This window comes from Achromobacter sp. FW305-C-13, from assembly GCF_058783475.1.
Genome location: NZ_JBYSYN010000001.1, coordinates 1,826,078 through 1,938,976 on the forward strand (window position 1 = coordinate 1,826,078; position 112,899 = coordinate 1,938,976).

Consider the following 112,899-nt stretch of genomic DNA (forward strand, 5'->3'; position numbering starts at 1 on the left):
ACCTTTAATCCGACAGACCGCCATGCCTCCGCTGCTGACCATCGACGAACCCGCTGCGCCCACCCGGCAGCCCCGCCCCCAATGGGGCGCTTTCACCGAAATGGGGTTCCGTCCGCTGTATCTGGCGGGCTGCTTCTGGGCGCTGGCGTCCGTGTGGCTGTGGGTGCATGCGCCGGCCCGCATCACGGGCGTCATGGGCGGCATGTTCTGGCACGCGCACGAGATGCTGTGGGGCTTCGTTGCCACCATCGCCGTGGGCTTCCTGCTGACGGCGGGCGCCAACTGGACGGGCAAGAACCCCTTGCGCGGCAACGCGCTGGCGGGCCTGTGCCTGCTGTGGATCGTGGCGCGCGCGGGCTATCTGGTGCCGGGCCGGCCCGCGTTCCTGGTGGCCGCCGCGGCGGATCTGGGCTTCTTCCTGTGGGGCGCCGCCGCCTTGGGCCGCGCCGTGTGGGTGACGCGCAACCAGCGCAATGCGGGGGTGCCTTTCCTGTTGCTGGGGCTGGCCGCCGCCAACGCCATGTACCTGTGGGCCGTGGTGCAAGGCGATTATCTTGCCCTGATGCGTTACTTCAACGCCGGGCTGCTGTGCATGGCGGTGCTGACGCTGCTGATCGCGCGCCGCGTCCTGCCCTTTTTCGCCAAACGCGCCGTGGCGGGCCTGGATATCCCCGCGCACACGCGCAGCGGACATTGGCAACTGGGTCTGGGCGTGGTCGCCATCGCCTGCCTCACGGCCGACGCCCCGCGTTTGGCCGCGCTGGCGCTGGCGGCGACCGGCCTGATCGCGTTGGCGCAATGGGTCTCCTGGAAACCCTGGGCCGTGCGCCGCGTGCCGCTGCTATGGATTCTGTATGCGGGCTATCTGGGCGTGGGGATCGGCCTGCTGGTGGGCGCCGCGCATCTGGCCGGCTACGTCGTGCGTCCCGCCTGGCCCGCGCATGTGATCGGGGTGGCCGGGTTTTCGGTGCTGATACTGGGCATGGTCACCCGCACCGCCCTGGGCCACCTGGGACGGCCGCTGCGGACCGACCGCAGCATCGTGGTCAGCTACGCGTTGATGATCCTGGCGGCGTTGCTGCGCCTGGCCGCCCTGCTGCCCACTGCCGCCACGGTCGGCTTGCTGCATGCCGCCACGACGGCCTGGGTGCTGGCCTTGGCGCTGTACCTGTGGCGCTTTTTCCCGATGATGATCCGCCCGCGCGCCGACGCCGCCAAGTCGACGGCGCCCCTCATGCGCGTGGTGCCCGTGGCCCGGCGCACCTGACGCCGGGCGCCGGCCATCAGTCGCGGCCTTCGCGGCGCTCGATGGCTGCGATTTCGCGCTTCATCGCCTTGAGCCAGGACTTGAGCAGGCCCTGGTCCGAGAACTGCATGACTTCGTGTTCCAGTTCGCGGATGTATTCCTGGATGTCGACGATATCGGCGTCCAGGTCTTCCATCACCGTTTCTGGGTCGAACGAGGCGAACGGATCCAGGTCGTAGCGCAGCTTGAAGCCTTCTTCCGCGTAGGCGGCCTGGTGCAGGACGTCGTCCAACCGGGCTTGCAGGACGGCGTTGACTTGCGGCAGGCGCGCGTCGTCGATGTCGCCGGCCGTGTCCACATCGGCTTGAAGGTCGGGATTCTGCACAGCCTGGCGGACGCGCACCTGCTCGGCGTCCTGCAGGGCTTGCCATGCCACGGCGTTCGGCGTGTTGCTGCGGGTGGCCAGACGCGCCAGCGCCAGCAGCTCCTCCGCTTCGTCGTCTACATATTGGTCCTGGATCAGGGCAAGCAGCCGGGCTGGCGACAAGGCGCCCGGGTCAGTGTCCGGATCCAGCCCCAATGCGTCAGCCAGTTCCACCTTGGCGTCTTCGGTCTCGTCGGCCGCGTCCGCGTCATAGTCCGACCCGCCGTGCTTTTTATAAAGCACTTTCAGGCGCCCGGTGTCGCAGGCCGCCGGCAGCTCGCTCTTGGCGGCCAATTCCAGCAGTTCTTCGGAAAACTCCACCACCAGTTCAGACACGAATTCGCGTTCCGACTTGGACAGCCCCATGTTCTTGTGCGCGTGGTCGAAGCACAGCACCAGCTTCATGCGCAGTTCTTGCAGCTTTTGCTCCAGCGGCGACAGCCCTTCGGAATACTTGCGCTGGTAATCGGCCTCAACCGCCTGCCATTGCCGCACGCGGGCGCGTTCCGTCTCCAATCGGGCTTGAAGGCGTTCGAACAACTGCCGCGGACTTTCGAGGGGATGCTCACCCATGGACCTGCTCCTTGCTGACCTGCTATTGAAAATAGCCGCCACTATAACGACTAGCCCGTCACGCCGCGGCGGAACTTGCGCCCAGGCGTGCCAATTCGACGCGATTGCCGCCTAGCGCCTTCGCGCGATACAGCGCATGGTCTGCCGCGGCAAGGCCGGCGGCCAACGGCGGCACGTCGCCGTCGAACTGCGCCAGGCCGACGCTGACGGTGGCCGGTATCCCCACGCCCCGCGCGGGATCCACCATCGTCTCGGCAAAACGCCTGACGATGGCTTCGGCCAGCAAGTGGGCGCGGCGCGCGTCGTCGCCCGACAGCAGGCACGCGAACTCTTCGCCGCCGATCCGGGCCAGCACGGCGGCCGGGCCGACCGTGCCTTGCGCCACGCCCGCAAACGAGGTCAGGACCTTGTCGCCCGTTTCGTGGCCGTGCAGGTCGTTGATCGATTTGAAATGGTCAAGGTCGAACGCAAGCATGGCAACGGGGCCCTGCCCGGCCGGGCCGCCGATGACGCGCGCGCCCTGCTCGAAGAACCATCGGCGGTTGCCCAGCCGGGTCAGATAGTCGGTCTGGGATTCCTGCAGCAATTGGCCATGCGTCTCTTCGCGGATCAGCTTGACCAGCGTCATGGGCAAAATGACCGAATACAGCACGCCCTCGTACATGGTGATGTTGCTGGCGGCCCACAACACCTCCTGGCCGAAGGTCGCCACCATCCAGGGCAGCACGCCCGCGCGGCCGGCATACAGCAACGCATGAATGGCCGTCACCATCACGATGATCCGTCGGGCCGGCAGCGCTTGCATGGCTCGGCACCGCAGCATCTCCAGCGACGTCATGCCACTGATCAGGGCAATCGGCACCGCGCTGGCGTAGGCCCACACGACATCCTGCCATCGCGTCCCGGCCACCGCCCACACCAGCGCCATCAGCGCCAGCAGCGCCACGGACCCGGCGCGGTATTGACGCCCCCGCAGGGACGCCACGCCGTTGAGCACCAGCAGGTAACCCGAGAGAATGACAAGGTTGCTGAGCGCCGAGCCGAACGCTCCGGGAAGATCCCGCCGGAACAGGACCAGCACGCATCCCATCGCCAACGTGGCAAAGCCGGTTCCCAGCATGCGCAGCGTCTTGCTGCGCAGGGGATGGGCCCGAAGCTCCCAGAAGATCATCCCCGCGCTGGCCAGCAGCGTCCCGATGATAAGGAGATATAGGGTATGGAGATCGACGTACATGCCGTAGAAGAGGCGCATTGCGCCGGTACTTCGCGGCGACGGCCGGATTTTACGTTGAATTCCAGACAACCATATGGCGAAAACCCCTCTTGAAAACCTTCGTTAATAACGCTAATCATTATTATTAATATAGAATCTCGGCTGTCCGCAACATCCTGACTGGCAGCCCAGATGTCACTGCCCTCTTTCGCGGGCCACCCTTCCCGAACCCAGCGCCTGATCCTGATCGCCGCCGCCCTGTTGCTGGCCGTGCTGATCGCGGTTGCGTACGGGTTGATGGGGAGTCAAGGCCCCGCCCCCGCCCGCCCGCCCGAATACGGGCAAATTCCCGTGGCTGTCAGCGTAGCCGCCGCCCGCATGGGCCCGCTGCAACGCGATCTGCACGCGCTGGGCACCATCACGCCGCTGGCGCAGGTGACTTTGCGCAGCCAGGTCGACGGCGAACTGGTCCGCCTGCATTACACCGAAGGCCAGGCCGTCACGCGGGGCCAATTGCTGGCCGAGATCGACGCCCGGCCCTACCTGGCCGCGCTGGCCGCCGCCGAGGGAGAACTGGCGCGCACCCAGGCGCTGCTGGACAACGCCCAGGCCGATTTGCAGCGCTACCGGCGCCTGGCGCGCCAGGAATCCGTGGCGGGCCAGCAACTGGATACCGCCGAAGCCCAGGTGCGTGCGTACACCGCGCAGCGCCAATTGAACCGGGCCCAAGTCGCCGATGCCGAACGCCTGCTGGGTCATACGCGCATCATCGCCCCGCAGGACGGCCGCATCGGCCTGCGCCGCATCGACGCCGGCAACCACGTGCGGGCCGACGACGCCAACGGCCTGACCACGCTGGTGCAGACGATGCCGATTTCGGCGATCTTCAGCATTTCCGAGACCCGGCTGGACATCCTGCGCCGGGCGCAGGCCAAGACGACGGTGCTGCGCGTGCAGGCCTGGGACGCGGACGACCGCCGCATCCTGGCCGAAGGCACCCTGGAAGCGCTGGACAACCGCATCCAGGCAGCCAGTGGCACCGTCCGCCTGCGCGCCCGCTTCGACAACGCCGACGAATCGCTGTTTCCCAACCAGTTCGTGAACATCAGGCTGGCCGTGGTGCAGCAGGACAACGTCATCACCATTCCGTCGGCCGCCGTGCAATATGGCTCCGAAGGCGCCTTCGTGTTCGTCATCGGCGACGACCAGCGCGCCACGCGCCGGGTCCTGCAACTGGGTTCCGCCAACGCCGGCCACGTGGTCGTGGAAGCAGGCCTGGCCGTTGCCGAGCGCGTCGTAGTCGAAGGCGTGGACCGCCTGCACGACGGACGCGACGTCCAGATCGTCGAGCCCCTTGCCGTCCCGCCCCTTACCTGATCCGCGCATGAGCCTGTCACGCCCTTTCATCCTGCGCCCGGTCGCAACGTCCTTCCTGATGATCGCCTTGCTGCTGTCGGGCATCCTGGCCTGGCGCATGCTGCCGGTCGCCGCCCTGCCGCAGGTGGATTACCCGATCATCCAGGTCACGACCCAGTACCCCGGGGCGAGTCCGACCGTCACGGCACGCGCGGTCACGGCGCCGCTGGAGCGGCGATTCGGGCAGATCCCAGGCTTGAAACAGATGTCGTCCACCAGCGGCAGCGGCATTTCGGTGATTACGCTGCAGTTCTCGCTGGACGTATCCCTGGGCGTGGCGGAACAGGAAGTGCAGGCCGCCATCAGCGCCAGCGGCTCGCTGCTGCCGACGGACCTGCCCACGCCCCCCATCTACCGCAAGGTCAACCCCGCCGACGTGCCCATCCTGACGCTGGCCGTCACGTCCGATTCACTGCCGCTGCCCAAGGTCTACGACCTGGTGGACACGCGGATGACGCAACGCCTGTCGCAACTGTCCGGCGTGGGCATGGTCAGCCTGGCCGGCGGACAACGCCCGGCCGTGCGGGTGCAGGTCAACCCGATGGCGCTGGCCGCCCGCGGCCTGCAGCTGTCCGACGTGCAGGAAGCCATCAGCAAGGCCAATTCGAACCAGCCCAAAGGCAGCTTCGACGGCCCGGTGCGCTCGGTCATCATGGACGCCAACGACCAGTTGCAAAGCGCGGAGGAATACCGCGAGCTGATCGTCGCCTGGAAGAACGGCGCCCCGGTGCGGTTGGGCCAGGTCGCCACGATCGAGGACGGCGCTGAAGACCGCTACCTGGCCGCCTGGGTCGACAAGCAGCCCGCCGTGCTGGTCAACATCCAGCGCCAGCCTGGCGCCAACGTCATCGCCGTGGCCGATCAGGTCAAGGCGCTGCTACCCCAGCTGACGGCCAGCCTGCCCGCCGCGGCTCAGGTGCGCATCCTGACCGACCGCACCGAGAGCATCCGTGCGTCGGTCCGCGGCGTGCAGTGGGAACTGGTGTTCGCCGTGGGCCTGGTGGTACTGGTGACCTTCCTGTTCCTGCGCAACCTGCCCGCCACCCTGATCCCCAGCCTGGCGGTGCCGCTGTCCCTGATCGGCACCTTCGGGTTCATGCATCTTGCCGGGTTTTCCACCAATAACCTGACGTTGATGGCGCTGACCATCGGCGCGGGCTTCGTGGTGGACGACGCCATCGTCATGCTGGAGAACATCGCGCGCTACCGCGAGCAGGGCCACAGCCCCATGTCGGCCGCGCTGAAAGGCGCCGGCCAGATCGGCTTCACCCTCGTGTCGCTGACGCTGTCGCTGATCGCCGTGCTGATTCCGCTGCTGTTCATGGAAGACGTGGTGGGCCGGCTGTTCCGGGAATTCGCCATCACGCTGGCGGTGGCCATCCTGATATCGCTGGCGGTGTCGCTGACCCTGACGCCGATGATGTGCGCGCGCCTGCTGCCCGCGCACGTGGAATCCCGTCCCGGGCTGCTGGACCGCGTGCAGGCCCGCTACGCCGGCTGGCTGGACGTGACCTTGCGCCACCAGCGCCTGACGTTGCTGGTCATGGTGGCCACCGTGGTGCTGACGGGCCTGCTGTACCTGGCGGTGCCCAAGGGATTCTTCCCGGTGCAGGACGGCGGCGTGCTGCAAGGCGTAACCCAGTCGTCGCAGAACACCTCATTCGACGCCATGTCGCGTCGCCAGCAAGCGGTGGCGCAATCCCTGTTGGCCGACCCCGACGTGCAGAGCCTGTCGTCGTTCATCGGGATCGACGGCATGAACACCACGCTGAACACCGGGCGTCTGCTGATCAACCTGAAGCCCTGGGCCGAGCGCAGCGCCCCGCTGGCAGACATCATGGCCCGGCTGGACTCCCGCGCTCGCGAGGTGCAGGGCATTTCGCTCTTCCTGCAGCCCGTGCAGGAACTGAACATCGAAGACCGCGTCAGCCGGGGCCAGTACCAGTTCACGCTGACCTCGCCCGACAGCGCGCTGCTGACCCAGTGGAGCCACGCACTGATGCAGCGCCTGGCGCAATCGCCCGAATTGGCCGAGGTCTCGTCCGACCTGCAAGGCGACGGCCGCCAGGCCTTCCTGCAAGTCAACCGCGACACCGCCGCGCGGCTGGGCGTGACGATGGACGACGTGGTGCAGACGCTGTACAACGCGTTCGGCCAGCGCCAGGTCGCCACCTTGTTCACTCAGTCCAACCAGTACCGCGTGGTGCTGGAAGTGGACCGGCGCCTGGCCTTGAGCCCCGACGCGCTGGAACGCATCCATCTGCAGACCGAAGACGGCCAGGCGATTCCGCTGTCGGCGCTGGCCACCGTCAGCGAACGCGCGGTGCCGCTGGCCGTGAACCACCTGTCGCAATTCCCCGCGGTGAACCTGTCGTTCAACCTGCCGCCGGGCGGCTCACTGGGCGAGGCCATCGCCGCCATCGACACGGCCCAGCGCGACATCGGCATGCCGCCCAGCGTCGAACTGCGCCTGCAGGGCGCGGCGTCGGCGTTCCAGGCGTCGCTGTCCAACACGCTGTGGCTGATGCTGGCTGCTGTGGTCACGATGTATCTGGTGCTGGGCATGCTGTATGAAAGCGCCATCCACCCCGTCACCATCCTTTCGACCCTGCCGTCGGCCACGGTGGGCGCGCTGCTGGCGCTGCTGCTGACAGGCCGGCCGTTGGACCTGATCGCCGTCATCGGCATCATCCTGCTGATCGGGCTGGTGAAGAAGAACGGCATCATGATGGTGGACTTCGCGCTGGAAGCCGAGCGCGCGCGCGGCCTGCCGCCTGAAGCCGCCATCCGCGAGGCCGCGCTGCTGCGCCTGCGCCCCATCCTGATGACGACGCTGGCCGCCTTGTTCGGCGCGCTGCCGTTGATGCTGGCCACGGGCTCCGGCGCCGAATTGCGCCAGCCGCTGGGCTGGGTCATGGTGGGTGGGCTGCTGGTCAGCCAGGTGCTGACGCTGTTCACCACCCCCGCGGTCTACCTGTTCTTCCACCGCCTGGGCCCGCGGCGTGGCGTTGCCGCCAAGCCCGCCCGGACTGACGGGCCCGCGGCATGATCCGGGCGTTGCTGCACCGGCCGGTCGCCTGCATCTTCCTGGCGCTGGCGCTGACACTGCTGGGCGCGGTGGCCTGGCGCCTGTTGCCGGTGGCGCCGCTGCCCCAGGTGGATTTCCCCACCATCGAAGTGCGTGCCGACCTGCCGGGCGCCAGCCCCGAAAGCATGGCCAGCACCGTGGCCGCGCCGCTGGAGCGCGCCTTGGGCAGCATCGCCGGCGTCAGCGCCATGACCTCGTCCAGCAACCAGGGCGCCACGCGCGTCCAGTTGCAGTTCGACCTGGACCGCGACATCAACGAAGCGGCGCGCGACGTGCAGGCCGCCATCAACGCGGCCCGCGCCGAGTTGCCCGCGGGCATGCCGGGCAACCCCAGCTACCGCAAAATCAACCCGTCGCAGGCGCCCATCATGGCGCTGGCGCTCAGCTCCCCTACCCGCCCGGCCGGCCAGCTCTACGATCTAGGCGCGACGGTGCTGGCGCAGAAAATCTCGCAGATCAACGGGGTGGGCGAAGTGACGATGGGCGGCAGTTCGCTGCCCGCCGTGCGAGTACAGGTCAATCCCAACGCACTGGCCCACTATGGCGTGGCGCTGGATGAGGTGCGCGCGGCCATCTCGGATGCGGCGCCCATGCGCCCGCAGGGCCAGCTGGATTCGGCCGGCCAGCGCTGGGAAGTCGGCACGCCAGCCCAGCCGCGCACCGCCCAGGAATACGAAAGCCTGATCGTGCGCCACGAAGATGGCGCCGTCATCCGGCTGGCGCAGGTGGCGAAAGTCAGCGATTCGGTGGAAAACCGCTACAGCAGCGGCTTTCACAACCGTAACCCAGCCGTCGTGCTGACCATCAGCCGCCAGCCCGGCTCGAACATCATCGAAACCATCAAGGCCATCAACGAGGCCCTGCCCGGCCTGCGCGCGCTGATGCCAGCCGACGTGGACCTGACCGTGGCGCTGGACCGTTCGCCCGGCATCAATGCCACGCTGCGCGAAGCGCACGTCACGCTGGCGCTGGCCACGGCGCTGGTCATCCTGGTCGTGTGGCTGTTCCTGGGCAATGCGCGCGCGGCGGCGATCCCCAGCGTGGCCATTCCGGTCTGCCTGATCGCCACTTTCGCCGTCATGTACGTGTGGGGCTTTTCGCTGAACAACCTGTCGCTGATGGCGCTGATCGTGGCCGCCGGCCTGGTGGTGGACGACGCGATCGTCGTGCTGGAGAACATCTCGCGGCACATCGAACGGGGCCTGTCGCCCAGAAAGGCGGCGCTACGCGGCGTGCGGGAAGTCGGTTTCACGCTGGTCGCCATGACCGTGGCGCTTAGCGTGGTGTTCGTCTCCATCCTGTTCATGGGCGGGCTGGTGGAACGGCTGTTCCGCGAATTCTCGATCACGCTGGTGGCGGCCACGGTGATCTCGCTGGTAGTGTCGGTGGCCATCATCCCCGCCCTGTGCGCGCGCTGGCTCAAGCCGGGCGCGGCGCATCAGGCGGCGCCCCCTCGGCCCTCTCGCATGCAGGCGGCGTTTGCGCGGGTGCACGACTGGTACGGCGCGTCGCTGGCCCGTGTGCTGGGCCATGCGAGACTGACGCTGTTGCTGCTGGCGGGCGTCATCGGCCTGAACGTCTACCTGTATGTGGACGCCCCCAAGGGCTTTTTGCCGGTGCAAGATACCGGCCAGCTGGTCGGCTTCGTGCGTGGCGACGACGGGTTCTCGTTCCAGGTCATGCAGCCCAAGATCGACCAGTACCGCCAACTGGTGCTCAAGCACCCGGCCGTGCAGGACGTCATCGGCTACAACGGCGGCGGGCTGGGCATCAGCAATTCGCTGTTCCTGATCCGGCTGAAACCCGTGTCCCAGCGCGACGAGTCCTCGACCGAGGTCATCAACTGGCTGCGTACGAACTCTCCGGCGGTGCCGGGCGGCATGTTCTTCCTGAACGTGGACCAGGACCTGCGCATGCCCGGCGGCTTCGGCAACTCGGGCGACCACGAGCTGGCCATCATGGCCAGCGACGTGCCCGCCCTGCGCGAATGGTCGCGCAAGATCTCCAAGGCCATGCAAGCCATCCCGGAGCTGCGCGACGTGGATGCCGAAGGCGATGGCGCCACCCAGCAGGTCGTGATCAACATCGACCGCAGCGCCGCGCAGCGCCTGGGCGTGGACATGAACACGATCAGCAGCGTGCTCAGCAATTCCTTCAGCCAGCGCCAGGTGGCTACCCTGTACGACGCGATGAACCAGTACCGGGTGGTGCTGGAACTGGACCCCCGCTACACCGAAGACCCCGAGGTGCTGGAACAGGTGCAGGTCGTGGCCGCCGACGGCACGCGCGTGCCGTTGACGGCGTTCGCGACGTACGAAAACGGCCTGGTCAACGACCGCGTCTTCCACGACGGGCTGTTCGCAGCCGTAGGCGTCGGCTTCTCGCTGGCCGAAGGCGTGTCCCTGGAACAAGGGCTGGCCGCCATCGACGCCACTATGGCCAAGCTGATGGTGCCGTCATCCATCCAGACGCGGCTGGGCGGCGACGCCCGCAACTTCCAGCAAAGCGTGCAAGACCAGCCCTGGCTGATCCTGGCGGTGCTCGTCGCCATCTATCTGGTGCTGGGCATCCTGTATGAAAGCCCGCTGCATCCGCTGACCATCTTGTCGACACTGCCTTCGGCGGGCGTGGGTGCGCTGCTGGCGTTGCGCTTAGCCAACATCGAGTTCACCCTGATTGCGCTGCTGGGGCTGTTCCTGCTTGTCGGCATCGTCATGAAGAACGCCATCCTGATGATCGACTTCGCGCTCAGCCTGGAACGGCGGGAAGGTTTGACGCCTGAACAGGCCATCCACCGCGCCGCAATGCTGCGCCTGCGGCCCATCGTCATGACCAATCTTGCGGGGCTGCTAGGCGCGCTGCCGCTTGTGCTGGGCATGGGCGAAGGCTCCGAACTGCGGCGCCCGCTGGGCATCGCGATCGTCGGCGGCCTCATGATCAGCCAGTTCCTGACGCTGTACACGACGCCGATCGTCTACTTGGCGTTGGAACGGCTGCGGCTGAAAGTCCGCTCCACACGGCCCCGCACGGCGTAGTCCCATCGCCCTAGTCCGGCAGGACCAGTGCTTCGCATATCAATCCCCAGGCGTCCATGGTAATGTCGCTGCGTGTATTCCGATAACAGCGCGTAACCACGGCGTTCCGTCGCCGACGCAGAAAAAGGGGACTATGCACGCGCCCGCGCCACCCACTGTTTTTCCGCATCCCGTGGCGCACCTATCCCCGGTTTCTGATTCGTTGACGCTTCAAACGCTGTTTACGTGATTGATCAGGCCGAAGAGACCATGACTGTGCAAACGGAATTTCCCATTGTGGGTATTGGCGCTTCCGCCGGCGGCGTCGAAGCGTTGGAAGGCTTTTTTCGCGGCGTGCCCCCAAAGCCGGGGTTGGCTTTCGTCGTGCTCACCCATTTGAGCCCCGCGCGCGAAAGCCACCTGCCCGAGGTGATCCAGCATTACACCGGCCTGAAGGTCCAGGCGGCCATCCAGGACGCGGAAGTCCTGGTCGACAACGTCTACGTCCTGCCCGCCGATGCGGTGATGTCGATCCATGAAGGTCGCCTGCGGCTGCGCCAACGGGTACCCGAGCAACGCGGCCCCCGTCCGATCGACCTGTTCTTCACGTCTCTGGCGCTGGATCGCGGCGAATGCTCGGCGGGCGTCGTGCTGTCCGGCGGGGATTCCGACGGCACGCTGGGCATCAAGGCCATCAAGGAGCAAGGCGGGTTGACCTTGGCGCAGTCGGCCGACGGGTTCGGGCCGAGCAGCCCGGAAATGCCCGCCAGCGCGATCGCCACCGGCCTGGTGGACTTCATCGTGCCGGCCGATCAAATGGGCGTGAAACTGGTTGATTTCGCGGCCAGGCTGGGGCATCTGGACGACCTGGACGACGCCGCGGCCCAGGGGCCAGAGCGCGGCCGGCTGGAAGCCGCCAAGCACGAGATCTACGCCTTGCTGCGGACCCGCATCGGCCACGATTTCAGCGGCTATAAAAGCAAGACCTTCATGCGCCGCGTGCAACGCCGCATGCATGTGAACCAGATGCCCACTCTGGCCGCGTATGTCGAATTCCTGAAGCAGAACTCGCAGGAGGCGGGCGCGCTGTTTCGCGACCTGCTGATCAGCGTCACGAATTTCTTTCGCGATGCTGAAGCCTTCGAATCGTTGCAGGAACAGGTCATTCCGCAACTGCTGAAAGACCGCGGCGCGACGGAAACCATACGCCTGTGGGTGCCCGGCTGCGCCACGGGCGAAGAGGTCTACTCCCTGGCGATCCTGCTGCGCGAACACCTGGACACCCTGCCGACGGCGCCCCGCGTGCAGGTTTTCGCCACCGACATCGACGACCGCGCCCTGGCCGTGGCGCGGGCGGCGCGATATCCCGCCGCCTTGCTTGACGGGGTATCGGCAGCGCGGCGCGAGCGCTATTTCGTGGCCGATGGCGACAGTTACGTGGTCAGCAAGGCGGTGCGCGACCTGTGCATTTTCTCGCCGCACAATGTGTTGCGCGACCCGCCGTTTTCCCGGATCGACCTGGTATCGTGCCGCAATCTGCTGATCTATTTCGGCGGCGGCATCCAGAAACAGGTCATCCCCACCTTCCACTATGCGTTGCGCCCGGGCGGCTATCTGTTCTTGGGCATGTCGGAAAACGTCACCCAGTTCAACGACCTGTTCAGCCCAATCAACAAGAAGCACCGGATCTTCCAGCGCCGCACGGATATCGGCGCGCAGCCACGTCCCACGATCACCCTGCCCTCCATGCATAAACCGGACCTGCCCCATTCCGCGCTGCGTCGCGCGCAGACCGGCGCCTCGGCGCTGCGCCAATCCGTCGATAGCCAGGTACTGGCGCAACATGCGCCGCCCCACGTGCTGGTCAACCGCGACGGCGACATCGTCTACTACTCCGGACGCACCGGCAAGTACCTGGAAGCCGCCGCCGGCGTGCCGACGCGCCAGGTGCTGACCCTGGCGCGTAAGGGGCTGCGCCTGGACCTGCGCACGCTGTTGCACGAGGCCGCGGAAACCGGCCGGCCCGCGGTACGTGAGAGCGTGGCCGTGGAAGGCGAGGATGGCCGCGTCCAGATGGTGACCCTGACCGTGGAGCCCCTGGCCGACCACAAGGAAAACGAGCCGCTGTTCCTGATCCTGTTTGCCGACCACGGCCCCCCGCTGAACCGCGACGACGCCCACACGCACAGCAGCATCACGCAGCAAGGCGCCGCCCAGCAGATCGAGCTGGAACTGCGCGACACGCGCGAGCGCCTGCAATCCATGATCGAGGAATACGAGACCGCGCTGGAGGAACTGAAGTCCTCCAATGAAGAGCTGGTGTCGGTCAACGAGGAATTCCAGTCCACCAACGAGGAATTGGAGGCCTCCAAAGAAGAGCTGGTGTCGCTGAACGAAGAGCTGCACACCGTCAACGCCGAACTCCACGGCAAGGTCGACGAGCTGGACCGCAGCAACAGCGACCTGCACAACCTGTTTGAAAGCACGGCGATCGCCACGCTGTTCCTGGACCGCGACCTGATCATCCGCAGCTTCACGCCGGCCATGGGCGACGTCTTCAACATCCTGCCCAGCGACTGCGGCCGCCCCATCACCGATCTGGCCAGTCGTTTCGACCTGCCCTCTTTCGCCAACGACATCGCCCAGGTCTACACCCACTATCAGCCAATCGAACGCCGCATCGCCGGCACCCTGGACGGCAAGCACTACCTGCTGCGCCTGGTGCCTTACCGCAGCAGCGACAGCCAGGTCGACGGCGTCGTCGTGACGTTCATCGACATCACGCTCATCACCCGCGCCGAACGACGCCACCGCGTCCTGATATCCGAATTGCAGCACCGGACCCGCAATTTGCTGGCGCTGGTGCAGAGCGTGGCGCGGCGCACCTTGGGCGACGGCGAACCCTTCCAGCGGTTGGACACGCGTCTGGCCGCCCTGAGCCGCGTGCAGGGCATGCTGAGCGAAACCAACGGGGAAAAGATCGACTTCAGCGGCGTCGTGCATCGCGAACTTGACGCGGTGGGTAACGAGCGCCAGGTCACGATCAACGGCCCCGAGGTCCTCATCAGTCCGGAACGCATCCAGACGCTGGCGCTGGCCGTCCACGAACTGGCGACCAATTCCGTGAAATACGGCGCGTTGCGCTATGAATCGGGCCGGCTCGACGTCAAATGGCGCATCGAACGCCGCGACGGCGACACCGAGCACATGGTCCTGGATTGGGCGGAGTCCGGCCTTCCCGCCGCGCCGGACGCGACGCATCAGGGCTACGGCCGTGAATTGATCGAGCAAACGCTCGTCGTCGCGCTACGCGCCAAGACTTCTATCGACTTCAAGCCGGACGGCATCGCCTGTCATATCGACATGCCGCTTGAGCACACAAACGAGGCCAACGACGACGCGACGCCCAAGTAATCCTGGCCCCCGCGGCCGTCTTCACTCGCGGGAGCCAATTCGGCGGGCTTACTCCGGCAACCGCGTCGCCGCCGTCAACCGTTCGGCCATGAACGCCAGGAACTCGCGCGCCAGCAGCGGCAGGCTCCTGCCCTGCAACGTCAGCACCTGGATGCTTCGTTGCCGCATTTCCGGATTCGTGAACGGCACGCCCGCCAATTTGTCGCTGCCCACCTGGCCCATCAGGGTCAGATACCCCGTCAGCGCCACGATCCGGCTGCCAGGCAGCATCGGCAGGAACGCCGCCGAATGGTTCGACACATAGGCCGGTTCGATATGCAGCCCCGCGTTCGCGCAGGCCGTATCGAACAGTTGCCGCACCGTCGTGCCCTGGTCGCCCAGCGACAGCGGATAGTCCGCTAGATCCCGCATGCCCACGCTGCGCCGGCCCGCCAGCGGATGATCCCGGCACATCACCGCGTACACCGGCGCCCGCGTCAGCAGTTCGGTCTTCAAGCGTTCGTCCTGCACTGTGGAATAGCGCAATGCAATCTGCGACAGGCCTTCCAGGATCTGCCGGCTGACCTCCTCGGGCCGCTCCACATGCAGATGAAACCGCGCTTGCGGCCGTACCTGCTTGAATTCGGCCATGCTGAGCGGCAGGAAGCGATGGGCGAAACCTTCGGTACACGCCAGCCGGATGGTGACGTCGCCCACGTGGCCGCGCTGGCGGATCTGGGTGGTGACGCGCTCGGCTTCCAACGCGGCGGCGTTGGCGTAAGCCGCAAGCTGCCGGCCGGCTTCGCTAAGCGCCATGCCGCGCGCCTGGCGCTCGAACAGCACGATGCCCAGGTCGTCTTCCAGCTTGGCGATCTGGCGGCTGATGGCTGAAGCCGCCACGTGCTGGGCGGCGGCCGCCCCGGCAATCGATCCGCAACGGACGACTTCCAGGAAATACCGCAAGGCCAGTGAAATCATGATGGGCTCCAAATCCATGCCTTAAAAGCATGGGAAAGATGCTAATTATCTAATTGTGGCACGGGGTGAAGCGTAATAACTTTGTGCTTCCTTTGCGTACCCGAGAGCCGATGTGATTCGCGAACAAGCCGTCCTCCATGCCGTTGAAGCCTTTGATTCCGGCGCCCTGCTGGCCACGTTGACGCGTCGCGTCGCCTACGCGACGGAAAGCGAAGTGCCGGAACAGGCGCCCGCGCAGCATGCCTACCTGAACGAAGACCTGATCCCGCTGCTGACGGCGCTGGGCTTTTCCTGTGAGGTCCACGCGAATCCCGCCGGGGTCGACCTGCCCATCCTGGTCGCGCGCCGTATCGAACAGCCCGGCCTGCCGACCGTGCTGATGTATGGCCATGGCGACGTCGTGCGCGGCAACGCCGCCAAATGGGAAGGGGGCCGCGATCCCTGGCGCCTGCAAGTCGAGGGCGACCGCTGGTACGGCCGCGGCACGGCCGACAACAAAGGCCAGCACTCCATCAACCTGGAAGCGCTGCGGCAAGTCATCGCCGCACGGGACGGCAAACTGGGTTTCAACACGACCTGGCTCATCGAAACCGGCGAAGAAGCGGGCTCGCCCGGCCTGGCCGCCTTCTGCGAAGCCCAGCGCGAGGCGCTGGCGGCCGACGTGTTCATTGCCAGCGACGGCCCGCGCCTGAATGCAGAACGCCCCACGCTTTTCATGGGATCGCGCGGGGCAGTCAATTTCGAATTGAAGCTGCGCGCGCGCGAACGCGGTTACCACTCCGGCAACTGGGGCGGCCTGCTGGCCAATCCGGCCATCGTGCTGATGCATGCCATCGGCACCCTGGTGGATGCCAAGGGGCGCATCACCGTCGACGGCCTGCGCCCGCCCCCCATCCCGGCCGCGGTGGCTGACGCGTTGGCCGACCTGCACGTGGGCGGCGGCGAAGACGACCCCGAGATCAACGCCTGGTGGGGCGAACCCGGCCTGTCCGCGCCCGAGAAAGTATTCGGCTGGAACAGCCTGGACGTCCTGACCTTTGGCGCGGGCGATCCCGCCAAGCCCGTGAACGCGATCCCGGCGGAAGCCGTGGCCTGGTGCCAGCTGCGTTTCGTGGTGGGCACTGACTGGCGCGCGCTGGAAACCCATGTGCGCGAACACCTGCGCCAGGCGGGGTTTGCAGACGTGCAGGTGCGGATCGGCATGCAGGCCGGCGCCACGCGTTTGTCGCCCGACAATGCCTGGGTGCGCTGGGCCGCCGCGTCGCTGGAACGCACGACTGGCAAGCGGCCCGCGCTGTTGCCCAATCTGGGCGGCTCGTTGCCCAACGATATCTTTGCCGACCAACTGGGTTTGCCCACCCTGTGGGTGCCGCACTCCTACCCGGCTTGCGCGCAGCATGCGCCCAATGAACACCTGCTGGGCAGCGTGGCGCGCGAAGGGCTGGCCATCATGGCCGGCCTGTTCTGGGACCTGGGCGACCAGGGCCCCGCCCTGCGCGACGCGGCGGCGGCCTCGGAAACCGCGTGAATGCGTCGTCCCTTTTTCGCTTTCCCCTTTTGACTGATCGAGAGCTTTGCCATGACCGCTAGATTTTGTGCCGCCGTGATGGCGTTCAACCTTGCCGTCGCCGCCTATGCGGGCGAGGCCCCTGCCGCGTATCCCGAACAGCCGATCAAGATCGTCGTGCCGTTCACGCCGGGCGGCGCCACCGATGCGGTGGCCCGGCTGCTGGCCAACAAGCTGTCGGGCAGCCTGGGGCAATCCGTGATCGTCGAGAACCGCCCTGGCGCGTCCACCGTGATCGGCGCCGACGCCGTGGCGCGCGCGCAGCCCGACGGCTACACCCTGCTGTTGTCGGGCAGCACGACCTATACCGTGCTGCCGGCGCTGAAATCGTCGTTGCCCTATGACCCGATGCACAGCTACGAACACATCGCCATCGTTGCGATGGCCCCGGTCGTGCTGTTGGCGCAGAACGGGCTGGCGGCCAATACGGTGCAGGAAGCCGCCGCGCTCGCCAAGCAGCAAAGCGACAAGGGCGGCCTGATGTACGGCACCTTCGGCCCGGGCTCCGCGCCCCACCTGGCTGGCGAAATGTTTGCCGAAGCCGTGGGCGCCAAGATGATGCCGGTGCCTTACAAAGGCAGCGCGCAATTGATCACGGCCATGATCGGCGGCGAGGTCGCGTTGGGCGTGGACACGGTGTCGTCGGCCGCGCCGCAAGTGCGCGCGGGCAAGGTCCGCGCGCTGGCCGTCACGGGCGAACACCGTGTACCGCAGTTGCCGGACGTGCCCACCTTCACCGAAGCGGGCATTGCCCAAGTGTCCTTTGTGGGCTGGTACGCGCTGGCCGCCCCCGCGCGCACGCCTGCGCCGGTCATCGACACGCTGAACCGCGCGGTTGCCAAGATCATGGAAGATCCGCAGGTGCGCCGCGCAGTGTCGGATCTGGCGCTGGAGCCGGTCTACCTGCCGGGCCAGGCGTTCCAGGAGCAGATCGCCCGCGAACTGCGCACGTTCGGCGACGTAGCCAAGCGCGCGAACATCACGCTGGACTGATCGGGACGGCCCAGCCGGACACGGCGTCCGGCCGGGCCCCCCGCCGGATCAATACTTGTAGTTCACGCCCAGCATGGCGCTGAACGGCGCGCCATAGTAGTTGCTGTAGACGTTGGTGCTGGCGTAGTACTTCTTGTCGAAGATGTTGTTCAGGTTCAAGGTTGCCGACCACTGGCGGTTGAACTGGTAACGCGCCATCAGGTCCACCAGCGCATAACCGCTTTGCGACGACTCCAGCGGCTGGCCGCCCGGGCCACGGCTGGAATAGTTGCTGCCGCTTTCCCAGCGCACCCCGCCGCCCACCGTCAGGGCGCTTAGATCGCCCGGCAGGCGATACGTGGTGTACAGCTTGGCGATGTGGCGCGGCAGGCCGACTTGCGTGATGAAACCTTGCGGCAGGCGGCGGTCCACATAGGCGTAGGAGAGCTGCATCTGCCAGCCCGGCGTCAGTTCGCCGGTGATTTCGGCTTCCACGCCCCGCATCACCGCGCCGTCGACGGCCACGTAGGCGTTGTCGCCATTCGGGGCCAGACGGTCGCCGTCCAGCATGGCGTAGTTGTCCTGACGGGTCCGGAACAAGGCCAGCGAGCCATTCAGGCGACCGTCCAGGAACGCCGACTTCAGGCCAATCTCATAGGTATTGCCCTTGATGGGTTCCAGCACGCCGCCCGTCACGCTTTGCGCCTGCTGGGGCTGGAAGATGCTCGTGTAGCTGGCATAGGCGGACAAGGTGCTGGTCAGGTCGTAGACGATGCCGGCATAGGGGGTGTAGACGCCCTGCTCACGCATGTTGTCCGGGTAGGACGACCCATCGGTGTAGTTGTAGGACGCCTGTTGATCCCACCACGTCACCCGCGATCCCAGCACCACGGACAGCGCGTCGGTCGGACGCAGCCGGACCGCGCCATAGATCGACGCCTGCTTTTCGGTGTAATAGCGCTTGCCGGTCGACTGCCAGTCCGGTTCGGGCATGTCGCCATTCCACTGGCGGATGTCGGGAATCTTGGGGTCGTAGCCCGGCGCGGTCCAAAGCGGATAGGTGTCGTAGTCGCCCTTGGTGCGCGATGCGCTTGCGCCCACCACCAGGTCATGCTGGCGGCCGAAGGCGTCGAAGGCGCCGGTCAGGCTTGCGTCGACTGCATTCTGGGTCTTGGGAATGGGCCATTTGGCCACCCACACCGACGCACCCTGGCCCGTCGTCGGGTTGGCCCAGCCGTTGCTGCTGAACCAGCCATAGGTGCGGTCGTTGTCGTCGCCGGTGCGGGACACGGTTACCGAACCCTTCCACAACGGCGCGAACTCGTGGTCCAGCGTGGCGAACACGTTGTAGCGCGTGCGGTCCTGGCGGCTCCAGTTGGTCGCCGAGTTGAAGCGCTGCGGGAAATCCGTTTTGGTGCCGTCCGCATAAGCGGCCGGAAAGCCGAAGTACGAGCATGCCGTGCACTTCTTGCGCTGATATTCCGCGCCAAGCGTCAGCAGGGTGCTTTCGGCCAGATCCGCCTCGACCACGCCGTAAAGCAATTGCGAATCCTGCTTGACGCGGTCAACGAACGAACCGCCCTCCTGCCACGCGCCGACCAGCCGGCCCCGCAGCTTGCCCGATTCGTCCAGCGGACTGCCCAGGTCGAATTCCGTGCGCTTGTAGTCCCAGGAACCGACGGCCGCGCCCACGCCCGCCTCGAACTCGCGGGTGGGCCGCTTGCGCACCAGGTTGATCGACGCCGCGGGGTTGCCCGCGCCGTTCAACAGGCCGGTGGAACCGCGCACCACTTCGATCCGGTCGTACAGCGCGGTGTCCAGCCCCAGGGCATTGAAGTCCTTGTGCGTGGGCACGCCGTCCACCTGCATGTTGGTGATTTCCATGCCGCGGGCGTACAAGCCCTTTTCGTTGTCGTCGGCCGACCCCTTTTTCTTGAAGGTCAGGCCCGGCGTGTTGGCGATGGCGTCCTCCAGGGTGTTAAGCCCCTGGTCCGACAGGCGCTGGCGCGTCATCACCGAAACCGATTGCGGTGTCTCACGCAGGGTCATCGGCAGCTTGGTGGCGGTGGTGGACAGGCCCACCGTGTACGAGTCCGTGCCTTCGCTGGGCGCGGGCTCGCGCGAGCCCAGCACTTCGACCGGGGCAAGCGTCTGCGCACCGGCCACGCGCAGGCCGTAGTTGTTGCCGCCCTGGCTGACAGCCTCCAGCCCGGTGCCCGCCAGCATGGCCGCCAGGCCCGAGGCAATGCCGTAATCGCCTTGCAGGCCGGCGCTTTGCTTGCCTTGCGTCAGCTGGGCGTCGAAAGACAGCACCACGCCCGCCTGGGCGGCAAAGCGGCCCAGCGCCAGGCCCAGCGGGCCCGCGGGCACATCGTAGCGGCGGGCGGCGTCGGCTGACGGCGCGGCTTGCGCCAGCGCAGGCGGCGCCGACGCCAGCCCCATCAGGGCGACAAAGACGGCGCGCGCGATCGGCGCCAGCGGACCGGGATGGCAATGGAAAGACGTAGTGAAAGGCATAAGCTCGAGGTTTTCCGTGAATCAAATCCGACGTAATCCCTGCTAAGTCGGACGAGCACGGAAAAAGGACAATGCCAGGCGAAAATAAATCAACCGCGGGCGACGACCCGGGTGTAATAGCGGGTGAAACGCGACACCCGGACGGGCAGCGCGCGTTCCACGGCGGCCAGCGCGCGGTCGGTGTCGTCGATCGGGAACGCGCCCGACACCCGCAGCGACGCGACCGCCTCGTCGCAGCTGAGGCGGCCGGGACGGTAACGGTCCAGCTGCGCAATGAAGTCGTCCAGGCGCAAGCCATCCACGATCAAGAGGCCGCGGGTCCAGGCGTCGGGTTCGCCCGTGACGGCGCCGTCATGGCGGGCGCCCGCCCCTTCCAGCACGCCCTGTTCGCCCGCATTCAGGACCAGCGGCGGCCTTCCGTCCAGGGGCAGCAGTTCGACCGCATGCCGCAGCACCGCGACGCGCGTCTGCGTGTCTTGCCGGTTGACGGTGAAACGCGTGCCCAGCGGGCGCACCGTGCCGTGCAGCGTTGTCACGCGCAAGGGCGGCAAGCCCTGCGCGGCGTGTTCGGTATCAATCAGGATCTCGCCCGCGTGCACGGTGATATGGCGGCCGCGCGTGTCCACGGCCACGTCCACCGCGCTGGCGCTGTCCAGCCACAGCAAGGTGCCGTCCGTCAGGACCAGTTCACGTCGTTCGCCCGTTCCCATGCGGTAGTCGGCCAGATAACTGGCCGCCATCCGCTCGACCGGTAGCGTGCGCCAGGCCACCAGGCCGCCGGCGCCAAGCAGCGCCACCGCCCCCAGGCCGTTACGCAGCACGGCGCGCCGCCGCGTGAAGTGATGGTCGGCCCGGTACAGCGTATCGGCGGCCAGCCGCGCAGGCGCCGCGCCCAGCGTGCCGCGCAGCCGTTCGACCTGCCGCCAGATGCGGGCATGTTCCGGGTCGGCCGCCAGCCAGCGGCCATGCGCTGCCACATCGGCCGCGCTGACGTCATCGGCGCATAGCCGCGCATACCATTGCGCCGCCGCGGTAATTGTCTTGTCCGCCATCGCCGCCTACTGTCGTTCCAGGGCGTAGACCAGGCAGTGCTCGGTCGCGCGCGCCATGTACTTCTTGACCGAGCTGACCGTCACGCCCAGCTTGGCCGCGATGTCGGCATAGCTTGCGCCTTCCAGCTGCGACATGAGGAAAGTGCGCCGCACCTTGTCGCCCAGGCCGTGCAGCATGGCGTCGATTTCGCGGATGGTTTCCAGCAGTATGGCCTGCGTCTCGGGCGAGATCGCATGGGCCTCGGGCTGCTGCGCCAGGGTTTCCAGCCAGGCCCGTTCCAGCACCTGGCGGCGAATGTGGTCGACCAGCGTGCGTTGCGCCACCGTGGCCAGAAAGCTGCGCGGCTGCCGCACGCCCTGCAATTGGGCCATGGACGCGGGCGAAGCCAGCAAGCGGAGGAAAGTGTCTTGTGCCAGGTCGGCGGCCTCGGCGGGCACGCTCAGGCGGCGCAACAACCAGCCGCGCAGCCAACCGTGATGGTCGCGATAGAGCAAGCCCAGCTCGCGGTGCTCCAGAGATTCCGAGGACGACATGGCCGTAGCGCGACCGCTTCCTGATTTTTAAGAATGGGAATTGTAATCATTATTGATGATGGCGGGCAATTGCCCGCCATCTTCCCGGATGCCTGCCCGCCGCTACACCATGGGCGGCACCGTTTCACGCTCGGGGTGCCGGTGCTTGGCCAGCGCCTCGATGAACAGGCCCGCGCTTTTCGCCGGCGAGCCGCCGCCCATCAGCAGGCCTCCGTCCGACTCGTCAGGCGCAATGCCCGCCGATCCGAACAACTGCCCGCCCCGTCCCAACGCCAGCAGCGTCTTGCCGTGGCGGAAGGCGTCGCGCAGGAATTCCAGCGCCCGCCCGTCCGTCTGCAAGCGCCCCACGGCGCCCTCGCCGCCCGGGACGATGGCCCCATCGAACAGCCCCGAAGGGTGGTTGTCCAGCGACGCGTCCGCGTCCAACGTGCTGCCGTCCTCGGCCTGCACGGGGCCGATGCGCTGGCCCACCAGCCGCACCACCACGCCTGCCTTGATCAGCGCATCCGCCACGGCCGACACGGCCGCGCCGTCCACGCCTTCGGCCACCAGGATGGCGACCTTGCGCGTGGCGACGCCGCCATCGCCCGGTCTTGCGGTCAGCGACAGCGTCGGCGACACCTCGACCTCGGGCTTGGGCGGCTCGGCGATGGCGCGCGGCAAGGGCTCGGGCAAGGCCATGCCCAACTGGTCGGCCACGGCCATGGCCAGCTCGTCCGACACGTTGCGCAGCGACGCCACCATGCGCTGCCGGATTGCCGGCACCGTCAGCTTGCTTAGCTCAAAGGCGAAAGCGTTGATGATGTGCTGCTGTTCCCAGTCGGTCTGGCTATTGAAGAACAGCGTGGCCTGGTTGTAGTGCTCGGCGAACTTCTCGGGATGGCCGCGCAGTTCGTCGCCCGTCACCGGTTCCGGGAATGGCACGAAACCTTCCATGCCGGCCTGGAACGGGCAGCCGCCCGCCAGCGAATTCGGTTCATAAGCCACCCGTCCGCGATGGATGGCCTGGCGATGCATGCCGTCGCGCTGGTTGTTGTGCACCGGGGCAAGCGGCGCATTGATGGGGATCTCGTGGAAATTCGGGCCGCCCAGGCGCGAGATCTGCGTGTCCACGTAAGAATGGATGCGCCCGGCCAGCAGCGGGTCATTGGTGAAATCCACCCCCGGCACGACGTGCGCCGTGCAGAAGGCGACCTGCTCCGTCTCCGCGAAGAAGTTGTCGGGGTTGCGGTCCAGCACCATCCGCCCGATGGGCCTGACCGGCACCAGTTCCTCGGGCACGATCTTGGTGGCGTCCAGAACGTCGAAGCTGAAGCGTTCCGCCTCTTCTTCTGTAAAGACCTGCACGCCCAGTTCCCACTCTGGGCCGTTGCCGGCGTCGATGGCTTCCCACAAGTCGCGCCGGTGAAAGTCGGGGTCGGCCCCCGACACTTTGACCGCTTCGTCCCACACCTGGGAATGCGTGCCCAGCACGGGATTCCAGTGAAATTTCACCAGCCGCGATTCGCCTTCGGCGTTGACGAAGCGGAACGTGTGCACCCCGAAGCCCTGCATCATGCGGTAGCTGCGCGGAATGCCGCGGTCAGACATCACCCACATCAACATGTGCGTGGATTCCGGCATCAGCGACACGAAATCCCAGAACGTGTCGTGGGCGGATGCGGCTTGGGGCATGCCATGATGCGGCTCGGCCTTCACCGCGTGCACCAGATCCGGGAACTTCATCGCGTCCTGGATAAAGAAGACGGGGATGTTGTTGCCCACCAGGTCCCAATTGCCTTCATCGGTGTAGAACTTCACCGCGAAGCCGCGCACGTCGCGCGCCGTGTCCTTGGAGCCGCGTTCGCCCGCCACGGTAGAGAAGCGCACGAACACCGGCGTGCGCTTGCCCTTTTCGGCGAACAGCGACGCGGCCGTCAGGTCGGTCAGCGCCTCGTAGCATTCGAAGTAGCCGTGGGCGGCCGAGCCGCGCGCGTGCACGATGCGTTCAGGGATGCGCTCATGGTCGAAATGCGTGATCTTCTCGCGCAGGATGAAGTCTTTCAGCAAGGCCGGGCCACGCAAGCCCGCCTTGAGCGAATGCTGGTTGTCTGCGACGCGCACGCCCTGATTCGTGGTCATCATCTGATCGCCGGCATCCGAGCGCACGCGCGCCAGCCGGCCATCCACGGCATTCACGCCCGGGGCGGCCGCGTCGACGGTCTTGTCCGAGACCTCGCTTTCCGACAAGGTGCTGGCGCCCACGGACGGATCGGCAAGGGGTACGTGCGCACCGGTGACCGGGCAGCGTGCCGCCTCGGCGCCGTATTCGGCGGCCTTGTCGGCATTGTGGGGGATGGCCGCCACCGTGGCGCCCACGGCAGCGGCTCGCTTTAGGGCCGGATGGCCGGGCTTGCCGGCGGGACCAGCAGCGGGACCGCTATCGGTATTCATATAAGCGGTGTCGAGTGCACCGCCGCCCTTGCCTGCGGGGGGCTTGCCTGCGGGTTTCTTGCTTGCCATGGTCGGTCTCCTAGTGTTTCAGCATCTTGTCGCGCGACTGTTCGGCGCGGGATGCGCCGATCGCGGATTCCACCTGTTTGACCTCTTCGGGCGGCGGCAGCACGGCCGGAAAGCCCAACGACTCGATCCACAGTTCGCGGGACCAGCCTTGCGTGTGATACAGGTGATGGTCTTCGTCGGTCGCGACGGCGTCATAGGCCTGCTTCAGGATCTTGGCTTCCTTGCCCGTGTGCTGGTCGGCAATCACCCCGATCAGCGACCAATTCGCGTGATCCTTCGTTTCGGCCAGCACCACGCACTCGGTCGCCACCAGCTGCGCGGCATCCGGGTCCCCTGCACTGACCGCCATCTTCATGGCCTTGACCAGCGATTCGCCCAGATGACGGACCACCTCGCGGCCCGGCGTCTGGGTTTCGGGGTCGAGTCCCAGTTGTTCAAATACGGTCAAAAGGACGCGGTGGTGCGTGCGCGTTTCTTCCAGGTATTCCTTCCACTCTTTCTTCAGGTCGTCGTTGATGGCACAGGACACCGCGGTCTCGTAGACGGACAGGCCGCCGATCTCGGTCTCAAGCGCCTGATAGAGCAGTTCGTGGATCTGCTGGGCGTTTCCGGCTTTGTGTTTCATCAGGGGGCTCCTTGTTCAGTGGCACCTGCGGCCTGACCGGCCAGGGGCGGACAGTCAAGCGGATGAGGCGCCACTACAGCAATCCCCATGCCTGATCACGCAACGCCTGCCTTCGCGAAACGGGTGGGCCCGGAATCCTTAGCATCGCAACTCCGGCCCCAATTCGCTTAGAATTGGAACCATTCTCAATAAAATCAAAATCCGTCCGGCTCGCGGCGGCAACAACGAATAAAGAGGCTCGTTCTGAAATCCGGTTTCCGCCTATCCATGGCCTGGTTGCATACCTGGGTCGGCCTGTGGTTTTCCTGGCTGCTGTTCACGGTGTTCCTGACAGGGTCGCTGGCCGTGTTTTCCGAGCCCATCACCCACTGGATGACGCCCGAGCACCACGCGGCCGAAGCCCTGGCCGCCCAGCAGGAAAGCGCGCCCGTGGACCGCGCCCGCCGCCTGGAGCTGGCGATCGACTACATGTCTCGCAAGCACGCAGGCGCCGAGATGTGGGAGATCTGGCCCGTCAACCGCTCCCACGAAAACAGCCTGTCGGTCTATTGGTTCGACCAGAACGGCCAGTACGCCGATGCGGAACTGGACCCCGCGACCGGCGCCGAAATGGATGACCATCACGACGAGGAAGGCCGCGCCACGATGGGCGGCACGCACTTCGTGAACTTCCACTACACGCTGCACGAAAGCCATTACGGCCTGTGGATCGTGGCCTTCGCCACCATGGCGATGCTGGTGGCGCTGATTTCGGGCGTGGTCACCCACAAGCGCATCTTCAAGGACTTCTTCACGTTCCGCGTGAAAAAGGGGCAGCGTTCGTGGCTGGACGCGCATAACGCGGTCGCCGTGCTGACCCTGCCCTTCCAGTTCATGATCGCGTACACCGGCATCGTGATCTCCAGCGCCGAACTGATGCCTGCCCCGGTTGCCGCCCAATACGGCGCCGGCATGGAAGGCACCCGCCTGTACCTGGCCGAGATGCAGGGCGAAGTCAAACCGCTGCGCACCGGCACGCCGCTTGCAATGCCTAAGCTGGAACCCATGGTGGCCCAAGCCGAAGCGCTGATCGGCCAGGCCGCGCGCGCCATCGTCATCAACAACCCCGAAGACAGCTCCATGCGGATTGCGGTCTACGGCTGGAACGAAGACCGCGACACCTTCCACAACATCAGCGCCACCACCGGCATGGCCGAATTCTCGGGCGCCACGGGCGAACTCCTGCGCACGCGGCCCGCCGGCGGCGTCAATGGCGGCACGCCCGCGCTGGTGCGCCAGGTGATGAGCGACCTGCACATGGCGCGCTTTGGCGGGCTGGCCATCCAGTGGCTGTACTTCATCTGCGGGCTGGCGGGCGCCGCCATGATGGGCACGGGCGCCGTGCTGTTCATGGTGAAGCGGCGCGCCAAGCTGGGCAACGAATTCGGCGGCGCCACGGCGCGCATGTACCGGCTGTTCGAAGGCCTGAACGTAGCCGCGCTGGCCGGCCTGGCCGTGGCGTGCGTCAGCTACTTCTGGGCCAACCGCCTGCTGCCTGTGGCGCTGGAGAACCGGGTGCTGTGGGAACTGCGCTGCTTCTTCGGCGTATGGGCGCTGATGCTGGCGCTGGCCTGGCTGTGCAGCCCGCGCCGTGCATGGATCTCGCAACTGGGCTTGTTGGCAGCGCTGTGCCTGCTGCTGCCGGTAATGTCGTTCGCGTCGCTGGGCGACCATGTGTTCGCGCAGATCGCACGCGGCGATTGGGAAAGCGCCGGCGTTGAACTGACGGCCGTCGCCTTTGGCGTACTATCCGCCTGGGCGGCCATCCGTTTGTGGAAGAAGCCCCTGTCCGCGCCCGCCCAGCGCAAACCCCGCGCGAACCAAGAGGCAGCGGCATGAACATGAACGACGTATTCGCCATTGTGATGGCTTTGCTGCTGACCTACTCGGGCATGGCCTGCCTGAGCCTGGCGATGCCGCGCCATTACGACCAGGTCTGGGGCCGTGATCCATCGGCCGGCCATACGCGCGTGCTGCGCGGCGCCGGCGTGCTGTTGCTGGCGCTGGCGCTCCTGCCTTGCGTCGGCCTGTGGGGCAATACGGTGGGCGTGGTCGCGTGGCTGGGCTGGCTGTCCGCGGGCGCGCTGCTGTGGGTGGGCATGCTGTCCTGGGCGCCGCGTCCGGCCGCCAGCACCGCCGCCCTGGCGGTGGCCATTTCGCTGGCGGGCATCGGCATCGGCTTCTGAGGCCCATTGGGCACTGCGCTTTGCGCGGGCCCCTTCCCTGTGTTTGACCCGCATCAAACCAGGCTGATATCGCGCGCAAGCTACGCGCCGATAGCACCATATGTGGTGGTAGAGTTTTCACACCCCACTACATATGGTGTCAATAATGCCTATCCAACACATCCTCAAGCGTGACGGCCGCGTCGCGGACTTTGATCGCGACAAGATCGCGCACGCCATGGCGGCGGCCGGAACCAGCACCGGGGAGTTGGATCTGGCGGGCGCGCAGGCGCTGACCGATATCGTCATCAGCGCCTTGGCGGACCAACCCTGCCCCGGCGTCGAAACCATCCAGAACCGCGTCGAAGAAGCCCTGGTCAAGGCGGGCCACTGGCGCACCGCCCGCGCGTACATCGTGCACCGCGAACAGCATGCCAGGTTGCGCTCGCTGCGCCACACCCTGGTGGATGTGGAAAGCGCCATGGAGGAATACCTGGACCAGCGCGACTGGCGCGTCAACGCCAACGCCAACCAGGGCTACAGCCTGGGCGGCCTGATCCTGAACGTGGCGGGCAAGGTCACCGCCAACTACTGGCTGTCCATCGTCTTTACGCCCGAAGCGGGCCAGGCGCACCGCGACGGCGACATCCACATCCACGACCTGGACATGCTCAGCGGTTATTGCGCCGGCTGGTCGCTGCGCCGTTTGCTGACCGAAGGCTTCAACGGCATTCCCGGCAAGGTGGAATCCACCCCGCCCAAGCACATGTCGGCCGCCATCGGCCAGATCGTCAACTTCCTGGGCACGTTGCAGAACGAATGGGCCGGCGCACAGGCCTTCAGTTCCTTCGACACCTACATGGCGCCCTTCATCCGCCGCGACGCGATGACGTACGCCGAGGTGAAGCAAGCCATGCAGGAACTGATCTTCAACCTGAACGTGCCCAGTCGCTGGGGCACGCAGACGCCGTTCACCAACCTGACCTTCGACTGGACCTGCCCGGCCGACCTGAAGGAACAGGTGCCCTACGTGGGCGGCCAGGAAATGCCCTTCTGCTATGGCGACCTGCAGGCCGAAATGGACATGATTAACCGCGCCTACATTGAAGTGATGATGGCCGGCGACGCCAAGGGGCGCGTGTTCACGTTCCCCATTCCCACCTACAACATCACGCCCGACTTCGACTGGAACCATCCCAACACCGACCGCCTGTTCGAAATGACGGCGCGCTACGGCCTGCCCTATTTCCAGAACTTCCTGAATTCAGACCTGGAACCCCATATGGTGCGGTCCATGTGCTGCCGCCTGCAGCTCGACCTGCGCGAACTGCTCAAGCGCGGCAACGGCCTGTTCGGATCGGCGGAGCAGACCGGATCGGTAGGCGTGGTCACCGTCAATTGCGCCCGTCTGGGCTACACCTGCCAAGGCGACGAGGCGAAGTTGATGGCGCGCCTGGATACGCTCCTGGGCCTGGGGCGCGACGTGCTGGAGACCAAGCGCAAGGTGGTGCAGCGCTACATCGACCAGGGCCTGTACCCCTATACCCGGCGCTACCTGGGCACCTTGCGCAACCACTTCAGCACGCTGGGCGTGAACGGCATCAACGAGATGATCCGCAACTTCACGCATGATGCCGAGGACGTGACCACCGCCGCCGGCCATGCGCTGGCCGTGCGCCTCCTGGACCGCGTGCGCGACCGCATGACCGAATTCCAGGAGCAGACCGGTCACCTCTACAACCTGGAGGCTACGCCCGCCGAAGGCACGACCTACCGCTTCGCGCGCGAAGACAGGAAGCGCTATCCCGGCATCCTGCAGGCGGGGTCCGACGCCCAGCCCTACTACACCAATTCCAGCCAGTTGCCGGTGGGCCATACCGACGACCCGTTCCACGCACTGCAACTGCAGGAAACGCTGCAAAGCAAGTACACGGGCGGCACCGTGCTGCATCTGTACATGAACGAAGCCGTATCGTCCGCCGAAGCATGCAAGCAGCTGGTGCGCCGCGCGCTGTCGAATTTCCGGCTGCCGTACATCACGGTCACACCCACGTTCTCGATCTGCCCCAACCACGGTTATCTGGCCGGGCATCACGAGTTCTGCCCCAAGTGCGACGCGGAACTGTTGGCCAAGCAATCCGCGTGCTGCGCACCCGCCTAGCGCGCGACATCCCGCCGGGCGCAAGCCCGGCCTTCACCCCAAGGAGTCCTCGATGCAAACCTTGACCGTCCCCGCCCCCACCGCCGCGGCACCCGTCCTGCAACTGGACGACAGCCAGCGCGTGCGCTGCGAAGTCTGGACCCGAGTGATGGGCTACCACCGTCCCGTCTCTTCCTTCAACACCGGCAAACAAGGCGAATTCAATGAACGCCGCTTCTTCGTCGAGCAACGCGCCTGAAGGCGCGCCTCAACACGCTGAGTCCGGTACGCGCAGGCTGGCCGCAAGGCCGGCCTACGCGGCCCCGCCCCAGCCCGTTGTCCAACCGCTGCCGCGGCATTCGCCCGCCATCGGCGGGCTGGTGCCCTTTTCCACGGTGGACTGGCCCGGGCAACTGGCCGCCGTCGTCTTCATCTCGGGCTGCCCCTGGCGCTGCCATTACTGCCACAACACCGAATTGCAAACCCGCGCCGCCCGGTACGACTGGCGCCAAACGCGAGCCTTCCTGGCCACGCGCACCGGCCTGCTGGACGCCGTGGTGTTCTCGGGCGGCGAGCCTTTGAGCGAACCCCGGCTGCCGGCGCTGATCCGCGACGTGCGGCGCATGGGATATCGGGTGGGCCTGCACACGGCGGGCATCTATCCCTTGCGCCTGGCCGATGTGCTGCGCCATCTGGATTGGGTCGGGCTGGACATCAAGGCCGATGCGCAGGGCTACGACGACATTACCGGCCGCCGCGATTCCCAGCGCCCCGCGCTGGCCTGCCTGACGCAACTGCTGTCCGCCGGCACGGAGTTCGAATGCCGCATCACCTGGCATCCCGACTGGCTGGATGAAACGCGGCTGCTGGCGCTGGCCCGCGAATTGGCGCGCCGCGGCGTGCGGCGCTTTGCGGTGCAAGGCGCGCGCAGTTCGACCGGCACCCCGCCCGGCCGTGCGCTTAGCACGCAGGGGCAAGCCCGGCTGACTGAGTGGTTTGCGGAATTCGCCTATCGCTGAGCCAACAACGCCGCCAGCGTCGCATGAAAGCGTGGCGATCCGATCGCCCCGACGTTGCAGCGCGACCAGGGCGATGTGGCCGTCGGGTCCACGCTGAACACGCGGCCGGGCGCCATGATGACCTTTTCGGGCATCAGGTCGGCCGCCAACGTCAGCGAATCGGACACGCCGGGAAACGCCGACCACAGGTAAAGCGAACTGCCGGGCCGCGCAAAGACCTCGGCTCCCAACGAATCCAGCACCTGCAGGGCATGGCCGGTGGCGGCCTCCAGCCGTTGCCGCAGCCTGACCAGATGTCGCTCGTAATGCCCGTCGCGCAGCATCACATCCACCATGCGTTCGCAGTATTCCGAACTGCTGACGTGCACCAGGGCTTTCAGGTCGGCCAGGTCGCTGGCCAGCGCCGCGTTGCAGGCGATGAAGCCCACTCGCAGCGCCGCTGAAAACGATTTCGAGAAGCTCCCGATATAGATGGTGCGCTCCAACTGGTCGAGTGCCGACAGCCGGACCGCGGACGTGGGCTTGAAATCGGCCAGCGAGTCGTTTTCCACCACCATCAGGTTGTAGCGCTCGGACAACTGCAGGACCTTATAGGCCTTGGCCAGCGAAATATCGGAACCAGTAGGGTTGTGCGCCAGCGACTGCGTGAAGAACAGCCGCGGCTTTTCGCGCTGCAACAAGGCTTCCAGCGCCACCACGTCGGGCCCATCGGACAGGCGCGGCACGCCCAGCATGCGCACGCCCGCCAGCTTCAGCTTGCCGAACAGGGGGTAGTACCCCGGGTTGTCCACCAGCACCGTCGCGCCCGGCGGCACGAAGTAGCGGATCACCAGATCCATGGCCTCGTTCGCGCCGTGCGTCAGTACCAGTTGCCGGGGCGCCACGTTCACGCCGACGTCGCCCAGTTTGCGCACCAGGCTTTCGCGCAGCGGCGCGTAGCCGAAGCGGCTGCCATAGCGGAACAAGGCGCCCAGGCCTGTGCGCACCACCTTCTGGTGATAGCGATCCATGCGCATGTCGGCCAGCCACTCCACGGGCGGAAAGCCGTCGCCCGCCTGCACTGCGTCAGGCTGCGTCTTGAGTTGCTCACGCATCAGCCACACGATGTCCATCGCGCGGCTTAGCTGCCCGGGTTCCTCGTCAGCCGTCTTGCGCGCGAAATCACCGTCCAGCACGAAGAAGCCCGCGCCGCGCCGCGGTTCCACCAGCCCTTGGGCCACCAGCATTTCAAACGCCACGACCACGGTGTTCTTGGCGTACCGGTGCAGCTGCGAGAGCTCACGCAAAGACGGGAGTTTGTCGCCCGGCCGGTACACGCCGTCGGCAATCTGCTGGCCGATCAGCTTGGCCAGGCTTTCGGCGATGGGCGCGGCGCGCGGCCGCCTGCCCGGTTTGCTTGCGTCTTCCATGCGTTGTTTTCCGCTTGAGTCCGGGCCAGAATTGGTGCAGTGCGATGGTACTGTTTGCCCAAACTGTACCTCTCAATAGCGGTACAGTTTACCTAGAATCAGGCCACTTAATTCTTATACGGAGACCTGCCATCGTGGCCGATTCACGCTTGCCCAACTTTCGCGCGCTGACCCCTGCGCAACGCCTGGCCGCGATTGCGGACGCCGCTTCGCTGACCCCTGAAGAACAGCAGTTGCTGGCCCGACCGGGCGCGCTGGGCCTGGACCGTGCCGACGGCATGATCGAAAACGTCATCGGCGCGTTCGAACTGCCGCTGGGCGTGGCGGGCAACTTCCAGGTCAATGGCCGCGACGTGCTGGTGCCAATGGCGGTGGAAGAACCGTCCGTCGTGGCGGCAGCCTCTTTCATGGCGAAGCTTGCGCGCGAATGCGGCGGCTTCGAGACGTCCAGCAGCCGTCCGCTGATGCGTGCCCAGGTCCAGGTGCTGGGCCTGACGGACCCGCATGGCGCGCGCCTGGCGCTACTGCGCGAACGCGAGCGCATCGTCACGCTGGCCAACAGCCGCGACAAGGTGCTGATTGGCCTGGGCGGCGGCTGCCAGGACCTTGAAGTCCATGTCTTTCCCGACACCCCGCGCGGCCCGATGATCGTGATGCACCTGATCGTAGACGTGCGCGACGCGATGGGCGCCAACACCGTCAACACCATGGCCGAGGCCGTGGCGCCGCTGGTCGAAGAAATCACCGGCGGCTCGGTGCGCCTGCGCATCCTGTCCAATCTGGCCGACCTGCGGCTGGCGCGCGCCCGCGTGCGCCTGACGCCCCAGGTGCTGGACACCAAAGACCGTAGCGGCGCCGAGATCATCGAAGGCGTGCTGGACGCCTACACCTTCGCCGCCGTCGACCCCTACCGCGCCGCCACGCACAACAAGGGCATCATGAACGGCATCGACCCCGTCATCGTGGCCACCGGCAACGATTGGCGCGCGGTGGAGGCCGGCGCGCACGCCTATGCCGCCCGCTCGGGCCGCTACACGTCGCTGACGCAATGGGAAAAGGACACCTCCGGCGCGCTGGTCGGCACGATCGAGATGCCCATGCCCGTGGGCCTGGTGGGCGGCGCGACCAAGACGCATCCGCTGGCCAAACTGGCGCTGAAGATCATGGACGTGAAATCGGCGCAGGAACTGGGCGAAGTGGCGGTCGCCGTCGGCCTGGCGCAGAATCTGGGCGCGTTGCGCGCGCTGGCCACCGAAGGCATCCAGCGCGGCCACATGGCGCTGCATGCCCGCAACATCGCATTGGTGGCCGGCGCCGTGGGCGCCGAGATCGATACCATCGCCAAGCGCATGGCGGCGGAGCAGGACGTCCGCACCGACCGCGCGCTGGCCTTGCTGGAGGAACTGCGGCAGTCGCGATAAGCCCGGCCGGCCCCGGCCATATAAGAACAGAGGCGGCGCGCGGCATGGCCCGCGCCGCTCGACCATAACGGAGAGAGACATGGAAGCAAAATCCCCGGCGCCATCCTGGCGCCTGGCCGAGGTATGGAGCGACACCGTGGACCTGCGCCAACTGGCGTGGGCCATCGGCATCGGCATCACCATCAGCGTGGCGGGTTTCTATGCCGCCAGCCGCTGGTTGCGCGGCATGGTCGCGTCCCCCGAACTTGCGCACGCCTACGCCATGCTGGCGGGGTTGGCCGGCTGCGTGATCGCCGGCGTCATCTGCGCGCGCCTGTTCCCGCCCAAACGCGAAGTCATCGAACACACCTCCACCCATGACCCCGCCTGGCGCGCCGAAGTGCTGGCCGAACTGGCCGAGCAGCCCGGCGGCCTGGGCACGCTGGCCGATCTTCCGGAAGCGGTCGTGCGCGAGCTGAAGGAACTGGACCTGTACGACCTGTTCACCGAGCCGCCCACCGCCCAGACGTCCGCCGCGCCCGCCCGCCCCCTGGGCGCATCCAAGGAGGCACTGGCATGAGCGATCCCGCCCTGCTTGAACAAATCATGGTGGCCGCCGCGATGGGGCTGCTGGGCGCGGTGGTGTTCGCCGCGATCGGCCTGGTATCCGGCACCGACGAAACCACGACGCTAGCCCCTCTGACCTTGCTGGTGGTGCTGCTGGGCGTACCGCCCGCCGGCGTATTCACCTTCTTCCTGGCCGGCGCGGTGGCCAAGCACATGACGCACGCCGTGCCCACTGCCCTGCTTGGCATTCCCGGCGACACGCTGGCCACACCACTGCTGCAGGACGCGAACATGCTGCGCAAGCTGGGCGTGCCGCACATCGCCCTGCGCAAGATGGTGTCCGGCGCCATCGTGGCCGCCTTTGTCGCCGTGCCGCTGGCCGTGCTGTTCGCCGTGCTGCTGGCGCCGTTCGGCGCCGCCATCACCAAGTCCGCGCCGTGGATCTTCCTGGCGGCGGCTGTGCTGATCGCCTATTTCTCGGCTGGCCGCTGGGCCGCGGTGGCGCTGCTGGTGCCCTTCGTGGTCGTCATCATCGCGCTGCAAAGTCTGACGGCCAAGTACGGCGTCAAACTGAGCATCAGCTATTTCCTGGGCATCGCCATCGGCCCGCTGATCGCAGACCTGTTCACGGTGATCTCGCCGATGGGCCGCGCGAAGATGATGCGCGACAAGGTGCGCACGTTCTCGCTGGCGCCTGACGTCAAGGGCTGGTCGGGCTACTTCCCCAACCCCTTGAAGGTGATGGACCGCACGCAGACGCGCTGGACGCTGGCCACGGCGGCGATTTCCAGCGCCACCTTCGTGTTCAGCCCCGTCGCAATGACCGTGGTGCTGGGCGAACTGGTCGGCTCGCGCATCAAGCACGCCTACCATCGCCTGACGACGGTGCTGTCGGCGCGCAATGGCGTCACCGAAGCCACCTACATCGCCGAGGCGCTGATTCCGCTGATCGCCTTCGGCCTGCCGCTAAGCCCCGTTGCCGCCGGCCCTGCCGCCCCGCTCTTCAACGCCCCGCCGCGCTTTACCGTGGATGCCGCCACGGGCCAGACGCACAATCTGCACAACCTGCTGAACCACTGGGAATTCCTGGGCTACGGCATGCTGGCAGTGCTGCTGGCGGCGCTGGTGTCCTACCCCTTTGCGATGAACTTCGCGCGCCGCGCCGCGCTGTTCGTGTCGCGCAAGGTCAGCCACGAAGCCATCATCGCCACGTTCGTGGGCCTGATCATCGTGATCAGCATCTGGGAAGGCCAATTCCTGGGCCTGCTGGTGATCCTGACGATGGGCCTGTTCGGCGGCCTGCTGTCGCGGCTGTTCGGCTTCAATACCGGCGTGCAGTTCATGGGGTACTACACCGCCGTGCTGTCGGTGCCCGCCATCGTGAAGTTGATGGCGTAGGCCTCCCTAGTCCGGCAACGGCGCCTCCAGGATCGCCCCGGTCGCGGATTCCGTCATCACGACGGAACCGCCGCCGGGGCGTATCGCCACATTGGTGACGGTGCTGGCGCCGAGTGGGCTTTTCAGGAAGTGCGTGACCTCGCCCCGCGTATTCAGCACGAAAACACCTCCCAAGCTGGCGTGGGCCACCAGCAACCGGCCGTCCGGCGTGGTTGCCAGGCCATCCGGCCCGCTGGTACCGAAAAACGTCCGGAACGCCCCCATCTTGGTGATGGAGCCATCCGGCATCACGGGCGCCCGCCACACCTGATTGGCCCGGGTCACCGCCACGAAGAGCACCTTTTCCTCGGCGTCCAGGGCGATGCCATTAGGACTGGGCGCGTTCGCCAGCAGCAAGTCCAGGCGGCCGGCGTCGGCATCGTAGCGGTAGACGCGCCCCTGCGGGTCGTGCAGCCCGGTCTGCCCCTGATCCGTGAAATACAGCCTGCCGGCCCGATCGAAAACCAGGTCATTCACGCCCTTGAACGACTCGCTGTTGCGGTGCCCCAGCACCGTTTCCACCTGGCCGCTCGCCATGTCGCAACGCAGGATGCCCAGCCGGTAGTCAGCCACCCACAAGCTGCCGTCGCGATGCAGCGCCAGCCCGTTGGGCCAGCCACCGGTTTCGGCGACCGTGTGCCAGTCGTGCATGCCGTCGACCCGCAGAATGCGCCCATGCGGAATGTCCGTTACATAGAGCGCGCCCGACGCGTCGAACACCGGCCCTTCCAGAAAGCAGTCGACGATATGGCCCGCCTTGTTGGCGTCGGCCCACGCGCTGCGCTGCTTGCGCCGCAAGCCTTCAGGCAGGATGGCGATGACGTGTGCCTCGATGACGACGGGCGGCGTGAAGTCCAGATTCCACATGGCAACCCCCTTATTCCGGCTTGATACCGACGCGTTTTCCCACGTCCGCCCAAAGCACGACCTGCTGCTGGACATAGCCGCCGAACTCGCCCACGGTCATCGACCGGTGCTGCGCGCCTTGGCGCGCCATGTTCTCGCGCATCGCCGGGTCGCTCATCACCTGGGAGACCAGGCGATTCATCTTGTCGACGATGGCAGGCGGCGTGCCCTTCGGCGCGGCCAGGCCGAACCAGTTCAGCACCTGATAGGACGGCAAGCCCGCTTGGGCGAACGTCGGTACGTCAGGCAACGTCGCCAGGCGCGCGTCGCCGCTGACGGCAAGCGCCCGCACGCGGCCGCCTTGCACAGGCGGAATTGCGGTGGGCGCCGCCGTGACCAGCACGTCGATCTGCCCGGCCATCACGTCCGCCAGCGCCGCGCCGGCGCCCCGGTACGGAATATGCGTCAGCGAAATGCCGGCTTCGCTCTTGAACATCTCGGCCGCCAGATGTGTCGAACTCGCCTGGCCGCCGGACCCGTAATTCAGCTTGCCGGGATGGGCGCGCGCATAGGCCACCAACTGCTCCATCGTCTTGAAGGGCGACTTCTCCGGCACCAGCAGCACCAGCGGCGTTTCAATGATCTCGCTGACGTGGATCAGGTCGTTCCGGTAATCCCACGGCAGCTTCGCGAACAGCAGCGGCAGCATCGTGTAGGTGGTGTCCGTCACCAGGAAAGTGCTGCCGTCGGGCGCCGACCGCACCACTTCCTGGGTGGCGATCGTGCCGGACGCGCCGGTCTTGTTATCGACGATGAACGTCTTGCCCGTCGCCTCGGACAGCTTCTGCGCGACCTGGCGCGCGGCGTAGTCCGTCGTGCCGCCAGGCGAATACGGCACGACCAGCCGCACGGGCTTATCGGGCCAGGCGGCCGCGTCGCCCGCGGCGTGGACCGGCAGGCAGGCCATGCCGATTAGGGCGGCGGCCAACAGGCGGGGCATGGCGCGCCCGCGCTTGAAAATGGATTTCATCGGGTTGTCTCCTTCGGGGTTCTGGCTGGCCGCTTCAAGAGGCGGTCTGGATATTGGCCTCGCGGATCAGGCGGGCCCACTTCTGCTGTTCCTGCAGGATGTATTGCTGCGCCGCCTCGGGTGTGCCGCCCATCGCGGTGCTGCCTTCCGCGGTGAATAGCGCCACCGTGGCCGGATCGGCCAGTACCTTTTCCACGACGCCGTTCACCGCCTGGATCACCTCGCGGGGGGTGCCGGTCGGCGCCACCAGCGCCTTCCAATCCAGCGCCTCGAAGCCGTCGAAGCCGGACTCGGCCACCGTAGGGACGTCGGGCAGGATCGGCAGCCGCGCCCGCGCGGTCACGGCCAAGGGGCGCAGCACTTTACCTTTCAGCATTTCCTGCGCGGCCTGCGGCGTGGCGAACATATAGTCGGTGTTTTCGCCCAGCAGGTCGTTCAGGGCCGGGGCCGCGCCGCGGTACGGCACGTTCAGCACTTCGAACTTCGCCTGGTACGCCAGCAGCTCGCCCGCCAGATGGCCCACCGTGCCCGACCCCGCCAGGGCCTGCTTGATAGAGCCGGGCGCGGCGCGGGCGTCACGCACCAGATCCGCCAGCGTGTTCCAGCGCGCGTTGGCCTTCACCACCAGCACCACGGGCAGCGACGCGATCAGCGCGACGGCGGCGAAATCCTTGCCCGCGTCAAACGGCATCTTCGGCATCAGCGCCGGATTGATGGCCAGGTTGGAGGTCTGCCCCAAGCCCAGCATGAACCCGTCGGGCTTGGTCTTGGCCACATAGTCCAAGCCGATGTTGCCGCCAGCGCCCGGGCGGTTTTCGACCACGACCGACCAGCCGGCCAGGCCGGTGATCTTGGCGGCGATGGCGCGGGCCACCGAATCTGTTCCGCCGCCGGGCGTGTACGGCACGATCAGCCGGATCGGCCGGCCATCGGGGTAGCCGCCGGCCGTCTGCGCCCACAACGGCAATGCCGCCGTGCAGAGGGCTGCGCCCAGGAATGAGCGTCGGGATAGCGTGATCATGAGGGTTTGTCTCCTTGTGTAATGTGCCTTGCCTTCAAGGCCGCGATTTCATCGTCGCGATAGCCGGCGGCGCGCAAGAGCTCGTCGGTGTGTTCGCCCACGGCCGGTGGCTGCAGGCGGATGGGCGGCTGGACGCCGTCCAATGTCAGCGGGGCCAGCGGCACCCGGGTTTCGCGGCCGTCCGGCAACGTGACCGGCGCAAGCCCGCCCGTGGCCTTCAGGTGCGGATCGTCGAAGAGCTGCTCGGGCCGGGTGATGGGCGCGAACGGCAGGCCCTCTTGTTCGAACCGGGCCGCCAGTTCCGACGCGCGGTAGCCGGCCAGATGCGAACGCAGCTGCGGCATCAGCCAATCGCGGGCCTGCACCCGGTCGTTGTTCGTCTTCAGGCGCGGGTCCGCCAACCATTCCCCCAGGCCGAACGCGCGGCAGAAAATGTCCCATTGCTTGTCGCTGACGACCGCCAGGAACACCTGTTCGCCATCCTTCACCGTGAAGACGTCGTACACGGCCCATGCGGAAATGCGGCTGGGCATCGGCGCCGGCGCATTCCCCGTCATGGCGTGCTGCATCATGTGCTGCCCCACCAGGAAGACGTTGTTTTCGAATAGCGAAGCCTGCACTTCCATGCCCACGCCGGTATGTTCGCGTTGGGCCAGCGCCGCCATGGCCCCCATCGCGCCGAACATGCCGCCCATGATGTCGTTGACGCTGGCGCCGGCGCGCAGCGGATCGCCGGCGCGGCCCGTCATGTAGGCCAGCCCGCCCATCATCTGCACCACCTCGTCCAGGGCGGTCCGGTTCTCGTACGGCCCCGGCAGGAACCCCTTGTGGCTGACATAGATCAGCCGGGGGTTGCGCGCCTTCAGCGCGGCGTACCCCAAACCCAGTTTTTCCATCACGCCGGACTTGAAGTTCTCGCTGACCACGTCGGCCGAATCGATCAGGCGAAGCGCGGCCTCGATGCCTTCTGGCTGCTTCAGGTCCAGCGCGATGCTCTTCTTGTTGCGGTTGAACATGGGGAAGAAACCCGCGCCCGAGCCCAGCAGCCGGCGCGTGGAATCGCCCCCCATCGGTTCGACCTTGATGACCTCGGCGCCCAGGTCCGCCAGCAGCATGCCGCAGGTGGGCCCCATCACCATGTGGGTGAACTCGATGACGCGGATGCCTTCGTACGGAAGGCGGGACGGGGAACGGCTGGACATATGAGGCACCTTAAAAAGGAATGGATCGACGCCCTGCGGCAGGCTTCAGGCAAAGCGCCGCCCTGCGCGGCCGGCGCGTGTAGCGCCCGGCCGCGTTGGCATCGCGATCGGTAAAGGGGGGCTAGCGCGGCGGCGTGAAACCCTTGGGTAATCCGGCGTCGGGCGTCATGCCGTACAAGGGCTCGCCCGGCAGGCCGGCGGCAAGCGGCGCACGCGCCGCGATGATGTTTTCCAGCGAGATCCCGGTACGCACGCCCATCGCCTCGAACATGAACACCAGATCTTCCGTGACGACGTTGCCCGACGCGCCGGGCGCGTAGGGGCACCCGCCCAATCCCCCCAGCGAACTGTCGAAGGTGCGCACGCCCTCGTCCCAGGCCGCCAGGCAATTGGCCAGTCCCAATCCGCGGGTGTTGTGCATATGGGCCGCGCCGGCATGCGAACCGATTTCGCTGCGCAAGCGCCGGAACAGGCGACGCACCTGAGCGGGGTTGGCATAGCCCACGGTATCGGACAGGCCGGACTCATCCGCGCCGGCCGCGACGCACATTGCCGCCAGCCGGATGACGTCGTCCTCCGGCACCAGGCCTTGCAAGGTGCAGCCGAACGCCGTTGAAATGCCCGCTTCCAGCTTCACGCCGGGTGCGATGGCGTCGCGCAGTTGCGCGATGGCGCGGACTTCTTCGACCATGTCTTCGGGCGTCTTGCGCACGTTGGCTAGCGAATGGGCGCGGCTGGCGGAAACCGGCATCGTCAGCTTATGGACGCCTGCGCGCAACGCGGCCTCCGCACCGCGCAGATTGGGGACCAGCGCCATCACCGTCACCCCGGGATGCCCGACCGCGTGGGCGACCACTTCCGCCGCATCGGCCATTTGCGGCAGCAGCCGGGCCGGCACGAACGACGCCACTTCGATTTCGCGCAATCCCGCCGCGACCAGCGCATCGATCCACCGCAACTTGTCCGCCGTCGGCATGGTGGCCTTCACCGATTGCAGCCCGTCGCGCGGTCCGACTTCGCTGATCAGGACGTCGGTGGAATTTGGGGCGTCATGCGCCATGCTTGCGTCTCCGTGATATTCTATCTAATAGAATGATGTTCTTTAGAATAGAATTAAATGCAAACAGGAAATCGCTGTCAAGCGCGTTTTAGGCACAACGCCAAGCGGCCCTATGCCTACAATGGCCGCCAATCGTTCTAAAGGATGGAATATGCCGACTGTTGTCCGCCGCAGCGCCGGAGCTGGCCATGCCCCGTAAAGCCGTCACCGAATCCGTGGCAGACGCCGATGCCGCCGCAGGCGGCGTCGCCGCGGTCGACCGGGCGATGAGCCTGATGGCGGTCTTCACGCCCGCTGACCGCACGCTGTCGCTGGGCGAACTGGCCGACCGCACACGGCTCTACAAGAGCACCGTGCTGCGCCTGCTGGCGTCCCTGGAGCATGCGCAATGGATCCGCCGCCTGGACGACGGCCGCTACGCGCTGGGCCCCGAAGTGGCCCGCCTTCACAGCATTTATTCCGCCTCGTTTTCGCTGGAGCACGTGGTCATGCCCGTGCTGCGCGAACTGGTGGCGACGACCGGCGAAAGCGCGGCCTACCACGTGCGCCAGGGCGATGCGCGCCTGTGCCTGTACCGCGTGGATTCCCCCCACCCGGTGCGCGACCACATCCGGGCGGGCGACCTGCTGCCGCTGGAACGCGGCAGCGGCGGGCGCGTGCTGACGGCCTATGACGACATCCTGGGCCATGCGCCGGGGCCGGATCAGGCGCTGTATGCCCGGATCCGCCATGATGGCTATTTCGCTGCAATGGGCGACCGGCTGAGCGAAGTGGCGGGCATCTCCGCCCCCGTTTTCCTGTTGTCGGGCGGCATCGCGGCGGCGGTGACGCTGACTGCCCCCGCCCACCGTTACAACCCGGATCACCTGACGCCCGTGCAGGAGGCCGCCCGCCGCCTGACGGGCCGCGTCGGCTGAGCGCAAGCGCCCTGCCATTGCCCGGCGGCTTGATCCCGCGCAAGGCGACCCGTCATCCCTTGTTCTAGCCTCTGTCCACTTGACCAGAGGAAAGACTCAACATGACGTGGTTCAAATCACTCAAACTCGCCGGACGCGAATTGCTGCCCATCGTTCAGGGCGGCATGGGCGTCGGCGTGTCCGCTCACCGTCTGGCCGGCACCGTTGCCAGCCAGAACGCGGTGGGCACCATCGCCAGCATCGATTTGCGCCATCACCACCCGGATCTGCTCGAAAAGACCGACAAATGCAATGACCGCGACGCCATCGACCGCGTCAATCTGGAAGCGCTGGACCGCGAAGTGCGCGCCGCGCTGGACACGGCGCAGGGGCGTGGCCTGGTCGCGGTGAACGTCATGAAGGCCGTGCGCGGCCACCCGGCGCTGGTGCGCCAGGCCTGCGAAAGCGGCGCGCAAGCCATCGTGATGGGCGCCGGCCTGCCCATGGACCTGCCCGAAATGACGGCCGACTTTCCCAAGGTTGCGCTGGTGCCGATCCTGTCGGAAGCGCGCGGCGTGGCCGTCGTGCTGAAAAAGTGGATGAAAAAGGGCAAGCTTGCCGACGCCGTGGTCATTGAACATCCGGGCCACGCCGGCGGGCATCTGGGCGCCGCGCGCCTGGACGATATCCACCATGAACGTTTCGATTTCCAGCGCGTGCTGACCGAATGCCACGCGTTGTTCGACGAGCTGCAACTGGGCCAGGACGCGCCCCGCCTGATCGTCGCCGGCGGCGTGGGCAGCCATGACCAGGTACGCCACTGGCTTGCCAACGGCGCCGATGGCGTACAGGTGGGCACGGCATTCGCCGTCACCCGGGAGGGCGACGCGCACGAGAACTTCAAGCGCGTGCTGATGGACGCCGACCCGTCGGAACTTGCCGAATTCACCAGCGTGGCCGGCCTGCCCGCGCGCGCGGTGGCAACGCCTTGGCTGACCCGCTACCTGCGCCAGGAAAAGACGCTGCAGGACGGCACGCGCGCCGATCCGCGCCGGTGCAGCCAGCGCATGGATTGCCTGACGCAATGCGGGCTGCGCGACGGCCTGTCGAAATTCGGCCAGTTCTGCATCGACCTGAAACTGGCGGCGGCGCTACGCGGCGAGGTCAGCCGGGGCCTGTTCTTCCGCGGCGCGTCCAAGCTGCCGTTCGGCGGCGCCATGCGTTCGGTGCGCGAATTGATGGACTATCTGCTGCACGGGCAGATGCCCGCCACCGCCTGACGGGGCGCCTTGGGGCCTGCCGGCCCTAACGCGCCGCCGACAGTTCGAACTGGAACACCGCGCCGCGCTCGGCACGTTCCACCAAGCGGATCTCGCTCTGGTGCAGTTGCAAGATGCGCTGCACGATCACCAAGCCCAGGCCGCCCCCGTCGCGCGGCCCGCGGCTCAGCGCAGACGCCCGCGTGAACAGGCCCGCGCGCAGTTCGGGCGGAATGCCCTGGCCCGAATCGCTGACCTGCACCTGCACCCGACTTTGCGCCACGCCCAGTTGCAGTTCGATCCGGCCGCCGGGCGGGCTGTGACGAATGGCGTTGTCCAGCAGGTTCGTCAGGACGCGTTCGATCAGCCCCAAGTCCGCGCGCACCAGCGGCAGCGCCTGCGGGATGTCGGTGGTCAGTTGCTGCTGGCGCGCTTCAGCAGCCAGTTCGAATTTCTGCAGCACGTCCTGTACCAGTTCCGGCAGCGAAAACGTTTCCGGTTCCAGCCGCACCAGACCCGATTCCAGCCGTGCCAGCTCGAACAATTCCTGGGCCAGCCGGCCCACCTTGCGGCTTTGCGCCAGCGCGATGTCCAGATAACGGCGGCGTTCGCCGGCATCCAGCGTTTCGTCTTTCAGGCGCAGGGTTTCCAGGTAACCGTGCAACGACGTCAGCGGCGTGCGCAGATCGTGCGAGATATTGGCGACCAGGTCGCGCCGCTGCTGGTCCTGACGCGTCAACTCGCGCCACTGGTCGGATATCCGCCGGCCCATCTGCACGAAGCTGCGCCGCAGCACCGAGATCTCGTCCCCGTTGCGGTCCGACGCGTCGCCCGGACGCTCCAGCGCGGCCAGCGCCTGGCCGTCGTCGCCATCAAAAGCCCGCACCGCCCGGGTCAGGCCGCGCAATGGCCGCGTAATCAGGGCAAACGCAGTCAGGCCCGCCACCAGCCCCAGCAAGGCCACCAACGCGATCGACCACAGCGTCGTGCGCAAGACCGAGCTGCGCGACACGGACATCGCCAGCGCATCGTGCGCTTGGCCTTGCAGCACCACGTAGACATAACCCTTGTCCTGCCCCGCCACCCGCACGGGCGCCGCGCTGAACACCTTTTGCACCCCGGCATTGCGCGGGTCGTCGCCCACGATGGGCAGCATGCCGCCCTCCAGCAGGCGTTTGACCGGCGCAAGGTCGACGTGGTCGCGCTTGATCTGGCCGGCGGGGGCCGCGTCGCCGACAATGCGGCCGTCGTTGGACAGCAGGTAGACCTCGACCGCGGGGTTGACGGCCATCAGCATATCGAACAACGAACGCACGGCATCCGGCTTCCACCCGTTGGTGTCCATAAGCTCCGTCGTGCCCGCGATATGCTGCGCCAACCCGCTGGACAGGCGCTGCACGACCTCTTGCTCGTAGCGGGAATTGGCGGCGATCTGCAACCAGGCCGATGCGCCGCAGCAGGCCAGCAACAGCAGTGCAAAGACGCCGGACAGGCGTTGGGTCAGGGTGAAGCGTTTCATGATGCGCCTCCCGTCGCGCCCGGCGCTGCCGCGAACTTGTAGCCCCTGCCCCAGACAGTCAGGATGCGCTGCGGGTTGGAGGGGTCGACCTCGATCTTGGTGCGCAGCCGGTTTATGTGCGTGTTCACCGTGTGCTCGTAGCCTTCGTGCTGATAGCCCCACACATGGTTCAACAGATCCATCCGGGAAAAGACCTTGTCGGGATGGCGGGCAAAGAAATGCAGCAGGTCGAACTCGCGCGGCGTCAGGTCCAGCCGGCGCTCGTCGACGTCCACGGTGCGTGAAATCGGATCGATGGCAACGCCATGCACGGCCAGGCTGCCGGCATCGATGCGCGCATTGCGTTCAACGGCATCACTACGGCGCAGCAGCGCCCGCACCCGCGCCACCAGTTCCAGCATGGAAAACGGCTTGGCGAGGTAGTCGTCCGCGCCCAGTTCCAGGCCCAGGATGCGGTGCACTTCGCTGGACCGGGCGCTGGTGATGATGATCGGGGTGTAGCGCGCCATGGCACGCGCCCGCTTGCAGATCTCAAGCCCGTCGATGCCGGGCAGCATCAGGTCCAGGACCAGCGCGTCCCAACTGCCCTCTTCCAGCCGCCGCATGCCTTCGATGCCGTCGGCGGCATGTTCCACCGCATAGCCTTCGTCGCGCAGGTGCAGGCGCAGCAATTCGGCGATGTGGGCGTCATCTTCAACTATCAGCACGCGTCGGGGCGTATCCATGTGGGGGCTCGGGCCAGTTCAGTACCGCCATTGTCGCCAATCCACCGGCGGGGAGTTATCACAAATATTTTAAGTTTGCGTGAGGACTCCGATATCGGGCCCGGGGAAGAATGGCTTCAACGACAGAACGCCCCGGAGACCCGCCATGTTGGCAAGCCCCGCAAGTCACGATACACCGGCCGCCCCGCGCCCGGCTGGCGCCATCCATCCCGGTTGGTTGCGGACGATGCATTGGATCAATGCGCTGGCCGTCGTGATCATGGTGATGAGCGGCTGGCGCGTCTATAACGCCGCCCCGTTCTTCGACTTCACCTTCCCCAACGGCATCACGCTGGGCGGCTGGCTGGGCGGCGCCCTGCAATGGCACTTCGCCGGCATGTGGCTGCTGTTCGCCAACGGCCTGCTGTATCTGGCGCTGAACGTGGCCACCGGCCGCCTCTGGCGCAAGTTCTTCCCCGTCAGCCCCCGCGGCGTGGCCGCGGACCTGGGCGCCGCGTTGCGCGGCAAGCTCGCCCACGACGACCTGCGCCACTACAACCAGGTGCAGAAACTGGCGTACCTGTTCGTCATGGCCGACATCGTGGTGCTGGTGCTGTCCGGGTTGGTCCTGTGGAAGTCGGTGCAGTTCGATGGGCTGCGCGACCTGTTGGGCGGCTATGAATTCGCGCGCCGCATCCATTTCTTCGCCATGGCGCTGCTGGTGGCGTTCGTGGCAGTCCATCTGGTGATGGTGGCGCTGGTTCCGCGCAGCCTCGTCGCCATGATCCGCGGCAAATAAGGAGCCCTTCGTGAGCCAGAAAAGACGCTTGTCGCTGTTGGGCCTGGACGGCCCGGCCATCCTGAAAGAAGCCAGGAACCTGCTGGCCAAACGAGTCGAGCAGCCTTCGCGCCGCACGTTCCTGCGCAACAGCCTGACACTTGGCGGGCTGGCGATGCTGTCGGGCTGCTCGCTTTCCGACGACGAGAACGTGGAAAAGGCGCTGGCCACCGTGTCCCGCTTCAACGACCGCGTGCAAGGCTGGATCTTCGACCCCAACAAGCTGGCGCCGACCTACCCCGAATCGATGATCACGCGGCCGTTCCCGTTCAACGCTTACTACGGCATCGACGAAGTCCGCCAGGTCGAGGAAGCGTCGTTCCGGCTGGAAGTCACCGGCATGGTGGCCGACAAGCGCCAGTGGCGGTTGGAGGAACTGCGCGCCATGGCCCAGATCGACCAGGTTACCCGGCACATTTGCGTGGAAGGCTGGAGCGCCATCGGCAAATGGGGCGGCGTGCCGTTCTCGACATTCTTGAAGCGCGTGGGCGCCGACCTGACCGCGAAGTACGTGGGCTTCAAATGCTCTGACGACTACTACACCAGCATCGACATGCCGACGGCGCTGCACCCGCAGACCATCCTGGCATTGACCTACGACGGCAAGACTTTGCCCCCCGAGTACGGCTTTCCCATGAAGCTGCGCATGCCCACCAAGCTTGGCTACAAGAACCCCAAGCACATCCGGGCGATTTTCGTCACTAACACCTACCCAGGCGGTTACTGGGAGGACCAGGGCTACAACTGGTTCGGCGGCAGCTAGGTGGAAATCCTGTTTGACCTCTCTTTCCCAAAGGAATACATCATGAAGACACTCACCACCGCTGCTTTCTCCCTGTGCCTGGCCTTTGGCGCCGTGGCCGCCCATGCCGCCGACACGATGGGCAAAGACAATATGGCCAAGGATTCGATGTCCAAGGACAGCATGTCGAAAGACGGCATGTCCAAGGGCGGCATGGCAAAGGATGGGATGGCGAAAGACGGCATGGCCAAGGACGGGATGTCCAAAGGCGGCATGGCGAAGGACGGGATGTCCAAAGGCGGCATGGCGAAGGACGGCATGTCGCACGACGGGATGAAGAAGGATTCCATGTCCAAGGACGGTATGTCGAAAGACGGTATGTCCAAAAGCGGCATGACCAACGACAGCATGAAAAAGTAGGCCACCAAGTCAGACCGGCGGCCGGCCCCGCGCCGCTTGCCCGCACGCGGAACCCGCCCCACCCTTCTCCCTTAGCCGGAGCCATGCCATGACATTGAATCGCAGAAATTTCCTGAGCCTGGGCGGCGTCGCGGCCCTGGCCGCCGGCCTGGCCCCGTTGCTGGCCGCACGCAGCGCGCCGCCCGCGGCCTCGTTCCCCTACGCCTTGACCGACGCCCAATGGCGCGCCCGCCTGACGCCTGCGCAGTTCGACGTGCTGCGTCGCGAGGGCACCGAAAGACCCTACACCAGCCCCCTGAACGATGAACACCGCACCGGCACGTTCTCCTGCGCGGGCTGCGAACAGAAGCTGTTTTCCTCAAGCACAAAATTCGACAGCGGTACCGGCTGGCCCAGCTTCTGGCAACCGCTGGCGGCCGCCGTCGGCGAAACCCGGGACAGCAGCTTCGGCATGGTCCGCACCGCGGTCCATTGCGCCAACTGCGGCGGCCACCTGGGGCACGTCTTCGACGACGGCCCCCGCCCGACCGGCCTGCGCTACTGCATGAACGGCGTGGCCATGACCTTCGCCCCACAGGCTTAACCACACCGCCCGATCAGGACCCCACACCATGAACATCCCGTTTCGCAAGCTCTGCGCCACCCTGGCCGCCGCCTCCGGCCTGCTGGGGGCTGGTGCGTCCCAGGCGGCCGAGTCCGCCTTCATCATTCCGCCGCCCGCCGTCGATCAGGCGAATGACGCCGCCCCGCAAGAAAAGGCCGTCATCGCCGGCGGCTGCTTCTGGGGCGTGCAAGCCGTGTTCCAGCACGTCAAGGGCGTGACCAGCGCGGTGTCCGGCTATGCCGGCGGCAAGGAAAACACCGCCAACTACGACACCGTCAGCAGCGGCCGCACCGGCCACGCCGAAGCCGTGGAAATCACCTACGACCCCAAGCAGGTCAGCTATGGGCAACTGCTGCAGATCTATTTCTCGGTGGCGCATGATCCCACCCAGCTGAACCGCCAGGGCCCGGACAGCGGCACGCAATACCGCTCAACCGTCTTCCCGGCCAACGATGGCCAACGCAAGGTGGCCGAGGCCTACATCGCGCAGCTGAACCAGACGGGCGTGTACGCGAAGGCGCTGGCGACCACGGTGGAACCGCTACAGGGCTTCTATCCGGCCGAGGGCTACCACCAGGATTATCTGGTGCGTCACCCGTACAGCATGTACATCATGGTGAACGACATCCCCAAAGTGGAGAACCTGGCCAAGACCTTCCCGGACCGGTATCGGGACAAGCCGGTGCTGGTGAACTGAGGGTGTGCTTGCCCCTCGGCGTCCAAAAGGGCGAGTAATCGCCCTGCTGGCGCGTTGCCCTACTCCTTGGGCATAAGGCTTGCTGACAAGAGAAAGCGCCACGGCCCGCTGGGGAACCCGTTCTGGTCAACTCTGCCGCCATCGTCTTCCCGTTACACGGAGGGCGACTGCCGCGCGCAACATAAAGTGCCAAAGGCGAAATTCCAAAGGAGATCAGCGATGAGCGAGAAAACTGCAATGGTCGGCTTGGCCGTCCTGCTGGGCGTCTTCTCAAGCGTGCCGGCCGCTTCGGCGCAGGGCTCGCCGCAGTCGGTAACCGAAGTTCGAGTCGACGTTGCGAAGGTGGACGCGGGATACCGCGCGTCGAAGATGAGCGGCTCCACCGTCTACAACAGCAAGAAGGAAAAGATCGGCACCGTCGACGATCTGATCCTGGGACCTCCCGATTGGGTGCCGTACGCCGTCCTTTCGGTCGGAGGCATACTCGGCGTGGGCAATCATCTCGTCACTGTGCCCCTGGCAAAAATGCAAATCACCGACGATCAGTTGGTGCTGCCGGAGGCAACCAAGGACACGCTGAAGGCGCTACCCGAGTTCAAGTACATGAAATAGGGGCGTGTCGTCGCATTGCGTGGTTCTACCGCGGGGGGCTGCGGCCGATCAAGGCTGCAGCACGGCGATGCGGGGCTTGCCATATTCCTGCCGGTAGCACACGCACAGCAGCACCCTGCCCACCCGCTCGCACTGCGCGACGAACCTCCATCGACTGAAGACCAGGCCGATTTCTTCCGTCCCGCCGGGGCCAAGCGGCCGCGTCCAGGTGATGGACATCCTCGGCAACGCATGCAGCAACCCCAGTCCCACGCTTTTCGCGCAAGCTTCCCGGGCGACCCAGCCGGCCAGGAAATCCACCGCCACGTGGTCCCGCCGCGCCAGCCAGGCCGCCAGGCGCCGTTGGCGGGCCATCAGGTCGGGCCGGTCCAGATGCTCGATATCAATGCCTACATACTTGCGGTTAGCGTATAGCCGCGCCTGCATGCCGCAACTGTCACTTACCCCAAAGCCGGCAAGACCGGAAAGGTACGGCTTGCCCAGTTGCGTGCGCGCGGCCTGCCCGGCGTGCACCGGGCCTTGAGCCCCCAGCACCACCGTGACATCAAAGCTCGACGAGGGTGCGGTCATGCGTGCCGGTCGCGATCAGGGTGTCGGCCTCGCCTGTCACTAGGCGAGCACTGAATCGCACGGAATTGCCGAACATGGCCTCTACCGTAATCGTCAGATGCACCGCGCTGCCCGGATGCGCCGGCGCCAGGTGCCGCACGCTGACCGCATGCCCAACCGAGCCGCAGCACCCGCGGCCCGCCAGCCGGATGCACTCGGTCGCGTAGGACTCGATCCAATAAACGATGACGGGGGTGGCCAGCACATCCAGATCCCCTCCATAGTTCAACGCGCCCGCGGCGGCATCCACCACGCAGGTTTTCTTGAACTGCTGGCCAGTCTGAAACAACGCCTGCGCCTGCAGCATCGGCCGGTCCATCTATGCGCGCTCCAGTGCGGCGAGCGCATCCGCCGCATTGCCGAAACGATCCTTGAACATGGAGATCCAACGCTCCAATCCAAATGCGACACAACTGGTATGCACGAAACTGTCGTCCAGGCGGATATTGAATTTTTCACCGAAGTAGTTGCGGTGATAGTTCAGTGAAGACACGGCGTGGCCGTCGAATACCAGTTCACGCTTGGTTGGCGTCAACGCCGACAGGCGCGCCACGGCGCTGCCTGAATCAAAGAAGGGATCATTGGCCTCTTCACAACCCGCGGTAATTCCCAGTTGCGCAAACAAGGAGAACAGGCAGTCGTAACCTGCTTCAAGATGCGCCTGCGCGCCCTCTGCGGTGCCCAAGTACACGTATTCCTTCATGGTGAAGTTGAAGGCACGGTAACGGTCCAACGCCTTGTCCTCATGCCGGAAGCAGCGCGCAATGCAGGATTCTACCCGCGCACCGTCCAGGCGCTGACCTTGCAGCCCCAGGTAGACCTTGTAGCAGGTCGCCGGCAACAGGGCCACATCGGCATTGAGCGCCTTGAACTCCCGGTCCAGCTTGCGCTGGCCGCGCGCGAATCCCAGCAACTCGCCCTCTTCAATCGAGCACATGACGCAGGTCAGATGCGGAAAATTGCGCACATAACCCAGCGCGTTGATCTCTTCATGGGCGAGCAAGCTGTCGAACTCCGCGGTGGCGTCGGGAGCAATCGAGAATATGTCGTCCAGTTTTCCCTGCAGCACGTTCTTTACCTGATGCCATTGCTTTTCGATGATCACGATGCAATCTCCTGGAAGTCCCTGAAAGCACTTAAGAATGCGGACAGGACGAAGTCTTACGCCGTCAAGTCGGCCAGCACCTGCCGCACGGTTCGGATGGAATGCGTGTCCTTGCAGGACGTTCCGCAATACAACGCCATGTCCTCGATCAAACCCTCGGCCTGGACGGTGGGCACGGCCACGCTGTAACGCAGGATGGGATAGCGTTTTCCAAAGTAGTGCGCAAAACCGATGACGCTCGCCGGCAGCGATCCCTCGCAACTGGCGTTGCGGATCACCCGGTGGCGATGGGTATGCCATCCCACGCTGAAGCGGTCGGTGACCACGGTGTCGCCGGGCACGGCGTCTACGATCGCCTGCTTGTAGCGCGCGTGCGCGGCGGATTCCCGGGTTGCCGCGAATACGGTCCCGCACAATACGCCGGAAAATCCGGCCTGCAACGCCCGGCGCAACTCCGCCGAGTTACTGATGCCCCCGCTCAAAAACACCATGCGCTTGTCGACGCCAAGGCGGGCGGCCTGATCCAGCGCCTGCTCGCGCGCGATCTTGCCCAGGTGATGACCGCCGGCCTCGGTCGTCTGCAATACGCCAAAGCGCGCGCCGGCATCGAACCCCGCTTCGAGCTCGTCCCAGGTCCCCCCTTGCACGCCATATTCCATCCCTGTCGGCAAGGCCCGCAGCACGGCAGAAGCCGGTAGGCCGAAGAAGGTCACGATCGGCCGTTCCGGACGGTCCGCTACATACGCCAAGCGGTCGAGCAATACGTCACCGTCCAGCACGAACGGCACCAGATTCACGCCAAAACGCGCCCGGGTCAGCGCGGCGGTCTGCGCAAGCAACTCGCCGATCTCATCACGCGTGTGGCGATACAGGCCAATCATTCCGAATGCGCCCGCCTCGCACACGGCGGCTGCCAATTCCGGTTGCGCCACGCCGCCCATGCCGGCTTGCAGAATAGGCAAGTGCGCGCCAAAAAACGCCTCCACCGGGGAACTGCTGGCAATCTGCGCCATGGTGTGCCTCTGCGTTACAGCGCGGCCAGATTCAAGTCCGTCACCAGCCCCTGTTTGGTGAAGTAGGCGGCGCTACGCTTGAACCATTGCTCGTGGACGGCCTTGCGCGCCGGATGCGACCGCAGCGCGTTGCGCATGGCATTGCCGTTGCGGAATCCCAGCGGTTCGTAGACCTGCGCATCGGCATAGACGGCCGGGTTGTACATCAGGCTGATGAAGTACCGGAACATGTTCGTCACCGTGCGAGCCACCTCCGCCCGGGTCGCGTCTGGGTCGTCCGCGCGCTCCAGCGCCAGCCGGTACAGGCGGGGCACCATTTCCCGGCCAAAGGACACGTGGCGAGACTCGTCGACATGATGCTGGTAGTTGATCTGTTTGAGGATCTCCGTAATGCCGTCCGTGGTGCCGACTTTATGGTTGTAGTAGTCGACGAACTCTTCAAAGATCAGCGTGCTGGCGAACATGTACAAATCGTCCAGCTCCGGAGTGGCCGCCTGCGCATCACCCTGCAACTGAATGGTCGGATATATCTTTCCCGCATAATCAAGACAGGCTTTGGCGAAATACCACATGTGGAAGTTTTCTTCGCCCATGAAAACATGCAGGTATTCGGACACATCGGCGTAGCGCTCTTCGTAGATGCACCGGCTGACAAAGCTCAGCACCCCCTTGATGCCATGCACATTAAGGCTGAAAAAATTGACCGCCTCCCACTTGCTGAGCCGTATCTGCTGCGCGGCGTCCAATTGCGCTTGTAGCGGCGTTCCGTAGGTAGTCAGCAAGTCATTGCTGCACCAAGGTTGGTCGTCCGGGATATGGGCGGGCCACGCAAAGCGCTCGTATGGATCATGCGAACGCCCTTTGGATAGCGTCATCAGCCTGCCGATTCTTGCGTAGTCGAGTTCCATGATGCCTTCCTTGCCGCCCGGGCTAGCGCTGTACGTGGACGAAATTGACGATGGCATCCACCGTGCGCAGGTCGTCGACGGTGATGGCGGTGGAGACATCACGTCCCACCAGTTCGCCCAGGAACATGATGAAGTCCAGGAACTGCATGCTGTCCAGGATGCGCTCTTCGATCAGGTTCTTCTCTTTGATGCCTTCAACCTGCGCATTGCGGTTGTCCTTCAGCCAGGCGATCACTTCGGCTTCGGTATCGGTGATGGTCAGTGTGGACATATAGGCTCCGGTTCAATAAGTGGATATCGCGTCAGACCTTGACGGCAGACAGCAGGCAAAACCCGCTGCTCTCCTGGCGCAGCACGGCCTGGCGTTCAAAGCCGGCAACCGCGATCTGGGCCTGCATGTCCCCTACCGTCCAACTGCGTCCGCCATCCCAGAGCGCCAACGCAGACAGGTTGTGCAAGGTGGTGAACAGCGGCGCACGCCGGTCCTCGGCAAGGAAGTAGCCTTGCACCAGCAAGCTTCCGCCTGGGCGCAGCGCCTGCCGCGCACGGTTCAACATCGATCGACAGACCTCTGCGCTTTCCTGATGCAACACGTTTGAAAAGAGAAGCGCGTCGGCATCCTCGCCAAAACCATCTTGCCGATAATCGGCCACCTGGGCGCCCACGCGGTCCGCCAAGCCGGCCGCCCGCACGGTCTCAAGCGTGATCTCGACAACCGGCGCCAGATCCAGAACCAATGCGGTCACCTCGGGCCGCGCCGCGCACAAGGCAAGGGAATACGTGCCTGCGCCCCCACCCACGTCCACCAGGCGGCGGATGGGCACGTCTTTCAACGCCTCTGCAAACGCAGGGCCCGAACGGGACGCAAACTGATGCATGCCCAGGATGAAGTCGCGCATGAACTGGGGATCTTCGCCCAGCCACTTGGATTGGTTGTCTACCGCCTCGCCCCTTCGCACCGCCTCGGCCAGTTGCGTCCACGGCCGCTTCCAGCGGTCCATGACGCGGATCCAGCACAACAGGGATTCGGGACTGTCCTCGGTGAGAAAGCGCGCGCTGAGATCAGTATTGCCGTAGCGCCCGTCATCGCATATCAGCAGTTTCTGCGCCACCGCGCAGTCCAGCAATCGTTCCAGCGGCTCGGACTCGCAACCAAGTTCCAGAGCCAGCTCGGCGCATGCGCGCGGTTCGGACAAACGTTGGGCAATACCCAGGTCGGCCAGGGCATACAAGGGTTGCCCCTCCCAATGCCCAAACGCCAAACGGGAAAACGCCATGAAGCTGACATCCATCGAGATTCCCTCCTGATTCAGCGGTGATGGCCCGACGGGCCAGACAGGTGAACACGCAACAACCCCGGGGGTGGAGTTGGAAACCAGCGATCAGGACGGGCACGCAAAACCGATGGAGATCCGGCCGCATGCGCCATCCTGGGAGTTGACAGCGATCTTGCGGTGGCGGCTAAAGGGCGTCGCCGGAAACTCTACAATGGTCCATATTATGAACCTATATATATGCTTTTATTTTCGAGCATTCTATACCTGCGGGAAAAATAGGCAATAATAAATTTCACACGATATATAAAGGTCCGCTATATGGACCAAAACGTTGTTTAACCAAAAGGTGCAAGTATGGACTGGAGCATGGCGGCACTGCTGGCCGGCGCGGGCGCGCTAGGCGGCGTCATCAATGCGCTGGCGGGCGGCGCCACGCTGATCACCTTTCCCGCGATGGTGGCGGCGGGCCTGCCGCCCGTCATCGCCAATGCATCCAGCGCGGTAGCGATATCACCCGGCCACATCCTGGCGGCACTGGCTGATCGCGAAAATCTGCCCACTCCCGACCGCCGCTTCTGGTTGCTCTCGGCCGCCACCACCGCGGGCGGCGCGCTAGGCGCATTCATCCTGCTTGCAATCCCTCCCGCCTATTTCATCCTGCCCGTGCCGGCCCTGATCGCGTTTGCCACCCTGCTGTTTGCCTTTGCACCGCAGGTACAGGCCTGGAGCGCGCGCCGGCGCGGCGGCCAAACCCAGGACGGCCCGGCACGCGGAGTGGTGCCGATCGCGTTGGCCTCTGTCTATGGGGGATTCTTTGGCGCCGGGCTGGGCGTGATCCTGACTGCCGTGATTTCAATTACGGATCCCGGCAATCTACGCGCCATCAAGTCGCTGAAGAACCTGCTGGCTACGTTTGTCACCGCCGCGGCGATCATTATCTTTATCGTGCAGGGCTCGGTATATTGGCCGGCCACCCTGTGCATGCTGGCCGGCGCACTGGCAGGCGGCTACCTGGGCGGCCACCTGATACGTGTCCTGCCTGCCTCGGCTGTCCGGGCGTTCGTCATCGTCACCGGCGCCGCGATGACCGTGATCTATGCGGCGAAGTATTGGTTCTGAACGCCCCGCGCCGTCCTTAACCGCCGCTCGGCGCCGGCAGCCACTCCTCTAGTGTGACTTCAAACGTCATGCAGATGGGGTTGGCGCCCGGTACGAAGGGGCCTCCATGCACCTGACCCTCCGGGTCCGCGACCACGCCGGACAGCGACGCCGTCAAAGAACCGTCCGGCTGCGCGCGCACTTCGCCCGCGAGACTGACGATCTCCACCGCCGGGCCTGCTATGTGGCGATACCCGCCTTCGCGGGTGTAGAGGCAGGCATCCACCAGGCTGCCCAACGCCCCGCGCACGAACGCATTGCGAAAACCTTCAGCCAGACAGAGTTTTTCCACGCCCTGAATCAGGTCCTCGTTGGGACCGATTCGCGCATAGGCGACGCGGCCCATGCTGCCGCTTTCGATTTCAGGCGAGTTCATGATTGCCGCCTCCTTGGGGCTGCAACAGCCGTAGATTGGTTTCTGCGTCGTAGGTTGCGCGCAGCTCGAATCCCTCTAGCGAGGTGACGAGCACCGGCACAGGACGGTCCCCGACGATGCTCGTTTGCGGGATGATGTGGCCGCCCAGCGGCGCGCCGTCATCGCGGCAGAAGGCGGCATGGCAGTGCACCAGGGGCGCGCCGGCATCGGTCTTGCCCAGCGTGGCGTTGCCAAAAATCAGGTAGGCCGGCCCGGCGGGAATAGGCGCGGTGTAGGCCACCACCATCCGATGCTGGGGATCTGGCGGGGCCGTGCAGTAGTCGATGTGCCGGAAGGTGCCGCCCAATATGGTCATTGAGGCGTTGGCAACACCGGCGATGGCCAGCGCATCAACCATGGCGTCAAACAGGCTGGCGCCGGGGCGCAACGACAGGCGGATATGGCGGCCGTGTCCGGCCGAGCGGCTATGAATGCGTACCGGGTTGAAAGCCCCCGGATGTATCAGCGTTCTGGGACGGGGCAGTGCTTGTATTCCCCGCAACGAACGATCCACGGTGGTGTATCGCATGGTCTGGACTCCGTGCGCTTGTGGCGCAATAAGTGGAACCTGGGCAATGACAAACTCAGTGCATGGCGGGCAGCATGCCTGCGGCCGTGAACCCTCCATCCACGCAGATAATCTGCCCGGTAACATAGCTGGACTTGGACTCATCAAGCAACCACCCGATGGTGCCGTTGAGCTCTTCAGGCGCGGCGTACCGGTGCTGCGGCACTACCTGCTGCCAGGCTTGGCGGGCTTCGGCGGTATGCATTTGCCCGACCAGCGGCGTTTCGATCGGGCCGGGCGCCACGGCGTTGACCCTGATGCCATAGGCCGCCAGCTCGACCGCCATAACGCGGGTCAAGGTCACCACGCCACCCTTGGACGCGCCATACGCGGCGCGCCCCGCATTGCCACGTATGCCGGACACGGACGCGATGTTGACGATGGACCCGCGCCGCCGTTCCCGCATCCGCCGGGCGGCCTCTCGCGCAACGACGAAAGAACCGATCAAATTCACTTCCAGGATGCGCCGCAGCAAGGCGGTGTCGGTGTCCAGGAACGGAATATCGCGCCCGATGCCGGCGGAATTCACCAGACCCGATATGGGACCGAAGTCGAGCTCCAGCCGCTCCAGCGCATCCACCACCTGCGCCTCGTCCGAGACATCCATCCGCACGCAGCCCAACCGTTCGGCCGGCGCCAAGTTACGCATATCGTCCAGCCGTTCCTGGGAAACATCCGCCACCAGCACGCAGCGCCCTGCGTCCAGCAAGCCGCGCGCGACTGCCAGCCCGATCCCGGACGCGCCGCCCGTAACCAGGATTGCCTCTTGCATCATCTCCATGATCCAGCCTCCTCGTTCATTGGTGTAGTTGTTGTGTTGCCGTTGTGCTGCGAATTGCGCGGCAGCATGCACTGCCGTTCAGGGTGACTAACGCACGGCTTCGGTGGCCTCGGCCAGGCAGCCGCGCTCATAGAGGGCGTCGCGCACCAGCTTCTTGGTGATCTTGCCGTAGCCCGAACGCGGCAAGGCATCCCAGAAGAAGATCTGGCGCGGGAGCTTGTAGCGCGCCATGCGAGGCGCCATCCACGCCATCAATTCTTCGGCGCTCAGCGCATGGCCTGCGCGCAACACGCACACCATCACGCCGACTTCTCCCCAAGTCGGATCCGGCACACCCAGCACCGCGGTTTCGGCGACCGCGGGATGTGCCAGCACTTTCTCCTCCACCTCTCTAGGATAAATGTTCGAGCCGCCCGAAATGTACATATCAGACTGCCGGCCGGTGATGTAGAGGAACCCCTCCTCATCCATGCAGCCAAGATCCCCGGTACGGAACCAGCCATTGCGAAACGCCTTCGCATTGGCTTGCGGATTGGCGTAATACCCCGCGAACACTGCGGGGCCGCATACGCAGATTTCCCCCGTTTCGCCGGCCGCCACCGGCCGGCCGGCATCGTCCTGGATGCTGATCTGCATGCCTGTGCGTTCATAGCCGCAGGTGCCGACACGCGCCCCCGGACCATCCGTACCGTCGTGCAGAGCAGGCGGCAGCACGGTAATGTTGCCGGTGACCTCGCCCAGCCCGAAGTACTGCACCAGCACCGGCCCCAGCTTTTCCAGCGCGCGCTTCTGGTCTACGCGGTACATCGGCGCTCCGGCATAGATGACGTACCGCAGGCTGCGGTGGTCCCAGGCGTCCACGGAAGGATGTTCGACCAGCATCTTCACGATGGTGGGCACGGTGAACATATTGGTTACCCCATGCCGCTCGACCAGTTGCCAGATCTCGTCGGCATCGAAACGCGCGCCCGGGGGCAGCACGGTGCAGGCGGCCCGCGCCACCTGGGTCAGGAAATGGATGCCAGCGCCATGCGACAGGGGCGCCACCACCAGGCTCACATCGCGCTCGGTGGTGCCGGGCATGAGGTCGCACAAGTGATTCGTAATGACGAAGGCCATCTGCCCATGGGTCAGCACCGCCGCCTTGGGATGCCCGGTGGTGCCGGAAGTGAAAAAGAACCAGCAGGGGTCATCGTGATCCACATCGGCGCAAACGGGCGTCGCGCCGGGCCGCGCCTTGATCAGGCCGGCCACATCCCGCGCGGGGAAATTGCCGGCCCCCAACCGCGCCAACAGCGACAACTGCGGCATGGCGTCTGCGACAGCCGCGGCATGCCCGGGGTAGTCGCCATGGCACAAGAACGCCTTGGCGCCCGACGTCCTGGCCAGATACACCGCTTCATCCGGAGAAATCCGGAAATTGGTCGGCACCCACACCGCTCCCAGCCGCAAGGTGGCGAACAGGGTTTCTACGAACTCGAAGCAATTGCGCGAGTGCACCAGCACGCGGTCGCCCTTGCCTATGCCATGATCGGCCAGCGCCTGCGCCAGCGCCGCCGTCCGCTCATCGAGTTCGCGCCAGGTATAGCGTCTGTCACCGCAGATCAGGGCCGGCTGCAAGGGATGGCGGCGCGCCGCCTGCACGAGAAAGTGGGCCAGGTTCATCACCCGCCGCGAGACCGGCGCAACACCGCCCGGCGGTGCGGCGGGCGCTTGGCCGCGCCCGGGGGAAAGTGCGGGATGCGAGGCAGTCATTTGGCGCGCTCCAGGATGCTGACGTAGTTGGCCACGGCCGCGCCACCCATATTGAAGACGCCCGCCAGCGCAGCGCCTGGAATCTGCATGCCTTGCGCGGCCCCTGTCAGCTGCAGGCATGCCATCACATGCATGGAAACGCCTGTCGCACCCACGGGATGCCCCTTGGCCTTCAGCCCGCCCGAGGGATTCACGGGCAGCCGCCCCGCCTTTTCTACCCACCCTTCCTTGAGCGCCTTATAGCCTTGCCCGCGCGGAGTGAGGCCCATCGCCTCGTATTCGATAAGTTCGGCGATCGTAAAGCAGTCATGCGTTTCGACGAGGCTCAGGTCATCCAGCACCAGTGCGGCGTCAGCCAGCGCCTGGCGCCAGGCCTGCGCAGCGCCCTCGAAGGCGATGGGATCGCGCCGGCTCAAGGGCAGGATGTCGTTAACCTGGCGGCGAGCCCGGAACGCCACGGCATGCTTCAGATCGGACATCAGGTCCGCGTCTGCCAATACGAGGGCGGCGGCACCGTCCGAGACCAGGGAGCAGTCCGTACGCCGCAGCGGTGCGGCAACATAGGGATTTTTATCGCTGACGGTATTGCAGAACTCAAAGCCCAGGTCCTTACGGATCTGAGCATAGGGATTGTCCACGCCATTCTTGTGATTCTTGGCCGCGATCCGGGCCAGCGTTTCGCTTTGATCGCCGTGGCGTTCGAAATACGCCGACGCGATGCGGCCGAACACGCCCGCGAAGCCACCTGCGATATCCGCCTCTTCCTTGCGGTAGCTGGCGTTGAGAAGAATGTCGCCGATCTCGGGGTTGGGCCGCGCGGTCATTTTTTCCGCACCGACCACCAGCGCTATCCGACCCCGTCCGGATTCGATGAAATCCATGGCGGCGTAGAGGGCGGCGGAGCCGGTTGCGCAGGCGTTCTCCAGGCGCGTGGCCGGTACGTGCGCCAACTCGGGATGCGCCAACGCCACCAGCGCCCCTTGGAAATCCTGCTTCTGAAACCCGCTGTTCATGACGCCCACATAGATGCCGTCCACGGCGTCGGCGGCCACGCCCGCATGATCCAGCGCTGCGCCGGAAACCCTTGCCATCAGGCTTTCCGTGTCCGGATCATCGAGTTTGCCGAAGGGGATGTGCGACCATCCCGCGATCACGGCACGCTTGCTCATTGCTGTCTCCTCAGTGTGCAGCCCCTAGCCCGCATCTGGCGGACTCAGGACTTGGGCTTGGGCGACGGCGGACGCGGTCGCGCCCCCGTCCCCCCGGAACTGGCCTGCGTGAGCAGGCGCTTGGCCTCGCGCGACAACAGCTTGGCCAACTGAAACTGCCTTTCCTCATCCATGCGTGACTCCACCGCCGCAATGCTCAATGCGCCAAGCACATGGCCTTGCTCATCGCGCAGCGGCACGCCGATGCCCCACGACCCCGGCACCACCAGGCCACGGTTCACGGAATAGCCCTGTTCGCGCACTTCGTCGACCAGGGTGCGGATCAACGGCACCGAGTAATGCGGATAACGGCGCGCGATGAGTGCGGCGTTGGCTTGCAGAGAGGATTCCACTTCGTCGTCTGGCAATGCGGCCAGGATGGCGAGGCTACCCGCGCCAATACCCAGCGGGTGCCGATCGCCCGGCAGCAACACATGCGTCTTCAAGGGGTAGTCGCCGTCTTCGCGCAGGACACACACCGCGAATACATCGCGCCGAAGGGAAAAGAAGGCGGAATCACCGCATTCATGCGCTAAGCGGGCCACCACGGGCGCGGCCAACCGGTTGATGCCGAACCGCTCGCTGGCGACATGGCCCAGCACATGGCATTCCGGCCCCAGGAAATAGCGCCGACTGGCGGGATCTTGCTCGACCATGCCTTCGGCCGCCAGAGCCGCCAGAATGCGGTGCACGGTCGGCTTGCTCATGCCTGTGTCGCGCGTCAGCGCGAGCAGCCCCGCGCCGTCGCCACGCGTGCGCGACACGCCGCGCAGCACCTGCATGGCACGCGAGATGGCCTGCGCGCCGCCAACCGGCGCAGAGCTTTCCAACACGTCGTCTCCCTGAAGTTCTGCACCGGATTCACCGATAGCGGTTTTTGCTGGTCCACTAATTGGACCATTGTTCTTAGTCTGATTTTTCATCTTGCGCCTATTTTATTGATTTACTCTGGATAATCAATATGATTAAATTATTCCAAGGGAAGTACATAGGTCCATATATTGGACCTCATGCAAAGATAAAGCAAGAAGCCGCAATCGGCGCTTTATCCGGCCACCCTCGATGGCGGCCGGATCTCATAACCAAGGAGACAGCATGAACACGACTCGACGCAAACTCATGAGCGCCGCAGGAGGCGGCGCGCTCTTGGCGCTGGCGCCCTTTCACAAGGTATTGGCTGCGCCCGAGTTCCGCTACAAATACGCGAACAATCTCCCCCCGACCCATCCCATGAACCTGCGCGCCAACGAGGCCGCGCAGAACATCGCGCGGGACACGGGCGGCCGCTTCGAACTGGCGGTATTCCCCAGCAGCCAGCTGGGCTCGGATACCGATACGCTGAGCCAGTTGCGAGCCGGCGCGGTCGAGTTCTTCACGCTATCCGGCCTGATCCTGTCAACGCTGGTGCCCACCGCCTCCATCAGCGGCGTGGGATTTGCGTTTCCCGACTACGCCAGCGTCTGGAAGGCAATGGATGGCGAACTGGGCGCCCATATCCGCAAGGAAATCAATGGCAAGGGCCTGTTCGTGATGGACCACATCTGGGATAGCGGCTTCCGGCAGATTACGACCAGCAACCGCGCCATCAACGGCCCGGACGACTTCCGCGACCTGAAAATCCGTGTGCCCGTCAGCCCGCTCTGGACATCGATGTTCAAGGCCCTGGGCTCCTCGCCCGCCAGCATCAACTTCAACGAAACCTATTCCGCGCTGCAAACCCGCGTGGTGGACGCCCAGGAAAACCCCCTGGCCATTATTCAGACCGCCAAGATCTACGAAGTGCAGAAGTACTGCTCGATGACCAACCACATGTGGGACGGCTTTTGGTTCCTGGGTAACCGCCGCGCCTGGGAAAAACTGCCCGCCGATATCCGTGAAGTCGTCGCCAAGCACATCAACGCGGCCGGCATGGGCGAACGCGCCGACGTCCTGGCGCTGAATAACCAACTGCAGAATAAGCTGGCGGAACAAGGACTAGCCTTCAATACGCCGGACCCGGAACCGATCCGCGCGGCACTGCGCAAGGCCGGCTTCTATAGCGGCTGGAAAGAAAAGTACGGCGAACGGGCCTGGGGCCTGCTGGAGCAATCCGTCGGGAGCCTGTCATGAGAGTGGCAATGACGCACACCGGGGACGTGTTGGCCGATGCCGGCGCGCCCGCGGCCGTCAGCCGGCCCTGGGCGGCCGCCCTGGACCGCACGCTGGGCCATCTGGTCGAAATCCCGGCGGCCATCCTGGTGGTCGCCGAAATCGTCATTCTGTTCTCGGGCATCGTGGCGCGCTATGTGCTGCACACGCCACTGGTCTGGTCCGACGAGCTGGCCTCCATCCTGTTCCTGTGGCTGGCCATGCTGGGCGCGGTGGTCGCATTCCGTCGCGGCGAGCACATGCGCATGGCCGCGCTGGTCAATAAGGCATCGCCCTCCACCCGGGCAGTGCTGGACATGGTATCCATAGCCGCTGCGCTGGCGTTCCTATTGATGCTGCAAGGCCCCGGCTTTGAATACGCCTCGGAAGAGCGCTACGTCACCACCGCCGCAATGGAAATCCCCAATGTCTGGCGCGCTGCGGCGCTGCCCGTTGGCACCGCGCTGATGCTGCTGATTGCATTGCTGCGGCTGGTTGAAAAGGCGCAGTGGCGCACCACCGGGCTGGCGATATTGTTGGTGGGCGGCGTGGTCGCCATCATGGCCGCGCTGCAACCCGTGCTGGCCGGCCTGGGCAATGTGAATCTGCTGATCTTCTTCGTCGGCGTGGTCGCAGCCACCGTGTTCGCGGGCGTGCCGATCGCCTTTGCTTTCGGGCTGGCCACCTTCGGATACCTGTCGCTGACCACCGACCTCCCCATGATGGTCGTGGTGGGCCGCATGGATGAAGGCATGTCGCATTTGATCCTCTTGGCCGTGCCGCTTTTCGTATTCCTGGGCGTGCTGATTGAAATGACGGGAATGGCGCAACGCATGGTGGCCTTTCTGGCAAGTCTGCTGGGCCACGTCCGGGGCGGCCTGTCCTATGTGCTGATTGGCGCCATGTATGTGGTGTCTGGCATATCCGGCGCCAAGGCCGCCGACATGGCGGCGGTCGCTCCGGTGCTGTTTCCGGAAATGCGCAAGCGTGGCGCGGACGAAGGCGATCTGGTCGCGTTGCTGTCGGCCACGGGCGCGCAAACTGAGACCGTGCCGCCCAGCCTGGTGCTGATCACCATTGGGTCGGTCACTGGCGTATCGATCACGGCGCTGTTCACCGGCGGCCTGCTGCCCGGCCTGGTCCTGGGCGTGATGCTCTGTCTCGTCGTCTGGTGGCGCAATCGCCGCGAAGACCTGAGCAACGTTCGTAAAGCCACCGGCCGCCAGATCGGCCACGCGTTGCTGGTGGCGTTTCCCGCGCTGGCACTGCCCTTTGTGATTCGCGCCGCCGTGGTCGAGGGCATCGCAACCGCCACCGAGGTCTCGACCATCGGCATCGTCTACGCCACGCTGGTGGGGCTGCTGATCTACCGATGCTTCGACCCCAAGCGCCTCATGCCGATGCTGATCGACACGGCCTGCCTGTCAGGCGCCATCCTGCTGATCATCGGCACCGCCACCAGTATGGCCTGGGCGTTGACCCAATCGGGGTTCTCGACGCAGCTGGCCACCCTCATGGGAGGGTTGCCCGGCGGGGCGGGCACCTTCATTGCCGTGTCCATCGTCGCGTTCGTGGTGCTGGGCAGCGTGCTGGAAGGGATTCCGGCCATCGTGCTATTTGGTCCTCTGCTCTTTCCGATTGCACACCAGATGGGAATCCATGAAGTGCACTACGCGATGGTCGTCATCCTGTCCATGGGCATCGGGCTCTTCGCGCCGCCCTTCGGCGTAGGGTATTACGCGGCCTGCGCCATTGGCAGGGTTGCCCCCGAAGCCGGCATACGGCCTATTGCGGGCTATCTTTGCTCGATTGCGGTCGGAATCGTGATCGTGGCCGCAGTACCGTGGATTTCCACGGGCTTCCTGAAATGATGGGGCCTGCGGCAGGTGTGACGGCTTTATAAGGGTTGCCGGACGGGCCAGAAGGCCTGTCCGGTACTGCGCAGGATGCGGATGCCCTGAATTTCATTGCGCATTGCGATATATAGACGGTGATGTCCAAATAGGGACTATTTTGGTTTGCCCATCCATTTAGCTGCCTTCTCCACCAATAGCTGAAGGCTGAATCAGCTTGATGCCACGTGCGGCGTTGTAGCCGTGAATTTCTTTCACATCGAGTTTGCGCATGAATTCAATAGTGTCTGCGTCGATGATCTGGCCAGGAACCATGATCGGGAACCCGGGTGGATACGGGATGACGAAGTTTGCGGATACCAACGCCGGCCCGTTCGCCAAGCGATCATCCAGTGCTGGACTGGTAAGCGGCAAATACTCGCATTCGTCCTCGTTATAGGCAGCGAAGAATGCGGTCCGCATGTTGCCTTCGGTCGTAGCGCTGGCCGGGTTGTCGCGATATCCGTCATGAAAGCAACTGAAATTGGGCAAGTTCGGCACGTCCTCCATCAAGCTGGCCACCTTTGCCACGAACGCCGCCCTACCCGCTTCACCCTCAGCGCGGAGCCTCGCCTCTATACCTTCAGATATTTCGACCAGCACCTTGATGAGCGCGGCGACATCGCTGCGGGTATTGTTGATATTGCTTTGCAACAGAACGCTATTGCGAGAAGTCTTGTTCAGCTGGATGTTGTATTTGGACGCCAGCAGGTTCTTAAAAGCGGTACCGTCAAAGCCTGCCGTGCCGCACACCAGCGTCAGCCGAGTCGGGTCCAGGCAGAACTCATCGTCCTTCAACGCCTTCACCGCGGTCAGCCAGTTCATGCCGGATGCGAGATAGTCCGTGAATCCCGATTGGCGGAATTCTTGGGGAATCATCTTGTCCGCGCCCAGAACGCTGAAATAACGCGAGATAAGTGGATGCCGAGCAACTTCACGCCGGATCGCCAACGCGACTTCAACGGCACGCATCACCAGTTCGTAACCTTCCAGCTCCATTTGTCGACGGGCGATATCCAGGGAGGCGATGATCTGCGCGTTGGGCGATGTCGACGCATGAATGAATACTGCTTCGTGGAAGGCGGAAACGTGATGATCGTAATCTTCGTCGCGCACGGCCACAATCGATCCCTGACGCAGACTCGACATGGACTTATGAACAGAGTCCGTCTCATAGACTCGTATGCGCATGGCCTGGGGATTGGGCACCAGTTGCCGCTCAAGCAGGCGCGGATCCCTGGGGTCCCATTGCGCGCCAAGCTCCTGGGTCTGAGCGTCCCAGGCTTGCTGGGCCGCAGGGTCGTCGCGCCACTGCGCCAGCGCGGCAGCCGCACCCATCGCCGTGCGTGGCCGCAAGAACGGTGACCAGCGCGCGAATCCGAACCAAGCCTCGTCCCACAGGAATATCAAGTCGGGTTTGATAGCCAGGCATTCCGCCATCACCTGACGAGTGTTGTAGATGTGGCCATCGAATGTGCAGTTGGTCAGCGTAACCATGGCGACCTTGTCCAGCCTACCCTCTGCCTTCAGGTCCAACAGCGCCTGCTTGATCGTGCGTAGCGGCACGGCGCCATACATCGAGTATTCCGTCATGGGAAAGGCCTCTACATACAGTGGCTGCGCCCCGGAAAGCACCATCCCATAGTGATGAGACTTGTGGCAGTTGCGGTCAACGATGACAATGTCGCCCGGTTTGGTCACGGCCTGGTAGACCATCTTGTTAGACGTGGACGTTCCGTTGGTCACAAAAAAAACGTGGTCCGCACCCACCGCGCGTGCGAACTTTTCCTGTGCGACCTTGATGTTGCCGGTGGGCTCCAGCATGCTGTCCAGGCCACCGGTCGTGGCGGATGTTTCCGCCAGGAACAGATTCAGGCCGTAGAACTCGCCGAAGTCGCGGATCCAGTTTGACTTGATGATGGACTTACCGCGAGCAATCGGCAGCGCATGAAAGGTGCTGATCGGCCGCGCGGCGTAGTGCTTGAGATTGTCGAAATGGGGTGTCGTCTGGCGGTCCCTGACCCCTTCGAGAATATTGAGGTGTACCTCCATCGGTTCCTCGGCCTCGTAGAACACGCGGCGAATGACCGACGCTGCGGGATCCCCGGCAAGTTGCTCGACCTGTCGGTCCGTCAGCAGGTAGATATCGAGCTCCGGCCGTATGTTGGCGATGAAGCGCGCCAGCGTGACGCCGGATTCAGCAGAGGGAGCACCCGTGAAGGTGCCCAGGTGCTGGTACGCCTCCAAGAATTCCCGCAACAAATGCGTATCGTGCCTGGATTCAAACGGGATGCCGTCATAGATGACGACGGCCTCAATCTTGCCGTTCAGTATCGTGGCCAGCACCGCGTCCTCGAAGCTCCCCACCAGCACGGGTTCATAGACAACGGGGTCATCCGGCCGCCGCAATTGACGGATCTCCTGGCAAATGGAAGCCGCGCGTGTGGCAGCCATGGAAGAGACGAACAGGGTTTCAAAGTACGGCCGTCGCGTGCCCGCGCCCAATCCTGGCGGCAACCGGTCGGGCGCCTCCGCTGATGTCTCGTCGGCCTCGTCCCACTCGCTAGTGTCATAGCGATAACTGCCCGACAGCAAAGCGTTGCTCATGCGAAGCACGAGGCGGGCCGTGCCCAACGCATCGCCGTCCGCAAGCCGGTCATCAAGCGCCCGCAGCAGCTGGACGCCTGGATAAGCGAAGTAGGCTTCCATGGCGCGAAGACCGGCCAAGGCTTCCTGCACGGGCACGGCTCCTTCCTGGCTTTTTCCCGCCCTGGCCTGCGCTGCCCATCGCTTCGCCTGCGCGTTCAGATCTCGCCATCGGTCCAGCCGCGCGGCCGAGTTCGAAAACAGGTGGTCCAGATGGCTGCCGTTCATATCACGACTCATGGTGTTCCCCTGTTGGTGTAGGCGATGCGCGCCTTGCACGTAATGGATAGGATGGCAATGACTGGGACATCAAGCGGCATCACGTCGCCGAAAGCGGCTTTAAGCCAGCAGCATGATGACGACCATCCCCCAGATCGTGAGCAAGGTGTTGCCCACGGCGTAGGTGACCGTGTAGCCCAGCCCTGGCACCTGGCTCTTGGCCGCTTCGCACACCATGCCGAGCGCGGCCGTCGTGGTGCGGGATCCGGCACAAATGCCGAGGATCAGCGCAGGATGAAAGCGGAAGACAAACTTGGCGAGCAGCATGCCGACGATGAGCGGAACGGTCGTGGCGAAGATGCCCCAAAGGAACAGACTGATGCCCAGCTTCTGCAAGCCGACGACGAATCCTGGTCCGGCAGAGATCCCCACCACGGCAATGAACACGTTCAGCCCGACGGAGTTCATGAACCACAGCGTGGGTTCCGGAATCCGGCCAAAGGTCGGGCGAATGCCGCGAAACCATCCGAACACGATGCCGGCGATGAGCGCTCCGCCCGCAGTGGACAGCGTCACCGGAATCCCACTGATGTTGATGACGAATGCGCCGACCAAGGCGCCGATCGTGATGGCAAGCGAGACGAACGCAACGTCGGTGACATTGGTGGGCCGATCCACGTACCCCACTTCCTTGGCTGTGGCGTTGATATCCTGCGTACGGCCGACCACCGTGATGACGTCGCCGCGATACAGTTTGGATTTTGGAAGGACGGGTATGGACGTTTCGGTCGGTCCGCGCCGAATGTGCTTCAGAAACACGCCGCGAGCGCCCGGCCAACGCGAGAGTTCCTCCAGCGTCTTGCCATCCACCTTCTTGTTCGACACGTAAATGTCGACGCCTTCAGTCTGCATATTGAGCAGTTCGGCATCTTCAACTTCGCGACCACTTGGCCCCAGCCGGGCGATCAGTTGATCCCGCTTACCGCCGATGGCGACGATGTCACCGGCTTCGATAAGGGTGGTCCGGTCCACTTCCATGATGGTCCCGCCGCGGCGCACCCTTTCCACAAAGGCGCGCACGCCGTCCTGGGTGCCGGCCTCGATGTCTCCGATGGCCCTGCCGATGAAGGGGCTCTGCGCCGCGATCGAATAGGCTCGAACCTCGAAATCGTGCCATTCGGTCGCGCCCTCCCCGCCTCGGCCCGCGCCCAGCATCGCTTCATACTCCTTGCAGGCTCCGACCAGATCGATGCCCAGCAGCTTCGGACCGATCTGCGCCAGAATGATGGCGGAGCCGACCGTGCCGAAGATATACGTCACGGCATAGGCGATGGGCATGGCGTCCAAAAGCGCTTGGGTTTCCTCGGGCGTGCGGCCCAGCCGATTGATGGCATCGGTTGCCAGGCCCATCGAGGCCGAAATCGTCTGGGATCCGGCAAACAGGCCCGCAGCGGATCCGATATCGTATCCGGCAAGCATCGCGGCAACCACCGCTGAACCCAGGGACAGCAACGCCATGACGACAGCGAAAAGCGCCTGCGGCAAACCATCCTTGGCGATGCCGCGCACGAACTGCGGCCCGACGCCGTATCCCACCGCAAACAGGAACATCAGAAAGAACACCGACTTCACATTCGGCGATATCTTGACCCCCAGAACGCCGATGCCGATGGCGACCAGCAAGGTGGCGGTGACGGCGCCCAGGCTGAAGCCCTTGAAGCTCTTGCCGCCAACCCAATACCCGATGCCCAAGGCCAGGAAGATGGCAATCTCGGGATAGGCTTTAAGTGTAGAAACGAACCAGGTCATGGCCGGCTCCTTGATAGAGACCATGCATTGGCGAGCGCACGGCGTGTGCGCGCGCTAAGTGGCTTCTAGATTGTCTTGGTACTCGTGGTGGCATCAGGAGCCTTGCCGTTGTCCTTGCCGCCCTTGCTGCCCTTGCCGCCCTTGCTGCCCAGCGCGCGATATCGCTCCAGATACTCATCGCGCAGGTTGCGCACGCACTGGCCGATTTTCACGTAATCCTGTTCGTTCAAATTCGCCAGCGAAACACGGCCAGAAGGATGCACCGTCCCGAACCCTTTGCCCGGCAGCAGCACCACGCCTGCTTCTTCGGCCAGCCGGAACAACAGTTCGTGGGGCTTGATATTGGCCAGCAACCATTTGACGAATTCCGGACCGACCTCGCGGCTCATCTGCTCCACGTCGAGCAGCGTGTAGTAATCGACGACGTTCTCGTCTACCGCGTCGGGTGCAGCTCCCATGCCGCGATACAGCGCGGCCTTGCGCCCTCGAATCAGCCGCTTCATGGCTGCCTTGTAATGGTCCGCGGTATCCATAAGCGAAAACAGCGAAAACAGCACCATCTGCACTTGTTGGGGCGTCGATAGGCCAGCAGTGTGATTGAGGGCCACGGTGCGGCTGTCGGCGACGATCCGGTCGATGAACAGCAACTTCTCGGGAGCGGTCGTGATCGATGCATAGCGCGCATTCAATCCGTCTTTTTCCGTCTGCCCGAGTTGCGCGATCTTTTCATCGAAGAGATTAGATTTATGCGCGGCAATTACGCCCAAGCGCCAGCCCGTAGCGCCAAAATATTTGGAGTAGGAATAGACCAGCAGCGTATTGCGCGGGCATAGCGCGAAAAGAGAGACAAAGTTGTCGGCGAATGTCCCGTAGACGTCGTCGGTCAGGATGATGAGGTCGGGACGATCCTTGACGATATCGGCGAGATACCGGAGGCTTTCGTCACTGACCTTCACGGACGGTGGATTGCTGGGATTCACCAAAAAGAACGCCTTGACCTTGGGATCACGCAGCTTGTCGAGCTCAGCTTTTGAATACTGCCAGCCATTGGCTGGATCGGCGTCGATCGACAGTTCCGCCAGGCCAAACTCGGCCAACTCGGGAATTTCGATATAGGGTGTAAAGATAGGCTTGCCCAGCGCGATGACGTCGCCTGCCTGAAGCAGATGATTGATCTTCATCGAATTAAAAAGATAGGTCATGGCCGCAGTTCCGCCTTCCACGGCATAGAGGTCGAAGTCCCCGGCAAACGGGTGGCCCCCAATCATCTCCCTGCGGATGTACTGTTTCACGATCTTTTCGCTAAGCCGTAGCATGCGGTCCGGCACGGGATAGCTGCACGCGAGAATGCCCTGACACATCTCGTAGATGAAGTCGCCTCCATCAAGGCCCAGTTGGTCCCGCACGAACGACACCGCCCCGGAAAGAAACTTTACGCCGGGAACATCATGATGGCTGCGAGTGAACAGATCGAAGCGCTCTTCAATCCCCTCGCGTCTGGGAAAGCCCCCTACCCCTTCGGCCAGATAGGAGAATGATCGCTCGGATTCAGTCATGGCAAACAGGCCCAACTGCCAGAATCCATGACGGGGGACCGTAGCCACAAAATTGGGATTCCCTCTCCCTGCATTGAGCATCAGCCGGTTGGTGACGCTGCCGGCCAGGGTGATGAGTTCGTCTTTTAGTTCGAAGGGAGAAAGGCTGGCGGTGGAGGACGCATGCTTGATATCCATTGAGCTTCTCCAGATCATGGACGCAACAAAACACGCCGCGAAACATGGCGTTCGAGCGTCGAACCAGGAAGCGCTGGATTGCGTAGAACCTGGCAGATCCCCCGTTGTATAGGGAATATCAAACCAGCTTAGTGAATGGGTTGTAGCCGGTACATACGCAGTTTTGAGTATGGATGCCGCGGTCGCTGGCGCAGCGGCAGGCAGCTCCCGCCGCCGCCGTGCCTTGAGTTATTCCAACCGGAACTGCGGCAAGGCAATCTCGGGAGAGGCCTGCTCGAAGCACACGCACACACGGCTTCCTATCCGGACCGCCTCGGGCGGACTATCGATGATGTTGGCCATCATGCGCACGCCCTCATCCAGGTCGATCATGGCCACGACGTACGGCACTTTTTCACTCAGGGCCGCATTGCTCGGGCGCCGGTTGATGGTGTAGGTGTAGACGGTTCCCTGGCCTGCGGACTCGATCCACTCGATGCTGTCCGACAGGCAGGCCGTGCAGAACTCGCGCGGATAGAACTGGCGCGCGTTGCAGCAGCCGCATTGCTGGATGACCAGGCGGCCTTCCTTCGCTGCATCCCAGTAGGGCTGGGTGATCCGGGTCGGTTGCGGCAGCGGGCGTTGAACGTGGTCCATGGTCAGACTCCGAGAATCAGGGTGGTGTTGCAGGAAAAAACCAGCCCGGGCGCATGGACCAGAGCCAGTTCGGCCTTGGGCAGCTGGCGCTCGCCGCATTCCTTGCGCAACTGATGCACGGCCTCGAGCAGCAGCAGCATGCCGAACTGGCCGGGATGGTTGTAGGACAGGCCGCCGCCCGAGGTATTGATGGGGAAGTCGCCTCCGGGCGCCAGGCGTCCGTCCGCCACGAAGGCCCCGCCCTCGCCGCGCTTGCAGAAGCCCAGCTCCTCCAGCGACTGGATCACGCCGATGGTGAAGTGGTCGTAGATCTGCACCACGTCGATGTCCGCCCGCGTGACGCCGGCCATCTCCAGCGCGGCGTCCGCCGTCTGCGCCACATTGGTGTCCAACCAGTCCGCGGTATTGAAGGGCGTGTAATGATGCGAGAAGGATTCGGCAATGCCCATCACGTAGACCGGTGGGCGCTTGAGCGTACGAGCGCGCGCGGCGGACGTGACGATGACCGCGCCGCCGGCGTCGGTCACCAGGCAGCAGTCGCGCTGGCGCAAAGGATCGGCAATCATCTTGGAAGCCATGACTTCTTCGATCGAGGTTTCCTCGCGCCGGTAGGCCTTGGGATTGAGCTGCGCCCATTTTCGCGCCGCTACCGCCACTTCGGCCAGGTCCTTGTGGGTGGTGCCGTAGCGCTGCATGTGCAGCTGCGCCACCATCGCGTAGTAGCCGATGGGACTCAGCTGCCCATAGGGCGTGATGAACTGCCCGCGCGGCATGCGCATGTCCTCCGGCGTACCGCCCACCTTGCGCGTTCCGTCCGACAACTGGGTGCTGCCGTAGGCCACCAGCGCCACCTCGCACATACCGGCCTCGATCGCGGCCATGGCGTGGCGGACGTGCATGACGCTGGACATGCCGCCCACGCTGGTTGAATCCACGTAGCGCGGGCGTATGCCCAAATATTCGGCCAGATGCAGTCCGGCGAACTTGTCGTCCACGTGCGCGAACACGCCGTCGACGTCCTGGAGAGTCAATCCCGCATCGCGCAGGGCGCGGGCCGCCGCCTGCGCCTGCAGGTCCAGCGAGGTCATCCCGGGCACTTTCCCGAGGTCGGATTCGGCGGCGCCAACGATGGCGACCGATTTCGAAAGATGCTTGGTCATGTAGGAATCTGCTCCTGTCGAAGTCCAAAAATAGGGTTCAAAGCGTCCGGGCTATCAGCTCGCGCATCACTTCCGAGGCGCCGCCATAGATCCGATTGGGCCGCACGTCGGTATAGGCGCGGGCGATGGGATACTCGCGCATGTAGCCGTAGCCGCCATGGAACTGCAGCAGATCGTCAATGGCGCTGGTGGCTTCAGACGCCCACAGCTTGGCCATGGCGGCGCCCCCGGCGTCGAGTTCGCCATCCAGGTATTGCTGCACGCAGCCGTCGACGAAGGCTCGGGTGGCGGCGGCCAGGGTCTTGATGTCGGCCAGCTTGAAGCGGATGTACTGGTTGTCGATCAAAGCCTTGTCGAAGGCACGGCGTTCCTTGGTGTAGTCGACGGTCCACTGCAGCGCGCTCTCCAGCGCCATGGCGCAGCGCACCGCGATCATCAGCCGTTCGCGCACCAGCTCCTTCATCAGGTAGCCGAAGCCCTGCCCCGGTTCTCCCAGCATGTCCTCGTCCGGCACGAACATGTCCTGGAAGAACAGTTCGGCCGTGTCCTGCGCCTTCTGCCCGACCTTGTCCAGCAGCCGCCCGCGCGTGAATCCGGGCGTCGCGGCATCGACCCAGAACAGGCTGATGCCGCGCGAGCCGGCGCCGGGATCCGTCTTAGCCACCACCAGCACACGATCAGCATGGAAGCCGTTGGTGATAAAGGTCTTCTGGCCGTTTATGACGTAGCCGCCCTGAGCCCGGGCCGCCGCGGTGCGGATCGCCTTGACGTCGCTGCCCGCGCCTGGCTCGGTCATCGCGAGAGACGCCACGATGTCGCCCTGGGCCATGCCGGGCAGATCGCGCCGCTTCTGGCTTTCGGTGCCGAAATTCAATAAATACGGCGCCACGATGTCTGAATGCGTGGTGAAACCCGTCACGCCCGTAGCCAGCGCGCGGGCGATCTCCTCCACGACGATGATGGTGTGCAGGAAATCCCCGCCGCCGCCGCCGTATTCTTCAGGCGTGCTAGGCAGCAGGATGCCCGCCGCGCCGGCCTTGCGCCACAGGTCGCGCGGCACCAGGCCTTCCTGTTCCCATTGATAGTGATGGGGCGTGATCTCGTCCGCAATGAAGCGCGCCACCGTGTTGCGGAACAATTCATGGTCCGCCGAGAAGAGCTTGCGTTGCTGGTTCATGCTGCCTCCTGATCTGTCATGAAGGGCCTCCTAGGGCCAGTAGCGCTGCTTGACCAGGCGCTTGAGCAGCTTGCCCGTCTCGGTGCGCGGCATGTCGGTGGAAAAATCCACGCTCTTCGGGCACTTGATGGGCGAGATGCGCTCGCGGCAATACGCGATCAGCTGCTGCGCCAGGTCAGCGTTGGCAGCCCCGGGATCACGCAATTGCACGACCGCCTTGACCTCCTCGCCGAACTCGTCGTTCGGCACGCCCACGACCGCCACATCGGCCACGGCGGGGTGCGTGCAAAGCAGGTTCTCCGCTTCCTGGGGATAGATGTTGACTCCGCCCGATACGATCATGTTGGACAGGCGATCGGTCAGGTACAGATAGCCGTCCTGGTCCAGGTAGCCGATATCGCCATAGGTGGCCCAGCCGCGCGTGTTGTAGGCGCCGCGCGTCTTGTCCGGATCCTTGTGGTATTCGAACGAACCGCCCCCCGAAAAGTAGATGACCCCGGGCTGGCCCGCCGGCAGTTCGGTCAGCCCGTCCTCGCTCATGATGTGCGCCTGGCCGAACTCCGGTCTGCCCACCGAGCCGCGATGCGCCAGCCATTCCTCGGAACCCAGCGACGTACGCCCGACCAGTTCCGTGCCGCTGTAGTACTCGTACAGGATCGGTCCCCACCACGCGATCATGGCTTCCTTGACGTCGGCCGGGCACGGTGCGGCCGCATGCACCGCGTAGCGCAGCGTGGACAGGTCGTGGCGCGTGCGCTCTGTCTCTGGCAGGCGCAGCAGACGGATGAACATGGTCGGCACCCATTGCGAATGCGTGACACCGTAGGCGGCGATGGCCTCCAGCGCCGCGGCCGCATCGAATTTTTCCATCATGACGCAGCTGCCGCCGGCGCGCAGCGCCGCCATGTTCCAGCGCACCGGGGCCGCGTGATAGAACGGCGCCGTGGACAGATAGACCGTGTCGCGATCGAACGCCTTCCAGGCGCTGCTGGGCGAGTCGCCGACACGGAAGTAGCGGTTGGCGACCGATAGCGGACGCTTGATTCCCTTGGGCAGGCCGGTGGTGCCCGACGAATAGAGGAAGTCCGTGCCTTCCGGGGTTTCCGGCAGCGCCACGTCGTCGGCGTGGCGGCCGACCCAGGCCTCGTACTGGATTGCACCGGCGTCCGCGCCGTCCATGCAGACGCGCAGCACGCCGCGCGCATCCAGGCTGTCCACATCGGTTTCGGTCTGCGTGCAGCCGGAATAGAACAGCACGCGCGCGTCGCAGTTTTCGATGATGTAGCGCGCTTCCTCACGCTTGAGATGCCTGCTGATGGTGGTGTAGTACAGGCCGACGCGATGCGCGGCCCACAGCAGTTCGAAGAACCGCGGATGGTTCTCCAGGAATACTGCAATCCCGTCGCCGGCCTGCAGGCCGGCATCCAGCAAGGCCGCGGCACATTTGCGGCTGCGCAGCTCCAGCTCGCGCCAGGTCACCGTGATACCGGACGGAATCATGCGGTAGGCGATGCGATCGGGCATCTCCCGGGCATGGGCTTCAAGTGCAGACATGGTTCACCTCTGGTTTGCTCAATTGGCCAGGCGGGCAACGCCGTTGCTCAGCACCACTGTGCCGCGCTCGTCGGCCAGCGCACGAAATTGCAGGCGGTCGCCATCGCGCCAGATTTCCACGCGCAGCGTCTCGCCCGGGAAGAACGGTGCGGAAAAGCGCGCGGCGATCGCACCCAGCCGTTGGGGCGACGCAGCTGCGCAAGCCTGCAGCAAGGCGCGCGCAGCCATTCCATAGGTGCACAGCCCGTGCAGGATGGGCCGCTCGAAACCGGCGGCGCGCGCCATGTGCGGCAGCGCGTGCACCGGATTGAGGTCGCCGTTCAGGCGGTACAACAAGGCTTGCTGCGGCAGCGTGGACAGCAACACGACCTGATCGGGTTCGCGCTGTGGCGTGGCCGGCAACGCCTCCGGCGGCTCGTCGCCCTGGCCAAAGCCGCCATCGGCGCGGCAGAACGACACGTGCTCCACCGTGGCCAGCGGTGCCCCGCTATCGGCGTCGGAAATGTCGCGCACCGTCACCACCAGCGCTCCCTTGCTGGCGCCTTTGTCCACCACCCGCGTGACGCGGGTCTGGCTGCGCACTGCCCCGGCCGCGGCCAGCGGGGCGTGAAACGTCATGCGGTGCTCGCCGTGCAGGATCTTCACCCAGTCGATGCCGGTGGCCGGGTCGGTTGCCCAACCGTTGGGCGCGCCGAGGGTGGCCAGGAAGGTCGGCACCACGGCCGTCCCCTCTTCGTGCACGTAGCGCAGCTCGTCTTCATTGGCCGGATCAGTGCCGTAGCCCAGACCCAGCGCATAGATCATGCAGTCGCGTTCGGTGTAGCGGTCCACGCGGTCTTCGAACTTCCAGTTGCGCAGGCGTTGATAATCGATTGCCATGGATCATGCCTCCCTAAGCATGCCGGCGGCGACCTTGCCGCCGCCGGCGTACAGGTCATTCCGCCTTGATGCCGGCGGCTTTGATGATTTTTTCCCAGCGGTCCTTTTCCGACCGGATGAAGCCGTCGAACTCGGCTGCCGTGCCGCCCAGAGGAATGCCGCCCTGCTGCGCCAATTGCTTCTTCACGTCTTCATCGGCCAGGACTGCATTGAGCTCCGTATTCAGGCGCGCCACCACGGCCGGCGGCGTGTGCGCTGCGACCAGCACGCCCAGCCAGGCACCGACGTCCACATCGGGATAGCCTTGCTCGGCCAGCGTCGGCACGTCGGGCAATATCTGGCTGCGTTCACGGGTGGTGACGGCCAGCGCCCGCAGCCTGCCGGCCTTGACCAACGGCGCCACGGTGATCACGTTCTCGACCGTAAAGTCGACTTGGCCAGCGACCAGGTCGTTGGTGGCCGGCGCCGCCCCCTTGTACGGCACGGTGACGGCCGTGAACTCCAGGCGATTCTTCAGCAATTCGCCGCCCAGGTGTCCGGAGGTCCCGATCATCGACACCGCCATGGACAGGTTGCCCTGCTTGCCGCGGGCATAGTCACGGAACTCCGCCAGCGTCTTGACGGGCGCGTTGGCGTTGACGACCAGCGCATTCGGCATGGTGATGATGCGCGCCACCGGCGCGAAGTCGGACATCGCATACGGCAGCTTGCTGTACAGCGTGTAATTGACCGCGTTCGGCCCGCTGCTGCCCATGACCATCGTGTACCCGTCGGGCTCGGCCCGAAGCAAGCTCTGCATGCCCAGAATGCCGGCCGCGCCGGGCACGTTTTCGACCACTACCGGTTGCCCCAGCCGTTCAGACAATTTCTTGCCCACGATCCGGCTGGTGATGTCCAGGATGCCGCCCGGCGAACTGGGCGCGATCAGCCGCAAAGGTCTGTTCGGGTAGCCCTCCGCCGCTCGCGACATCTGCGGCAAGGCCAATGAAGTCATCAGGCCGGCAAGGACTGCCAGCGCGACTCGCCTGCGTTTGTTCATGTCTGTCTCCTGATAGTTTTCGTCTCGCGGGCTTGTGGCGCCCGCTGTCTGGACTCCGCTGGGCGGATCCCTTACTGCGCGTCAATCCACCTTCATGCCGGTCGCGTCGACCACGCCCTGCCACTTCCGCACTTCGGTCTTCAGGAAAGCGCGGGCCTCCTCCGGGCCGCCGGTCAGGGGCCGGGCATAGATCCGGTCCATGAACTCCTGCACATCGGGTTGCGTGTTGATGTCAGCGACGGCGTCGGCCAGTTTCTTCAAGACCGGTGCCGGCACCTTGGCGGGTGCCGCCATGAAGTACACCGCTTCCACGTCGTAGCCCTTGAGGCCGGCCTCTTCGATGGTGGGCAGGTCCGGCATCGCCTTCATGCGTTCGCGCCCGGTCACCGCCAGCGCCTTCAGCTTCTTGGACTGCACCAGCGGGATCGCGGTGGAGACGCTGCCGAACATCATGTCTACCGTGCCCGACATTAGGTCCACCTCGGCCGGGCTCACCCCCTTGTAGGGCACGTGGGTCATGTCGACGCCGGCCATGACCTTGAACAATTCGCCGGCCAGATGAATGGAAGAGCCCATGCCGGCCGACGCGAAGGTAAGCTTGTTGCCCCCACCCTTGGCCTTGCGAATCAGGTCGTCGACGCCCTGGATGCTGGAGCCGGGCGGCACCACGAGGATGTTGGGCGTGGACGCCACCATGCCGATGGGCATCAGATCGCGCTCCCAGTCGTAGGGGTTGCGCTTCATGGCGGCGTTGGCAGCCACATAGTTGGCCGCCATCGCGATGATGTAGCCATCGGCCGGCGCCTGCGTCAGCGCCTGGATCGCGATGTTGCCGCCGGCGCCCGGACGGTTTTCCACGATGAACGTCTGATTGAAACGCTCCCCCAGCTTCTTGGCATACAGACGGGCGAGCAAGTCGGTGGCGCCGCCCGGCGCGAAGCCCACATAAACCCGCACCGGCTTATCCGGATAAGCGTCGGCCGCGCCCGCTGCTCCGACAGCAGTCAGGCTCAGTACCGCGGCCAACAATCCCTTCAACATTTCCATGAGTCGATCTCCTTCCGTTTTTTTTAGAGATAGGGGAACGTCGGGCCATCTTATTCCGACATGCCGAACAGTATAACGACGTGCCGATATTAATTGTCAATATTTCCGGTGGTGTGTATATTTGTTCGGAACCTCGGAATAAATTCGAACCTGCTCGTCGCCTATCCCGAGATATCGGATTTCGGGCCCAGGGCGGCGGGCACTATCAGCTACAGAAGGGGAATGGAGATGGACCTGCAACTCACCGGTAAAGTCGCTGTCATCACGGGCTCCGGCCGCGGCATCGGCTACGCCTCGGCGCTGGCTCTGGCGCAGGAAGGCGCGCGGATCGTCATTACCGATATCAACCCCGAATCGGTGGAACAGGCGGTTGGCGGCCTGAAACAGGCGGGCTACGATGCCATCGGCGCCGTGCTGGACGTCTGCGATCCTGATCAAGTCCAGACCATGGCCGAGCTCGCGGCGCACGCGTTCGGCGGCATCGACATCCTGGTCAACAACGCCGGTTTCACGCGCGACAAGTACCTGCTCAAGATGCCGGTGGAAGACTGGGACTCGGTGGTGGACACCATCCTGAAGGGCGCCTACTACTGCACCAAGGCTGCCCTGCCCTCGATGATGGAAAGGAAGTGGGGCCGCGTCATCAACATTGCCTCGCGCGCACACTGGGGCAATCCCGGCCAGACCAACTATTCGGCCGCCAAAGCCGGGCTGATCGGATTCACCCGCGCGCTGGCGCTGGAACAAGGCAAATTCAACATCACCGCCAACGCCATCGCCCCGGGGCTGATCGAAACGCCGCTGGTGCGCGGGCTGTCAACCTATGACACGCTGCGCGCCAATGCGTTGGCGCGCCAGCCGGTGCCGCGTCTGGGCGCGGTCGAGGACATCGCCAATGCCGTGGCCTTCCTGGCTTCCGAGCGGTCCTCTTTCATCACGGGTGAACTGCTGCACGTGACCGGCGGCCGCTACGCTTCCTGATATCCCTTCCCCGCGCCCCCACTCCGGAATCCGATCAACCATGCAAAGCGCAAGCCCTGCCTGCCCGCCCCCGCTTCCCGTCCAGCAGCCCCTGGAAGTCGGCCATCGTTTCGAATCAGCCGGCCGCACCATCACCGAGAGCGATATCGTCAACTTCGCCTGCCTGTCCGGCGACTTCAACCGCCTGCACGTCGACCACGAATACGCCAGCGCCACGCCCTTCGGCCAGCGTATCGCCCACGGCCTGCTGGTGCTGTCCGTGCTGTCCGGACTGACCACCCAGTCCAGCGGCTACCGTCAGCTGGAACCTTATGTACTGGCTCTGATCGACATCCATTGCCGCTTTCCCAAACCTACCTTCATCGGCGACACCATCGTGGTGCGGGTGACGGTGGCGGAAAAAACCGGGCAGTACCGCCCAGGCAAGGACAAGGTGGTGTTCCGACGCGAAGCCATCAACCAGCGCGGCGAGGTAGTGGTTCAGGCAGACTTCGCGATGATTCTGCGGTCCATGGAGGGTGCAGCATGAAACCGTTTGCAGATCTGAGCCGCTTCATCAATCCGCGCAACGTGGCCGTGGTCGGCGCTTCCGCCCGCGAATCCAGCCAGGGGCGCCGCCTGTACGACAACCTGGTACTGCATTCGTCGGTGCCCGGCGAGGTGTACGCGGTCAACCCGGCCTACCAGGAAATCGGCGGACGGCCGTGCTGGCCCTCCATCAGCGCCCTGCCCGAGGCCGAGATCGACGTAGCGCTGATCATGATCAACGCCACGCTGGTGCTGGATGCCTTGCGGCAATGCGCGGCGCGCGGGATACCCTTCGCCGTGGTCATGACATCCGGCTTTTCGGAAGCGGGCGAGGAAGGCCAGCGGCTCGAACGCGAGATCGCCCAGCTGTGCGAGGCCACCGGCCTGCACGTCTACGGACCGAACTGCCCCGGCTTCGTGAATGTGCGCGACCGCCTGGGCATGACCTTCTCGCCCGCTTTCAAGGACGATCTGAACGCAGGCTCGATCGGCCTGGCGACCCAGGGCGGCGGACTGGGCCGCAACCTGCTGCAGGGCCTGTCTTTCGGCCAGGGCGTGGGCCTGTGGTTTTCCGCCGGCAACGAGGTGGACCTGGAAATTCCCGACTTTATCGCCCACATGGCGAACGATCCGAAGATCAGCGTAATCGCCCTGCTGATGGAAGGCGTCAAGCACGGCCGTCGGCTGACCGCCGCGCTGGAACTGGCGCATGCCCGCAGAAAGCCTGTGGTGGTGCTGAAGGTGGGGCGCTCGGAAGCCGGGGTGCGCGCGGCGCAGTCGCACACGGCGTCGGTGGCCGGCACCGCCGCCGTCAACAGCGCCGTGTTCCGCCAGTTCGGCGCCATTGAGGTGGACGACCTGGACCAATTGCTGGCGGCCTCGCGCCTGCTGACCCAGATCACGCCCAAGAGCGGCAACGGCTTGTGCATCTATACCTTCTCGGGCGGTACCGCCGCGCTGGCGGCCGACATCGCCGGCGCGGCCGGCCTCCCAATGGCAGTGTTCGCGCCCGAGACCAAGGCCGCCCTGCGCAAACTGCTGCCGGATTTCGCCAGCATGGACAATCCCGTCGACACCACCGCCGACATCCTGCGCAACCCGGAGGCCTCGGCCGCATGCCTGCGCGCGATATGCGCCGACCCCCAGGTGGGCACGGTCCTGTTCCCTATCCCCATGGATTACGGTTCCATCACCGACGGCATGGCCCAGGCCATCGCCACGGTGGCGGCCGAAACCGCCACCTTGATCGTGCCGGTCTGGATGAGCCGGCGCCTGGGCGGCGGTTTCCAGTTGCTGGAGACGGCCGGCCTCCTGCCCTTCCTGTCTCTATCGGACGCCATCGCGGCCCTGTCCAAGGCCATCCCGTGGAAGCTGCCCGCGCACGAGAGCGCCGCCGCTCCCCAACAAATGGCAGCCGCAGCCGGCAAGGTCCGCATGCTTAGCGAAGCCGCCGCCAAATCCCTGCTGCGGGAAGCCGGCCTGCCGATACCTGAAGGGGTGGTGGTCGCCAGCGCTGCGCAGGCGGCCCAGGAAGCCGAGCGCCTGGGCTTTCCCGTAGTGATGAAGGTGGTCAGCGCCCAGATCGCGCACAAGACCGAAGCGGGCGGCGTCAAGCTGGGCATCGCCAGCGCCAGTGCGGCGCGGGATGCCTATGCCGCCATCCACGAGTCCGTCGCGCGCCATAACCCCGACGCCGCTATCGACGGCATACTGGTGGAGCGCATGCTGCCACCAGGCGGCCGCGAGGTGCTCGTCGGCGTGCACATCGACCCGGCCTTCGGCCTGGTGCTGACCTTCGGCCTGGGCGGCATCTTCGTCGAGACCATCCGCGACGTGGCACACCGGATGATTCCGCTGTCGCGAGACGACGCGCGTGCGCTGCTCGGCGAGATCCGCTACGCCGAAGTGCTGGACGGCGTGCGCGGCCAGGCGCCTGCCGACCTGACGGCCCTGGAGGACCTGATCCTGCGGGTATCGGACTTCGCCTGGAGCCACCGCGACGCCTTGCAGGAAATGGAGCTCAACCCGGTCTGGGTCGGTGCCGAAGGACAAGGCGCGATGCCGCTGGACGCGCTGATCGGCTTGCGCCCCGGCGCCGACCCCGCCCTGGGCCAACGCCAGCCATGAGCGCCACTGGACTCTCCTTCCCGAACATACTCGCCTAGGACACGCATGGACTTCTCATTGGACTCCACCCAGATCGAATTGCGCGACTCGTTGCGCCGGTACCTGGCCGCCGAAGTCGCGCCGATCGTCAACCGCTACGAAGCCGAAGCCCGCGTGGTGCCGCAGGACATGGTCCGTGCCATGCGCGACTTCGGCCTGCTGGGCGGCATGCTGCAGGAAAAGGACGGCGGCTATGGCTTGCCGATGACGACCTACGGCATGCTGATAGCCGAGCTGGCGCGCGTCTGGCCTTCGCTGCGCAGCATCGTCAGCACCAGCAATCTCGCCGCCTCGGTGCTGAGCGAAGGCGGCTCGCCCTACCTGAAGGAAAAGTACCTGCCGCGGGTCCTGTCGGGCGACGCGATCGCCAGCTTTGCCCTCAGCGAACCCAACATCGGTTCGGACGCCGCCAACGTCGAAACCCGCGCCGTCGCAACCGCGAGCGGCTGGCGAGTCAACGGCCGCAAGCTCTACATCAGCCTGGGCACGGTGTGCGAGCTGGGCGTGGTGTTCGTGCAGACCCAGCGGCAAAATGGCGAGCGCGGCGTTTCCTGCCTGCTGTTCGAGCGCGCCATGGCGGGCTTTTCGTCCAGCCCCATCCACAAGATGGGCATGCTGAGCTGCCCGCTGGGTGAACTGCTGTTCGAAGACGTGGAGATTCCGGCGGCCAACCTGATCGGCACCGAGGGCAAGGGCTTTGCGCTGGCCAAGAAATACCTCAACATCGGCCGCTGCGTGGTGGCGTTCTCAGCGCTGGGCATTGCCGAGGCCGCCTACGAGGCAGCGGTAAAATACGCCGGCGACCGGGTCCAGTTCGGCCGGCCCATCGGCGGCTTCCAGCTGGTGCAGCATATGATCGCCGACATGATGACGCTGGTCGAGACCTCGCGCCTGCTGTGTTGGCGCGCCGCCGACGCGCTGGACCGCAACGCCGCCGACAGCCAGATGCTATGTTCGATGGCCAAGCGCCACGCCACCGACGCCGTGCTGCGCGTGGCGGAACTTTCCATGCAAGTGCATGGCGGCGCGGGCTACACCACGCTTTTCCCGGTCGAGCGTTATTACCGCGACGCCCGCCACCTGAGCATTGCCGAAGGCACCAACCAGATTCAGGCCTTGCTCATGGCGCAAAGCGTATTGGGCATATCCGCCTTGAAATGACCGGCTACGCCAAAGCCCCGGCCGGCTCCCCACTCAACTCCGACATCCTATGCCGCAAATTCTCCCTACCGCGCAACGTGTGCTGCAAGTCTTCGAAGTCTATGCGCGGGAACGCCGTCCCCTGACGAATTCGGAAATGGCGCGCTTTCTCGATCTGGCCGACAGCAGCTGCTCGGACCTGCTCTACACGCTGCGCCAGGCCGGCTATCTGCTGCGCACACCGAAATCGCGCTACTTCCACCCGACGGGCAGGCTGCTCGACGTGGCGCAAGGCATCTCGGCGGCCGACCCGCTGCAGGCCTTCGCATCCGAAGCGCTGGAGATCCTGACGCGCCAGTCCGGTGAGTCCTCCATGTGCGGCCTCCTCGACGGCAACAAGGTGAAGATCTACGCCAGCCAGGAGAGCCCGCGCGCCTTGCGCTACGTGGTGCAGCCCGGCACCACCTTCGACCTGCAGGTCGCCGCGCTGGGCAAGGCCTTGCTGGGCGAGATGGACGCGACGGAACGCAATGCACTCATCGACACGCTGCCGTTCGAGCACGTCACGGCCAGCACCATCACCAACCCCGACACCTTGCGTGCGCAGATCGAATCGCAACGGGCCAAGCACTACTTCAACAGCCGCGACGAGGGCAATGAAGGCGTGTCGGCCGTCGGCATCGCGGGCCGTGTGGGCGGCCAGCTGACGGCGCTGTCCATTGTCGGCCCCACTCACCGCATGGACGCCAACATGGAGAAGTACATCCAGATCATCCTGGACGCGCGCGCCGAATTCTTCGAGTCCTGAAACACGCAATCATGGAGTGACGATAGACATGGCTGGTCCTCTGAGCGGATTTACGGTGGTGGAAATGGCCGGCATAGGGCCCGGCCCGTTCTGCGCCATGATGTTGGCGGACATGGGCGCGGACGTGATTCGCATTGACCGGCTCACGCCCGGATTCCTGGGCGGCGGCGGCACCGTCATCGACAGAGGCCGCCGCACGATCGCGCTGGACCTCAAGCAGCCCGGCGCGGCTGATATCGTATTGCGGCTGCTGGACAAGGCCGACGCCCTGCTCGAAGGGTTCCGGCCGGGCGTCATGGAAAGGCTGGGCCTGGGGCCCGACGAATGCCTGGCGCGCAATCCGCGGCTGGTGTACGGACGCATGACCGGCTGGGGGCAGGACGGTCCGCTGGCGCAGTCGGCCGGCCATGATCTGAACTACATCGCCATCACCGGCGCCCTGCACGCCATGGGCCATGCCGAACTGCCGCCCGCGCCGCCGCTGCACCTGGTCGGCGACATGGGCGGCGGCGCCATGATGCTGGCCTTCGGCGTTCTTTGCGGCCTGCTTGAAGCCGGACGCACTGGCCGGGGCCAGGTGGTGGACGCGGCCATCTGTGACGGCGCCTCCCTGCTGGCCAGCGCCTACCACGGCAAGCTGCAGAATGGCGGCTGGGTCAACCAGCGCCAGTCCAACATGCTGGATGGCGGCGCCCACTTCTACGGCTGCTACACCTGCGCCGATGGCAAGTACGTCTCCATTGGCGCCATCGAACCACAGTTCTACCGCCTGTTGCTGGAACGCTGCGGGATCGACGACCCGGATTTCCAGCAGCAATGGGATCGCGCGCAATGGCCGCAGCTGCGCGCCAAGCTGGCGGGCATCATCGCCGGCAAGACCCGCGAGCAATGGTGCTTGCTACTCGAAGGCACGGACGCCTGCTTTGCGCCCGTGCTCGACTTCGAAGAAGCGCCGCGGCACCCGCATCACCAGGCGCGCGGCAGCTTCGTCGAAAGCGGCGGCACGCTATGCCCCGCCCCCGCGCCGCGCCTGTCGCGCACGCCGGGGCAGGCCCGCGCCGTACCCACGCCGGGCGAGCACACGGAAGAACTGCTGGCGGAACTGGGTCTGGCGCAAACCGAGATCCAGGCCTTGCGCGAACGCGGCGCCATCGCCTGACGGGCCGCGGCAGCTTGCGGCCAGGCTCAAGTGCGCGGCCCGGCCATCATGGAGTGCAGACATGGAGAACGATACGATGCAAGTCATCTCTAGCGAGTTCAAGACCCTGCTCTATGCCGTCGAAGGCGGCGTCGCCACCATCACCCTCAACCGCCCTGCCCAGAGAAACGCGCTGGACCTGACCATGCGCGAGGAGCTGGCCCACCTAGTGGACGCGATCCGGCGCGACCGCGGCGTTCGCGTCGTGATCCTGGCGGGCGCCGGCGGCGCCTTCTGCTCGGGCGGAGACATCTCCACCATGGGGTCCGGTGGTTCCGCCGAGGAAGCGCGGGAGCGCATGGCCAGCCTGCTCCTGACGATAGAAGGCCTGATCACGCTGGACCGGCCGGTGATCGCGGCAGTCGACGGCCCGGCCTATGGCGCCGGGCTGGGCCTGGCCCTGACCGCCGACCTGATCCTGGCATCGCCGCGCGCGCGCTTCTGCCTGTCGTTTCTGCGGCTGGGGGCCATTCCCGACTGCGCCACGATGTACACCCTGCCGCGCATGGTGGGCCTGCAACGGGCCAAGGAGCTGGCCTTTTCCACCCGCGAGTTCCAGGCGCAGGAAGCCAAGGAAATGGGCATCGTGTTCGAGATCCAGCCGCAGGAGCTGATCCACGAGCGCGCGCGGCAGATCGCGCTGTCCATGGTCGAACTGCCGATGGCGGCGCTGGCGATCACCAAGCGCGGCTTGAATGCATCGCTCAACAGTGATCTGAACACCATGCTGGACATGGAGGCCGCAGGCCAGGGCGTGGCGCGCTCTTCCGAGTACCACCGCGAGGCCGCTGGCCGCTTTCTCGACAAGGTGGCACAGCGCTTCCAATGGCCGGTGGCGAACGCCTGATAGGCCATTGATCACCACATCGACTTCTTCGAGCATGCCGTTGACGAACGCCGGTCTTCAACCCGGCCCGTCGCTCGCCGCGGCCAGCAGCGGCACGATGATGTCGCTGATCGGCGTCGGGATGCCGTGGGCCCGGGCGCGACGCGGGACGACGCCGTTTCGGATGTCCCATTCGAGGGGCCGGCCGGCTTCGCGGTCTGTCAGGATGGACGTGCTCAAGTCGGCGGAAGCGGCTTGCAACTTGGCGAGGATTTCCTGAGGGACCTCGTCGCCCAGATTGGCTCCCTCGGCGCGCGCCACGGCCAGGCATTCTCGCAAATATGCCAGCGAGAGCCCGGCGATGTCGGGCCGGACGAACATGCCGGCGCGCCGATGCGTCAGGGCCATCAGGCCGGCCACCGCGTTCTGCAGCAGTTTGCGCCAGGCCACGGACGGGAAATCCGCGGAGATCTCCACGGCGCACCGGGTATCCCGGAGCCCCTCCACCACCACGCGGGAGGCCGGCGAGTCCGGCAGGCTCAGGCGAGCTTCGCCCCGCAAGCGTACCGAGCCGTCGGCTTGAGACTGCGCGGGAAACCACACGACAGCCGGGACGACCCGCGCACGCGGCGCGTGCTTTGCGACCGCTTCCAACTGTTCAACGCCATTCTGCAGTACGCACACGACGGTATCCGGACGGCACAATGCCGCAAGCCATCCTGACGCCGTCTCGGTCTGCGTCGCCTTGACCGCGAGAAAAACCAGATCCACCTTACGGTCGATCCGGCCCGGCTCGGTCTGCACGGGGCCCGGAACGAGGACGCGACGATCGCCATCATGCAGCGTGAGGTGGTCGCGGGGCGTGCGTCCGCACAACAGCTGCGGGCGGCCAACCTCGTGCAGCGCGGCGGCGATCGTTGTGCCGATGGCGCCCGGGCCCACGATGGCAATGGCGATATCTGTTGCGGGACTCATGAGCTGGATTCCTTCGTAGCGCGTGCGGCCAAGATGTCGTCTGACTTCAAGACGGAAGAGGCATACCTTAAAGCAGAAATGTCGTCTGGCACCTTAAAGCCCTGCTCGTTGAAGGGGGGGGTAAATACCGCTGTCCGCACGCAATGAGTGCGTCAAACGCAAGGGTCTATTCATGCTCTCGCTGCACGGTATAGGGGTAGGATTCTGCTTTTTGCAGCAGATGCGAGGCACACCATGGAGCACCCCGACCTGAACCTTCTGCTCGCGTTGGACGTGCTGCTGGAGGAAGGCAGCGTGAGCGGCGCGGCCAGGCGCATGAACCTGAGCCCACCCGCCATGAGCCGCACGCTGGGCCGCATCCGCGAGACCCTGGGCGACCCGGTCTTCGTGCTGGCAGGCCGCAAATTGGTACCGACCCCCAGGGCACTGGCGATGCGCGAGCAAGTACGTGTGGCGGTCGAGCACGCGACCCAGGCGCTCGCTCCTGCCACCGAATCCAATTTGACAACGCTGGAGCGGCGCTTCAGCGTGCGCGCCAATGACGAATTCGTGGGCATCCACGCTGGCCGTTTGCTGGAGGCGATGGCACGGGACATGCCCCGCGCCATGCTGCGTTTTTCTCCCGAGGAAGACGATGTGGACGTCGAGGCGTTGCGCAGCGGTCGTATTGACCTGTTTATCAGTGCATCCCGCAAACTCGGCCCGGAAATCAGGGTGCAGCCGTTGTTCACCACCACGTTCGTCGGCGTCGCCCGCGAGAACCATCCGATTTTCGAAGACGACATTACGCCCGAACGGCTCACGCGTTGGGGGCACATCGGCATTTCCCGGCGCGGCAAGTCCGCGGGCCCTCTCGACGCCGCATTGGAGGCCCAAGGCCTGCAACGGCATGTGTCCCTGATCGTGCCCACGCCCTCTGCCGCCCTGTTCACGTTGCAAGATTCCGACCTGCTGCTGCCCATGCCCGAACATCTCGCGCGCAGCGCGCTCAGCGCCGGGCTGCGCATCCGGCTGTTCGATCTGCCCGTGCCGCTGGAAACGGTGCTGCTTACTCAGGCCTGGCACCCCCGCTTCCAGAGCGACCTTGCGCACCAGTGGCTGCGGCGCACGATCCTGGGCCTGTGCCGCGGGGATGGAATTCCGATTGCCCCCCACGGCTAGCTTCCAGGTGATCGCCGCGCCCAGGCGGGTTGCCGTAAACTCAGCATCACATCGCCATCCGCCTGGCGGTGGGGCCACGTTACATCCCCAGGCTCCGCCCCCGGGCCGCCCCATACGGCCAACGCCCCAGTCCCATGTTCCAACTACGGCAGCTGAAAATCTTCGTCGCGGCAGTGGAAACGTTGAGCTTCACACAAGCCGCCAAACGGGTACACCTGTCCCAGCCTAGCGTGACGGAACAGGTGCGAGCGCTTGAAGAAAGCGTCGGCCAGGCGCTCTTCATCCGCCAGAACAATCGCCTGCAACTCACCGCAGCCGGAGAAAAACTGGCCATCCGCGCGCGCGAGTTGCTTGCCATGGCCGATGATGCCTACCGGGAAGTCCGCGACAACGTCGACAACCCAGGCGGCACGATCCGGGTCGTTGCCCCGCAGACCTTGTGCACCAGCGTGCTGCTTCCGCAACTGCTGCACTTTGCGGGCATGCATCCCGACACACAGGTCGCGGTGCAGGAAAGAAACTCCCAGGCGACGGCCCAGGCGGTGCTCGATGGAACGGCCGACCTTGGCCTGGTGCACGGGTGGCCGGCGCACGACGTCAACCTGCGGGCGGAAGTCATTGCCCGGGACATGCCGGTGGTCGTGCTGCCCCCTGGCCATCCCCTCAGCCAGACAGCTCGCATCAGCCCTGACGCGCTTGCGGCGTTTCCGCTGATCGTCACGATGGAAGGCTGCCGGTATCGGGAATACCTGGAGGCCCTGTTGCAGGATGCCTCCGTGCGGCCCCGTATCCGAGGTACTGCCGACAGCGTACCGGCCTTGATGCAGATGGTGGCCGCGGGACTTGGGGTATCGATCCTGCCACGGATGGCGCTGGATCCGGCGGCAACCGCGGCACGCGGCCAGTGGCGGCCATTGTCGACAGGGGGAGAAGGTCTTCCCATCTGTCTTCTCACCTTGCTTCGCGCGCCCACGCGCCAGGTGGCCGCCTTCATCGAGATGATCCGGCTTGCGGCGACTGCTTCAGACGAGCCGATGCCCGCCATCGACATGCAGCACGGTGCCGGTCGTGTAGCCATTGCCAAGTAGGAAGACGATGGCATCGGCGATATCGTCGCCGGTGCCGACCCTGCCCACGGGAAGCTGCTCGGCCATCGATGCCAAGAGCGGTTCGCTGTCGGCGCCAGCCACGTCCTTCCAGATCGGCGTACGGACCCAGCCCGGCGATACGGCATTGATCCGCAACGGCGCAAGCTCGACGGCCATCGCACGTACGACCCCTTCCAGTGCGGCATTGATCGCCGCCACGGCCACGCCCTTGGGCCTGGGCCGATAGGCGGCGATGCCGGAAGTCAGTGTGATCGAGCCGTGTGCCGGCATGCGCTGGGCGCCATGCTTGGCCAGCAGGATGGGCGCGACGACCTTCGAGCTGATGGCCCGATCCAGCGCGTCCAAGGAAAGCTGCGGCAGCAACTCGTAGGCGCCACGGATGTCGGCAGCCGTGCAGACCAGGTGGTCCACCGGACCGGATTCTTCAAACAGCCGCTGCACTTGCGCTTCGCTCGTCACATCCACCTGATGCAGGCGGGGCGCGCCAAACGCCCGCAGCGCCTCGCGCGCCGCATCAAGTTTGTCGCGGGATCGGCCCACGATCAGCACCTCGCAATGCAGGCGCAGCAACTGTGCACTGACGGCCAGCCCCATGCCGGAGCTACCGCCGACGACCACGACGCGTTGTCCCGCAAGACGGTTACCCATGCTCATCTCCTTGAAAATCGTGATTGGAAGTTTGGAATGAGCGATGGTGGCGTGACGCGCAGTCAGGCGCCAGAAGGAATGTCTGATCGAGGCATCGGCCTATCCGATGGGGATCCGCATCTGCGGTATTCTCAAGGCGGTCCGTCCGACGCCAGCCAGTCGTTTCGTCGAATAGCATCAACCGACCGACAAGGAAATCATCATGAATAACCCTTTGCGCGCGTTCATCATTGCCGCATCCGTCTCTGGGCTTGCCGCTTGCGCCACCCCGCAGGCCAACGTCCCCATCACCGGCAACACGCACGCGGGTGCAACGTTGAAAGCCGACGTCGCCCAAAACCTTTCCATGCAGGCCCAAATACAATCGAATTGCCAAAAGGTCGACGCGATTCAAACCGAGGTCGTGAAGATCAATCCGGTCGGCACCGGCAATTCGGCCGCGTCACGGCAGTACGGAAGCGTCGATGAACGATGGATCGTGCAACTGTGCAACCAGCAGATTCCGTTCAAGGTGACGTTGACACCGGATGGCCAAGGCGGAACGTTCTTTTCCACGTCTCGAGACAAGTAGTACCCAACCCCGAACCCGTCGGTTCGGCTTCAATGCAGGAATTTATTCAATGAGCAGCATTTTTCCAGGCGATATGTGGGCCGTGGGCGAAACCCGCGTCAACGGTCTGTCGGTCATCGTTCGTTTTCGTACCGGGATGCCGTCGGCGCCTGATCGTCAGATCCATGAGAACCTGATCATCATCTCGTGGCCCTATACCGGCATCGAGTCCGGCATGCCCAATGACGAAGACAAGCAGCACACCAATCGCTTTGAAGAGGCCATCGAGCAAGCCTTCGAGAACTCCCCCGTCGGTGTGCAGGTGGCTTGCATGACAGGCAATCATCTGAAGGAGTGGCGGTACTACACCGATAACGTCGAAACCTTCCTCGACGCATTCAACGCCTGCCTGGCGGGACATCCGGTCTATCCCATCAACCTGCGCATGTTCAAGGATCCCGATTGGAATGCCCTGTCGGAACTGCAGCCCGCAGGCTCTGAACAGATTCACTGAAGGACGTTCGGCAGCGCCTGCCATACATGGACCGGCGCTGGCCTTTCAGATCTGCTTGCCGTCGCAAGGCGGCAAGTGCGGGCACCGGTCAACTCTCGGAGCGCGCCTTCATCGAACTCAGAAGCTGGGCTTCCTGGCGTTCGACTGATTGATGAATTCGACCCGCGCGTCAGACCACGCCGGGTCATAGAGCCGGATGCTCACGCCCGTGTAATTCAAAACGGCCTGCTTCATATCGATCGAGCAGCCCATCCCCGGGTTCGAGCTCGGCTTCTGGCACCATTCCAGGGAAAGGTCATTGGGATAGTTTGACTGCCTCCCGTACTTCTGTACGACTGCCTGGCCCATGGCGGCTTTGTTGGCGGGGGTCCACGGCATTTCATAATTGATCAGAGACACCGCCAGGGGCCGTTGTTTATCGACGGGAACTCGCGGCTCGAAATGAACCACCAGCTCGACGCCGTCTTTCCGATAACTGAAATCCAGTGGCGTTTTCGTGTTGGTGACGGGGTTCAGCGTCGCATATCCCGCCTTCATTTCGCTTTTGCTGACTTGGAAATTCTTCGCCGCTGCGGCGACGGCCTCGTCGTAATCCATACCGGTCTTGACCCCCGCGATATCAAAGGTCCGCGCGTCCACAGACCGGGGAGCTTCAGCGTGCGCCGGGGCGAGCACGGCGACGTTCAGAGCGGAAATCAGGAAAGCAGCTTTCAACTTCAAAATAAAATCCTCGACAAATGGTGCCGCGGATTATCCGTTCAGGACGCTACGCCGTCCCCAATAAAATGCAACGGAATTTATCTGACGATTGAACCCCTACTACGTGGCGGTTATTCCCGATGCGCCGCCTGTGCCCGCAACCATTGCGCCACCGCCTGGACCGGCGCCGAGCGCGGCCGGTCGGCGTACGTGGCCAGGTGATAGGTGTGCCCGTCGATCGCCGGGCCGAAGGGCTGCACGAGGTGGCCGGCCTGCAGTTCGTCTGTTACCAGCGCCAAGCTGACCAGCGCGATGCCATGGCCGGCGACGGCCGCCTGTATGGCATGGCCTTCGTCCGAAAAGCGCAGGCCGCTTGCCTGAGGCGGTTCTGCCCGTTGCGCGACCTTGAACCAGCGTTCCCAAGTGGGGTTGTCGGGCTGCGGCCGCTTCCAGTCGAAACGGATCAGTGGCACGCGCGCCAGGTCTTCCGGAGACGTGACGCCCAGGCGCGGGTTTGACACCGGCGCGAACCGGTCGTTGAACAGGGGCTCTGTCACCAGACCGGGATACGGCCCGCGGCCATAGCGAATTGCGATATCGACCGCCGTCGATCGCAAGTCGACGAGATCGTCGCTGGCCAGCAACTGCAAGTCGATGCCGGGATGCAGGGCCCGGAAGTCACTCATGCGCGGCACCAGCCATTTCACGGTGAAGGCATTCGTCGCGGAAATGCTGACCTGGGTTCGCGTTCGCTGTTGCATCAACCGGGCCAGCGTCGCCTCGAACGCATCGAACCCGTCACGCAGCACCGGATAAAGCAGCATCCCCGCATCGTTCAGCGTCACCTTGCGCACTTGACGATCGAACAGTTCAAGACCGGTCTGTGCCTCCAGCGCCCGGATCTGGTGGCTGACGGCGGTCGGGGTCACGGACAGTTCGTGGGCGGCCGCCTTGAAGCTGCCCAGGCGCGCGGCCGCTTCGAATGCGCGAAGTGCAGAAAGCGGAAGAACTCGGCGTTGCATGCGTAGCGCCTGACCTATAGATGAGAAATTCTCTTCTTATAGCTGACAAATGAACCTTTGTCACGAGCGGTTTCGGTGCCTACATTGGAGGCCTGAACCGGCCATTTCCTGGCTGACTTCCCCTCCCCTACAAGTGAAGGAAATCGCATCATGCTGCAACGCGTTAAGACCCAACCCGACAATTACGAACCTTTCCTGCTGTCGCAAGGCATCCAGTACGGGAATCTGCTCTTCATCTCCGGGCAAGCCGGTGCCGCCGACGACGGCAAGATCGTCTCGGGCGGCTTTTTGGCCCAGGGCGAGCAGGCCTTCTCGAATTTGCGCCGCGCGTTGGAAGCCGGCGGCTCCAGCCTGGCGGACGTGATCAAGGTCACCATCTTCGTGACCGATATGGGGCATTTCCAGGACGTGGTGACGCTGCGCCGCCGCTTCTTCTCGGCGCCCTACCCGGCCGACACGATCGCGGAAATCAAGGCGCTGTACGACCCGGCCGCGATGATCGAGATCGAGGCCATCGCCGCAGTACGCCACCCGGAGGGCCGTTGACATGGACACGACTGTCGATCGTTCGACCGGCGATGCGCACACTGCGCACGCCAGATTGTTCACGCCGCTTCGGGTGGGACGGGAATTGCGCCTGGCCAACCGTCTGGCCGTGGCGCCCATGACACGCGTCAGCGCCACGGCGGACGGCCACGCCACCCCGCTGATGGCCGACTACTACGAAGCTTTCGCCGCCGGCGGCTTCGGCCTGGTGATCACCGAGGGCATCTATACCGACAAGGCCTATGCGCAGGGCTATCTCTTCCAACCCGGCCTGGCCGATGACGCGCAGCGCGATGCGTGGCGCACCGTGGTGGACCGTGTGCATGCGCACGGCGGCCGCATCATCGCGCAATTGATGCACGCCGGTGCGCTGTCGCAGGGCAATCCTTATTGCACCGGGACGAAGGGCCCCTCGGCGGTGTTGCCGGCGGGCCAGCAAATGGCCTTCTATCGGGGTGAAGGGCCGTACCGCTTGCCCGACGCGATGTCCGCCGATGACATCGCCCAAGCGATCGAAGGTTTTGCGCAGGCGGCGCGCCGAGCGCAGGAAGCAGGATTCGATGGTGTCGAGATACACGGCGCTAACGGGTACTTGCTGGACCAGTTCCTCACCGCCCACACGAATCTGCGCCAGGACCGCTACGGTGGCAGCCTGGAGAACCGCCTGCGCGTGACGGCGGAGGTCATCCAGGCCGTCCGGCAGTCGACGACACAGCCCTTTGTCGTGGGCGTGCGCAGCTCGCAGGGCAAGGTCAACGACTTCACGCACAAGTGGGAAGGCGGCGAGGCCGATGCGGCGCAGATCTTCGGCACGCTCGGCGCGCTACCCATCGACTACCTGCACACGACCGAGTTCGAAGCCTGGAACGCCGCCTTCGGCGCGCCAGGCGCCAGCCTCGCCGCGCTGGCGCGTCGGCATGTTTCGGTGCCGGTGCTGGCAAACGGGTCGCTCCATGACGCGACGCAGGCCGCCGGGATGCTGGCGCGGCAGGAGGCGGACTTCGTGTCGCTGGGCCGTGGCGCGCTCACGCACGCCGACTGGCCCCTGCGGCTGCGCGCTGGCCAGGCGCACGAGGCGTTCGATCGCGGGTTGCTGGCGCCGATCGCTGACTTGGCCAATGCGGCTCGTCATCGTACGGCCCGCGCAGAGGCGAAGTAGCCAGTCGCATGAAAATGCCATTGCCTACACCGAGCGGACGAACAGGCCTCGCAGCTTGTTCCAGAAGTCGCCGCCCAGCACGAAAAAGCTCGCGATGAGCATGACGTCTCCCAGCAGTTGCAGCTGCCACAGGTTGGGCCTGAGCCCAGGCCAGATCTGGTCGATGTAGGGTTCAAGCATCGACGTCAGCAGCGGCAGGACGAACATCACCAGGCCAATGGCGTGGCGGACAGGACCAACTTTCTGCACCGGCGCCAGGCGCTTGGCGTGGCCGAAGACGATCGCCTTGAGCTGCTGGAATCCCTCTTTGCCCATGACGGCGATGCACGAGATCAGCAGCACTTTGTTGGCGATGAAGATCGCGCCCGTCAGGGCCGCGATGCGCGAACCCGGCGTGTCCATCGAGGCCGCGATCGGAATCAGGAGCCACAGCGCGAAGGCCAGGATGAACATGCCGATGCCGCACTTGAAGCGCCATCCGGCGGGGGAGGCAGCAGGGGGTTGAGTGTCTTGCGGGGTCATGGTGGGCTCCTTTTGAGTCTTCCAGGCGAATAGCGGTGAAGAAGGCCAGGTTTGCGCGGCGTCCGGGGTTGCGGTTCAAGCAGGCGCAGCATCAGGCAGGCATAGAGCGTGACGACGATGAACAGTCCCATGCGCACCGCGAAGGCGGTGTAGACGTCCTTGCCCGCGACACTGTCCTGCACCGATTGGCCAAGCAGGATGATCAGCGTCACCAGCGTGTTCAACCAGAAGCTGGGCGGATGCCGCGTCGGGGCTAGTCGATAGAGTTTGCGCGCGGCCACCAGGCCAAACAGCAGCATCCACAGGAAGAACATCCACAGATTCACGAACAGGCTCAGCGCGCACCAGAAGACGATCGCCAGCGCCCCCCCCAACAGCGTCGAGCCCAGCAGCTCGCGCGCAGCGCCCTGCGCTGCGGCAACACCACTCTGTCGGCCCAGGCTGATCGATTTCAGGATGATGGGCATGTAGCCCAGCGGATCGGTCAGCGCCAGCAGAAAAGCCGGCAGCACGACCAGCGACGCACGCAGCGCCAGCCGGCTGGCCTCGTTGTCGGGCAGGACCGGAGGCGGCGGCGGCACCGGCGCGTTGGGCGGCTCAGGAAGCAGCCAGTGGCAGAACCCCAGCACCAGGACGGCGACGAACAAGCCCTTGACCAGCGCCTCGATCACGATCGCAGCCAGCCTGAAATCGATGGTGCCGGCGGCCGAAATCATGGTCAGGCCGATGGCCAGGAACAGGGACACGAGGTTGTTGCCACCGCGCATGCCGAAGCGAAAGGCAAGAAAGAGCCCCAGGCCGATCAGCAGCACGCCGCTTAGCGGGTAGTAGCGCAGCACCGGGCTGAGCAACAGGCCCAGGGCCGTGGTCACGAGAACCACGACGATCAGGCCCAGGCCGGCCTTGAACGACAGCGGGCGGTTCATCGAGGCCAGCAGGAACAGGCCGAGCACCGGCGCGACCATGGGAATCGGCAGGTTCAGGCCGAAACCGATGGCCAGGCAGAGCGCGGTGCCGATGGCCAGGCGCAGCGCCCGCCGGGCACGTGGGTCGGGATCAGCATGCGTAGCGTCAGTAGGCATAGGAAAGCCAGCTCATCAGGCGCAAGTACACGCGGCCCAGCGGGTTGAGCGGATTGCCCGGAAAAGGAAACGCCATGACCTCTGCCTGGCCCCCTACCCGCACGCCGCGCAAATTGGGCAATTCCCCCGGATTGATCTCGACCGCGACCGGAAAGCGTTGCGCCGGGCGCAACCAGTCGCGGCTGTTTTGCACCGTCGGCAGGCTGCCAGGCGGCGTGCCGGGCCCGACGCTGACGCCATACCCCACGCTGCGCACGCGGCCCTCGAAGATTCTGCCGGGCAGCGCATCCAGCACCACCGACACGGGCGTGCCGGCTTCGACATGGCCCAGATTGTTTTCCGTCATTTCCGCGTTGATCCAGACGTCGTGGATGGCGATCAGCGTCATCACCGGGTTACCGGCGGCGGCGAATTGACCGACATCGGTGCGCAGGTCGGTGACCAGGCCCGCCGCGCGGGCGCGCACCTGCGTGTTCGCCAGATCCAGTTCTGCCTTTTCCACGGCGGACGCGGCGCTGCGCAGCTTGGCGTTGTCTTCCTCGTTGCCGCCCTCCTGTTCGCGCGCCCGCTGCACTTCCGCCCGCGCCGCCGCGACCTGGCTGACGGCCTGCGCCAGGTTCGCCCGCGCGATCTCCAGCCGGCGCAGCGAAATCGTGCCCTGGTCGTCGCGGTACAGGCGCTCGAGTCGGCTGCTGTCCTGGCGCGCCCTGACCTCATTGGCCTGCGCCGCACGCAACGACGCCTGCGCGGAATCGATGCCGGCCGTGCTGGCGCCGATCTGCCGGCGCGTCGCCTCCAGGTCTGCGCGGGCGCGGTCCAGGGCGATCCGGTAATGCTCCGGATCCACTTCGAACAGGATGGCGCCGGCCTGGACGTCCTGGTTGTTCCGCACATGCACCTTGGCCACGCGGCCCGATACCTCCGAGGCCACGGATACGACAAAGGCCTGCACGCGCGCCTGTTGCGTGTAAGGCGTGAACCGGTCGGCCAGCAGATACCACACCAGGCTCACCACGATCAGCAGGCCGACCCACCTGACGCCCTTCCGGGAGGGGTCGGAAGGAGGTGGCGGCGGCGGAGCCGCGGGCGGCGCTGAGGGCGTTGGGGTCGCGGGAGCGGCGGGGGGACGGGGCGTGTCACTCATCGGATCGCACCTTCTGCACGGAAGGACCCGCGGCGGGGCCGGACGGCTCGGACAACAGATCGCCCCAGTCGGTGCGCTGCCGCATCTGGTCGCGCGTGGCCGGGTCGAGCACGGGCGCGTCGCTGTGCCAGCCGCCGCCCAGCGCCTTGTACAAGGCAATCAAGTCGCTTACGGCGGCGCCCCGGTTCACCACGTAGGCGTCCTGCTGGGCGGCCAACGCGCGCTGGGCGTCCAGCACCCGCTGGAAGTCGGAATAACCCTCGCGATACAGCGCGTTGGCCAACGTCAGCGAGCGCCCGGCAGCCTGTGCCGAGTCATGCAGGATGCCATCACGCTCCAACGCCTTGATCAGCCCGCTGGCGGCGTCGTCGGCCTCGCGCGCCGCTTGCCGGACCGCGTCCTGGTAAGCGACGATCAGTTGCTGAAGTCGGGCGTCCTGCACGCGCACGTTGTTTTTCAGGCGGCCGTAGTCGAACACGTTCCAGCTCAGCGTGGGTCCACCCAGCAGCGCCATTCCGCCCGACGTCCCCGCCAGCGACGTGGCGGACCAGACGATGCTGCCCAACAGGGCCACCGAGGGATAGAGGTCCGCCTCGGCCACGCCGACCAGCGCCGACTGCGCCGCGATACGAAATTCCGCGGCACGGATGTCGGGGCGTCGCAACAGCAAATTGGCGGGAACGTCCTGCAACACCGCCCGGTCGATCAACGGCACGACGGCCGCCTTTTCCGCCTGCGCCGGCAATTCCGGCATGGGGCCCGGCGGGCGGCCAATCAAAATGGCCAGCGCGTTGCGCGTCCGCGCGATCTGGCTTTCAAATTCAGGGATGGTGGCCAGGGTGCTCAGATACTGGGTCTTTGCCTGCTGCAGGTCGAGTTCATCCGTCTCGCCGCTTCTGAATAGCCGTTCGGTAATTTCGTAGCTGCGCTTCTGGATGACGGCGTTGTCGCGGGCAATGCGCAACCGCGCCTCGGTCGTGCGCAGGGCGAAGTAGCTTTCGGCGACTTGGGCATGCAGCAAAACCAGCACGTCTTCACGATGCGCCTGGGCCGCAAAATATGACGCATCCGCCGACTCGATAGCGCGACTGAATCGCCCCCAGAAATCCAGTTCCCAGCCAATGTCGAATCCCGCGCTGTATTGCCAGAAGCTGCTGGGGCGCGGGTTCCCCTCGGCCGAGCGCGAAGACCGGCGTTGATACAGGGCGTCAGCGCCCACGATCTGGGTTTGGGGATAAAGGCCGCTGCGGGCGATGCCAAGCTGCGCGCGAGCTTCCATGATCTGCAGCCCGGCGATCTGCACGCCCGGATTGTTCGCATCGGCCTGCGCGATGACATATTCCAGGACCGGGTCGTCGAAAAGCCGCCACCATTCTCGGGCATCTGGTTGCGGCCGCGCCTGGGTGGCCAGCTGCAACGCCGGCGTGTCCCATTGGCCGGTCCATGCCTCGCGCGAAGGTTCGAAGTCCGGGCCAAGCTTCACGCACCCCTGCAGGCAGAGCACGCCAGCCAGCAGCAGACGACGGTAACGAGTCAGCAGCGACATTGGGCTAAAGCTCGATCAAAAGCCGAACCGCAACAATTCAAGCTGCCGCGCGTACTGCGGCGCGTGCCGCGTGAACGCCCTTACACCCCGCGTCTATGCGTGCCAGCCCTTGCCTGCCGGCGGCGCTTGCGCCTGGCGGTCAATATCGACGGTGCCTTTTCGCCTTGGCGAGTTGCCTTCGTTTGGTCAGTGCAAACATGCCCGCAAATGATTCGGTTCTTTTACTGCTTCCCGCCGCCTGCGCCTATTGGATAAAAGCCTTAGTCGCGGCGGGAGAGTGCGGGCGCCGCAGGCCATGCGTCCCGAATTAGGGGTCCGGCTACGGTACTCTCGCCAGGCCGATACGGGGTGAACGTTCATGGGCCAGGAAATGAACAAGCCGGGGGCATAAAAAACCGCCCAGGCCGTCATGGCTGGGCGGTGGTTCGTGCGCGCGGGGTGAGCGCCGGGATCAATGGCCCGTGGAGTCGCCCTGGCGGCTGGCTTCGAACAGGAACCAGGTGCGGCGTTCGGTCTCGTCGATCCAGTTTTCGATCAGGCTGGAGCTGGCGATGTCGCGATGCTCGTCGGTGATGTTGTGGGCTTCGCGCAGCGAGGCCGCCAGCACCTTATTGTCTTCGCGCAGCTCGGCCAGCATGTCCAGGGGCTGGACGTAATCGGCGTCGTTGTCCGAAATTCGCTGGGTGCGCGAAATGTGCCCGATCGAACGCAGCGTGGTGCCGCCGATTTTGCGGATGCGTTCCGCGATGGGGTCGGTCATGGCGAACAACTGGTCGCCTTGCTCGTCAAGCAGCAGGTGGTAGTCGCGGAAGTGCGGACCGCTGACGTGCCAGTGGAAATTCTTGGTTTTCAGATACAGCGCGAACACGTCGGCCAGTAGCTGGTTCAGCGCGGCGGAGATGTCGCGGGTGGCAGCAGCCGCCAGGTCGGTAGGCGTTGCCAGCGGAAGTTTGCGCCGCTCTTTGAGCGTCTTGGTGGTCTTCTCATTCAGTTTCTTGGCCATGAATTGCCGCTCCTTGGAATGATAGAAAGTACGCAGTCTCGGCATGGACTACGCCATGCGAGATACCCCAGGGTAATCCCGCACGCGGCCTTTGCCAATGGCTTGAATCAACTGGCGGCAAGCTGAATGCTCAACGCGGCCCAGCTCCCTCAGCCTTTCAGCGCAAACCCGGGCCCGTCGCCGGTGCGGCTTGCGGCAAGCAGCGCAAGCGCCGCCTGGATACGGTCGCTGACGGAACCCTCCGGCAACGGCGGCGCCAGGCCCAGCGCCATCTGCCGCAGGGGCTCGGCGATCACCATGGACAGCAGCAGGCCAGCGGTGACGTGCGGCTGCCGGATCTGGATCAGGCCGCGTTCGCCCAACCGGGCGAGCCAATCGCCCAGCATCGCCGTGCCCCGTTCGATGCCGTTCTTCTGATACACGGGCAGCAGCGCCTCGCGCGCCGGGAATTCCGCCGTCAGCAAACGGAACATGCCCACCGCGTCGGCCGACAGCGCACGCGCTGCAATCACGTCCAACACGCGGGCCAAGGCGGGCAGCACCTCGGCAGACGTCTGGACTTCCTGGGCCATCACGGGTTCAAAGGCATCCGTCCAGCCGCGTACCACCTGGGCCACCAGATCCTCTCGATTGGCGGCATACCGATAGACGGTTTTCTTGGCCATCCCGGCCCGCTTGGCAACCGCTTCCAGCGTGGTCGCGGCATAGCCGGCGTTCAACAGCAGCCACGTGGCGGCTTCAAGCGCCGCCGCCAATTGTTCCGATTCCGGCCGGGCCGGACGCCCGCGCGCACGGGGCGCGGCGGTCGGGGATGTTTGCGGCATCGACGCCGTCCTCCTGAGTGTTCCGGATGCGATCTTACACGCTCGTTTATTTAGGAAACGCTTAACGTTTCTTTATTATAGAATAGGTGCTCCCCAACTCGGAGCCTCTCCATGGCCACCCCGCACCCGGACGATTCCCACATCCTGGCAGACATCGACACCCTGCTGGACCCCTCCCCCTTGCGCCTGGAAACGGGCATCACCCGGTTGCCCGGCGGCGGACTGGTGGTGGCCGCGCGCACCGACCTGCACGGCTGCAAGGGCCGCATGCTGGACTGGTGGTTCACGTTTTTCGAAACCACCCAGCACATCAAATGGTGGCACCCGCAGGACCATGTCGAGCATCGTGGGTGGGACGCCCAATGGCGGCGCGGCGAAAGCTATATCGGCGCATCGATTCACGCCGTGGAATCCCTGGCTGACATCCCGCCCGTGGCCGCGAAGCTGAAATTCCACGACCCGCGCGAATGCTTCGATCCGCTGCGGCTGCAAGCGGCCCTCGAACGTCAGGACGTGTCAGCCGCGGTCTACGCACGCATTGGATTCGGCGAACACATCACGCTGGACGCCGACGGTGATCCCCTGGACGGCGACATGATCCATCTGGCGCGCGACACGCCGTTCGGCTGCGTGTTGCGCAGCCGCTTCTATCTGGGCAAGTCCAGCGCGCACCCCGAACACGACGTGCCCGATGCGCTGGGCCTGAGCCTGCTGCGGCATTGCTATACCGAATTCACCTACCTGTCGCGCTTCCTGCCGTCGATCTATTACGGCGAACACGCCAACGGTGAAAAGGCCCCGCTGCCCTGGTAGCGCCCGCCCCTGGAAGGAGTATGCTACGCGCCTTCGTCTCAGCCAGATTCACACCATCGCTATGCGCGGCAATCCCGACGCCAGACAAGGCGCCATCGCGTTGCACGGGTTCTACTTCCTGTATTACGGCCTGCAGGGCGTCAGCATCCCTTTCCTGCCCTTGTGGTTCGCCAGCCGCGGCGTGGATCCCGCCGTCATCGGGCTGATCGTCGCCACCTCCTTCCTGCCCAAGATCCTGTCCACGCCGGTCGTGGCCCATCTGGCCGACCAGAGCGGCCGCGCACACGCGCTGATCGCCTCGGCGCTGGCGGCGTCGCTCGTGCTGTTCATCTGCTATCCGTTTGCGCAGACGGCAGGCTGGATGTTGGCCATCACGCTGCTGCTGAACGCCGTCTTTCCGGCCGTGCTGCCGCTGATGGACCGCATGGCGATCGCCAGCGGCAGAAAGCAAGGAAACGCCTACACCATCATGCGGGCCTGCGGATCGCTGGGCTTTGCGGCAGTCACCGTCATCGGGGGCTACCTGATCAAGACCTTCGACGCCGACTGGGTGATGTGGCTGTCGATCCTGCTGATCGTGGCCTGCCTGGCTTGCGTGCGGCTGCTGCCTCAGGCCGCGCGCCCTGCCGCCGACGAGGCTCCCGTCGAGCGCGTGCGCCTGCCCATGCTGGCGGTGCTGCGCGACCGGCCGCTGCTGATGTGCATCGCGGCAGCGTCGCTGGTCCAGGCCAGCAACGGCTTCCTGTATTCCTATTCCACGCTGTATTGGACCGCCAGCGGACTGACGACCGCACTGATTTCGCTGCTGTGGGTCGTGGGCGTCAGCAGCGAAGTGCTGTTCTTCTTCCTGGCGCCCAAGGTGCTGGCCCGGACCGGCGCGCAATGGCTGATCCTGATGTCGGCCGTCATGACGGCGATCCGCTGGGCGGGCCTGTCCGCCACCACCGACCCGGCGCTGATCGCCGCGCTGCAACTGCTGCAGTGCTTCACGCTGGCGGGCAACAACGCCGCGATCATGTGGTACATCACCCGCCACGTGCCTGCCGCCTGCAAGACGTCGGCGATCGCGCTCTACGCGCTGCTGTCTGGCGGCGTGTTCATGTTCGGCAGCATCCAGCTGGGCGGCGCGCTGTACCGCAGCTATGCACCGGGCGGCTTCATCGTGATGGCCGTGTGCGCGCTGTGCGCGGTACCGCTGGTGATCTATTCGGAAAAGCTGCGACGGGTGTCGTAGGATGGGTGAAGCGCGAGAATCCTTAAGGAAGAACCCGACTGCATAACGCGCGTAACCCATCAAGCAGCGGCGGAATCTTGGACAACGCAGCCAGGGGAACATCGCTGCATGATGGGTTCTTTTCCCCTTCGGCCAGGGAACCATCGCTGCTTGATGGGTTACGCGCGGCCAAGGGCGGCGTTCTGTTGGCGGAATTGGCGCGCTCCACCCATCCTACGTCCTTGCCTACGCCCCAATTCCACGTCCTTTCGCACGCCCCCAATCCCACGTCCTCTCGGACGCCCCAATCCCACACCCAAAGAAAAAGCCCCCGAAGGGGCTTTCGTCAGCAGCAGCCGATCCGTTTCTTGCCGCCGTAGCGCGCGTCCTGGCGCTCGCGGAAGAAGGCCTCGTACGTCATCGGCTCCTGGTCAGGGTGGGTACGCCGCATGTGTTCCACATACGTCTCGTAGTCCGGCACGCCGACCATTAACCGGAGCGTCTGCCCCAGGTAACGGCCGGCGGCGCCGGCGGCTGAACTCATGTTGCCAAACAGCATGCGGCGCCTCCTTGGCGGTCAGTCCGCGCCCGCCGCGGCGGGCAGCGTTTCGTACGGCGTCTCGCGCGAGGTCGGCTTGTTTTCGGCGCGGGCGCGCTGCACCGACTTCAGGCCGAACACCACGATGCTGACCACCACGAACATGAAGATCGCGCACAGGCCGGCGTTGATGTAGTCGTTCAGCACCACGCGCGACATCTCGCCCAGCGACTTGGCCGGGGCCAGTACCTTGCCTTCGGCGATGGCAGCGTTGTACTTGTCGGCGTGGGCCAGGAAGCTGACGCGCGGATCGGCGTGGAACAGCTTCTGCCAGCCGGCCGTCAGCGTGCAAGCCAGGAGCCACAGCGTGGGCAGGATCGTGACCCAGGCGTAGCGGTCGCGCTTCATCTTGAACAGCACGACGGTACCCAGCGTCAGCGCAATCGCGGCCAGCATCTGGTTGGCGATGCCGAACAGCGGCCACAAGGTGTTGATGCCGCCCAGCGGATCCACCACGCCCTGATACAGGAAGTAGCCCCAGGCCGCCACGCACAAGGCGGTGGCGATCAGATTGGCGGGCAGCGAATCCGTGCGCTTGAGCGACGGGGCGAAGGTGCCCAGCAGGTCTTGCAGCATGAAGCGGCCGGCACGCGTGCCCGCATCCACGGCGGTCAGGATGAACAGCGCTTCGAACAGGATGGCAAAGTGGTACCAGAAGGCCATCATGCCGGGGCCGCCGATGGCCTGGTGCAGGATGTGCGCCATGCCCACGGCCAGCGTCGGGGCGCCGCCCGCGCGCGAGATGATCGTGCTTTCGCCGACGTCCTTGGCCGTCTGGATCAGGTCTTGCGGCGTGACCACGAAGCCCCAGCTGGACACGACCTGGGCCACCTGATCCGGCGTGGTGCCGATGACGGCCGCCGGGCTGTTCATGGCGTAGTAGATGCCCGGCTCGATCACGCAAGCCGCCACCAATGCCATGATGGCCACGAACGATTCCATCAACATGCCGCCGTAACCGATATAGCGGGCCTGGGTTTCGTTTTCGATCAGCTTGGGCGTGGTGCCCGACGAGATCAGGGCATGGAAGCCCGACACGGCGCCGCAGGCGATGGTGATGAACAGGAACGGGAACAGGTTGCCCGACCAGACCGGGCCGGTGCCGTCCACGAACTGCGTCAGCGCGGGCATCTTCAGTTCAGGCGCTACGACCACGATGCCGATCGCCAGGCCGACGATCGTGCCGATCTTCAGGAAGGTCGACAGGTAGTCGCGCGGGGCCAGCAGCAGCCACACGGGCAGCACGGCGGCGATGAAACCGTAGATGATCAGGATCCAGGTCAGGCCCTTGCCATCGAAGTCGAACATCGGGCCCAGGACCGGATGCGCGGCCACGTCCTGGCCGAAGGTGATGGCGGCCATCAGGCCGACAAAGCCGATTATCGACACCTCGCCGATCTTGCCCGGACGGATGTAGCGCAGGTACACGCCCATGAACAGCGCGATGGGGATGGTGGCCGCAACCGTGAAGGTGCCCCACGGCGAATGCGTCAGCGCCTTCACCACGATCAGCGCCAGCACGGCCAGGATGATCACCATGATCATGAAGGCGCCGAACAGCGCGATCACACCGGGGATCTTGCCCAGCTCGGACTTGACCAGATCGCCCAGCGAACGGCCGTCGCGGCGGGTCGAGATGAAGAGAATCGTGAAGTCCTGCACGGCGCCGGCGAACACCACGCCGGCCAGGATCCACAGCATGCCCGGCAGATAACCCATCTGCGCGGCCAGCACCGGGCCCACCAGGGGGCCGGCGCCGGCGATGGCGGCGAAGTGGTGGCCGAACAGCACGTGCTTGTTGGTGGGCACGTAGTCCAGGCCGTCGTTGTGCTTCCAGGCCGGCGTCATGCGCGAGGCGTCCAGCTGGAAGACGTTCTTCGCGATGAAACGGCTGTAATAGCGGTATGCGATCAAATAGACGCATACGGCGGCGATCACCACCCATAGCGCGTTGATGGTCTCCCCTCTGGCCAGCGCCACGGTGCCCAGCGCGAACGCGCCCAGTACCGCAACCGCCAGCCAGACCAGGTGCTGACCCAGTCCCTTACTGCTGGTATGCATAAGTGCTCCTCTTGCCTCCCGCCATGCTTGTGGCGTGAAACGCTTTTTTCGTCCCGCGGAAGGCAGACTCATTGTTGTGGGGTGGCGGACGCGCACGCGCCCGCACTGCGTCCTGGGGACGCGGGCGTTAGTATTTCGTTTTGCCCCCCCGGCAACAAGCGCGAAACTACGCAAACGAGCTACGTGTTACTACGCAATGCGCCGCAGCATAAATCGCCGGGAACCGTAAAATCCTGCACGTGAACGAGTCGTTTCCCCACAGAGCCGGCCGTGATGCATCGCACCAATCGCTACCCGGGTTGAACCCCACAATATGAAGCTGCGCCTGAAAATCCTGCTGCTTGCCGCGGTCCCCCTGCTGGTGGCCGTGGCCGCCATTACCGTGGCTGTCTACGTGCAGGGCCTGCAGCTGGCCCAGCGCGAAAAGCAGGTCGTCGAAAGCGCCTGGCTGGCCAGCAAGGAAAGCGAACTGCGCCATTACGTCAGCCTGGCCTACAGCGCCGTCGCCCCGCTGCAGGCGGCGGGCGACGACGAGGCCTCGCGCCAACGGGCGCTGGAACTGCTGGCGCAAATGGAGTTCGGCCACGACGGCTATTTCTTCGTCTACGACCTGCACGGCAAGAACCTGATGCACCCGCGCCAACCCGAGCTGGTGGGGCAAGACCTCTGGAACCTGCGCGACACGCGCGGCCAGTCCGTCATCCAGAACCTGCTGACGGCCGCCCGCCGCGGCGGCCAGCAAGGCGAAGTGGTGCACTACCTGTGGGAGAAGCCCTCCACGCACCAGACCGTGGAAAAGCTGGGCTACGTGGTGGTGCTGGACCGCTGGGGCTGGATGCTGGGCACCGGCATCTACCTGGACGACGTGGAACAGGCCCTGGTGCGCATCGACGCCGCCGCGCAGGCCAACATCCGCAGCATGTTCGCCTGGGTGGCGGGCATTGCGGCCGTTTCCATCCTGGGGGTGGCGGCTTGCGGCCTGGCGCTGAACATCAGCGATCACCGGCAATCCGACGCCAAGCTGCGGCTGATGGCCCAGCAACTGGTGCGCTCGCAGGAAGACGAACGCGCCCGGCTCTCGCGCGAACTGCACGACGGCATCAGCCAGGTGCTGGTGTCCATCAAGCTGTCGCTGGAAGCCGCAAGGGAACGGCTGCGGCAATCGTTGCCGGAACAGCCGCAGGCGCTGGCCCACATCGACCGCCCGCTGGGCGGCGCGCTGGACCGCCTGAACAGCGCCGTGGGCGAGGTGCGCCGCATCTCGCACAACCTGCGCCCCACGCTGTTGGACGACCTGGGCCTGCCCGCGGCGCTGGAACACCTGGGACGGGAATTCGCCATTCCCAGCACGGACGGGGCGCCGCCCTTGGCCGTGCGCCTGCGCACCACCGGCCGCCCGGTCAAGCTGCCCGACGCCTACGCCACGGCGCTGTTCCGCGTCACCCAGGAGGCCCTGACCAACGTGATGCGCCATGCAGGCGCTACCCGCGCCGACATGACGCTGGCCTACAGCGCCCACGACCTGCGCCTGACGATTTCCGACGACGGCCGCGGCTTTGACCTCGCCGAGGTCCAGCAAGACCCGCGGCGCGGCATCGGCCTGCGCAATATGCGGGAACGCATGAGCGCGCTATCCGGTAACCTGAGCTTCCATTCCACCGCCCAAGGCACCACCTTGCAGGCCTGGCTGCCCCTGCCGGGCGCGGCTGCCCCTACCGCGACGACCCAAGCATGACCGACATCCCCGACGCCATCCGACTCCTGCTGGTCGACGACCATCCCCTGGTGCGCGACGGCCTGCGCCTGCGCCTGGAAACCGTGCCGCGCCTGCGCGTGGTGGGCGAAGCCGGCAATGCGCAGGCGGCGCTGGCCTTCCTGGCCGCGTGCCTGGCGCAAGACCCCCAGGGCGACACCCTGCCCCATCTGGTGCTGATGGACCTGAACATGCCCGGCGTGGGCGGGCTGGAGCTGACAGCCCTGCTGCACGAGCGCTATCCGCAGATCGCGGTGCTGGTGCTGTCCATGCACGACAACCCCGAGTACATGGTGCAGGCGGTGAAGGCCGGCGCCCGCGGCTATCTGCTGAAGGACGAGCCCGCCGAAGAAATCGTCACCGCCATCGGCGCCGTCGTCGCGGGCCGCACCTATTTCAGCGCGGCCGCCGCCGTGCGCCTGTCGCAGGCCAGCGCCCCCGCCACCCTGCTGACGCAGCGCGAACGCGACGTGCTGCGCCACATCGCCGACGGCCAGGCGAACAAGCAGATCGCCCTGGCGCTGGGCCTGTCCGTGCGCACGGTCGAGACCCACCGGCTGAACATCAAGCGCAAACTGGGCATCGACGGGCAGGCCGAACTGATCAAGTACGCCGTGGAGAACCGGGGCGTCTGACCCCCGGGGTTCGACCCGGGCGCCTGCCCCCCCGCCCCGGCTGCGGTAGACTTGCCTGCATTCCGGCGTCCCGACGCCACACGACACAACGCCACGACGAGCGCGCTGCCCCAGGAGTCCCCCCATGTCATTGGAAAAGAACTACACCGCCATTCTCGAAGCACTAGGGGAAGACCCGTCCCGCGAAGGGCTGGCCGATACGCCCGCCCGCGCGGCCAAGGCCATGCGCCACCTGTGCCGCGGCTACAGCCAGAACCTGGACGAAATCGTCAACGGCGCGTTGTTCACCTCCGACACCCGCGAAATCGTGCTGGTCAAGAACATCGAGCTGTACTCGCTGTGCGAGCATCACATGCTGCCCTTCATCGGCAAGGCGCACGTGGCCTACCTGCCGGCCGGCCGCGTCCTGGGCTTGTCCAAGGTCGCCCGCATCGTCGAGATGTATGCCCGCCGCCTGCAGATCCAGGAAAACCTCAGCCGCCAGATCGCCGAGGCCGTCCAGACCGTCACCGGCGCGGCCGGCGTGGGCGTCGTCATCGAAGCCCAGCACATGTGCATGATGATGCGCGGCGTGGAAAAGCAGAACTCGTCCATGGTCACGTCCGTGATGCTGGGCGAATTCCACGACAACCCGTCGACCCGGGCCGAATTCCTGAGCCTCATCCGATAGCAGGACACGCCCCCCTCTTTTGGGGCATATCGCGGGCCCGCCCGCTGCGACGACGATGCCAGACATGGCAGCGCCGGCGCAGCAGGCGGGCCCCGCCGCTTAGGGCTCCCGGCTTTTGGCTCCTACTGATCCAGGCATCTGGCCCTAGCGTTCTGGTCCCATCCGGGCAAACTGGCATCCAGCAAGCCGGCCGCGCCGGGGCGCGGCCGATCCCTTCCGGAGACCACCATGAACGCGATATTCCGCCACATCCGCCGCTGCACCCTTGCCGGCCTGGCCGCCGCGCTGCTGGCCGCACCCGCTTATGCCCAGACCAAGCTGGTGGTCGGATTTCAGCTGATCGTGGGCCCGTTCCTGTCCGCCATCGCGGACGGCAGTTTCGATTCCGCATTGAAGGAAGCCGGCTACCAGGTCGACTGGCGCCAGTTCACGTCCGGCGGTGACATCTCCACGGCGCTAGCCTCCGGCAATGTGCCGGTCGGCGTCCTGGGGTCCACCGGCATCACCTCGGCTGCCACCCGTGGCGTGGACATGCAGCTGTTCTGGGTCCTGGACAACATCGGCAAGTCCGAAGCGCTGGTCGCGCGCAACGGTTCCGGCATCAACAGCACCGCCGACCTGAAGGGCAAGCGCGTCGCCACCCCCTTCGTATCGACCTCCCACTTCCACCTGCTGGTCGGGCTGGAGCAGGTGTGGAAGATTTCGCCGCGCGACGTGCGCATCCTGAACATGCAGCCGCCGCAGATCGTGGCCGCCTGGCAGCGCGGCGACATCGATGCCGCCTATGTCTGGCCGCCCGCGCTGACGGAAATCGCCAAGAGCGGCAAGATCATCGCCGATTCCCAGCAGATCGGCGCGGCCAGCGTGCCCACCTTCGACGGCATCGTGGTCGACCGCGCCTGGGCCGCCAAGAACCCGAAGTTCATGGCCGCCTTCACCGGCGTGCTGGCCAAGTCCTACGCCGACTACCGCGCCAACGGCGCCAAGTGGACGGCCGAGTCCCCGCAGGTCAAGGGCATCGTGCGCCTGATCGGCGGCAAGCCCGACGACGTGGTTGAAGCGCTGGGCCTGTTGGTGTTCCCCACCGCGCAGGAACAGGCCTCGAACGAATGGCTGGGCGGCGGCAAGGAGTCGGGCGCGGCGCGGGCGTTCGCGGCCAGCGCCACATTCCTGAAGGACCAGAAGCAGATCGACCGCGCTTTGACCGACTACAGCCCGCACGTCACGGACCAATACGCGAAGGCCGCAGCCAAATAAACGGCCCGGCGCGCTATAAGGGGAGCCCGCATGACCATGCTGTCCACCTCCACCGCGCAGCGGCTTTGCGCGGAACAAGTCAGCGTCACCTATCCCGGCCTGCACGACAGCGGGCCGGTGGTTGCGCTGCAGAACGTCAACCTGACCATCCAGCCCGGCGAATTCGTCGTCGCGCTGGGCGCCTCGGGCTGCGGCAAGACCACCTTGCTCAGCCTGCTGGCCGGGTTCCTGTCCCCCACCGAGGGGGAAATCACGCTGGGGGGCCGCCCCATCGTGGGGCCGGGCGCCGACCGCGGCGTCGTCTTCCAGAAGCACGCCCTGCTGCCCTGGCTGAACGTGCTGGAGAACACGGAATTCGGCCTGAAGCTGCAGGGCGTGGACAAGGCGACGCGACGCGCCCGGGCCCGCCGCAACCTGGAACTGGTGGGGCTGCAGGACTTCCATCGCCACATGATCTATCAGCTGTCGGGCGGCATGCAGCAACGCGTGGGCATCGCGCGCGCGCTGACCTGCGACCCCGCCATGCTGCTGATGGATGAGCCGATGGCGGCGCTGGACGCCCTGACGCGCGAAACCATCCAAGAACTGCTGCTGGATATCTGGCGCCAGACCAGCAAGATGTTCTTCTTCATCACCCACAGCGTGGAAGAGGCGCTCTTCCTGGGTTCGCGGCTGATCGTCATGTCGCCTCGCCCGGGCCGCATCACGCACACCTTCACGCCGGACTTCAACCGGCGCTACCTGGAGACTCGCGATGGACGTGGCATCAAATCCAGTCCCGACTTCATCGCCATGCGCGAAGAAGTCCTTGGCATCATCTACGGCGACGAGCGCGCCGCCGCCTCGCCCGAAGCCGTCCATGTCTAGGAACCGGTCGGGGCACAAGCCCGCGACGCCCGGGATGGTCTACGGCGCCCCGGGCGCGGGCTACAGCGGGCACATCAGCCTGTTGACCAGCCTGGCATTGATCGCCCTGTGGTTCCTGGTGACCAGTGCAGGCTGGGTGCGGCCGCTGTTCCTGCCGTCCCCCATTGCGGTCTACGACAAGTTCGTCTCGGCCATGACGGACGGTGTTGCCAATTCCACCCTGGCCGAGCATGCCCTGGCCAGCCTGACGCGCGTCTTCAGCGCGTTCTTCCTGGCCTGCCTGACGGCGATTCCCGTGGGCATCCTGATGGGCGTAAACCGCTATGCGCGCGGCATCTTCGACCCGCCCATCGAGTTCTACCGCCCGCTGCCGCCGTTGGCCTACCTGCCGCTGATCATCATCTGGTTCGGCATCGGCGAATTCCCGAAGATCCTGCTGATCTACCTGGCCATCTTCGCGCCGATGGCAATCGCCGCGCGGGCCGGCGTGCGCTCGGTGTCCATCGAGCAGATCCATGCCGCCTACGCGATGGGCGGCACGCGGATGCAGATCGTCTGGCACGTGATCCTGAAGGCAGCCATGCCCGAAATCTTCACGGGCATGCGCATCGGCATCGGGGTGGGATGGACCACGCTGGTCGCAGCCGAAATGGTGGCCGCCGACCGGGGCCTGGGCTTCATGGTGTTGAACGCCGCCCAGTTCCTGGCCAGCGACACCGTCATCATGGGCATCATCGTGATCGGCGTGTTCGCCTTCGCCTTCGACTTGCTGGTGCGCTACCTGGAGAAATTCGCCATCCCCTGGAAGGGACGCATCTAGGACGTTTTCCAACAGGGCAATCCCCCATTTCTTCCCCCTGGCCGCTCCTCTATCCTGAGGCACAGATCCGGACCCCGCCCGCAGCGTGCGGCGGGGTCCGCATCGCCGTCACAAGGAGCCGTCATGTCCAGCCAGGCCTCGATGCTCAAGCCTGTGTTGTGGGAACGCCTGTTCGAAAGGGAAAGCGCACCCAACCTCAGCCTGCAGGGGCGCGTGCGCCAGATGCTGGTGTCGGCCATCCTCAGCGGCCATCTGCCGCCCGGCATGCCAGTGCCCTCCAGCCGGCAACTGGCCGATCAACTGCACATCGCCCGCAATACGGTCGTGTTCGCCTACCAGCAACTGGTCAGCGAAGGGTATCTGGTGTCGCGCGAACGCAGCGGCCACTTCGTCTGCGATTCCGTCATGCAAGGGCATTCCGGTTCGGCCGCGGATGCCGCGCACGCGGCGCCGCCGGATACCGTGCCGGACCCGCAGCGCGTGCGCTGGGACGAACGGCTGCGCTTCCGGCCGTCGCGGCAACGCAATATCACCAAACCCCAAGACTGGCAGAAGCAGCCCTACCCTTTCGTGTACGGCCAGTTCGACCCTGACCTCTTTCCCACCGCCGAATGGCGCGAGTGCTGCATCAAGGCGCTGTCCGTGTTGGACATCCGCAGCTGGGCGCCGGACCTCATCACGCACGATGACCCGACGCTGATCGAACAGATCCGCACCCAGGTGCTGCCCCGCCGGGGCGTCTGGGCCGACGCCGAGGAAATCGTCATCACCGTGGGCGCGCAACACGCGCTCTACCTGCTGGCCGATCTGCTGGTCAACGACGACACCGTGGTCGGCATGGAAGACCCCGGCTACCCCGACGCCCGCAACATCTTCGCCAGCCACACGCGCAACCTGCTGCCGCTGCCGGTGGACGAACGCGGCCTGTGCACGGGCACGCACCTCTTGGGCTGCGACTACGTCTTCGTCACGCCCGGCCATCAATGTCCCACCACGGTCACGCTGGCGATGGAGCGCCGGGAAAACCTGCTGGCGCTGGCGCGCCAGGCCGACAGCATGATTATCGAAGACGATTTCGAAAGCGAAAGCCGCTGGGGCGAAGGCGCCATTCCGGCGCTGAAAAGCCTGGACCGCGACGGCCGCGTCATTTACGTCGGCAGCCTGGCCAAGTCGTTCGCGCCGGGCCTGCGCATCGGCTACATCGTCGCGCCGCGCGAACTGTCCCGCGAACTGCGGGCATTGCGTCGGCTGATGCTGCGCCACCCATCCGCCTATATCCAGCGCGCCTTCTCGCTGTTCATTTCGCTGGGCCATCACCATTCGCTGCTGCGCAAACAATCGCAGGCCTACCAGAAGCGCGGCGCCGAGCTTGCCCAGGCGCTGGCTCGACACCTGCCCGACTTCAAGGCGATTCCCATCACAGGTTCTTCGTCCTGCTGGCTGGCCGGGCCGCCCTGGCTGGACGCCGCCGAATTGTCCGAGGCCGCGCTGGCCGAAGGCGTCGTCGTCGAACCCGGCAACGTGTTCTTCATGAACGGCACGGAGGCGCCCCGCAACTACCTGCGCGTGGGCTTTACGTCGATCCGGCCCGAGCATATCGGGCCGGGCATCGAAAAGCTGGCGCAGGTAGTGCGCCGCTACCGCATGCGGGCGGCGGCATAGGGGCTGACTTCGGGGCCTGACTTCGGGGCCTGCCTCCTAGTCCGGGCCGCAATGCCCGGCTACAGGTGTTCGTCCCGCAGGTGGTACCAGCGGTACAGCAAGCCCTGCCCGATCCGTCGGAACGGCGCGAACAGATGCCCCGGCAACGGCGAATCGTAGATGGGCAGATCCCAGGCGGGCCCGTCCTTGCCCATCATCCGTTCGGCCAGGCGCCTACCCGCGTGCGCCGAGAACGCCACGCCGTTGCCGCCATACCCGAACGCGTAATACACCGGCAGCGCGGGGTCCGGCTGAGTCACGCGCGGCATCATGTCGTGACTGACGTCCACCCAGCCCCACCAGGAATAGGCGACGTCCACGCCCCTCAGCGACGGGAACTTGCGCGCCAGGCCTTCGCGCAGCAGCGCCAGATGCCTGGGATGCTGCGCATCGGCGCCGCGCAAGGCGCTACGGCTGCCGATCTGCATGCGGCCGTCCGGCAGCAGGCGGTAGTAGAAGCGCAAGGTGCGCGTATCGGTGATGAACACGGTGCTTTTCAATCCCGCCGCCTCGCGTTCGGCGGGCGACAGCACACGCGTGACCAGCGAATTCGACAGCACCGGCATGATGCGGTTGTCCAGCAAGGGGTTCACGCCCTGGGCGGTATAGCCACCGGTCGCGAACGCCACGCGGCGCGCCCGCACCACGCCGCCCGGCGTCTCCAGCAGGATCACGCCGTTTTCCACACGCCAGCCCAGCACCGGACTTGACGGGTGCACGCGTACGCCCAGCGCCCGCGCCTGACGCAGATAGCCGTATGCCAGCTTCAGCGGGTGCACGCCCACGCCGTCGGGCTCGTGCATGGCGCCGACCGCTTCGTGGTCATCGACATAACGCTCGCGCAGTTCCGCTTTGCTGAGCATCTTCGCGTCGTAACCGAACACCTCCCGCATCACACGAGCCTC

100 protein-coding genes (1 of these 100 running past the window's edge) are annotated in these 112,899 nt (G+C 65.3%); 48 read left to right on the plus strand and 52 right to left on the minus strand.

Translation table 11 applies throughout. The features are described from left to right. The first annotated feature begins 22 nt into the window (after positions 1–22). A complete protein-coding gene (locus tag AC3WMU_RS08170; RefSeq protein WP_492282159.1) occupies positions 23–1,267 on the plus strand; it encodes an NnrS family protein in 1,245 nt (414 codons plus the stop codon). Positions 1,268–1,283: 16 nt separating this feature from the next. Here AC3WMU_RS08170 and AC3WMU_RS08175 read toward each other — a convergent pair whose 3' ends face one another. Then, positions 1,284–2,243 (minus strand): molecular chaperone DnaJ, encoded by a 960-nt coding sequence (locus AC3WMU_RS08175; protein ID WP_280027485.1) that lies wholly within the window; start codon positions 2,241–2,243, stop codon positions 1,284–1,286. 58 nt (positions 2,244–2,301) lie between these two features. Beyond that, positions 2,302–3,477 (minus strand): GGDEF domain-containing protein, encoded by a 1,176-nt coding sequence (locus AC3WMU_RS08180; protein ID WP_492282364.1) that lies wholly within the window; start codon positions 3,475–3,477, stop codon positions 2,302–2,304. Between the two features lie 171 nt (positions 3,478–3,648). On the opposite strand from AC3WMU_RS08180, the gene AC3WMU_RS08185 reads away from it, so the two are divergent. The 4 genes from AC3WMU_RS08185 to AC3WMU_RS08200 all read left to right on the plus strand — a co-directional run bounded on the left by AC3WMU_RS08185 (position 3,649) and on the right by AC3WMU_RS08200 (position 14,388). Continuing rightward, positions 3,649–4,833 carry an efflux RND transporter periplasmic adaptor subunit gene (locus AC3WMU_RS08185; protein ID WP_280027483.1) on the plus strand — a complete coding sequence of 395 codons (1,185 nt, stop codon included), beginning with the start codon at positions 3,649–3,651 and terminating at the stop codon, positions 4,831–4,833. Between the two features lie 7 nt (positions 4,834–4,840). Beyond that, positions 4,841–7,921 (plus strand): multidrug efflux RND transporter permease subunit, encoded by a 3,081-nt coding sequence (locus tag AC3WMU_RS08190; protein ID WP_280027481.1) that lies wholly within the window; start codon positions 4,841–4,843, stop codon positions 7,919–7,921. Further along, complete coding sequence (locus AC3WMU_RS08195) at positions 7,918–10,995, plus strand: efflux RND transporter permease subunit (protein ID WP_424625946.1); 3,078 nt, start codon at positions 7,918–7,920, stop codon at positions 10,993–10,995. The genes AC3WMU_RS08190 and AC3WMU_RS08195 overlap by 4 nt, the downstream gene beginning before the upstream one ends. A gap of 249 nt (positions 10,996–11,244) precedes the next feature. Next, the gene (locus tag AC3WMU_RS08200) at positions 11,245–14,388 is read left to right on the plus strand and encodes a CheR family methyltransferase (RefSeq protein WP_492282160.1); all 3,144 of its coding nucleotides are present in this window, start codon (positions 11,245–11,247) and stop codon (positions 14,386–14,388) included. Positions 14,389–14,436: 48 nt separating this feature from the next. Here AC3WMU_RS08200 and AC3WMU_RS08205 read toward each other — a convergent pair whose 3' ends face one another. Next, positions 14,437–15,345 (minus strand): LysR family transcriptional regulator, encoded by a 909-nt coding sequence (locus AC3WMU_RS08205; RefSeq protein WP_035212671.1) that lies wholly within the window; start codon positions 15,343–15,345, stop codon positions 14,437–14,439. Positions 15,346–15,457: 112 nt separating this feature from the next. Between AC3WMU_RS08205 and AC3WMU_RS08210 the strand changes: the two genes are divergently transcribed. Then, on the plus strand, positions 15,458–16,873 hold the full coding sequence (locus AC3WMU_RS08210; RefSeq protein ID WP_454676796.1) for a M20 family metallopeptidase: 1,416 nt from the start codon (positions 15,458–15,460) through the stop codon (positions 16,871–16,873). 51 nt (positions 16,874–16,924) lie between these two features. Continuing rightward, complete coding sequence (locus tag AC3WMU_RS08215) at positions 16,925–17,905, plus strand: Bug family tripartite tricarboxylate transporter substrate binding protein (protein ID WP_492282161.1); 981 nt, start codon at positions 16,925–16,927, stop codon at positions 17,903–17,905. A gap of 48 nt (positions 17,906–17,953) precedes the next feature. Here AC3WMU_RS08215 and AC3WMU_RS08220 read toward each other — a convergent pair whose 3' ends face one another. From AC3WMU_RS08220 to AC3WMU_RS08240, 5 genes are all read right to left on the minus strand, one after another. Next, positions 17,954–20,401: a TonB-dependent siderophore receptor gene (locus tag AC3WMU_RS08220; RefSeq protein WP_492282162.1), complete on the minus strand. Its 2,448-nt coding sequence runs from the start codon at positions 20,399–20,401 to the stop codon at positions 17,954–17,956. 89 nt (positions 20,402–20,490) lie between these two features. After that, entirely contained in the window at positions 20,491–21,453 is a 963-nt protein-coding gene (locus AC3WMU_RS08225; protein ID WP_280027473.1) for a FecR domain-containing protein, read from the minus strand. Between the two features lie 6 nt (positions 21,454–21,459). Next, positions 21,460–21,987, minus strand: coding sequence for a sigma-70 family RNA polymerase sigma factor (locus AC3WMU_RS08230; protein ID WP_280027472.1), 528 nt, complete (start codon positions 21,985–21,987; stop codon positions 21,460–21,462). A gap of 102 nt (positions 21,988–22,089) precedes the next feature. Then, positions 22,090–24,489, minus strand: a complete 2,400-nt coding sequence (locus AC3WMU_RS08235) for a catalase (RefSeq protein ID WP_006223264.1) — start codon at positions 24,487–24,489, stop codon at positions 22,090–22,092. 10 nt (positions 24,490–24,499) lie between these two features. Continuing rightward, positions 24,500–25,114 (minus strand): hypothetical protein, encoded by a 615-nt coding sequence (locus AC3WMU_RS08240; RefSeq protein WP_006223265.1) that lies wholly within the window; start codon positions 25,112–25,114, stop codon positions 24,500–24,502. Between the two features lie 267 nt (positions 25,115–25,381). On the opposite strand from AC3WMU_RS08240, the gene AC3WMU_RS08245 reads away from it, so the two are divergent. The 5 genes from AC3WMU_RS08245 (at position 25,382) to AC3WMU_RS08265 (ending at position 30,477) form a co-directional block, all read left to right on the plus strand. Continuing rightward, positions 25,382–26,992: a PepSY-associated TM helix domain-containing protein gene (locus AC3WMU_RS08245; RefSeq protein ID WP_492282163.1), complete on the plus strand. Its 1,611-nt coding sequence runs from the start codon at positions 25,382–25,384 to the stop codon at positions 26,990–26,992. Then, positions 26,989–27,339 (plus strand): DUF3325 domain-containing protein, encoded by a 351-nt coding sequence (locus AC3WMU_RS08250; RefSeq protein ID WP_006223268.1) that lies wholly within the window; start codon positions 26,989–26,991, stop codon positions 27,337–27,339. The genes AC3WMU_RS08245 and AC3WMU_RS08250 overlap by 4 nt, the downstream gene beginning before the upstream one ends. Before the next feature lie 145 nt (positions 27,340–27,484). Then, positions 27,485–29,479, plus strand: coding sequence for a ribonucleoside triphosphate reductase (locus tag AC3WMU_RS08255; protein WP_492282164.1), 1,995 nt, complete (start codon positions 27,485–27,487; stop codon positions 29,477–29,479). Positions 29,480–29,531: 52 nt separating this feature from the next. Further along, the gene (nrdD, locus tag AC3WMU_RS08260; protein ID WP_088588230.1) at positions 29,532–29,717 is read left to right on the plus strand and encodes an anaerobic ribonucleoside-triphosphate reductase; all 186 of its coding nucleotides are present in this window, start codon (positions 29,532–29,534) and stop codon (positions 29,715–29,717) included. Further along, entirely contained in the window at positions 29,683–30,477 is a 795-nt protein-coding gene (locus AC3WMU_RS08265; protein WP_492282165.1) for an anaerobic ribonucleoside-triphosphate reductase activating protein, read from the plus strand. The genes nrdD and AC3WMU_RS08265 overlap by 35 nt, the downstream gene beginning before the upstream one ends. Here the strand turns inward: AC3WMU_RS08265 and AC3WMU_RS08270 are convergent. Then, positions 30,468–31,886: an aminotransferase-like domain-containing protein gene (locus AC3WMU_RS08270; RefSeq protein WP_088588231.1), complete on the minus strand. Its 1,419-nt coding sequence runs from the start codon at positions 31,884–31,886 to the stop codon at positions 30,468–30,470. The two genes, AC3WMU_RS08265 and AC3WMU_RS08270, sit on opposite strands and share 10 nt — an antisense overlap. 131 nt (positions 31,887–32,017) lie before the next feature. Here AC3WMU_RS08270 and AC3WMU_RS08275 point away from each other — a divergent pair, with 131 nt between their 5' ends. From AC3WMU_RS08275 to AC3WMU_RS08285, 3 genes are all read left to right on the plus strand, one after another. Continuing rightward, complete coding sequence (locus AC3WMU_RS08275; protein WP_492282365.1) at positions 32,018–33,307, plus strand: hydroxymethylglutaryl-CoA reductase, degradative; 1,290 nt, start codon at positions 32,018–32,020, stop codon at positions 33,305–33,307. A gap of 79 nt (positions 33,308–33,386) precedes the next feature. Beyond that, positions 33,387–33,866, plus strand: coding sequence for a hypothetical protein (locus AC3WMU_RS08280; protein WP_492282166.1), 480 nt, complete (start codon positions 33,387–33,389; stop codon positions 33,864–33,866). Further along, the gene (locus AC3WMU_RS08285) at positions 33,863–35,251 is read left to right on the plus strand and encodes a tripartite tricarboxylate transporter permease (protein WP_006223276.1); all 1,389 of its coding nucleotides are present in this window, start codon (positions 33,863–33,865) and stop codon (positions 35,249–35,251) included. Before AC3WMU_RS08280 ends, AC3WMU_RS08285 begins: the two co-directional genes overlap by 4 nt. Before the next feature lie 6 nt (positions 35,252–35,257). Here the strand turns inward: AC3WMU_RS08285 and AC3WMU_RS08290 are convergent, their stop codons facing one another. The 5 genes from AC3WMU_RS08290 to AC3WMU_RS08310 form a co-directional block, all read right to left on the minus strand. Beyond that, positions 35,258–36,157 (minus strand): SMP-30/gluconolactonase/LRE family protein, encoded by a 900-nt coding sequence (locus AC3WMU_RS08290; RefSeq protein ID WP_492282167.1) that lies wholly within the window; start codon positions 36,155–36,157, stop codon positions 35,258–35,260. Between the two features lie 10 nt (positions 36,158–36,167). After that, the gene (locus AC3WMU_RS08295) at positions 36,168–37,166 is read right to left on the minus strand and encodes a Bug family tripartite tricarboxylate transporter substrate binding protein (RefSeq protein ID WP_492282168.1); all 999 of its coding nucleotides are present in this window, start codon (positions 37,164–37,166) and stop codon (positions 36,168–36,170) included. A gap of 34 nt (positions 37,167–37,200) precedes the next feature. After that, entirely contained in the window at positions 37,201–38,187 is a 987-nt protein-coding gene (locus tag AC3WMU_RS08300; RefSeq protein WP_492282169.1) for a Bug family tripartite tricarboxylate transporter substrate binding protein, read from the minus strand. Next, entirely contained in the window at positions 38,184–39,389 is a 1,206-nt protein-coding gene (locus AC3WMU_RS08305; RefSeq protein ID WP_492282170.1) for a CaiB/BaiF CoA transferase family protein, read from the minus strand. The genes AC3WMU_RS08300 and AC3WMU_RS08305 overlap by 4 nt, the downstream gene beginning before the upstream one ends. Before the next feature lie 121 nt (positions 39,390–39,510). Next, a complete protein-coding gene (locus tag AC3WMU_RS08310) occupies positions 39,511–40,449 on the minus strand; it encodes a hydroxymethylglutaryl-CoA lyase (protein WP_454676784.1) in 939 nt (312 codons plus the stop codon). Positions 40,450–40,637: 188 nt separating this feature from the next. Here AC3WMU_RS08310 and AC3WMU_RS08315 point away from each other — a divergent pair, with 188 nt between their 5' ends. Further along, positions 40,638–41,366, plus strand: coding sequence for an IclR family transcriptional regulator (locus AC3WMU_RS08315; RefSeq protein ID WP_454676783.1), 729 nt, complete (start codon positions 40,638–40,640; stop codon positions 41,364–41,366). Positions 41,367–41,467: 101 nt separating this feature from the next. Beyond that, the gene (locus AC3WMU_RS08320) at positions 41,468–42,625 is read left to right on the plus strand and encodes an NAD(P)H-dependent flavin oxidoreductase (RefSeq protein WP_492282171.1); all 1,158 of its coding nucleotides are present in this window, start codon (positions 41,468–41,470) and stop codon (positions 42,623–42,625) included. Between the two features lie 25 nt (positions 42,626–42,650). Here the strand turns inward: AC3WMU_RS08320 and AC3WMU_RS08325 are convergent, their stop codons facing one another. Beyond that, positions 42,651–44,123, minus strand: a complete 1,473-nt coding sequence (locus AC3WMU_RS08325) for a sensor histidine kinase (RefSeq protein WP_280027455.1) — start codon at positions 44,121–44,123, stop codon at positions 42,651–42,653. Next, positions 44,120–44,848 carry a response regulator transcription factor gene (locus tag AC3WMU_RS08330; RefSeq protein WP_427955197.1) on the minus strand — a complete coding sequence of 243 codons (729 nt, stop codon included), beginning with the start codon at positions 44,846–44,848 and terminating at the stop codon, positions 44,120–44,122. Before AC3WMU_RS08330 ends, AC3WMU_RS08325 begins: the two co-directional genes overlap by 4 nt. 145 nt (positions 44,849–44,993) lie before the next feature. Between AC3WMU_RS08330 and AC3WMU_RS08335 the strand changes: the two genes are divergently transcribed. The 6 genes from AC3WMU_RS08335 to AC3WMU_RS08360 all read left to right on the plus strand — a co-directional run bounded on the left by AC3WMU_RS08335 (position 44,994) and on the right by AC3WMU_RS08360 (position 48,740). Continuing rightward, positions 44,994–45,626, plus strand: coding sequence for a cytochrome b/b6 domain-containing protein (locus AC3WMU_RS08335; RefSeq protein ID WP_006223286.1), 633 nt, complete (start codon positions 44,994–44,996; stop codon positions 45,624–45,626). A gap of 10 nt (positions 45,627–45,636) precedes the next feature. Next, the gene (locus tag AC3WMU_RS08340; RefSeq protein ID WP_035212563.1) at positions 45,637–46,428 is read left to right on the plus strand and encodes a molybdopterin-dependent oxidoreductase; all 792 of its coding nucleotides are present in this window, start codon (positions 45,637–45,639) and stop codon (positions 46,426–46,428) included. A 42-nt stretch (positions 46,429–46,470) separates the two neighbouring features. Then, entirely contained in the window at positions 46,471–46,827 is a 357-nt protein-coding gene (locus AC3WMU_RS08345) for a pentapeptide MXKDX repeat protein (protein WP_492282366.1), read from the plus strand. Positions 46,828–46,915: 88 nt separating this feature from the next. Next, complete coding sequence (gene msrB, locus AC3WMU_RS08350) at positions 46,916–47,410, plus strand: peptide-methionine (R)-S-oxide reductase MsrB (RefSeq protein ID WP_424625962.1); 495 nt, start codon at positions 46,916–46,918, stop codon at positions 47,408–47,410. A 28-nt stretch (positions 47,411–47,438) separates the two neighbouring features. After that, positions 47,439–48,128 carry a peptide-methionine (S)-S-oxide reductase MsrA gene (msrA, locus tag AC3WMU_RS08355; RefSeq protein WP_088588242.1) on the plus strand — a complete coding sequence of 230 codons (690 nt, stop codon included), beginning with the start codon at positions 47,439–47,441 and terminating at the stop codon, positions 48,126–48,128. Between the two features lie 219 nt (positions 48,129–48,347). Continuing rightward, positions 48,348–48,740, plus strand: a complete 393-nt coding sequence (locus tag AC3WMU_RS08360; protein ID WP_006223293.1) for a PRC-barrel domain-containing protein — start codon at positions 48,348–48,350, stop codon at positions 48,738–48,740. Between the two features lie 48 nt (positions 48,741–48,788). Here the strand turns inward: AC3WMU_RS08360 and AC3WMU_RS08365 are convergent, their stop codons facing one another. The 7 genes from AC3WMU_RS08365 to AC3WMU_RS08395 all read right to left on the minus strand — a co-directional run bounded on the left by AC3WMU_RS08365 (position 48,789) and on the right by AC3WMU_RS08395 (position 53,652). Continuing rightward, positions 48,789–49,310: a 4'-phosphopantetheinyl transferase family protein gene (locus AC3WMU_RS08365; RefSeq protein ID WP_424625964.1), complete on the minus strand. Its 522-nt coding sequence runs from the start codon at positions 49,308–49,310 to the stop codon at positions 48,789–48,791. Continuing rightward, entirely contained in the window at positions 49,285–49,668 is a 384-nt protein-coding gene (locus tag AC3WMU_RS08370) for a thioesterase family protein (RefSeq protein WP_280027447.1), read from the minus strand. The genes AC3WMU_RS08365 and AC3WMU_RS08370 overlap by 26 nt, the downstream gene beginning before the upstream one ends. Then, a complete protein-coding gene (locus AC3WMU_RS08375) occupies positions 49,669–50,583 on the minus strand; it encodes a class-II aminoacyl-tRNA synthetase family protein (protein WP_492282172.1) in 915 nt (304 codons plus the stop codon). After that, positions 50,511–51,416, minus strand: a complete 906-nt coding sequence (locus tag AC3WMU_RS08380; protein WP_492282173.1) for an NAD(P)H-dependent flavin oxidoreductase — start codon at positions 51,414–51,416, stop codon at positions 50,511–50,513. The genes AC3WMU_RS08375 and AC3WMU_RS08380 overlap by 73 nt, the downstream gene beginning before the upstream one ends. A gap of 65 nt (positions 51,417–51,481) precedes the next feature. After that, complete coding sequence (locus AC3WMU_RS08385; RefSeq protein WP_315130804.1) at positions 51,482–52,375, minus strand: diiron oxygenase; 894 nt, start codon at positions 52,373–52,375, stop codon at positions 51,482–51,484. 22 nt (positions 52,376–52,397) lie between these two features. Then, positions 52,398–52,646: a hypothetical protein gene (locus tag AC3WMU_RS08390; RefSeq protein ID WP_280027441.1), complete on the minus strand. Its 249-nt coding sequence runs from the start codon at positions 52,644–52,646 to the stop codon at positions 52,398–52,400. Positions 52,647–52,677: 31 nt separating this feature from the next. After that, entirely contained in the window at positions 52,678–53,652 is a 975-nt protein-coding gene (locus AC3WMU_RS08395; protein WP_492282174.1) for a methyltransferase, read from the minus strand. A gap of 366 nt (positions 53,653–54,018) precedes the next feature. Here AC3WMU_RS08395 and AC3WMU_RS08400 point away from each other — a divergent pair, with 366 nt between their 5' ends. After that, positions 54,019–54,771: a sulfite exporter TauE/SafE family protein gene (locus tag AC3WMU_RS08400; RefSeq protein ID WP_454676776.1), complete on the plus strand. Its 753-nt coding sequence runs from the start codon at positions 54,019–54,021 to the stop codon at positions 54,769–54,771. A 16-nt stretch (positions 54,772–54,787) separates the two neighbouring features. Here AC3WMU_RS08400 and AC3WMU_RS08405 read toward each other — a convergent pair whose 3' ends face one another. The 6 genes from AC3WMU_RS08405 to AC3WMU_RS08430 form a co-directional block, all read right to left on the minus strand. Further along, positions 54,788–55,186: a PPC domain-containing DNA-binding protein gene (locus AC3WMU_RS08405; protein WP_263909817.1), complete on the minus strand. Its 399-nt coding sequence runs from the start codon at positions 55,184–55,186 to the stop codon at positions 54,788–54,790. After that, positions 55,173–55,754, minus strand: coding sequence for a PCC domain-containing protein (locus AC3WMU_RS08410; protein WP_052017826.1), 582 nt, complete (start codon positions 55,752–55,754; stop codon positions 55,173–55,175). The genes AC3WMU_RS08405 and AC3WMU_RS08410 overlap by 14 nt, the downstream gene beginning before the upstream one ends. Before the next feature lie 55 nt (positions 55,755–55,809). Continuing rightward, positions 55,810–56,574 carry an SDR family NAD(P)-dependent oxidoreductase gene (locus AC3WMU_RS08415; protein WP_492282175.1) on the minus strand — a complete coding sequence of 255 codons (765 nt, stop codon included), beginning with the start codon at positions 56,572–56,574 and terminating at the stop codon, positions 55,810–55,812. A gap of 87 nt (positions 56,575–56,661) precedes the next feature. After that, positions 56,662–58,329, minus strand: coding sequence for an acyl-CoA synthetase (locus AC3WMU_RS08420; protein WP_280027431.1), 1,668 nt, complete (start codon positions 58,327–58,329; stop codon positions 56,662–56,664). Further along, positions 58,326–59,498 carry an acetyl-CoA acetyltransferase gene (locus AC3WMU_RS08425; RefSeq protein ID WP_280027429.1) on the minus strand — a complete coding sequence of 391 codons (1,173 nt, stop codon included), beginning with the start codon at positions 59,496–59,498 and terminating at the stop codon, positions 58,326–58,328. The genes AC3WMU_RS08420 and AC3WMU_RS08425 overlap by 4 nt, the downstream gene beginning before the upstream one ends. A 44-nt stretch (positions 59,499–59,542) precedes the next feature. Beyond that, entirely contained in the window at positions 59,543–60,370 is an 828-nt protein-coding gene (locus AC3WMU_RS08430) for an IclR family transcriptional regulator (protein WP_234704756.1), read from the minus strand. Between the two features lie 262 nt (positions 60,371–60,632). On the opposite strand from AC3WMU_RS08430, the gene AC3WMU_RS08435 reads away from it, so the two are divergent. After that, entirely contained in the window at positions 60,633–61,646 is a 1,014-nt protein-coding gene (locus AC3WMU_RS08435) for a TRAP transporter substrate-binding protein (RefSeq protein ID WP_424625970.1), read from the plus strand. 8 nt (positions 61,647–61,654) lie between these two features. Next, positions 61,655–63,535: a TRAP transporter large permease gene (locus AC3WMU_RS08440; RefSeq protein ID WP_492282176.1), complete on the plus strand. Its 1,881-nt coding sequence runs from the start codon at positions 61,655–61,657 to the stop codon at positions 63,533–63,535. Positions 63,536–63,694: 159 nt separating this feature from the next. Here AC3WMU_RS08440 and AC3WMU_RS08445 read toward each other — a convergent pair whose 3' ends face one another. The 10 genes from AC3WMU_RS08445 to AC3WMU_RS08490 form a co-directional block, all read right to left on the minus strand. Continuing rightward, the gene (locus AC3WMU_RS08445; RefSeq protein WP_492282177.1) at positions 63,695–66,442 is read right to left on the minus strand and encodes a decarboxylase; all 2,748 of its coding nucleotides are present in this window, start codon (positions 66,440–66,442) and stop codon (positions 63,695–63,697) included. A gap of 99 nt (positions 66,443–66,541) precedes the next feature. After that, on the minus strand, positions 66,542–68,230 hold the full coding sequence (aspT, locus tag AC3WMU_RS08450; protein ID WP_006223304.1) for an aspartate-alanine antiporter: 1,689 nt from the start codon (positions 68,228–68,230) through the stop codon (positions 66,542–66,544). A 65-nt stretch (positions 68,231–68,295) separates the two neighbouring features. Next, positions 68,296–69,963 (minus strand): bifunctional aspartate transaminase/aspartate 4-decarboxylase, encoded by a 1,668-nt coding sequence (locus AC3WMU_RS08455; protein WP_492282178.1) that lies wholly within the window; start codon positions 69,961–69,963, stop codon positions 68,296–68,298. 228 nt (positions 69,964–70,191) lie between these two features. Further along, a complete protein-coding gene (locus tag AC3WMU_RS08460; protein ID WP_492282179.1) occupies positions 70,192–70,599 on the minus strand; it encodes a Zn-ribbon domain-containing OB-fold protein in 408 nt (135 codons plus the stop codon). 2 nt (positions 70,600–70,601) lie between these two features. Further along, positions 70,602–71,759 (minus strand): acetyl-CoA acetyltransferase, encoded by a 1,158-nt coding sequence (locus AC3WMU_RS08465; protein WP_006223307.1) that lies wholly within the window; start codon positions 71,757–71,759, stop codon positions 70,602–70,604. Between the two features lie 37 nt (positions 71,760–71,796). Continuing rightward, entirely contained in the window at positions 71,797–72,936 is a 1,140-nt protein-coding gene (locus AC3WMU_RS08470; protein ID WP_424625972.1) for an acyl-CoA dehydrogenase family protein, read from the minus strand. 30 nt (positions 72,937–72,966) lie between these two features. Further along, positions 72,967–74,490 carry an AMP-binding protein gene (locus AC3WMU_RS08475; protein WP_424625973.1) on the minus strand — a complete coding sequence of 508 codons (1,524 nt, stop codon included), beginning with the start codon at positions 74,488–74,490 and terminating at the stop codon, positions 72,967–72,969. Positions 74,491–74,508: 18 nt separating this feature from the next. Beyond that, positions 74,509–75,369, minus strand: a complete 861-nt coding sequence (locus AC3WMU_RS08480) for a MaoC/PaaZ C-terminal domain-containing protein (protein WP_424625974.1) — start codon at positions 75,367–75,369, stop codon at positions 74,509–74,511. 55 nt (positions 75,370–75,424) lie between these two features. Continuing rightward, positions 75,425–76,408, minus strand: coding sequence for a Bug family tripartite tricarboxylate transporter substrate binding protein (locus AC3WMU_RS08485; RefSeq protein ID WP_424625975.1), 984 nt, complete (start codon positions 76,406–76,408; stop codon positions 75,425–75,427). 81 nt (positions 76,409–76,489) lie between these two features. Further along, a complete protein-coding gene (locus tag AC3WMU_RS08490; protein ID WP_424625976.1) occupies positions 76,490–77,455 on the minus strand; it encodes a tripartite tricarboxylate transporter substrate binding protein in 966 nt (321 codons plus the stop codon). 228 nt (positions 77,456–77,683) lie between these two features. On the opposite strand from AC3WMU_RS08490, the gene fabG reads away from it, so the two are divergent. The 7 genes from fabG (at position 77,684) to AC3WMU_RS08525 (ending at position 85,123) form a co-directional block, all read left to right on the plus strand. Then, positions 77,684–78,436 carry a 3-oxoacyl-ACP reductase FabG gene (gene fabG / locus AC3WMU_RS08495; RefSeq protein ID WP_424625977.1) on the plus strand — a complete coding sequence of 251 codons (753 nt, stop codon included), beginning with the start codon at positions 77,684–77,686 and terminating at the stop codon, positions 78,434–78,436. 40 nt (positions 78,437–78,476) lie between these two features. After that, a complete protein-coding gene (locus AC3WMU_RS08500) occupies positions 78,477–78,965 on the plus strand; it encodes a MaoC/PaaZ C-terminal domain-containing protein (protein ID WP_424625978.1) in 489 nt (162 codons plus the stop codon). Further along, on the plus strand, positions 78,962–81,091 hold the full coding sequence (locus tag AC3WMU_RS08505) for an acetate--CoA ligase family protein (RefSeq protein ID WP_492282180.1): 2,130 nt from the start codon (positions 78,962–78,964) through the stop codon (positions 81,089–81,091). Before AC3WMU_RS08500 ends, AC3WMU_RS08505 begins: the two co-directional genes overlap by 4 nt. A gap of 45 nt (positions 81,092–81,136) precedes the next feature. After that, the gene (locus AC3WMU_RS08510) at positions 81,137–82,291 is read left to right on the plus strand and encodes an acyl-CoA dehydrogenase family protein (protein WP_424625980.1); all 1,155 of its coding nucleotides are present in this window, start codon (positions 81,137–81,139) and stop codon (positions 82,289–82,291) included. A gap of 49 nt (positions 82,292–82,340) precedes the next feature. After that, positions 82,341–83,078, plus strand: coding sequence for an IclR family transcriptional regulator (locus AC3WMU_RS08515; protein WP_088588255.1), 738 nt, complete (start codon positions 82,341–82,343; stop codon positions 83,076–83,078). A gap of 28 nt (positions 83,079–83,106) precedes the next feature. Beyond that, entirely contained in the window at positions 83,107–84,237 is a 1,131-nt protein-coding gene (locus tag AC3WMU_RS08520; RefSeq protein ID WP_035212581.1) for a CaiB/BaiF CoA transferase family protein, read from the plus strand. A gap of 61 nt (positions 84,238–84,298) precedes the next feature. Further along, the gene (locus AC3WMU_RS08525) at positions 84,299–85,123 is read left to right on the plus strand and encodes an enoyl-CoA hydratase/isomerase family protein (RefSeq protein ID WP_006223319.1); all 825 of its coding nucleotides are present in this window, start codon (positions 84,299–84,301) and stop codon (positions 85,121–85,123) included. A gap of 57 nt (positions 85,124–85,180) precedes the next feature. On the opposite strand, the gene AC3WMU_RS08530 is transcribed toward AC3WMU_RS08525, so the two are convergent. Further along, a complete protein-coding gene (locus AC3WMU_RS08530; RefSeq protein ID WP_492282181.1) occupies positions 85,181–86,077 on the minus strand; it encodes an oxidoreductase in 897 nt (298 codons plus the stop codon). A gap of 234 nt (positions 86,078–86,311) precedes the next feature. Here AC3WMU_RS08530 and AC3WMU_RS08535 point away from each other — a divergent pair, with 234 nt between their 5' ends. Both AC3WMU_RS08535 and AC3WMU_RS08540 read left to right on the plus strand, forming a co-directional pair. After that, complete coding sequence (locus AC3WMU_RS08535) at positions 86,312–87,238, plus strand: LysR family transcriptional regulator (protein WP_006223321.1); 927 nt, start codon at positions 86,312–86,314, stop codon at positions 87,236–87,238. Positions 87,239–87,372: 134 nt separating this feature from the next. Then, entirely contained in the window at positions 87,373–88,326 is a 954-nt protein-coding gene (locus AC3WMU_RS08540) for a LysR family transcriptional regulator (protein WP_280027404.1), read from the plus strand. On the opposite strand, the gene AC3WMU_RS08545 is transcribed toward AC3WMU_RS08540, so the two are convergent. Continuing rightward, complete coding sequence (locus AC3WMU_RS08545) at positions 88,261–88,995, minus strand: SDR family oxidoreductase (RefSeq protein ID WP_280027402.1); 735 nt, start codon at positions 88,993–88,995, stop codon at positions 88,261–88,263. The genes AC3WMU_RS08540 and AC3WMU_RS08545 overlap by 66 nt on opposite strands. A 202-nt stretch (positions 88,996–89,197) precedes the next feature. Between AC3WMU_RS08545 and AC3WMU_RS08550 the strand changes: the two genes are divergently transcribed. Both AC3WMU_RS08550 and AC3WMU_RS08555 read left to right on the plus strand, forming a co-directional pair. Then, complete coding sequence (locus AC3WMU_RS08550; protein WP_006223324.1) at positions 89,198–89,566, plus strand: hypothetical protein; 369 nt, start codon at positions 89,198–89,200, stop codon at positions 89,564–89,566. A gap of 49 nt (positions 89,567–89,615) precedes the next feature. Next, positions 89,616–90,059, plus strand: coding sequence for a DUF695 domain-containing protein (locus AC3WMU_RS08555; RefSeq protein WP_006223325.1), 444 nt, complete (start codon positions 89,616–89,618; stop codon positions 90,057–90,059). A gap of 117 nt (positions 90,060–90,176) precedes the next feature. On the opposite strand, the gene AC3WMU_RS08560 is transcribed toward AC3WMU_RS08555, so the two are convergent. Together AC3WMU_RS08560 and AC3WMU_RS08565 are read right to left on the minus strand one after the other, a co-directional pair. Further along, positions 90,177–90,779 (minus strand): hypothetical protein, encoded by a 603-nt coding sequence (locus AC3WMU_RS08560; protein WP_006223326.1) that lies wholly within the window; start codon positions 90,777–90,779, stop codon positions 90,177–90,179. A gap of 110 nt (positions 90,780–90,889) precedes the next feature. Next, complete coding sequence (locus AC3WMU_RS08565; protein WP_006223327.1) at positions 90,890–91,780, minus strand: LysR substrate-binding domain-containing protein; 891 nt, start codon at positions 91,778–91,780, stop codon at positions 90,890–90,892. Positions 91,781–91,930: 150 nt separating this feature from the next. On the opposite strand from AC3WMU_RS08565, the gene AC3WMU_RS08570 reads away from it, so the two are divergent. After that, entirely contained in the window at positions 91,931–92,326 is a 396-nt protein-coding gene (locus AC3WMU_RS08570) for a RidA family protein (protein WP_006223328.1), read from the plus strand. Between the two features lies 1 nt (position 92,327). After that, on the plus strand, positions 92,328–93,485 hold the full coding sequence (locus AC3WMU_RS08575) for an NADH:flavin oxidoreductase (RefSeq protein WP_492282182.1): 1,158 nt from the start codon (positions 92,328–92,330) through the stop codon (positions 93,483–93,485). 24 nt (positions 93,486–93,509) lie between these two features. Here AC3WMU_RS08575 and AC3WMU_RS08580 read toward each other — a convergent pair whose 3' ends face one another. The 6 genes from AC3WMU_RS08580 to AC3WMU_RS08605 all read right to left on the minus strand — a co-directional run bounded on the left by AC3WMU_RS08580 (position 93,510) and on the right by AC3WMU_RS08605 (position 99,606). Beyond that, a complete protein-coding gene (locus tag AC3WMU_RS08580; RefSeq protein ID WP_035212587.1) occupies positions 93,510–94,007 on the minus strand; it encodes a transporter suffix domain-containing protein in 498 nt (165 codons plus the stop codon). After that, positions 94,004–95,089, minus strand: coding sequence for a DUF2955 domain-containing protein (locus AC3WMU_RS08585; protein ID WP_424625987.1), 1,086 nt, complete (start codon positions 95,087–95,089; stop codon positions 94,004–94,006). Before AC3WMU_RS08585 ends, AC3WMU_RS08580 begins: the two co-directional genes overlap by 4 nt. Continuing rightward, positions 95,079–96,233 carry an HlyD family secretion protein gene (locus AC3WMU_RS08590; protein ID WP_280027399.1) on the minus strand — a complete coding sequence of 385 codons (1,155 nt, stop codon included), beginning with the start codon at positions 96,231–96,233 and terminating at the stop codon, positions 95,079–95,081. The genes AC3WMU_RS08585 and AC3WMU_RS08590 overlap by 11 nt, the downstream gene beginning before the upstream one ends. Then, positions 96,226–97,779: an efflux transporter outer membrane subunit gene (locus AC3WMU_RS08595; protein WP_492282183.1), complete on the minus strand. Its 1,554-nt coding sequence runs from the start codon at positions 97,777–97,779 to the stop codon at positions 96,226–96,228. Before AC3WMU_RS08595 ends, AC3WMU_RS08590 begins: the two co-directional genes overlap by 8 nt. A 451-nt stretch (positions 97,780–98,230) precedes the next feature. Beyond that, complete coding sequence (locus tag AC3WMU_RS08600) at positions 98,231–98,782, minus strand: Dps family protein (protein WP_280027395.1); 552 nt, start codon at positions 98,780–98,782, stop codon at positions 98,231–98,233. 149 nt (positions 98,783–98,931) lie between these two features. Then, positions 98,932–99,606: a TetR/AcrR family transcriptional regulator gene (locus tag AC3WMU_RS08605; protein ID WP_492282184.1), complete on the minus strand. Its 675-nt coding sequence runs from the start codon at positions 99,604–99,606 to the stop codon at positions 98,932–98,934. Positions 99,607–99,717: 111 nt separating this feature from the next. On the opposite strand from AC3WMU_RS08605, the gene AC3WMU_RS08610 reads away from it, so the two are divergent. Together AC3WMU_RS08610 and AC3WMU_RS08615 are read left to right on the plus strand one after the other, a co-directional pair. Further along, positions 99,718–100,419: a DAPG hydrolase family protein gene (locus AC3WMU_RS08610; protein ID WP_006223336.1), complete on the plus strand. Its 702-nt coding sequence runs from the start codon at positions 99,718–99,720 to the stop codon at positions 100,417–100,419. Between the two features lie 61 nt (positions 100,420–100,480). Then, entirely contained in the window at positions 100,481–101,653 is a 1,173-nt protein-coding gene (locus AC3WMU_RS08615) for an MFS transporter (protein ID WP_088588273.1), read from the plus strand. Between the two features lie 325 nt (positions 101,654–101,978). Here the strand turns inward: AC3WMU_RS08615 and AC3WMU_RS08620 are convergent, their stop codons facing one another. Both AC3WMU_RS08620 and AC3WMU_RS08625 read right to left on the minus strand, forming a co-directional pair. Further along, complete coding sequence (locus AC3WMU_RS08620; RefSeq protein WP_085946884.1) at positions 101,979–102,191, minus strand: YbdD/YjiX family protein; 213 nt, start codon at positions 102,189–102,191, stop codon at positions 101,979–101,981. A gap of 18 nt (positions 102,192–102,209) precedes the next feature. Further along, positions 102,210–104,291: a carbon starvation CstA family protein gene (locus AC3WMU_RS08625; RefSeq protein WP_006223339.1), complete on the minus strand. Its 2,082-nt coding sequence runs from the start codon at positions 104,289–104,291 to the stop codon at positions 102,210–102,212. Between the two features lie 313 nt (positions 104,292–104,604). On the opposite strand from AC3WMU_RS08625, the gene AC3WMU_RS08630 reads away from it, so the two are divergent. From AC3WMU_RS08630 to pdxR, 7 genes are all read left to right on the plus strand, one after another. Next, on the plus strand, positions 104,605–106,026 hold the full coding sequence (locus AC3WMU_RS08630; RefSeq protein WP_492282185.1) for a cache domain-containing protein: 1,422 nt from the start codon (positions 104,605–104,607) through the stop codon (positions 106,024–106,026). Next, the gene (locus AC3WMU_RS08635; RefSeq protein ID WP_492282186.1) at positions 106,023–106,679 is read left to right on the plus strand and encodes a response regulator; all 657 of its coding nucleotides are present in this window, start codon (positions 106,023–106,025) and stop codon (positions 106,677–106,679) included. The genes AC3WMU_RS08630 and AC3WMU_RS08635 overlap by 4 nt, the downstream gene beginning before the upstream one ends. A 124-nt stretch (positions 106,680–106,803) precedes the next feature. Next, positions 106,804–107,349, plus strand: a complete 546-nt coding sequence (gene folE / locus AC3WMU_RS08640) for a GTP cyclohydrolase I FolE (protein ID WP_006223342.1) — start codon at positions 106,804–106,806, stop codon at positions 107,347–107,349. A 228-nt stretch (positions 107,350–107,577) separates the two neighbouring features. Beyond that, complete coding sequence (gene tauA, locus AC3WMU_RS08645; RefSeq protein ID WP_492282187.1) at positions 107,578–108,606, plus strand: taurine ABC transporter substrate-binding protein; 1,029 nt, start codon at positions 107,578–107,580, stop codon at positions 108,604–108,606. Positions 108,607–108,636: 30 nt separating this feature from the next. Continuing rightward, positions 108,637–109,473 (plus strand): taurine ABC transporter ATP-binding protein, encoded by an 837-nt coding sequence (locus AC3WMU_RS08650; RefSeq protein WP_492282188.1) that lies wholly within the window; start codon positions 108,637–108,639, stop codon positions 109,471–109,473. Continuing rightward, a complete protein-coding gene (locus tag AC3WMU_RS08655; RefSeq protein ID WP_035212592.1) occupies positions 109,466–110,293 on the plus strand; it encodes an ABC transporter permease subunit in 828 nt (275 codons plus the stop codon). Before AC3WMU_RS08650 ends, AC3WMU_RS08655 begins: the two co-directional genes overlap by 8 nt. 123 nt (positions 110,294–110,416) lie before the next feature. After that, on the plus strand, positions 110,417–111,955 hold the full coding sequence (gene pdxR / locus AC3WMU_RS08660; RefSeq protein ID WP_006223346.1) for a MocR-like pyridoxine biosynthesis transcription factor PdxR: 1,539 nt from the start codon (positions 110,417–110,419) through the stop codon (positions 111,953–111,955). A gap of 59 nt (positions 111,956–112,014) precedes the next feature. On the opposite strand, the gene AC3WMU_RS08665 is transcribed toward pdxR, so the two are convergent. Continuing rightward, positions 112,015–112,899, minus strand: partial view of an NAD(P)/FAD-dependent oxidoreductase gene (locus AC3WMU_RS08665; protein WP_006223347.1) — the 3' portion only. 531 nt of this gene lie beyond the right edge of the window; the window shows 885 of its 1,416 coding nt (coding positions 532–1,416); its start codon lies off the right edge, out of view; it ends in the stop codon at positions 112,015–112,017.

What these genes read in the sequence shown, in the direction of transcription:
- AC3WMU_RS08550 (WP_006223324.1), top strand. Translation starts at nt 89,198, where the DNA reads ATGAATAACCCTTTGCGCGCGTTCATCATTGCCGCATCCGTCTCTGGG.
- nrdD (WP_088588230.1), top strand. Translation starts at nt 29,532, where the DNA reads ATGCAAACCTTGACCGTCCCCGCCCCCACCGCCGCGGCACCCGTCCTG.
- AC3WMU_RS08395 (WP_492282174.1), bottom strand. Translation starts at nt 53,652, where the DNA reads ATGGCGTTTTCCCGTTTGGCGTTTGGGCATTGGGAGGGGCAACCCTTG.
- AC3WMU_RS08245 (WP_492282163.1), top strand. Translation starts at nt 25,382, where the DNA reads ATGGCCTGGTTGCATACCTGGGTCGGCCTGTGGTTTTCCTGGCTGCTG.
- aspT (WP_006223304.1), bottom strand. Translation starts at nt 68,230, where the DNA reads ATGACCTGGTTCGTTTCTACACTTAAAGCCTATCCCGAGATTGCCATC.
- AC3WMU_RS08580 (WP_035212587.1), bottom strand. Translation starts at nt 94,007, where the DNA reads ATGACCCCGCAAGACACTCAACCCCCTGCTGCCTCCCCCGCCGGATGG.
- AC3WMU_RS08490 (WP_424625976.1), bottom strand. Translation starts at nt 77,455, where the DNA reads ATGGAAATGTTGAAGGGATTGTTGGCCGCGGTACTGAGCCTGACTGCT.
- AC3WMU_RS08615 (WP_088588273.1), top strand. Translation starts at nt 100,481, where the DNA reads ATGCGCGGCAATCCCGACGCCAGACAAGGCGCCATCGCGTTGCACGGG.
- AC3WMU_RS08445 (WP_492282177.1), bottom strand. Translation starts at nt 66,442, where the DNA reads ATGAGTCGTGATATGAACGGCAGCCATCTGGACCACCTGTTTTCGAAC.
- AC3WMU_RS08305 (WP_492282170.1), bottom strand. Translation starts at nt 39,389, where the DNA reads ATGTCCAGCCGTTCCCCGTCCCGCCTTCCGTACGAAGGCATCCGCGTC.
- AC3WMU_RS08220 (WP_492282162.1), bottom strand. Translation starts at nt 20,401, where the DNA reads ATGCCTTTCACTACGTCTTTCCATTGCCATCCCGGTCCGCTGGCGCCG.
- pdxR (WP_006223346.1), top strand. Translation starts at nt 110,417, where the DNA reads ATGTCCAGCCAGGCCTCGATGCTCAAGCCTGTGTTGTGGGAACGCCTG.
- AC3WMU_RS08250 (WP_006223268.1), top strand. Translation starts at nt 26,989, where the DNA reads ATGAACATGAACGACGTATTCGCCATTGTGATGGCTTTGCTGCTGACC.
- AC3WMU_RS08310 (WP_454676784.1), bottom strand. Translation starts at nt 40,449, where the DNA reads ATGGCGCATGACGCCCCAAATTCCACCGACGTCCTGATCAGCGAAGTC.
- AC3WMU_RS08505 (WP_492282180.1), top strand. Translation starts at nt 78,962, where the DNA reads ATGAAACCGTTTGCAGATCTGAGCCGCTTCATCAATCCGCGCAACGTG.
- AC3WMU_RS08265 (WP_492282165.1), top strand. Translation starts at nt 29,683, where the DNA reads ATGAACGCCGCTTCTTCGTCGAGCAACGCGCCTGAAGGCGCGCCTCAA.
- AC3WMU_RS08195 (WP_424625946.1), top strand. Translation starts at nt 7,918, where the DNA reads ATGATCCGGGCGTTGCTGCACCGGCCGGTCGCCTGCATCTTCCTGGCG.
- AC3WMU_RS08180 (WP_492282364.1), bottom strand. Translation starts at nt 3,477, where the DNA reads ATGTACGTCGATCTCCATACCCTATATCTCCTTATCATCGGGACGCTG.
- AC3WMU_RS08460 (WP_492282179.1), bottom strand. Translation starts at nt 70,599, where the DNA reads ATGGACCACGTTCAACGCCCGCTGCCGCAACCGACCCGGATCACCCAG.
- AC3WMU_RS08325 (WP_280027455.1), bottom strand. Translation starts at nt 44,123, where the DNA reads ATGAAACGCTTCACCCTGACCCAACGCCTGTCCGGCGTCTTTGCACTG.
- AC3WMU_RS08575 (WP_492282182.1), top strand. Translation starts at nt 92,328, where the DNA reads ATGGACACGACTGTCGATCGTTCGACCGGCGATGCGCACACTGCGCAC.
- AC3WMU_RS08515 (WP_088588255.1), top strand. Translation starts at nt 82,341, where the DNA reads ATGCCGCAAATTCTCCCTACCGCGCAACGTGTGCTGCAAGTCTTCGAA.
- AC3WMU_RS08605 (WP_492282184.1), bottom strand. Translation starts at nt 99,606, where the DNA reads ATGCCGCAAACATCCCCGACCGCCGCGCCCCGTGCGCGCGGGCGTCCG.
- AC3WMU_RS08225 (WP_280027473.1), bottom strand. Translation starts at nt 21,453, where the DNA reads ATGGCGGACAAGACAATTACCGCGGCGGCGCAATGGTATGCGCGGCTA.
- AC3WMU_RS08270 (WP_088588231.1), bottom strand. Translation starts at nt 31,886, where the DNA reads ATGGAAGACGCAAGCAAACCGGGCAGGCGGCCGCGCGCCGCGCCCATC.
- AC3WMU_RS08590 (WP_280027399.1), bottom strand. Translation starts at nt 96,233, where the DNA reads ATGAGTGACACGCCCCGTCCCCCCGCCGCTCCCGCGACCCCAACGCCC.
- AC3WMU_RS08440 (WP_492282176.1), top strand. Translation starts at nt 61,655, where the DNA reads ATGACGCACACCGGGGACGTGTTGGCCGATGCCGGCGCGCCCGCGGCC.
- AC3WMU_RS08475 (WP_424625973.1), bottom strand. Translation starts at nt 74,490, where the DNA reads ATGTCTGCACTTGAAGCCCATGCCCGGGAGATGCCCGATCGCATCGCC.
- AC3WMU_RS08390 (WP_280027441.1), bottom strand. Translation starts at nt 52,646, where the DNA reads ATGTCCACACTGACCATCACCGATACCGAAGCCGAAGTGATCGCCTGG.
- AC3WMU_RS08600 (WP_280027395.1), bottom strand. Translation starts at nt 98,782, where the DNA reads ATGGCCAAGAAACTGAATGAGAAGACCACCAAGACGCTCAAAGAGCGG.
- AC3WMU_RS08570 (WP_006223328.1), top strand. Translation starts at nt 91,931, where the DNA reads ATGCTGCAACGCGTTAAGACCCAACCCGACAATTACGAACCTTTCCTG.
- AC3WMU_RS08255 (WP_492282164.1), top strand. Translation starts at nt 27,485, where the DNA reads ATGCCTATCCAACACATCCTCAAGCGTGACGGCCGCGTCGCGGACTTT.
- AC3WMU_RS08370 (WP_280027447.1), bottom strand. Translation starts at nt 49,668, where the DNA reads ATGGACCGGCCGATGCTGCAGGCGCAGGCGTTGTTTCAGACTGGCCAG.
- AC3WMU_RS08525 (WP_006223319.1), top strand. Translation starts at nt 84,299, where the DNA reads ATGGAGAACGATACGATGCAAGTCATCTCTAGCGAGTTCAAGACCCTG.
- AC3WMU_RS08470 (WP_424625972.1), bottom strand. Translation starts at nt 72,936, where the DNA reads ATGAACCAGCAACGCAAGCTCTTCTCGGCGGACCATGAATTGTTCCGC.
- AC3WMU_RS08650 (WP_492282188.1), top strand. Translation starts at nt 108,637, where the DNA reads ATGACCATGCTGTCCACCTCCACCGCGCAGCGGCTTTGCGCGGAACAA.
- AC3WMU_RS08185 (WP_280027483.1), top strand. Translation starts at nt 3,649, where the DNA reads ATGTCACTGCCCTCTTTCGCGGGCCACCCTTCCCGAACCCAGCGCCTG.
- AC3WMU_RS08170 (WP_492282159.1), top strand. Translation starts at nt 23, where the DNA reads ATGCCTCCGCTGCTGACCATCGACGAACCCGCTGCGCCCACCCGGCAG.
- AC3WMU_RS08655 (WP_035212592.1), top strand. Translation starts at nt 109,466, where the DNA reads ATGTCTAGGAACCGGTCGGGGCACAAGCCCGCGACGCCCGGGATGGTC.
- AC3WMU_RS08585 (WP_424625987.1), bottom strand. Translation starts at nt 95,089, where the DNA reads ATGCCTACTGACGCTACGCATGCTGATCCCGACCCACGTGCCCGGCGG.
- AC3WMU_RS08520 (WP_035212581.1), top strand. Translation starts at nt 83,107, where the DNA reads ATGGCTGGTCCTCTGAGCGGATTTACGGTGGTGGAAATGGCCGGCATA.
- AC3WMU_RS08235 (WP_006223264.1), bottom strand. Translation starts at nt 24,489, where the DNA reads ATGGCAAGCAAGAAACCCGCAGGCAAGCCCCCCGCAGGCAAGGGCGGC.
- AC3WMU_RS08320 (WP_492282171.1), top strand. Translation starts at nt 41,468, where the DNA reads ATGACGTGGTTCAAATCACTCAAACTCGCCGGACGCGAATTGCTGCCC.
- AC3WMU_RS08610 (WP_006223336.1), top strand. Translation starts at nt 99,718, where the DNA reads ATGGCCACCCCGCACCCGGACGATTCCCACATCCTGGCAGACATCGAC.
- AC3WMU_RS08290 (WP_492282167.1), bottom strand. Translation starts at nt 36,157, where the DNA reads ATGTGGAATCTGGACTTCACGCCGCCCGTCGTCATCGAGGCACACGTC.
- msrA (WP_088588242.1), top strand. Translation starts at nt 47,439, where the DNA reads ATGAACATCCCGTTTCGCAAGCTCTGCGCCACCCTGGCCGCCGCCTCC.
- AC3WMU_RS08540 (WP_280027404.1), top strand. Translation starts at nt 87,373, where the DNA reads ATGTTCCAACTACGGCAGCTGAAAATCTTCGTCGCGGCAGTGGAAACG.
- AC3WMU_RS08530 (WP_492282181.1), bottom strand. Translation starts at nt 86,077, where the DNA reads ATGAGTCCCGCAACAGATATCGCCATTGCCATCGTGGGCCCGGGCGCC.
- AC3WMU_RS08535 (WP_006223321.1), top strand. Translation starts at nt 86,312, where the DNA reads ATGGAGCACCCCGACCTGAACCTTCTGCTCGCGTTGGACGTGCTGCTG.
- AC3WMU_RS08620 (WP_085946884.1), bottom strand. Translation starts at nt 102,191, where the DNA reads ATGCTGTTTGGCAACATGAGTTCAGCCGCCGGCGCCGCCGGCCGTTAC.
- AC3WMU_RS08295 (WP_492282168.1), bottom strand. Translation starts at nt 37,166, where the DNA reads ATGAAATCCATTTTCAAGCGCGGGCGCGCCATGCCCCGCCTGTTGGCC.
- AC3WMU_RS08415 (WP_492282175.1), bottom strand. Translation starts at nt 56,574, where the DNA reads ATGGAGATGATGCAAGAGGCAATCCTGGTTACGGGCGGCGCGTCCGGG.
- AC3WMU_RS08635 (WP_492282186.1), top strand. Translation starts at nt 106,023, where the DNA reads ATGACCGACATCCCCGACGCCATCCGACTCCTGCTGGTCGACGACCAT.
- AC3WMU_RS08330 (WP_427955197.1), bottom strand. Translation starts at nt 44,848, where the DNA reads ATGGATACGCCCCGACGCGTGCTGATAGTTGAAGATGACGCCCACATC.
- fabG (WP_424625977.1), top strand. Translation starts at nt 77,684, where the DNA reads ATGGACCTGCAACTCACCGGTAAAGTCGCTGTCATCACGGGCTCCGGC.
- tauA (WP_492282187.1), top strand. Translation starts at nt 107,578, where the DNA reads ATGAACGCGATATTCCGCCACATCCGCCGCTGCACCCTTGCCGGCCTG.
- AC3WMU_RS08360 (WP_006223293.1), top strand. Translation starts at nt 48,348, where the DNA reads ATGAGCGAGAAAACTGCAATGGTCGGCTTGGCCGTCCTGCTGGGCGTC.
- AC3WMU_RS08230 (WP_280027472.1), bottom strand. Translation starts at nt 21,987, where the DNA reads ATGTCGTCCTCGGAATCTCTGGAGCACCGCGAGCTGGGCTTGCTCTAT.
- AC3WMU_RS08190 (WP_280027481.1), top strand. Translation starts at nt 4,841, where the DNA reads ATGAGCCTGTCACGCCCTTTCATCCTGCGCCCGGTCGCAACGTCCTTC.
- folE (WP_006223342.1), top strand. Translation starts at nt 106,804, where the DNA reads ATGTCATTGGAAAAGAACTACACCGCCATTCTCGAAGCACTAGGGGAA.
- AC3WMU_RS08625 (WP_006223339.1), bottom strand. Translation starts at nt 104,291, where the DNA reads ATGCATACCAGCAGTAAGGGACTGGGTCAGCACCTGGTCTGGCTGGCG.
- AC3WMU_RS08435 (WP_424625970.1), top strand. Translation starts at nt 60,633, where the DNA reads ATGAACACGACTCGACGCAAACTCATGAGCGCCGCAGGAGGCGGCGCG.
- AC3WMU_RS08315 (WP_454676783.1), top strand. Translation starts at nt 40,638, where the DNA reads ATGCCCCGTAAAGCCGTCACCGAATCCGTGGCAGACGCCGATGCCGCC.
- AC3WMU_RS08565 (WP_006223327.1), bottom strand. Translation starts at nt 91,780, where the DNA reads ATGCAACGCCGAGTTCTTCCGCTTTCTGCACTTCGCGCATTCGAAGCG.
- AC3WMU_RS08345 (WP_492282366.1), top strand. Translation starts at nt 46,471, where the DNA reads ATGAAGACACTCACCACCGCTGCTTTCTCCCTGTGCCTGGCCTTTGGC.
- AC3WMU_RS08335 (WP_006223286.1), top strand. Translation starts at nt 44,994, where the DNA reads ATGTTGGCAAGCCCCGCAAGTCACGATACACCGGCCGCCCCGCGCCCG.
- AC3WMU_RS08285 (WP_006223276.1), top strand. Translation starts at nt 33,863, where the DNA reads ATGAGCGATCCCGCCCTGCTTGAACAAATCATGGTGGCCGCCGCGATG.
- AC3WMU_RS08400 (WP_454676776.1), top strand. Translation starts at nt 54,019, where the DNA reads ATGGCGGCACTGCTGGCCGGCGCGGGCGCGCTAGGCGGCGTCATCAAT.
- AC3WMU_RS08545 (WP_280027402.1), bottom strand. Translation starts at nt 88,995, where the DNA reads ATGGGTAACCGTCTTGCGGGACAACGCGTCGTGGTCGTCGGCGGTAGC.
- AC3WMU_RS08555 (WP_006223325.1), top strand. Translation starts at nt 89,616, where the DNA reads ATGAGCAGCATTTTTCCAGGCGATATGTGGGCCGTGGGCGAAACCCGC.
- AC3WMU_RS08240 (WP_006223265.1), bottom strand. Translation starts at nt 25,114, where the DNA reads ATGAAACACAAAGCCGGAAACGCCCAGCAGATCCACGAACTGCTCTAT.
- AC3WMU_RS08410 (WP_052017826.1), bottom strand. Translation starts at nt 55,754, where the DNA reads ATGCGATACACCACCGTGGATCGTTCGTTGCGGGGAATACAAGCACTG.
- AC3WMU_RS08485 (WP_424625975.1), bottom strand. Translation starts at nt 76,408, where the DNA reads ATGAACAAACGCAGGCGAGTCGCGCTGGCAGTCCTTGCCGGCCTGATG.
- AC3WMU_RS08595 (WP_492282183.1), bottom strand. Translation starts at nt 97,779, where the DNA reads ATGTCGCTGCTGACTCGTTACCGTCGTCTGCTGCTGGCTGGCGTGCTC.
- AC3WMU_RS08455 (WP_492282178.1), bottom strand. Translation starts at nt 69,963, where the DNA reads ATGGATATCAAGCATGCGTCCTCCACCGCCAGCCTTTCTCCCTTCGAA.
- AC3WMU_RS08385 (WP_315130804.1), bottom strand. Translation starts at nt 52,375, where the DNA reads ATGGAACTCGACTACGCAAGAATCGGCAGGCTGATGACGCTATCCAAA.
- AC3WMU_RS08480 (WP_424625974.1), bottom strand. Translation starts at nt 75,369, where the DNA reads ATGGCAATCGATTATCAACGCCTGCGCAACTGGAAGTTCGAAGACCGC.
- AC3WMU_RS08175 (WP_280027485.1), bottom strand. Translation starts at nt 2,243, where the DNA reads ATGGGTGAGCATCCCCTCGAAAGTCCGCGGCAGTTGTTCGAACGCCTT.
- AC3WMU_RS08300 (WP_492282169.1), bottom strand. Translation starts at nt 38,187, where the DNA reads ATGATCACGCTATCCCGACGCTCATTCCTGGGCGCAGCCCTCTGCACG.
- AC3WMU_RS08280 (WP_492282166.1), top strand. Translation starts at nt 33,387, where the DNA reads ATGGAAGCAAAATCCCCGGCGCCATCCTGGCGCCTGGCCGAGGTATGG.
- AC3WMU_RS08405 (WP_263909817.1), bottom strand. Translation starts at nt 55,186, where the DNA reads ATGAACTCGCCTGAAATCGAAAGCGGCAGCATGGGCCGCGTCGCCTAT.
- AC3WMU_RS08215 (WP_492282161.1), top strand. Translation starts at nt 16,925, where the DNA reads ATGACCGCTAGATTTTGTGCCGCCGTGATGGCGTTCAACCTTGCCGTC.
- AC3WMU_RS08500 (WP_424625978.1), top strand. Translation starts at nt 78,477, where the DNA reads ATGCAAAGCGCAAGCCCTGCCTGCCCGCCCCCGCTTCCCGTCCAGCAG.
- AC3WMU_RS08465 (WP_006223307.1), bottom strand. Translation starts at nt 71,759, where the DNA reads ATGACCAAGCATCTTTCGAAATCGGTCGCCATCGTTGGCGCCGCCGAA.
- AC3WMU_RS08365 (WP_424625964.1), bottom strand. Translation starts at nt 49,310, where the DNA reads ATGACCGCACCCTCGTCGAGCTTTGATGTCACGGTGGTGCTGGGGGCT.
- AC3WMU_RS08205 (WP_035212671.1), bottom strand. Translation starts at nt 15,345, where the DNA reads ATGATTTCACTGGCCTTGCGGTATTTCCTGGAAGTCGTCCGTTGCGGA.
- AC3WMU_RS08510 (WP_424625980.1), top strand. Translation starts at nt 81,137, where the DNA reads ATGGACTTCTCATTGGACTCCACCCAGATCGAATTGCGCGACTCGTTG.
- AC3WMU_RS08200 (WP_492282160.1), top strand. Translation starts at nt 11,245, where the DNA reads ATGACTGTGCAAACGGAATTTCCCATTGTGGGTATTGGCGCTTCCGCC.
- AC3WMU_RS08425 (WP_280027429.1), bottom strand. Translation starts at nt 59,498, where the DNA reads ATGAGCAAGCGTGCCGTGATCGCGGGATGGTCGCACATCCCCTTCGGC.
- AC3WMU_RS08420 (WP_280027431.1), bottom strand. Translation starts at nt 58,329, where the DNA reads ATGACTGCCTCGCATCCCGCACTTTCCCCCGGGCGCGGCCAAGCGCCC.
- AC3WMU_RS08630 (WP_492282185.1), top strand. Translation starts at nt 104,605, where the DNA reads ATGAAGCTGCGCCTGAAAATCCTGCTGCTTGCCGCGGTCCCCCTGCTG.
- msrB (WP_424625962.1), top strand. Translation starts at nt 46,916, where the DNA reads ATGACATTGAATCGCAGAAATTTCCTGAGCCTGGGCGGCGTCGCGGCC.